Raw genomic sequence first — 115,343 nt, forward strand, 5'->3', positions numbered from 1 at the left:
CGTGCGGCTTAAATTTAATGTTAAATGTCTCTAGATAGTACATTATCTATAGTTTGAAAGAATGCATGATGAAGATTTTATTGCTATATTGCTAGGATAGTAAACTGTTAGTTTCACATGATTAAGCGTAAGGACATCTATGGATAGAGAACCAAGCTGGTATGAGTTCCAAGAAAATATTAAAGAACATTTTAATTCGCTAGGAGCTGATGCAGAAACTAACGTTAGAATTCAAGGTGTGCGAACTTGCCATGATATAGATATATTTGTCAAAACTAGATTTTTGGGTGAAAATATCACTTGGATTGTTGAAGCAAAATATTGGAAAAGCAAAGTAACTAAGGCTCAAGTATTGACACTAAGATCAATTGTAGATGATATAGGTGCAGACCGCGGGTTTATTATATCTGTAGCAGGATTTCAGAGTGGCGCTTTTGAGGCAGCTAATAATACTAATGTAAAACTTAAAACCTTTGATGAATTGAAAATTGATACCAAGGGACTAATTGAAACTGAAATTTTAAAGACATATTATAAACGACTCTTACTTTTAGAAGATAGGTATTGGTCACACTCTAAGAGATTGAGAATTGAATACGGTCTCCGTCACGAAATTATGGATTTCTCAATGCAATTCACTGGTCAGCAATTATTAATGACAGCGCGAACGGCTATTATGGCGGCAGAAAAACGTAAATATCCTATACAGTTAGAATCTTTTTTAAAAGAACAAAAAGGTGAAAAAATTGCTCATAATTTTCAACAGCTCTCAATATGGCTTAATCTTAATTTAAATCATTTTGAAGAGAAGCTACTGATGGCTGAATGGGAAATGTATAAAAATGGTGACTATAAACCAATACGAGATATAGAACTAGTGATGATAAACAAACCACTACCCAAATTATGGCTGAGACAATCTATAATGTAAGAAAAGAACGATAAAAAATGCAAAAAAGGACATTTCTTACTTTATGTCCTAGTCGCAAACGTTATATAACTAACCACTTACCATTATAATGGTTGAGTTCTTAGATAGTATGAGTTTTTAAAACTAAAGAATATTCTTGTGTTTACAAACCCTTTTTTGCTACTGCAAAGTTAGCACGCTTGAATAAGACGAAAAACTCTTCCAGTGTTAACTCTAAACTTGCATTAGACAAAGTAGTGCCAGAATTTTTAAACTCATCATAGCTCATATCTGTATAGCTAATATTTACCGTAAAATTTCTAGCTGTATTGCTATATGTTGCTTCAAAGCTGAATATAACTTCATTAGACTGAATGTATCCAGCATCTTTCACATAATCTGAAAGTGTTCTAATATCTGCATCATCAAATGCAGCTCCACCGACCCAGTCATTGTATTGAGTTGTAGCTATTTTATTTAACATTGTTAGTTCCTTAATATAGTTGAATTTGAATAACTCATATGGAGGTTTATAGCTAAAATTTCAATATAATTTTAATGAACTTAAGTTTTTTTATCTTAATGAATTGCTAGACATAAAGTATTATTCAGAAAGCTGGAAGCGCATAACATTATATTTTAACCAAAAACCCAAAATTACTTAATATAGATCAGTGTTTTACCTACAGTATTTTAAAAAACTGACAATCCAAAAATAATAAATATCAAAGGAGAAAATATGACAACCTCAAAAGTAACTTACCAAGGCGATTTGCGTACCACTGCCATACACTTGCAATCAAACAATGAAATCATTACCGATGCGCCAGTTGATAATCAGGGCAAGGGCGAAGCGTTTTCACCGACTGATTTATTGGCGACGAGTTTAGCCAGTTGTATGTTGACGATTATCGGTATCAAAGCTCGTGATATGGATATCGATATTTCAGGCACTACAGCTGAAGTGACCAAAATAATGGCTGCTGATCCAAGACGAGTCAGTGAAGTACATGTTGTTATTACTTTTAATCAACCATTAGATGAAAAAACGACAAAGATATTCTATAACACTGCGCTTACTTGCCCAGTTGCGAAAAGTATCCATCCTGATATTATTCAAAAAGTGACTATTCATTCCAAGAACTACTAATTCCAAAAACTAGTAACCTCTATAAGGGTGATTGATATGGCTAGCAAAACCTTACTGATCGTTGCGCATGCGCCATCGCCCAATACTCAGAAATTGGCGAAGGCTGCTTTTGAGGGTGCCAATCATCCTGATTTAGATATTAATGTCATATTGAAGTCACCACAAGATACCCAACCCGAGAATGTATTGGCAGCTGATGCAGTATTATTAGGGACGACTGAGAACTTGGCTTATATGGCAGGGCTGACCAAAGACTTCTTTGATCGTTGTTATTATCCTGTGCTAGAAGAGAAGCAAGGCATGCCATTTGCACTATACATTCGTGCAGGACATGATGGTACGGGTACTAAGCTTGCTATCAAGACGATTACTACTGGGTTGCGCTGGTCATGGATTCAAGAGGTGCTGATTTTGCAAGGTGATTGGCAAGATGGTTTTACTGAACAAGTAGAAGAACTGGCGATGACACTGGCGGCTGGATTGGAAGCGGGTATTTATTAGTGCTTAATCTTTAATTTATTGATAGTTGGTTGGTAGTTCATACCCCGTTGCTATTTAGTTATTATCAAGGTAAGAGGTTTTATGTTTAATAATAACTCAGATAATAAACAGTCTACTCTTACGGCTGGACTGCCATTTTCTCAAGCTTGCGAAAATAACAAACAGCCGATTCTGACAGTTCTACAAGAAGAGCTAAAAGACTTTAAGCACGTGTTAGAGGTTGGGTCAGGTACGGGTCAGCATAGTGTGTATTTCGCACCAAAATTGACTCATTTAACATGGCAGACCAGTGATGTGTTTGTCAATCACGCCACTATCAATGCTTGGCATAATGCTTATCCTGCCCCTAATTTATATGCACCGCTTACTTTTGATGTATCGTGTGATTCAGTGCCAGTCAATGAGGTTGCCGATATACCGTATGATGCGGTATTTACCGCCAATACCTTGCATATCATGTCGTGGTCTTTAGTGGCTAAATTATTCCAATTGTCGGTGGTATGCTACCTTTAAATGGTAAATTCATCGTTTATGGACCCTTTAACGAAAATGGCAGTTATAGCAGCGCAAGCAATCGTCAGTTTGACCATAGCTTGCGCCAGCGCGATGCTAACAGTGGCATCCGTCATTTAGAAGATGTTATAGATTTGGCAAATACACATCATTTAATGTTAAGTAAGCGTTATGAGATGCCATCTAACAATCAAATATTAGTATTCGAAAAACTCTATTAACGTAAAAAGCTGAGTGGATTCACTGTGATAACACTATGAATCAACTCAGCTTTATATAAGTTCGAATCCGTAAAGACCAACCTATTTATAAATACTAACCTGTATTGCGTAGCCCTGCTGCCAAAGCATTGATACTACGAATCAATGCATCTTCGACAGCCAGTCTCTCGTTATTTTCCAATTTATCATCACTAGCGTTATCAGGCTGGCGCATACGCTTGAGTAGCTCAATCTGGATGTAGTTGATGGGATCTAAATAGGCGTTACGCCATTCCAATGAATGAGCCAAGTCTTGTTGGTTTGAGAGTAAAGACGCCTGCTCTAGCAAGGAGTTGAGACCTGCGTGCGTCAGTTCATACTCATCAATCACTGCCTGCATGACCTGCTCACGTAAGCTTTCATCTGCACACAGTTGACTGTATGCACGGGCGATATTCATCTCGGATTTTGTAAAAGCCATTTCGATATTGCTGATAAAGACATTGAAAAACGGCCAGTTTTTATTCATCTCTTTCATTAACGCTTCGTCTTTTTTGACGCTATCTAAAGCGCTGCCCACGCCATACCAAGCAGGAAGGGTAAAGCGCGCCAATGACCAGCCAAATACCCATGGTATCGCTCGAATCGTCGATTTGCTCGGTAGTCCTTTTTTACGGTGAGCAGGACGCGAGCCAATATTGAGCAATGAAATCTCTTGTACTGGCGTAGCCTCAGAATAAAACTGATAGAAGCCTTCTGTGTTATCCGTCAGCTCACGATATTGCTGTTCGCCTGCATCTGCCAAATCAGCAAACAACGCTTCATAGCTATCTAGCTGTTTGGGTTGTTCGACAAATCGTGACGAGCTGGCTTTTAGCGCCCCCGTGATTCCCATGGTTAATTCAAACACGGCAGTATCTGGATTGGCATACTTGGCGTAAAGTACTTCGCCTTGTTCAGTGAACTTGATCTGTCCGTTTAAAGTGCCAGCAGGCTGCGCGGCGATGGCTTGATGGGTTGAGCCACCACCACGACTGACGGAACCACCACGACCATGGAACAGGCGGGTGGTGATACCATATTGATTGGCGATATCGGTGATGGTTTGCTGGGCACTATATAATTGCCAAGCGGAGGTAATAATGCCGCCATCTTTAGAGGAGTCTGAGTAGCCAAGCATAATCTCTTGAATGTTTCCTGAGTGCTCAAGTAGCTCCCGATACAGCGGATTGTCCAACACCATTGGCATAATCTTATCGATATTTTTTAAATCTTCGATGGTTTCAAACAGTGGCGCAACTGGTAGGGCAGAAAATAAATGCCCATTCTTATCAATACCCGATAAGCCTGCAAAACGCATCAGTAGCAGCACCTCTAATAGCTGACTGGCGTTATTGGTCATCGAAATTACATAGCTACCAAAAGTATCGTCGCCGACCAGTTTGCGAAGTTTAGCGACAGAATTCATCAGAGCAAGCTGTTCGTGTGTTTGCGCGCTTAAGTTGTCGGTATAAATCAGCGGTGCACCTGCCTTTTCCAGCAAACGCGTTAGCCATTGTTGGCGCTCTGTTTCGCTGAGGGTTTTATAGTCGGGCAGATTTGAGGCGCTAGCAAAAATATCTGCAATGACTTCGCCGTGATAACCTGAATCTTGACGAATATCCAGCGCAGCCAAATGAAAGCCGCAGGTTTTGACTAGGCGAATAGTATCAAGTAGTAAGCCTTCGCCATGTGCTTTGTCATGAGTATTGACACTTTTGCGAATAAGGCGTAAATCATCTAGCAAGGCCGTCGGTGTTGAGTAAGCCTCTTTTGCAGCCTCATCATCTGTGCCTTGGCTTTGGATATGCTGGTTGGTCGCTTTTATTTTAGCCAGAATAATGGACAGCAATCTTCGGTACGGCTCATTATTGTAATCATCAGGATTGTAGCAAAAGACTTTTTGATCGAGTGTGCTGTAGTCTTTGATACGGGTATAAATCTCTGGTGCGATATCGACGATAGTATCGCTATGAATCAGCTCACGACGCAATTTTCTGACCAATACTTGATAATGACGCAGTACAGTATTGGCATGCATCAATACCGCCATTTCAGTGGTTTCATGGGTGACGAATGGATTGCCATCTCTATCGCCGCCAATCCAAGAGCCAAAACTGACAAAGGCGGGTAAAGGATAGTCGATTAACTCAGGATAGATATCGACGATAGCGTCTTTTATATTACGATATACTTTGGGAATGGCAGTGAATAAGCTGGCATCAAAATAGTGTAAGCCGTTGTTTATTTCATCATAAACCAAAGGTTTTCGGCTGCGAACTTCGTCTGACGACCATAGTAAATCAATGGTTTCTGCTGTTTTTTGCTCAGCTTGCAAAAAGGCTAAACTGCCTTCGGGATAGTCGCTCATGGCATCGGTATGCTCATAGAGGGTTTGCAAGATATTCATGGTGGTGCGTCTACGGGCTTCGGTAGGATGAGCCGTAAAAACAGGAATAAATTTAAGGTGATCAATAAGCTCTTTGATTTGCGCAGGTTCGATTTGCCGCTCACGGCATTCTAACAAGGTGCGGCGAAAGGAGCCCTCCCAGCTTTGATTGGACTGGGCACGCATAGTACGGCGTTGCTCACGCAGATAGTTTTCTTCCGTTAAATTGGCGAGAAAAAAGTAAATAGAGAATGCGCGAATGACGTTTTTTAAGGTTTGATTGTCTAATGAGGCAATAAGATCGATCAGCTGCTGTTTGTGTGCTGGATTATGCTCACGGCGCTCCTGAATAAAGCCTTTGCGCAATGTTTCGATAGTACGTAGGGTATCCTCACCAGATTGGCGAGAAATGGCCTCACCTAAAAATGCGCCTAACAATCTAACACGCGCACGCAATACGTCGTTCTTCAATAACATAATTGGCTTCCTTGGCTTTTAATCGACTCATTTATCAATGAGATAGGCTGGTTAATAATTAAGGGTTGCTGTTCTTATAGGATATAAATTAAAGTTATTTATATTCATTTGCTAAAAAATCCAAATAGCGTTTCCACGAGCGCTCATCTGCACGTGCATCATATCTATCACTGCCGAACACGCTAAAGGCATGTGGTGCACCACTATATGTCACCATCTCATGCGGTACGTTGGCGGCTTCTAATGTCTTACCCAAAGTGGCGAAGCTCTCTAGAGAAACAGATTCATCAGCAGAGCATGGAATACTAAGATTTCTCCAGTTGTCTTGTCATAACTTTGACCCGTTGGAATATCAAAGGCACCATGGAAGGGTACAAATGCTTTTTGCTCAAATCCTGAGCGCGCCAGCTCCAGAGCAACGGTACCGCCAAAACAATATCCCATGGTAGTGCCTTTACGCACATCATTACCTTGTAGTCTTCCAGCATTCAGCGCACCTTGAAGTATGCGGCGCATTTTATTGCGATCATCGTATAACTCCCCAGTTAAGCGTTTGTTTTCTTCAATAGAAGTAGGGCGAACGCCTTGCCCGAACATGTCTGCCGCCAATACGTTGTAGCCCTCGCCTGCTAACATATCAGCACGTTTGCGCTCATAGTCTGTCAATCCATCCCAGTCATGAATGAGTAGAATAAAAGGCGCATTCGCTTTGTCGGCTTTGGCATAATAGCCTTCGTATGCTTGATCATCCACGGTATAGGTAATATTTTTGGTTGTAATAGCGGCAGCTGTTTGGCTGAAAGTCAGTGCCATTAGTCCGATTGACGCACCCATTAGCAATGAGTGATAAGGTTTTTTGGACGGAGTCTTTAAAGTTGATAACATGGTAGGTCGCCTTATAATCGTATAAAAAAGATAAATAGTTGGCTAAAACCATGCCCATTTTATTTATCAACTGTTTTAATGCTTCCTAAGAGCATACCTTAAAAAATCACCACATGACAAGAATCTATCGTCAACGTTGAAGCTCTCTTTAAATACGCTGAAATTACGGCTTTATCACGGCTGCAAACTTTAACCAAATATCAACAAGGAGTGCCATGAATTAGTCATATTTTTTGGCTAATATTAAAGACAGCTCTATACAAAGGTTCTAAAGAAATAGAGCCTACTTTTAATTACTAGCTAGGATGCATAATGAAAAATAATATTGATCATACTGACCCCGCTAAAGATATGAATACGGAACGTGGCAATGGCGGTGAAACTCACCAGCGCGCAGGGGATGACGCTAAAGTGCTAACGACCCAACAAGGTGTCGTCATCTCTGATAATCAAAACTCTCTAAAAGCAGGCAGTCGTGGCCCCACATTGCTAGAGGACTTTGTATTACGAGAAAAAATTCATCATTTTGACCATGAGCGTATCCCTGAGCGTATCGTCCATGCGCGCGGTAGTGCTGCTCACGGTTATTTTGAACTCACTGAGTCGCTCGAAAAATATACCACGGCGAAAATTTTGACTGAAACGGGTAAACAGACGCCTTTATTTACCCGTTTTTCTACTGTTGCAGGTAATAAAGGCTCAAAAGATACGCCACGTGATGTGCGTGGTTTTGCTGTGAAGATTTATACCGAAGAAGGCAATTGGGACATCGTGGGTAACAACATGCCGATTTTCTTTATTCAAGATGCGATGAAGTTTCCAGATTTGATTCATGCGGTCAAACCAGAGCCTGATCGCGGCTTCCCGCAAGCGGCTTCGGCGCATGACACCTTTTGGGACTTTGTGTCATTAAGTCCTGAGACCATGCATAATTTAATTTGGCTGATGAGTGATCGTGCACTACCACGCAGTTTACGCATGATGGAAGGCTTTGGTATTCACAGCTATCGTTTAATCAACAAAGAAGGCAAGAGCACCTTTGTCCGTTTCCATTGGAAACCTGTACTCGGTGTACAGTCAACCACATGGGATGAGGCGGTAAAAATCTCAGGCGCTGACCCTGATTATCATCGCCGTGATTTGTTTGAAGCCATTAATAATGGCGACTATCCTGAATGGGAGTTTGGCGTCCAGCTATTTACTGAAGAAGAAGCTGATAAATTCCCGTTTGATCATCTAGATGCCACCAAATTGATTCCAGAAGAGATGGTGCCAGTGAAAGTCGTGGGTAAAATGGTGCTGAACCGTTATCCCGATAACTTTTTTGCAGAAACCGAGCAAGTGGCGTTCTGTCCATCGCACCTGCCACCAGGTATAGACTTCAGTAATGACCCATTATTACAAGGTCGTCTGTTCAGTTATCTAGACACCCAGTTATCACGTTTAGGGTCGCCTAACTTTGCCCAAATTCCAATCAATGCACCGAAATGCCCGTTTGCCAATAATCAGCAAGATGGTCATATGCAGATGCAAGTACCTAAGACTCGTGTGCTCTATGAACCGCAAAGCTTAGATCCGACTAGACCGCGCGAAAGTGCCAAACGTGGCTTTGAATCATTCCATGAGCAGTTGGATGATGGTGTGAAAGGTCGCGTGCGTGCAGAGAGCTTTGCCGATCATTATAGTCAACCGCGGATGTTCTATCGCAGCCAGACGCCAGCTGAGCAAGCGCACATTGCTTCTGCTTATGCCTTTGAGCTAGGTAAAGTAGATACGGCGCATGTACGTACGCGTATGCTGAGCCATCTGCCGCATATCGATGAAGACTTGGCAAATCGTGTGGCAAAAGCGCTAGGTATGGAACTGCCAGAGCCTGCTGATGCCGCTGCTCCTGTACAGGATATGGCGACATCGAAAGCAGTACAAACGATTGGTCTAACGCCTAAGAGTTTAAAAGGGCGTTTGATTGGTATCTTGGTCGCTGAAGGCTCTAAGCATAGTGAAATCAAAAAGTTCGAAGAGGCGGCAAAAGCGCAGGGTGCTAGCGTGAAAATCGTTGCACCCAATAAAGAAGTTGTCTTAGATGACAACACTCGCATACAAGCAGATGAGCGTCTCGCTGGCGGTCCATCAGTGATGTTTGACGCTGTTGTTAGTATCATTATGCCAGAGCAAGCTAAGAAGCTAGCAAAAGACAGCTCAGCACTAGATTGGTTCAATGATGCTTATGGACATTGCAAAGCGATTGCTTATTGCGGGGCGACCGATGAGTTTATCTTAAGTAAGCTGCCCATTGAAAAAGACGCCTTTGTCACCCCACTGGCTGAATTGGATACTTTTATTGAGAATGCCAAATCTCGTCTGTGGGAACGTGAGCCAAAGGTTCGTGATTTGGCGTAGTTTTTTTAGACCTTTAATAAAGAACTCAGCCATTGTGCTGGGTTTTTTATTGAATTTTTAAAGCTAATTTCAGAGTGCTTGGTAGCGCCCAAATATTTGAAAATAGAATAAAAACTCAATGTGTATTTTAGTTGTTTTTTTGTTAAATAAAGTTTAAATTATCTAACAATACTATTCGTCCGGAATTTTTATCGTGAAAATACTTAATAAGAATTTATCACTTAGTTTGTTGATTCTACTGACAGGCAGTCTAGTAGGTTGTGGCGGATCAAGTGGCAGCGATAATGCTACTTCTAACGAACAGATAAATACTGAAAAACCGAAACCCGAAAAACCCAAGCCAGAAACTTCAAAACCCAGGCCTGAAATACCGAAACCTGAAGCAGTAGAGCTAAAAGATACTTTGACCCTACCTTCATTACCTCTCAATAATAAGCCATTAGATATCGAAGCTAATAATGACGGATTGAATGACCTTAAAACAGGAATATTTGATATTGACATTGGTCGCTACGAGGATAATAACCCGCAGGGTTATAGCTGTACGGACAAGAATCGAACATATTGTACTTTTGTTAAACAGTACAAGCTGGACGAAAGTTTAAATAAAGTTGTTGAACGCCATTGGATGTATGAGCCTGCATTAAAGCAATGGCTCTCAGTCAGTGATGGTATTACGGAAGACTTTTTTTATAATAGATACTTTACTGGAGATACTCTAAGCTACAATGGCAAATGGGGCAGCCGCGACGAACTTACGTTTCCTGATTATAGAAGTGATTTTAAGGTAGGCGCGGGTAAGCTGATTTTTGATAAAGGCAGCTCAAAATATGACGTTATTATTAAAGCGGTAGGTCTTCCGGGCGGGGCTAAAAGATACAATATCGACTTTATTTTAACGCAAGGTGAGGTAATAACGCTTGAAGATGTGGATTTTTTCTCAGGAAATAATCAATCAGGAGATGCCAACAAGTATTCAACATTAAAAGCGTATCGTGACGCTCACTCAAAAATTGAAGATTTGGTTTGTGCGCTTAAATTGAGTAACAGTGGACTGGTCTTTAACAAAGACACTCTTGGTGCTACTTTGTATAATATACAACCAGTTTGTACTTATGCCATCAATTATAATGTTTCACCTCAAATACTAGAAGAAGGCGTCAAAACAGTAGCTGGGAAAAAAGTAATTTATCTAAATAACCCCACTGATATGTCATTAGAGGCCTCTAAAAATACCAGTGAGCAGCAGTATCTGATGGCAATTGCATTGGGTAGTGATGGAGTTGCTCAAATGGGCCGAGCATATCAACCAGGGTTTGGCTACTCTTTAGAAACCCAGATTTATGATAGAAAAGGGATTTATCAGTATATGGAAATCACCAGTGACGATAAAGAGGCATTGGTTTTACCATTCTAATTTAAAAACAGCATGAATTAATAGGCAGTAAAAACTCAAATAAAAACCTAACATTAATGTTAGGTTTTTGCTTTTTAGCCAATGATGATTAAGCCAAAAAAAGAGTTAAGAAGCAAACCTATTTCAGACAAAAGCTCATCTCAAAAAAATAGCCACAAGCGTTCACTCAAAGTCATTACAAGTTGAATGGTGGGCGTTATACTAAATCCTATTAAGGCGCGTTAAAAGCGTCTCCTATAGTAGGGATACTATAACAGTGAGCAATCATGTAGCAGGGAACGCAAATGAGTTTATGTGAAATTGTACGTTTAGAAGGATATATCCAAAGTACTTATCTTGCGGTATATCCAGATAAAATCATGCTGCTGGACGGTGGTTGCCGCCCTGATGTAGCGATGGTATTAGATTATATTAGAACGAGGTTACAGCGACCAATCAGCGATCTAAAAGTCGTCGTGGTGACCCATATGCATCCTGATCATGCAGGCGGCGCTCATCAATTCAGAAAAGAGACGGGCTGTATCATTGTTTCGGCAGAAAAAAAGCGTCAATGGTATAGCGGTATCGGTGGGCATGCCATGCATTTTGTGGATATAAATCTTGCGCATTATGTGGCGAGACGTCAAGGTCGCTCCCTTAAGAACCTGTATTATCCTGCCCATCTTACGCCTGATATGACCGTTAAAGATGGGGATAGTGTGCCGAAATTTGATGAATGGCAAGTACTGGAAACACCCGGACATACAGATCGTGACTTGTCTCTATTTCATGTACCAAGTCGGCAAGTCTATACGGCCGATCTCATTATCAAACTGCGTCATAAGTTTGTGGCGCCTTTTCCTATTTATGATCCTAAAGTCTATATTCAGTCACTACAAAGAATAAAGGCGTTAAAACCTTCTATGGTTATGATGGCACATGGGCGTGAGCTAGCAATCGACGCAGAAACGTTTGATATGCTGATTACGCAAGCACCTAAGCATCCACGGACGATCAAAGACACGATTAAGCATAAGCTACTGTGGCGAAAAGACACTGACTTCACTATTTTTAAACGAAACCGTAAAAAATAAAGTGAAATTTTAAGCAAAAAAAAGCCCAGTCATTATTAATATAATGACTGGGCTTTCTAAATATGGTGGGCCGACCGCGACTCGAACGCGGGACCAATTGATTAAAAGTCAACTGCTCTACCAACTGAGCTATCGGCCCTGAAGAGTGTATAAAAAAGCATGGCTTTTTTTAACTCTGCAAGTGAATTTACAACTTCGTAAATTCGGTGAAGTTTTCTAAAAGAAAGCTTCTTAAACTTTGTTACTTATTATGCCAATACCTGATAGGGCAATGTACATAACAAGCATAATACTAAATATGGTGGGCCGACCGCGACTCGAACGCGGGACCAATTGATTAAAAGTCAACTGCTCTACCAACTGAGCTATCGGCCCTGAGCGAAGATAAAATGAAATATTACTTCATCTGAGTACAAGAGAGTTTACATTTTCGTAAATTCTAAAAACTCTATACCTTTACTAGGTTTATATCTACTACAAGATAAGTTTCCTTGAAGGCAAACTTATTAAAACTAGACATCTAAAAAATGTCTTTAAACTTAATTTTTAATATTAGGTCAATCAACATTAAAAGAGGCATTAAGTTTGTTTCAACGTTTAAAGAATTTCTATCCCTAAACGTGAGAGCACATTATATACACTATCAGGACAATTACAACCCCGTAATATAAAAAAAGTGCAATTAAAATAAAAAATATGCATTTTATTGACGTTTATCAGTGAATTTAAAGGAAATACTGTATTCAGCTGTCTGATATTTGGCAAATAGCGGTTAATCTCTAGAAAGTGCTTCAACAGGATCTAACTTGGCTGCGTTACGTGCTGGCAAAAAGCCGAAGACAACGCCAATCAAGGTTGAACAAATAAAAGCAGCAATGATAGAGGTTGGTGAGTAGATAACTTGGAAGCTATCACCGCCCATTCGGTTAATCAGCTCGCCAATGGCAAATGCCAATCCAATACCTAGCAGACCACCTAAAATACAAACCAGTATGGCTTCAATGAGAAACTGTTGCATAATATCATTTTGGCGTGCACCTACTGCCATGCGTACACCTATTTCGTTAGTACGCTCGGTCACTGATACCAACATAATATTCATCACTCCGATGCCACCAACAATCAAAGAGATAATGGCAATTGAGGATATCAGTAGGGTCAATGCACCAGTCGTCGATTCGATAGTCTCACGGATAGAATCTGAGTTTCGTATACGAAAATCGTCAGTGCCGTGTCGGCTTGTCATTAGACTGGAAATAGCGGCTTCAGCGGCAGCAGACGATATATTATTATCGATAAGTGCAACAAAGCTTTCGATATAGGTGCTGCCTATGATACGTGACATCATAGTGGTGTAAGGCATATAAAACGTTGGTGTATCCGTATTTCTACTAAAGCCACTGCTGTTAGGCTCAAGTACACCGATGACACGTCCAGGAACACTGCCAATCAGTACCACTTCACCGATAGGGTTGGGATTGTCAGGGAAGAAAGTTTGCAGGGCGTTATCATCGATAATAATATCTTGGGTACGGAGTGAGATGCTTTGTTCATCGAAGCCTTGACCTTGAGCGAGCTTCTCTCCACTCACATCCAGATAATCTTCACCGACGCCGCTGATACTGGCGGCTTCTTGTATATTGCGATAGAGTACATTCATATTACTATCAAGCTGTGGGCTGACACTAATGACGTAGGCTGGTCGGCGACTGCTTGCGCGTCATCAGGTGTTAAGTTGTCATCGCCAAAGCTTCGCCTTGGGTCACCGTAAGGGTAGCCGTCAATAACGGTGATGGTATTGGTACCCAGTGAGCTAATATTTGATAAAATTTGTTCTTGAGAGCCTTTGCCAAGCCCAACCACTGAGACCACTGAGGCGATACCAATGATAATGCCAAGCATAGTCAATAATGTGCGCATCTTATGAGCACGCATCGCCAGTAGTGACATTTTGAATGCTTCAAATAAGCGATCAATAAAGCCACTAAAAGCCCCTTTACGATTATTGTCTAAAATCGGCTCAAGTTGGATATGGGTTGGATGATAGTGTTCGGTCTTGTAATCAGCGATAACGTGGCCATCTTTAAGTTCAATGACACGTTCGGCCTGCGCTGCGAGCTTAGGGTCATGAGTGACCATGATAATAGTATGACCTTTGGCTTTTAGGTCATATAAAATTTGCATCACATCTTCACCAGACTTGCTGTCTAGCGCGCCAGTTGGCTCATCGGCCAAGATGATATCACCGCCATTCATTAGTGCACGAGCGATAGAAACGCGCTGCTGCTGACCACCTGAGAGCTGATTTGGTCGATTGGTGGTTTTATCTCCTAACCCTAGATCCGACAGGAGCTTTATGGCTCGCTCGCTGCGTGTGTGTCCATCCATACCTGCATAAACTGCTGGAACAGCGACATTGTCTCGTGCATTGATATCACCTAATAAATGATATCGCTGAAAAATAAAGCCAAAATGCTCACGGCGTAGTTCAGCCAGCTCATCAGCATCAAGCTGACTGACTGATTTCCCAAATATTTTGTAATCGCCCGCGCTTGCTTTATCTAAGCAGCCCAAAATATTCATTAAAGTGGACTTGCCTGAACCAGACTGACCTATGATGGCAACCATTTCGCCTTGATTAATGGTTAAATCAATATCGTGTAGCACACGAATGGTTTGCTCACCAGCATTGAACTCTTTAATCAGCCCTTTGACTTGCATCAAAGGGACATCTGCTGCCGTATTTACAATGGGGTTTTTAGTATCCATTTATGTGGTTGCCTATATCAGTCAATATCAGAAGCGTTTTTTGTAATCTAAAGCTATTTTTTAGCATGTCTGATTTATTAGAATGGACGTCCACCACCGCCTTTACTTTGTTTCTTTGGACCTTCTTCGCTTAGTATCACCTCATCACCTCATTCAAACCACTCAAAATCTGAGCGTTGACTCGGTTGTTAATACCAACTGTGACCGTTTGCTCAACCACATTACCATCTGCTTGTAAGACTCGGACGATAGCGGTAGTGGCATTTTTTTGAGTATCGTCTTGATTACTCTTTTGTACCTTTTTTTGAGTTTCACTGTCGGTCTTAGCTATATCGGCATTGCGGGGCGATTTACTAGCATTTTTGCCAGCTTGCAGTGCAGCGGAGGGAATCAATAAAGCATTCTTTGCTTCGTTGATGATGATATAACTTGAGCCGTCATATCAATACGAAAGCGACGATCAGTATTAGGTACTTCGATGTAGCCGACATAATAGATAGCAGAGTCGGTAGAGCTGGTTTCACTAATCATTTCAGGAGCAGGCTCGATTGCTCTGAGTACGGAGTCAAATTTTTGGTCAGGATTACCAATGATATTAAAGTAAACGGGCATGCCTGCTTTGACATTAATGACATCAGCTTCAGAGATTTGAGCGTTGATTCTAACAGTAGACAAATCTGCTAAAGTTACGATGGTCGGGGCTGTTTGATTGGCATTGACCGTTGTGCCTTGCTCTGTGGTCACTGAGACGACAGTACCTGATATTGGCGCGCGAATCGTTGTATAGCTAAGGTCTTCTTGAGCCGTTGCGACATTGGTTTGAGACTTTCGTAATGCTGCTTGTTGGCTATTAATGTTTGCAGTGGCCGTTGCAATCGCGGCTTGTGCCGTATCAATAGCAGCGCGTGCATTGGCGACCGCTGCCTGCGCTGTTTGAACTTTTGTTGCCTGTGTATCGTAATCCTGTTGTGATATCGCATCGATAGCGAGTAATCCTTGCAGGCGTGAAAAATCTGCTTGTGCTTGTCTTAATTCAGCTTGACGACTTGCAAGATCGGCTTGTGCACTTTTGAGTCCAGCTTGGCGACTTAGTGCTTCTGCTTGAGCGCTTTCAATAGCGGCTACGCTTTGCTCCAAAGTAGCTTGCTCGTTACTCAAGTTATTATTCTGAGTGACTTGATCAATCTGGGCAATGAGGTCACCTTGCTGCACTTCATCACCAACCTCAACGTAGAGGCGTTTTACTTCACCAGATACTTGCGCGCCGACATCAACGGTATTTAGCGCTTTAACTTTGCCAGAAGCCATGACATTGTTTTCAATATCACCAATTTCAGCGGTAGCCGTTAAGTAATTGGGCGTGATATCTTTTGGTTTTAAGAAATGATAGGCCAAAGCCAATAATGCTATGACAACTAAGGCGATAACCCCCCATTTAATAGCAGATTTTTTGCTTATTTTGCGCATAACAACAATCCAGTCACAATGAAATCAAGTGTACATATAGTAGAGGCTTGAAGTCCAAAAGGGAATGGTAATTAGTTTAAGAAAGGTTAAGGTGGTTTTTATGGAAGGAGACCAAGCACTGCGCTGAAAGTTATCAAAATTAAATTTTAGATAGGATGCCATCATAATAGGAGGGGATTAAAAATCGACTACGCAAGTAATGAAGACGTTGACGTATACTAAGAACAATTGCTATTTATCGTGCAGTAAACAGCCGCTTACCTGACAACTCTAACGCTGCCTGCAATAATAACTCCCATGCTGGCTGACGCACGAGTCCTTTGATGGCTTGGTCACATTTATAAAGCAGGGCAGGCCATTCAGCGTTTGCGCTTTTGACTGGCGACGGCAAGCTTGCTGGTACAACCCTTGTTTACTACGCCAGATACCAAGCGCTTGCGGATCTTGCCCATCCATCAACTGCATAATTTGCCGCATGTCTTTACTAACCGCCCATAATACCAAGGTGGTTGGCTCGTCGGTGGCTTTGAGCTGAAACATGATTTTAGCGACTTGCGTGCTGTTACCGGCAAGCATGGCATCCGATAAATCAAAGACGCTAAACTGTGCATCACTGACCAACGCGGCTTGTAAATCCTTAATGTCTAAGGCAACATTGTTTGGAAGTTGTGTAGAGTGATCAGCCTGTTGACTAGCCTCAATATTCTTAGCGACTAGCTGCGGCGCAAATAAGTAGGATAGCCGCCATAAGGTCTGATAAGCGCTTAGCAGATGGTGCTCAGTATGCGACATAAGCAGCTGCCACGCCTCTTGCGATAGCCGTAAACCAAACTGCTGAGCTTGTATTTGCAGTAGCTGCTGTCGTTGCTGCTCATTATATAAATTGCAATCAATGACATGACCATATTGAGCAAATGGCGTAAACCACTTGCTGCTTTGCGCTCGTTTGTCTTGCTTGGGCGTGAGCCATAATAAACTATGACTGTGCGTCCCTGTTTGAGCTTCAATGGCAAAGCGCTCAAGTTCAGTGATGACCGCCTTGTCAGGCTTATGGTTGCCTGTCACGATCAAGGCACTGGCATCATCAAATAAAGACTGGCTACCAAGCTCTGACAGTACTTCTTGCCAGCTCTTGACCGATATCAGCTCAATACGCTTGATCGCGTAATTCTGCGCGCGCCAATGTGGTCGCAGGGCATCGATGAGCCATTGACTGAGTAGTGGCTCATCACCATGCGCCAGCCACAAGCCCGCGACTGCAACGGAAGGCTGTAGTAGCTTTGGGTAGGCTTGTATAAAGGTATCTTGCATAGGGTAATAAGTACACAGATTGATGAAAATAAACGTGGAATGTGTTGCGCATTATAAATTATGGGTTTGGCACCACCACCGCGATCGACGTTGAGCCATTACCGCTTTGCACAGATTGTCTGACTCCAGAAGAGCTGACCTTGGGTAGGGAGATGGCGACATATTGATCAGTAATTCGGCGTGCCAAACTGTCATAGAGCCAGTCACGAATTTGATCGCCTTGCTGATCATCAGTGCTCACCGACGCTTCATTATATTGATAGCTACGCTCGACTTGGATAGGGTTGCTTAGCGTAATTGGTTTGCCATTTTCCATGGTCTGATAGCTGACATCTGCTGAAAGTACCAAGCGTATCTCTGTCAAGACACCGACCAGCTCATAACGCTTAAAACGGACGTTATTGATAGTGATAGCGGCAATGGGTTCAGCACTTGCTTGTTTGTTATTGTTCGCAACATCAGCTGCTGTCATGTTGTCAATGACCTCAACACCTAAAGTTTTTAGGCGTCTTGTCAATGGCAGCTTAAGCGGAAATGAGGTGCGATTGTCTTCGAGAATCACGGCTGTTTTGGCGACATCAAGCAGCATCGGCGCATCATAGCCACGCAGTTGAAAGCCGCAGCCACTAATAGCTGCCGTTGCACCTAGTAGCGTAAACATTGGCAGGGCAGTCAGAAAAGCCGCCGCCAGTTTTTGTCCGTTTGATTTTTTGGCAAAAGCGTCTTTTTTGCTTAAGCTGGCTTTGGGTGACTGACCTGCTCGATATTTATACGACATAATCGCTATCCTAATATTATAAAAAGGCTCAGACTAATCATTAAACTAATAAAAAGTACTGAGCCTAAAAAATCTAGCCTACCACCACGATGTTTACCAGCTTATTAGGGACGACGATTTCTTTTTTGATGTCGCCAGTCAAGAATTTTGCCACACTTTCCATTGAACGTGCTTGTGCTTTTAGCTGTTCTGGATCGCTATTTGGGGCTACGTCCATTTTACCGCGCATTTTACCATTGACCTGTACCACCATCGTGATCATATCTTGTACCAGAGCATTTTCATCAACTTCTGGATAATTCAAGGTAATGGTATCTAAACCCAATTGCTCAAGTAAATGTTCACCAATGTGCGGCGCATATACGGATAGCATAATCAGCAGATCCGTCAATGCCTCATGCTGTACCTGTAGGTCTTGCTTGCTATTGGCCTTAAAGCCAGTCAGCTCGTTGGCAAGCTCCATCAAACTTGATACAGGCGTGTTCAATGCCAAACGATCACCCAAATCACTATCAATTTTAGCAATGGTTTCATGAGTTTTACGGCGTAAGTTTTTGGCTTCTTTGCTTAAGCCATCAGTGCTCAAAGCTTCATTGTTCAGCGTCTCGATACTTAGGTTCGCGGCAGTAAGCGCTTGCATGTGTTCAGTAGCAATACGCCATACTTTTTTGACGAAGTTATAAGGGCCTTTGAGCGCATCATCTGACCATTCTAGCGTTTGATCCGCAGGCGCGGTGAAGAGCGTATAGAGACGAACGGTATCAGCGCCGTATTTATCGATGGTAATTTGCGGATCGACACCGTTATTTTTTGACTTAGACATTTTTTCGATTTTACCAATGGTCACGGGTTGCCCATCAGATTTTAAGATGGCTTTAATCGGTTGACCACGTTCGTCATAGTCGATATCAATGTCTTCTGCAAAATAGTACGTGGTACTGCCATCCGCATTTAGGCGATAGAATGTTCCTGCCAATACCATGCCTTGCGTCATCAAATTAGCAAACGGCTCATTTCCTGACACCAAGTCTTCATCACGCATCAGTTTATGGAAGAAGCGTGCATAAAGTAGATGCATCACCGCATGCTCAACACCGCCGATGTATTGATCGACAGGCAGCCACTTATTGGCGGCATATTTGTTGACCATGCTTTGCGCATCATTTGGGCTTGCAAAGCGTGCATAGTACCAGCTTGACTCCACAAAGGTATCAAAGGTATCGGTTTCGCGCTCAGCAGGATTACCGCATTTAGGACATGTCGTATTGACAAATTCTGGAATGTTTTTTAACGGATTTCCGCGACCATCAGGAACGACATCAGTCGGTAAGACAACGGGCAAATCTTGCTCTTCGACAGGTACTGTACCGCAATGCTCACAGTTAACCATTGGGATAGGACAGCCCCAATAACGCTGGCGAGAAACACCCCAATCACGGAGACGGTATTGGATTTTTTTCTTAGCAAGCTCTTGTGGTTCTAGTTTGGTCAGCATCGCTTCAAATGCTTGCTCAAAGTCTAAACCATCAAATTCACCTGAATTGACCAAAGTATTGCGTTCGGTATAAGCACGATTAATCTCAGTATCGTTCGCCTTTGCATCTGCTTCCAACGCATCGAAATAGCCGACAGGGATATCGATGACTTGTTTAATGGGTAAGCTGTATTTAATCGCAAACTCATAATCACGCTCATCATGAGCAGGGACAGCCATCACTGCGCCTGAGCCGTAGCTCATAAGCACATAGTTGGCAACCCATACTGGCACTTCTTCGCCAGTGAGTGGGTGCGTGACCGTAAGACCAGTAGCCATGCCGATTTTTTCAGCTTTAGCTAGGTCTGCTTCTGCAACTGAGCCTTTTTTGCAAAGCGCACAGAATTGCGCAATCGCTTCATCATGCTCAGCCGCATACTGCGCTAGCGGATGTTCGGCTGCGACCGCCACATAAGTCACACCCATCAAAGTGTCAGGGCGAGTAGTGAACACATCTAAGGTATTGGTCTCGCCAGCAAGCTCATAAGGGAAGTGTACTTCCATGCCTGCGCTACGACCAATCCAGTTGCGCTGCATGGTCAATACTTCTGATGGCCAGTGACCTTCTAGTTGATCCAAATCATCGAGCAATTCGTCAGCATAATCGGTGATATTAAAGTAATACATCGGAATGTCGCGCTTTTCGACCGCAGCGCCACTACGCCAGCCTTTACCATCGATGACTTGCTCGTTGGCTAAAACGGTATTATCAACAGGATCCCAGTTGACTGTCGAAAGCTTTTTGTAGACCAAGCCTTTTTTGTATAGCTGTAAAAACAACCACTGTTCCCACTGATAATACTCAGGGCTGCAAGTGGCGAATTCACGTGACCAGTCAATAGACAAACCTAGTAATTTAAGCTGCGCGCGCATGCTGTCAATATTGGCAAACGTCCATTTGGCAGGTGGCGTCTGATTGGCAATCGCCGCGTTTTCTGCTGGCAAGCCAAAACCATCCCAGCCCATAGGCTGCATGACTTCATAGCCCTTGAGGCGATAGTAACGGCTCAGTACGTCAGAAATCGTATAGTTACGCACGTGACCCATATGCAGCTTACCGCTTGGGTAAGGGAACATCGACAGCATATAGCGACTTGGCTTATCGCTTGGCTCATTGCTCACTTCAAAGCGCTTGTCAGTTGCCCATTTGGCTTGCTGCGCCGCTTCTATCGCTTGTGGGTTATAATGATTGTTTTCAGCTTGGTCAGATGTCACAGTATTGCTCATAGTTGGCTCGAGATTGATTAATACGAATAAATTGGGTGAAATTTCACAATGCCATAGCATAGCGTAATTTGGCAAAAATTGCGACGATATGATAGGGCGTTTGCGCATGACGAAGAATACAAATTTGAAAATTTGAGCGGGTTTTTAATGTTTTGGTTATCATAAACCAAATACCCATAGGCTTAGGTATAATAAACAGAATAATAATCATTGATTTGGAGTTTTTATGACCATCACTATTTACGGTATCAAATCTTGTAGCACCATGAAAAAAGCTTTTACCAAACTAGACGAGCTCGGTGTCAGCTATGATTTTCATGATTATAAAAAACAAGGTATCGATAAAGAAAGTGTCCAACGTTGGGTAGCTAAATTAGGTATCGATAAAGTGCTCAATAAGCGCGGTACGACATGGCGCAAACTAGACGACAGTCAAAAGCAAGCGGCTGATGCTAGTCTAGATAACGCCATTGACTTGCTTGTAGAAAATACCAGTATGATTAAGCGTCCGATAGTTGAAGGTGAGCTGACTGATAAAAACAAGAATATATTACTATGCGGTTATGATGAAGCTGAGTTTGATAAAGTTTTTTCGTAAAAGAATACGGCTACCATCAATAAAGCCCGAGCTAAAAACCTCTTAGCTCGGCTTTATAACACCTAAAATAAACCAAATCACACTTGCGAGCCATATAAGCAAGACGTAAAAGCGAATTTGTTCAGCATTCCAATCTAGTGCAAACCACTCAATGAGGAAAAATGACTTCCACCCCTCTATCCATTTTGCGCCACCATAGCCAATAATCCACCAGCAATACAAGCTTTCTAAGATAAAAAGCAGACACCAGAGCCACAATGCCATGATTTACTCCTGCTAGTCCGCCAATGATGAGCCTAAATCACGACTGATTAATGTACCAACCCCTTCATTGGTAAAAATCTCTAACAGCGTGGCATGAGGCACACGACCATCGACGATCACCGCGCTTTTTACGCCGCTACGTACCGCATCAAGTGCACATTGGATTTTGGGAATCATACCGCCTGAGATAGTGCCGTCTTCAATGAGGCTGTCGACTTTCTTTGGTGTGAGTCCAGTCACGACTTCGCCGTCACGACCCAGCACACCTTTGATATTGGTTAGAAGCATGAGCTTTTCAGCTTGTAAAAATTCCGCTACTTTACCTGCAACCAAGTCGGCATTGATATTGTACGTATTGCCTTCGCTATCGACCCAAGTGGCGCGATGACGGGAATAAAATCAGAGGCAATGAGCATGTTAATCACGTCTTTATTGACACTGACCACATCACCGACAAACCCTAAATCGACGGGCACAGCAATCCCATCTGTGCCAATTTTTTCCATCATCAGTTTTTTGGCTAGGATTAAATTGGCATCTTTACCCGTCAAACCGATAGCGCGGCCACCGTGCTTGTTGATTAAGCTAACAATAGATTTGTTGACGCTACCACCTAAGACCATCTCGACGATATCCATGGTGCTTTTATCGGTGACGCGCATACCATCGATACGGTCTGACTGACGCCCCAACTCTTTTAATAAATTATCCACTTGTGGACCACCGCCATGCACGACCACGGGATGAATGCCAACAGTTTTTAACAAAACGATGTCGCGGGCAAATGAGCTCTCAAGCGCAGGATCCGTCATCGCATTGCCACCGTATTTGACCACGATAAGCTTATCGACAAAGCGCTGGATATAAGGCAGCGCTGTGGTCAATACTTCAGCAGTGTTTTTGGCATCATCTAAATTAAGCGTCATTATAAACTCCTAAGTTATGGTATTAAAAAGTCATATTTTTATTTGACAGCAACTACTTTGACGGTAACTATTTTGCTCAAAACTATTCGGCAGGAATAGCGACAATTTGTTCCGCCAGTTTTTTATCAAATGGGCGACATAAAGCGGCAAATTTTGCTTGAATGTCGCGTAAGTCTTCTATGCTATCACCAGCAAAGCGTGCGGTAAGATTGTGACTGGTATTTGATTGGCGGAGCACCCCAAAACCATGGTCGAAATCCAAACGCACGCCATCAATACAGCTCAGCTTCGTCCCCACTGGCAATAAGCATTTGGCTTGCTTGGACGTCATATATTGCCGACTCATCGAACAACGGCAAAGCGATGGCTGGCTAGTAGCTATCCAATGATCACCAGAATCTTTTGCTACAGTCGCTTCTACGAGTTGGCGTAAATACTGACAAAATTTGGTCAGCTGTACGACGATAGTATCGTCTTTTTTAAAGGTTTTAGGCATCGGCAAATAATGATCCGCCGTACTGACCATAGCAGGCAATTGTTCTGTAATATCAGTCAGAGATTTTTTGCCGTGAGCATCGTAAGCCGCTAGCCAATGCAGCAATCGCAAGGCCGCGTACATGGCGTCATCATAAATAATGAAGCGGCTATCGTTAAATATGAAATGCCCTGACAATTCACCTGCAAAGACAATTTGACCAGCAGACTGCTGCATCTGTCGGCGCATAAAACTGCTGCCCGTTTTACTGAGCACAGGTGTTGCGCCAAGCTCAGACAAGAGATTCGGTAGATGATGGGAGCATTTGATATCAAAAAGGATTTGAGAGGGCAGTTGTGAATGGACTGGGCCTTTAGAACACAGCGATTCGGGGTGTTCGGTCAGCGCCACTTGCGCTAATAAATATAGCAAGTGATCGGGCGTGACAACTTTACCGCTATTATCGACGATCATTAAGCGGTCGCCATCGCCATCAAAAGCGATACCTATATCTGCTTGATGTTGACGCACACTTCGCTGTAATTTTTTAAGACGGTGTGGTTCAGTGGGATCAGGATTGCCAGAGGGAAAACTGCCATCTGCGGTGTCATTAATCATGATGACCTGCTGGCAAAAATTCTCAAATAAACGCTGGGCGATATTACTGGTCGCCCCATGCATGCAGTCTATGACCACCACCACATCAAGGGTGTCAGATGGTTGTTGGTTATCTTTGGAGTGTTGTGTATTACAGGGATGGATTTGCTTAAAAACTTGCGCGATAGCCTCAATATAAGTCGTCGCGACTTGTGTATCAGATAAATTAAACGGCTGATTACAAATAGATTTAGCAGTTGTATTTTTCAGCGTATTTTGAGCATCAACCTGTGCTTGAGCGTGATTGAGGTGGCAAGCATAGGTAGACCGTGTTTTTTGCCAAAGCAACTGAATCTCTGCATGGCTCGGAGATTGATGGTTGACCAACCATTTGATACCTAAAATGTCTTTAGCAGAATGACTGGCGGTGACGATAATGCCATGACCAGAATATTGCTCTGCCCAAAAAACCATCATGGGGGTAGTAATTAACCCCAGCTGGATAACCTGTAGGCCATATTCAGTCAGTATATTAGCCAATCTCTGAGCGATAATATCACTACCGAGACGCACATCATAACCAAGCACAATGACGGTTCTTTTAAGGTCGATACTTGGTTTTGGCAGGCAGGCTTTGACAGGAGCTGCGGTTGAGTTGCAATCTGCGACACTATAAAGCTGAGCAAATGCCTTGCCCAATGCTTGAATAAAGTCAGTGGTAAAATGCTGGCGTGAACCACGAATATCATAAGCACGAAATAAGCATTGCTGCGCAGCAAAAGACGGCATCGCTTATTCTCCTTATGGCGTGATTCACGTGATGGTGATTTTGTGATGACTAAAGTACAATTAAAATGGCAAATCAGTAATGATAACTGATTATTGGCGGCCTGAATGTCCAAAGCCGCCTGCACCGCGTGCACTGGTATCACTAAATTCTGATACCACTTCAAACTCAGGGCGGGCAACGGGTACGACGACATATTGTGCCATACGTTCCGCAGGATTCAACACAAAGTCTTCATTACTACGATTCCAAATACTGACCATCAGCTCACCTTGATAATCGGCATCAATCAAGCCAACCAAATTACCCAAGACGATACCGTGCTTATGACCGAGACCTGAGCGCGGTAAAATCATCCCTGCAAAGTTAGGGTCTTGGATATAAACCGCCAAACCAGTACCAATTAAATGCGTGGCACCTGCTTTAATCGTCAATGGCTCATCAATACAAGCGCGCAAGTCGATACCAGCGCTGCCATCAGTGGCGCGTGTCGGTAACGAGAACGCTTTATCTTCAGTAATTTTAGGATTTAATACTTTAACTTGTACAGCTTGCATAACGCACTCACTTAACGGTTGGATAGTTTCTAAATAATATTGTTTCTAAATAAGATAATTTCTAAATAATATAGTTTTAACGTTGGCTATGTGATTATAGTATCAACACACTTGCTAAACCCAAGAATGACATAAAGCCGACGATATCTGTCACGGTGGTTAAGATAACCGAGGCGGATAGGGCAGGGTCAATATTCATGCGTTTTAGGAGCAGTGGAATACTAATGCCCGAAACGTTAGCAGCAGTCATATTGATGGCAATGGCAAAACCAATGACGGCGCTAATTTTAATGTCATGAAACCATAATTGGGCAATAATCGCATGATTATCGCCCATATGATACCGTTTATCGCGCCAACCCACAGCTCTTTATTTAGTAACCACAAACGGTTGGAACCACCGATTTGACCCATCGCCATACCACGAATGACCACTGTCAGAGTTTGTGACCCAGCAATACCGCCCATACTCGCGACCACAGGCATGAGTATCGCCAGCGCCACCACTTTTGCCAGTACCGCCTCGAACTGACCAATCACAGCCGCAGCCAATAAGGCGGTACACAAGTTAATGCCTAGCCAAATACTGCGGCTTTTGGCACTGGTTAAAATAGGCGCAAACAGCTCTTCATCTTGGCTGACACCCGCGAGGTTTTTCATGGTGCTATCGACATCATCTTGGATAATTTCCATGATGTCCTCGCCATTTAACTGACCGACCAACTCACCATGGCTATTAATAACGGGGGCAAAACGAATATCCTCTGAGCGGAAAATCGCTGCGGCATCTTGGATGTCTAAGCGATCATTAATGGTGATGGCGTTATCAATCAATTCTGAGACTAAGGTAGTTTGATCATGTTTAATCAAATCGACCAGACTGAGCAGTCCGAGTAATTGTTGGCTTTGATCGACGACCAGCAGCTCTTGGCTTTCATCATCGAGCAAATCGTCATTTTCTCGTAGCCAGTTCTGTACTTCTGCAAGGGTGATATCATCCCTGATCTGAATGAGGTCAGGATCCATATAACGACCGACTTCCCAGTCAGCATAGGTATCGAGCTTATTGACCTGCACTCGGATGTCTTCATCCAAGGTAGCCATCACCGAGGTACGCACACTTTCGGTGACGGTGTCTAAAATCTCAGAGATGTCTTGCGCATCAAGGTCTTGGGTAAATAAGGAAATGTCTTTCGATGAGACGTTTTCTAACAGCGGCTGGCGTGTATCAAACTCTAACTCGGCAAGCACTTCGCCTTTGATGTTTTCTGGTACTTGTGCCCAAATCAATAAGCGATTTTGGCTAGGGAACGATTCTAATAGGCTCGCAATCTCATATTTGGACTGCTTTTCTAAAAACTCAGTAATCGCCTCGTATGCCTTGTCAGCAACCAAACTTTGCAGATATAGAAGCTTATATTCGCCGCTATACTCTGCTGGATTGTAATCTCCCTGTAGCGTAGATGGTCGTTCCTGATCAGGCATAGGGTAGGCATAAAGGTTCCAAAGTTTTTAGAAAGTATAAATAATAACAAACACTAAAATGTCGAATAAGTGCTAATTTCTCATGTCGCTAACTGGTGATGCTCTCAAGCGTGGAGCCTAACGCTAACGATTACCCAATAAAGCGCGAATATTAGCCAAGTATTCATCAGCAACGGCTTCTGGGTCTTTAGTCGCTTTTTTCTTTTTCGCCTTGGCTGGCCAGTCGATATGCTCTTCTGGTAACTCATCTAAAAAGCGCGATTCAGAAGTGACACGCATCTGACCGCCCGCACGGCGCTGAGTCGCTAGCGTCAATGTCAGCTCTCGACGCGCACGAGTAATGCCGACATACATCAAGCGCCGTTCTTCTTCGACCGTCTCGCTTAGGATAGAGTTGCGGTGCGGTAGCATTTCTTCCTCAAGCCCCATGATATACACAAAATCAAACTCCAAGCCTTTTGCCGCATGCAAGGTCATCAAGTTAACCTTGTTGGTATTTTCTTCTTCTTGCTGCTGCTCGAGCATATCCAGCAACACCAGCTTACGAATGATGGTATCAATGGTGCGATCTTCGTCTTCTTCGGCCCGATTAATCAGTGATTGAATACTAGTGTAGAGCATATCAATATTATCGATACGGTTTTTTTCTTGTTGCGGGGTTTTGGCGTCGCTACGCACAAAGTCGATATAACCCGTTTCATCAATCATTTGGCGCACGATAGGCACAGGGTCAGGATGCTGATCCAGCTCACGCGTATAATGTTCAATAAACTCACCGAACTCCTTTATCGTACCATAGGCCTTCGACGGTAAAACATGCGCGAGCCTGCGTGGGTACAAGAAGCGAGTAGCGAGATGCTATGCTCTTGTGAAAATAAGCCTAACTTCTCTAGCGTTGCTGGCCCCATTCCACGCTTAGGCGTATTGATAATACGTAAAAACGCACTGTCGTCTTCAGGGTTCAGAATCAAACGCAGATAGCCCATGATGTCTTTGATTTCACTACGCGCAAAGAACGACTGACCACCCGATAATTTATAAGGCACTTGCAGTTGCCGCAACTGCGCCTCTAGCATGCGCGCCTGAAAGTTACTGCGATAAAGAACGGCGTACTGCTCCCATTCATTACCGAAACGCAGTTTATGAGTGACAATCTCTTTTGCCACACGCTCAGACTCATCATCATCGTTGCGGCAGTTAATAATGCGAATTTTTTCGCCTTGACCTTTATCTGACCAGAGTTTCTTTTCAAATAAATGCTCGTTATTGGTAATAACGGCATTGGCAGAGGTCAAAATACGCGTGGTCGAGCGATAGTTTTGCTCAAGCATGACGATTTTTAATTTAGGGAAATCTTCTTTGAGTAGCGCCATGTTTTCCGGTTTTGCACCGCGCCACGCATAGATAGATTGATCATCATCGCCAACGACGGTAAAACGCCCTTGCGGTCCGACTAAGTATTTAATCATCTCATACTGGGCGGTGTTGGTATCTTGATATTCATCGACGAGCAAGTAACGAATACGGTTTTGCCATTTATCGCGCAGCTCTCTGTTTTCACGCAATATCTTGGTCGGCAGGACAATCAAATCATCAAAATCAACAGCGTTATAAGCACGCAGGTTACGCTCATATAAGGCATAGAGGGTGGCGAAGATCATGTCTTCTGGATCGTCTAAGGTTTCCATCGCCTTGTCCGGTTCAATTAGATCGTTTTTCCAGTCAGAAATCATTTTAATGCTTTGCCGACCAATTCACGACTTTCAGCGCCGCTTAAATTGTCGCGCATCATCAGCTCCATCAGCAAACGCTTACTGTCGTCGCTGTCCATAATGGAGAAGTTACCTTTGAGCGGGGTATGAATCAACTCATAACGTAAAAACTGTAGCCCAAATTGGTGAAAGGTAGACACCGTCAGCCCGCGAGTTTTTTCACTCGGCAGCAATTTACTGACACGAGCTTTCATCTCGCGCGCCGCTTTATTGGTAAAAGTCACCGCGGTAATGCGCTCGGCTGGCATGTTGCATTCTTCGATTAGATAGGCAATCTTGCGGGTAATCACCGATGTCTTACCGGAGCCGGCACCTGCTAGCACAAGCAATGGACCGGATACGTAAAGCATCGCTTCTTGTTGTTTGGGATTAAGTTGACTCATAAGGTGACCTGTAAGACAAAAGCAAAAAGAAAGCAAAAAAGGCGAGTGTTGATATCAAGCGTTGCTCAGTGAGATAAAAACAGCACGTATGAGGCAGATCGATAGCGCAAAATGGCAACATAGCATTATAGTTGGTTGCATCATCTCGATATCAAAACATGGCGTCGATAAGGTTAATCAACCTATCCGCTAATCACGCTCATGACCGTTAATATTTTGTGACAATTAATCAAGAGAGCCATCGTTAAAACAGCCGCTGATACTACTATGCAATTAGGCGGGTTATTATAAAGCAAAAACCGTCACATTGGGGAGGAGTTCAAGGATCGGCACCCAGTAAAAAAGCGTTAATTTTTCGTGACTTATACTATATATACTAGCGTCCATTCAAAAATATGGATTTGGGCTTAATATAAGGTAACGTCTATATCATAATTCATGGTAAAAAAAACATGTTTCTTTCACCTATAAAGTGACCGTTCAATACAGTTAAAAACTAGCTTTTAGGCACTGATATGCGTATAGTACGTAAATAATTTATGCCAGTTGTCTCGTCATTGTTGACCACGTGTAATGAGCTATTAAATCAATTAAATAAACTATCGAATATGATATTGATTTAATACGTTGATCTTACGTTGTTAGAAGATGCGTTAGGCGACCAGCCTTTCTCCGTTATATATCGGAGTATCTATAGTTGGTCATGTCTGACATCGTCGTCAATAAGCTTGATAATTGGTTATTACCAGCACAGTATCTATATGAGCCATTGAGTTATTAAGACCCAATGGGAGTTACTTTGTGTTTTCGTCTGCGTTATGCCAGTCGCCATTACCACTCTATAGTTTGTGAGTATGTGCGCTGCGCTTGACACTCGATTGGGTGAGGAGCACGTATTATCATGTCTGCTTTTAATTGGTCAGCCATTGCTTTTATCTTAGCCGCCATTGGGCTAGTGGTCTTTATGCTGGTTGTGCGCGTTTGCTTGGCGGTCGCTCTCAGGGCTCACAAAAAGAAGAAGTATTTGAAGCGGGTGTTGTCGGAGCTGGCAACGCCCGTATTCGTTTGTCTGCCAAATTCTATTTGGTGGCAATCTTCTTCGTTATCTTTGATTTAGAAGCGCTATATTTATACGCTTATGCCGTTTCAGTACGTGAAGCAGGCTGGCTGGGCTTTGCCGCAGCCGCGATATTCATTACCATCTTGATCATAGGCTTGGTATACGAGCTCAGTCTGGGTGCGATGAATTGGGCACCATCGGACAAGCGCCGCAAGCAACCACGTCTATATGCAGCTCCGGCAGGTTTTAATTTGGCAGATATTACGCAGTTTGATGGCGTCGATGAGCTGATGGTCGATCCAACTGGCAAGATACCAGCCAGTCTTCAGGGCAGATTAATGTCTCGAACAATATCGAGACCAACCGTCGTCACTTGCAAAATATCGATCATATTAATACTACTGGTAATGTGACTTCCATGGATTTTGCCACATCTGCGCAACAAGACAAAGTCAAACGCTAATCGCTTTTGACGGTCTTGTGGCACATTACTGCAAAATGGTCGCTTATTAATAATAGAAGTTAAGGCGATAGCGGAAGCAAGATGATTGCTGCGCTTCGCCTAATATAAAGGTTGTATGTTATGAAATACACATTAACAAAAGCCAACCCTGATGCAGATGTCTATCCTGCACAGACCAGTCAAACGGTCAATGATCCAATCGAAGACGAAGTGAATAAAAACGTCTTTATGGGTCGTCTCGAAGACCTTGTCCATTCAACAGCAAACTGGGGGCGCAAGCACTCACTTTGGCCATTTAACTTTGGTACCTCTTGCTGTTATGTCGAATATGCCACCACCCTAACCGCCGTTCATGATTTGTCACGCTTTGGTGCCGAAGTTATTCGCGCGTCGCCCCGTCAGGCAGACGTGATGATCGTTGCTGGTACTTGTTTTGTCAAAATGGCACCGGTTATTCAGCGCCTTTATGAGCAAATGCTTGAGCCAAAATGGGTTATCTCGATGGGTGCCTGTGCTAACTCGGGTGGTATGTATGATATCTATTCGGTCGTGCAAGGCGTGGACAAAATTATCCCTGTTGATGTCTATGTGCCCGGTTGTCCGCCGCGTCCAGAAGCGTTGATCCAAGGCTTGATGTTGCTGCAAGAGTCGATTACTAAAGAGCGTCGCCCGCTAGGTATTCATGTCAATGATCAGGGTATCTATCAGCCACAAATGACGCCTGAGCGTGACCGTAAGCAAGCAGATCGTATCGCTGTGAAAAACTTGCGTAGCCCAGACAGTATCTAATCAGCGAGCCTGTAGCCAAACTGCATGTGATAAATAGCATATTAGGCATAAATTGTTTAGTTATATCATGTTCTAGTTTGGCTCAATCATACACAATCCGTAAAAGTGCTCAGTACGCATATATTCATCGTAGTTCGCTTATGTTTAGCGTAGTTCAGTTATGATTAACATAGCTCGGTTAGGCTCAACATAGCTCAATGATGATTAATGAAGGAATACATCATTCATGGTCACGGTAGTTGAAAACATAGATCCTAATATTAAGCCTGTTCCAGCGGTTATCACCGAGCTGGAGCAGAAGTATGCCGGTAAGTTTGTCGTGCAGCACACTGTGGATGAGATTCCAACAGTGTGGGTCGCGCGTGCAGACTTATTAGATGTTCTCTTATTCCTACGTAAATTGCCCCAGCCATACGTCATGCTATTTGACTTGTCAGCGATAGATGAGCGTCTGCGCCAGCATCGCCAAGGTTTACCTGACAGCGATTTTACGGTGTTTTATCACTTGATGTCGCTTGAGCGTAATAGTGACGTACGTATTAAAGTCGCGCTGAGTGAAGACGATGTCAATGTACCGAGCGCTACGCAGATTTGGCCAAATGCCAACTGGTACGAGCGTGAAGTGTGGGACATGTTCGGTATTGTCTTTACGGGTCATCCGCATCTAACGCGTATCTTATTACCAAAGTACTGGGAAGGTCATCCGCTGCGTAAAGAGTATCATGCGCGCGCGACTGAATTTACCCCGTATTTCTTGAATACCGCCAAGCAACAATATGAGCAAGAAAACCTGCGTTTTGTCCCAGAAGAGTGGGGCATGAAGCGTTCAGGTCGTGATGAAGACTTTATGTTCTTGAACATCGGTCCTAACCATCCCTCTGCTCACGGTGCATTCCGTTTAGTGCTACAGCTTGATGGTGAAGAAGTCGTCGATTGTATCCCTGATATCGGTTATCACCATCGCGGCGCAGAGAAGATGGCTGAGCGTCAAACTTGGCATTCATTTATTCCTTATACCGACCGTATCGATTACCTCGGTGGCGTGATGAATGAGCTGCCGTACATCATGTCGGTCGAAAAGCTTGCAGGGATTACCATTCCGCCGCGCGCTGAGACTATCCGCGTAATGATGAGTGAGTTTTTCCGTATTACCAATAACTTACTGTTCGTCGGTACGTTTATTCAGGATGCGGGCGGCATGACCCCGGTATTCTATATGTTTACCGATCGCCAAAAAGCCTATGATGTCATAGAAGCCGTGACTGGTTATCGTATGCATCCCGCTTGGTTCCGTATCGGCGGTACGGCTGCTGATCTACCACGTGGCTGGCAGCGTCTGGTTCGCGAATTCTTAGATTGGATGCCAAAACGCTTGGACGAATATGTCAAAGCGGCATTGCAAAATAGCGTGCTCAAAGGTCGTACCCAAGGTGTTGCTCAGTACAATGCTAAGCAAGCACTTGCTTGGGGCGTGACGGGCGCTGGTCTGCGAGCAACAGGCGTTGACTTTGATCTCCGTAAAGCACGTCCGTATATGGGTTATGAAAATTACGACTTTGAAGTGCCAGTGGGTTACAACGGTGATGCGTATGATCGCTGTATGGTAAAAGTCGAAGAGATGCGTCAGTCATTGCGTATCATCCGCCAGTGCATGGATAACATGCCACAAGGCCCTTATAAAGCCGATCATCCACTAGCGGTACCACCGCCAAAAGACCGTACCTTAAACGATATTGAAACCTTGATTAATCACTTTATCTCAGTATCTTGGGGTCCTGTGATGCCAGCGGGCGAGTGTACGACGATTGTAGAAGCGACCAAAGTTGAACAGCTATTACATCACCTCGGATAAGGCGACGATGAGCTATCGTACCCGTATTCGTACGCCGACATTTGCGCATTTGCAGCAGATGCCATCGGTGATTAATGGCTCGCTCGTCTCTGATGCCATTATGTATTTGGCATCGATTGATATTGTAATGGCTGACTGTGATCGCTAATACTTTAGTCTAATACTTTGATCAGAAAATTATTTTTATTAAAGAAATACGTTTATCAATATATCATTGCCAAATGGCACACCAAAATGCTGATATCTTGCCATATAGCGACACTTATAAGACTGTCGCTATTAGCTGATAAAGCGTGATGAGTGAGGACAGATAGAAGACTATGAAAATTGTTTCCGACAAAATGCCAAAAGTAGATGTGGCAAGCATTCTCACTAGCGAGGAAATTGCGGCTATTCATGAGTTTATGCACCATTACCCGCAAGCACGTGCTGCTTCGCTAGACGCGCTAAAAATCGTGCAAAAGCGCAACGGCTGGGTCGATGACGCACAAGTGAATGCCATTGCCAATATTCTAGACATTCCGATGTCAGATATGGACGGGGTTGCTACTTTCTTTAACCGTATTTATCGTCAGCCTGTCGGTCGCCACGTCATCCTTATTTGTGATTCAGTGGCTTGTTTTTTGACAGGTTATGAAGCGTTATCAGCTGAAATCAGATCGCAGCTGGGTATTGAGTATGGTCAGACGACGGCTGATGGTCGTTTTACGCTATTGCCAATTTGCTGCTTAGGTAACTGTGACAAAGGCCCTGCTGTGTTGATTGACGAAGACACCTATGGCCCTGTCCAGCCCGAAGAAGTCACGCAATTATTGGAGCTATACGCATGAGATTAACGCTTTCAGAGCAGATTGCTCAACGTAGCCAAGGCAAAGCACCTAGCCAGCTTAATGAGCAGCGCATTCCAATTTATGGTGATAAAGCAACAGCGACTAGCGAAACAAAACCGTTAACATGGCGTCTAGCACATCATGATGCCGTACTAGATTTGACCACCTATGAGTCGTTAAAAGGCTTTGATGGCTTAAAGCAAGCTTTGAGTCAATCGCCTAAAGAAGTTGGCAATATGATTAAAGCTGCCAACGTCAGGGGTCGCGGCGGTGCAGGCTTTAATGCTGGTTTGAAATGGACATTCATGTCACCACCAGATGGCTTGCCACGTTATCTCATTTGTAATGCCGATGAGATGGAACCGGGCACGTTTAAAGATCGTCTATTGATGGAGCGTCTACCGTTTCAGCTGATTGAAGGTATGTTGATTACCGCACATGCGATTGGTGCAACGGACGGGTATATCTTTATCCGTGGTGAATACATTTTAGCTGCCCAGCGTTTGGTCGCTGCTATCGAAGAATGCTTGGCCAATAATCTAATGGGCAAGAACATTCTAGGCTCAGACTTTAGCTTTAACTTGCACGTGCATACGGGTGCTGGCCGCTATATTTGCGGTGAAGAAACGGCACTGATTAATTGCTTGGAAGGTCGCCGTGCTAATCCACGTACTAAACCCCCATTCCCACAAATTTCTGGTGCATGGGGTCGTCCAACGGTAGTCAATAACGTTGAAACCTTGTGTAACATGCCAGCCATTCTAAACCATGGCGTCGAATGGTATCAGTCATTATCTAACATCAAAGGCAAGAGCCAGACACCGGGTACCAAACTGTTCGGTTGTTCAGGCTTAGTTAACGATCCAGGCCTGTGGGAATTACCGTTTGGTTATACAGCACGCGAAATCATTGAAGATTTAGCGGGTGGTATGATCGATGGCAAAACATTAAAAGCTTGGCTGCCGGGCGGTGCCTCTACTGACTTTTTAACCACTGAGCATTTAGATGTGGTGGTGGATTTTGACACCATTCAAAAAGCAGGTAGCCGTATGGGTACTGGTCTGATTATGGTCGTGGATGAAGCACAAGATATGGTGCCACTCGTTCGTAATATCGAGATTTTCTTCCAACGTGAATCTTGTGGTTGGTGTACGCCATGCCGTGACGGTCTGCCTTGGGGTGTCAAATTGCTTACCGCTATTAATGATGGTGAAGGGCAAGTGGGTGATGTAGAAAAACTAGAAGGCCTCACGCGTGACTTATGGATTGGTAAAACATTCTGTGCACATGCGCCGGGTGCGATGGAACCACTGATGAGTGCGATTAAATATTTCCGTCCAGAGTTTGATCAAAAGATCGCGCAGGCGGTTGGTGTCGATGTCATTGATGCGGCAGCCAATCAACAGCCAGAAGTGAAATAAGGAGAGCGGCATGGCAGTCATACATATTGATGGAACCACTGTCGAAGTAGATAGCGCAGATAACTTGCTACAAGCCTGCTTATCACTCGGCATTGATGTGCCGTATTTTTGTTATCATCCAGCCCTTGGCTCAGTAGGCTCGTGCCGTCAGTGCGCGGTCAAGCAGTTTCAAAATAAAGAAGATATGGAAGCAGGTCGTGGTCGTCTTGTGATGTCATGTATGGTCGCTCCGGGCGATGACATGTATATCTCTGTCACTGACGATGAAGCCAAAGCATTCCGCAAGTCGATGGTTGAGTTACTGATGACCAACCATCCACATGACTGTCCAACTTGCGAAGAGGGCGGACATTGCCATTTGCAAGACATGACCTATATGTCAGGTCATAGCCGTCGTCGTTATCGCTTTACCAAACGCACGCATCATAACCAAGAGCTTGGCCCATTCATCGCGCATGAGATGAACCGCTGTATCGCTTGCTATCGCTGTGTCCGTTTTTATAAAGACTACGCAGGCGGCGAAGATTTGGGTGTTTACGGCTCAAACAATCGCGTCTACTTTGGTCGTGATAAAGATGGCCAGTTCGAAAGCGAATTCTCAGGTAACTTAACGGAAGTATGCCCAACGGGTGTCTTTACCGATAAAACGCACTCTGAGCGTTATAACCGTAAATGGGACATGCAGTATGCGCCAAGCATCTGTCATGGTTGCTCAGCAGGTTGTAATATCTCACCGGGTGAGCGTTATGGTGAATTACGCCGTATTGAAAACCGCTATAACGGTGAAGTAAACCGCTATTTCTTATGTGACCGTGGCCGCTTCGGTTATGGCTATGTCAATCGTGACGATCGCCCAACCCAAGCGCTTGAACGTATCAACGATAAGCATGTCAAAATCAATATTGACTATGCACTCGATGAGACCATCAAACGTATCAAAGATAAAAAAGTCATTGGCATTGGCTCACCGCGTGCCAGTTTAGAAACCAACTTTGCGCTAAAAAACCTCGTTGGCTTTGATAAGTTTTCAACGGGTCTCAATCATCAGCAGCAAGCACTGGTCAATAAATGCATCGAAGTATTAAGTACTGATGGTATTTATAACCCAAGCATGACTGATATCGAAAGCTATGATGCGGTGCTGGTATTGGGTGAAGATATCACGCAAACCTCATCGCGTGTCGCGTTGTCAGTACGCCAAGCGGCAAAAAACGAAGGCTTGAAAATGGCAGCGGTGTTGCAAACGCAGCCGTGGCTTGCAGAGCCTGTTAAACGTATTGCTCAAGATGCGTTAAGCCCAGTTTATGTCATCGATGTAGTGCAAACTAAGCTAGAAGACATCAGTAAAGTGAGTGTGGTGGCGACCCCTGAAGATATTACTAAACTTGGTTTCAAAGTGGCTGATGAAATTGTCAATTTCGCTGATGATTTATCAGAAATCGCAGATCCACAAGCAGCTGAGCAAGATGTCAATACTGATACTAGTACTAATGCCAGTGCTGAGACTGACGGTATGCAAGCATTAGCGAAGCAAATCGCTTATGACTTGATTCAAGCGGATAAGCCATTGGTCATCTCGGGTAGCAGCTTATCGTCTACCGTATTGATCGAAGCAGCGGCGCAGATTACTCAAGCATTGACCCAAAAACGCTCAGCCATTAAAGCGACTGAACAGCAGCAAGTGGACACGTATAATGCTCAAGTCCGTGATGAGCAAGCGCAAATAGAAGATAAAGAGCTATCCGCTAAACCAAACAAACCTGAAACTGGTGTTGATACAGAAACGCAAGACAATGTAGAACGCGCTCCTGCTAAAAAACTTGAACTGAAAGAAGTAAATAATAAATATCAGGCACAAGCAGGTATTTACCTAACGGTTACCGATGCCAATAGCATGGGTGTTTGCATGCTTGGCGGTCAATCAGTCGAAGAGCTACTGGCGACTGATTTTGATGTGGTTATCGTTGCTGAAAATCAGCTGACTGATGCCATTGATGCCAGTAAGTTGACTCAACTATTAGCCGACAAAACCGTCATTGCGCTAGATCATCAGCTGCTTGATTGGCATAAAGATGTCGATATCGTATTGCCAGCAGCAAGCTTTGCTGAAGCGGATGGTACGCTGATATCGGCTGAAGGTCGTGCACAGCGCTTCTTCCAAGTTTACGACAACGAATACTACCATCCAATGAGCAGTATCAAAGAAGGCTGGCGCTGGTTACATGCCGTGCATAGCAGCATAGAAGGTCGTGATGTCGATTGGACGCAGCTAGATGACGTTATCAATGCTTTGATCGCCACCCATCCTAAGCTTGCTGGTATTAAAAATGCTGCTCCTGATGCCGATTACCGTATGACTGGTCTGAAGATTGCTCGTCAGCCGCGCCGTTATTCAGGCCGTACCGCCATGCGTGCGCCGATATCTGTGCATGAGCCGATGCAGCCAAAAGATTTAGACACCGGTTTGACTTTCTCAATGGAAGGTTATAGTGGTAAAGAAACACCAAGCTCGATGATTCCTTTTGCCAATGCGGCAGGTTGGAACTCACCGCAAGCGTGGAATAAATACCAAGACAAGGTCGGTGGTCATCTAAAAAATGGCGACCCAGGTGTGCGCATGTTTGATCAGCTAGACCGTCTGGCCACACGCCAATATGTTGCACCAGAGGCTATGTCTGCGACGACGACGGATATGCAGCAAGGACAAGCAAAGCTTGTGCCTATCCATAATATTTATGCCAGCTCTATGATGGCGTCACGTAGCCCAGTGGTTGCGGAGCAACTGCCTGTTGCTGCATGGCGTATCGGGATGGATGATGCTAGGGACTGGAACATTGCTAATGGTGATTACTTAGCGATTGAAATCAATAAGCAACAAATTACCTTACCAGTACAGATTGTCGGTTATTTAGCAGAAGGCTGTATCGGTTATCCAGTTGGGCAGGTGAGTATTATTCATCCATCAATGCCAGCGTCGGTTCGCAAAGTGGATGCACCAGTAACGATGATGGGTAGCATGGCTAACGATATGATGAACAATAACGATGCTGCGCAAATGAGCACAGCACCGACCACCACACAGGAGGTGTAATATGCAAGTTACCCGTATTATCCTGATGTGCCAAGCTTCTTGGCTGGTAGCATGAGCTTTGATGCTTGGTCAATTTTATTTATGGTCGGGCAATCACTGGTCATCTTCTTGGTCGTGGTTATGGTTGCCGCTATGATGATTGTCTATGAGCGCCGCATGCTAGCTTTATGGCAGGACCGTTATGGTCCAAACCGCGTCGGACCCTTTGGTTCGTTGCAGCTGGTTGCTGATATGCTCAAAATCTTCTTTAAAGAAGATTGGACGCCAAACTTTACCGATAAGTTTATGTTTACCTTGGCACCTGCGGTCGCGATGTTTACCGCATTGGCCTCATTTGCCATTATTCCTATCTCGCCAACGCTTGGCGTGGCTGATTGGGATATCGGTATTCTGTTCTTCTTTGCGATGGCAGGTATTGCTGTCTATGCCGTGATGTTCGGTGGCTGGGCCTCTGCTAACAAATTCTCGTTACTTGGTGGTTTGCGCTCTGCTGCACAGACGATCAGTTATGAAGTATTCTTGGGCTTATCACTGATGGGCGTAGTGGCATTAACCGGCTCATTTAACTTGCGCGCCATTGTTGAGGCGCAAATCGACGGCTGGTATATCATTCCGCAGTTTTTCGGCTTTTTGACCTTTGTTGTTGCTGGCGTTGCAGTCACCCATAGACATCCATTTGATCAGCCAGAAGCAGAGCAAGAGCTGGCTGAAGGCTATCATGTTGAATATTCTGGCATGAAATTCGGTATGTTCTTTATTGGCGAATATGTCAACGTTGTACTGATTTCTGCCTTGATGACGTGCTTATTCTTTGGTGGTTGCTTGCGCCTTTTAACTTAGATATTCCATTTATTCCACCAGCTTTTTGGTTCATGATTAAAACGCTGTTCTTTATGACCATGTTTATTTTGGCTCGAGGCTCACTCATGCGTCCGCGTTATGATCAAGTGATGAACTTTGGCTGGAAAGTTTGTCTGCCAGTAACGCTGATTAATCTGTTGGTTACTGCTGCGGTCATTTTGATCTTTTCTCCAACGTTGTAATCATCACTAGTAGCCATCACTAGCCATCATTGATGAACTAGGGTAAAGCTGATAAGGATAATAATCCCATGTTTACTACCATAAAAAAGACCGTCATTGGACTATTTACCATTGTCCGCAGCATGTGGATGGTCAATAGTCATGCGCTCAGACCGCGTGACACCATCCTTTATCCTGAGGTGCCGGTACCTGTGCCACCGCGTTTTCGTGGACGTATTGTCCTAACGCGTGACCCTGATGGAGACGAGCGCTGTGTGGCTTGTAACTTGTGTGCGGTGGCCTGCCCGGTAGGGTGTATCTCCTTACAAAAAGCGGAACGTGAAGACGGTCGTTGGTATCCAGAGTTTTTTCGAATTAACTTTTCGCGCTGTATTTTTTGTGGATTGTGTGAAGAGGCGTGTCCAACGACAGCCATTCAAATGACGCCTGACTTTGAGTTGGGTGAATATAAACGCCAAGATTTGGTCTACGAAAAAGAGCATTTGCTCATTTCAGGGCCGGGTAAATATCCTGATTATAACTATTATCGTGTGACGGGTATGGCGGTAGCGGACAAACCAAAAGGCGCAGCACAAAACGAAGCTGCACCGATTGATCTAAGGAGCTTGCTACCATGATGAATATTTTGAACCATCCTGAACTGGCTGGGTTTTATTCGCTTGCAGCAGTGGCCATATTTGCCAGTCTGCGCGTCGTGACTCAGGCCAATCCAGTGCATGCTATCTTATCGATGATTGTGTCATTACTGGCAATCGCAGGGATATTTTTTGTACTAGGTGCGCCATTTGCTGGTGCGTTAGAGATTGTCGTCTATGCCGGCGCCATTATGGTGCTGTTCGTCTTTGTCATCATGATGCTGAACTTAGGTATGAGCAATGATGAGCGCGAAGAACGATGGCTTGATGCGGGCACTTGCGCTACCGACAGGGTTAACGATTATTATCGCGGTTGTGCTGTATGCGATGATTGGTATGGGTCATGACGAAGCGGCAATGATTGGTGGCTCGACAATATCTGCCAAAGCAGTCGGTACGGTGCTATTTACTAAATATGTGATGTTGATAGAAGTGGCGGCATTGCTACTGCTGGCAGCCTTGGTCGCCGCTTATCATTTGGGTAAAGAGTCTATCGCTGATGAGGTTACTGTCAATGCAAACCACAGTAATGATAGTCAAGGATCTAATGCTAATGTCGCAAGTATCAAACACTACGATGATCACGGTATGCCTATAGATGCTGACGCGGCGAAAATGGCAGAACCTTACGAATATAAAGATGTTGACCCGCATGACTATGTAAGTATGAATGCAGGTACGCAGCTGGGTGTGAATAAAGTCACGCGCAAGGAGTCAGACTAATGGTACTAGCAGCGAGCGTGGCACAAGATGTGTCAAACGTGCCGTTTGCCCACGAGGTAGCCGGCTTAGTACAGCCGGTTGCTGAGGCGCAGAATATACTGGGCATGATACCCATGAGCCATGGACTGATTTTGGCAGGTATCTTATTTGCCATTGGTCTGTGCGGCGTCATGGTACGACGTAACTTCCTATTTATGCTAATGAGCCTTGAGATCATGATGAATGCAACAGCATTAGCATTTGTGGTGGCAGGTAGTCGTTGGGTCGATCCAGATGGGCAGATTATGTTTATCTTTATTTTGACCTTGGCAGCAGCAGAGGCCGCCATTGGTTTGGCAATATTATTGCGGTTTTATCATCAGCGTGGGCATCTCGATGTCGACAGCGCCAATGAGATGAAAGGATGATGTCATGAGTTTATTACCATTAACCTTTATATTCCCGCTCGTTGGCTTTTTGATTTTAGCCTTTATGCGCGACAAGCTAACAGAGCAGGTGGCAGCGATTGTCGGTGTCGGTAGTATGCTGTTATCAGCACTATGCACGCTAATCGTTAGTTATACTTTTTTAACCAATAATCCAGCAGGAACAGTCATAGAGATTCCGCTTTGGACATGGTTCCAAGTCGGAGATTTTGCCCCAAGTTTCGGTCTGAGCTTTGATGGTTTGGCACTGACGATGACGGGTGTCATCACTGGAATTGGCTTTTTAATCCATCTCTTTGCCGCTTGGTATATGAAAGGCGACACTGGCTTTGCCCGCTTCTTTAGCTATATGAATTTGTTCGTCGCCAGCATGTTATTGCTAGTATTAGCAGATAACTTGTTCTTGCTTTATCTTGGCTGGGAAGGCGTTGGTATCTGTTCGTACTTACTGATCGGTTTTTATTACCATGACCGCGCCAATGGTCTTGCAGCGATGAAAGCCTTTACGGTGACGCGCGTGGGTGATGTATTCTTAGCCTTCGGTCTGTTTTTATTATTCCGTGAATTCGGCACGCTTAATATTCAAGAAATTATTACGCGCGCGCCGGAAGTGTTTGATATCAACAATCCAACGATGATGTTGACAACCATGATGTTGGTTGGCGGCGCGATGGGTAAATCAGCCCAACTGCCATTACATACATGGCTGGCTGATGCGATGGCAGGTCCGACGCCAGTATCAGCGCTCATTCACGCGGCAACGATGGTAACAGCAGGTGTTTATTTAATCGCTCGCTTACATCCATTGTTTGAGCTGACCCCTGGTATTTTATTATATTGGGTCGGCGGCGTAGGGGCGTTGACGTTGGTCGTTGCTGGATTCTGTGCACTGGCACAAACTGACATCAAACGTATTCTTGCTTACTCAACGATGAGCCAAATTGGCTATATGTTCTTAGCACTCGGCGTTGGCGCGTGGCAAGGCGCTATCTTCCATTTGATGACCCATGCTTTCTTTAAAGCCCTGTTATTCTTATCATCAGGTGCCGTCATCCTTGCGGTACACCATGAGCAAAACATCTTTAAGATGGGCGGTCTACGTAAAAAGATACCATTGGTATTTTGGTGCTATATCGTCGGTGGCGGTGCACTTGCGGCAATACCTTGGGTCACGGTCGGCTTTTATTCTAAAGAAGCGATTCTTTGGGAGAGTTATGCAACAGGTCACATGGTTTTATTCTATATGGGTGTGTTTGGTGCGTTCTTAACCGCGCTTTATACTTTCCGTATGATTTGGATTATCTTCTTTGGTGAAGAAAAGACGCACGCGCATAAGTTATCTGGTGTGTCGTATTGGCTGCCACTTAGTGTGTTGCTCGTATTATCAACGGCAGTGGGTGCATTTATCACTCCGCCATTACAAGGCGTCTTGCCAGAGAGTGTTGGGCATTTATTGGAAGTCGCTGGTCAAGCGCATGGTAAGCATACGGCTGAGTTTATCGCCATGGGTGCGATGCTGGCTGGTCTAATAATAGCGGCGCTATTATATGTGGTGGATAAAGGTCGCATGCTCACCCGTTTTAAGCGCTCACGTGTTGGTGGGGCGCTATATCACTGGTGTTATCATGGTCTAGGTTTTGATGCGCTATACGATGTAATTTTTGTAAAACCCTTTTTGTTCATCGGCCGCTTATTTAAAGCCGACCCTATCGATAAAGCGTGGCTACTATTACCTAAGCTGGCATCAGCGGGCAATAGAATGTTGTCTGCGACGCAAACAGGGTCACTTCGAGGTTACGCTGCAAGCTTTGGCTTGGGCATGGCTGTATTACTAGTGCTGGTAATGATGACGGTGGTATAAGATGATTGAGTTACAACAAACGTGGATGCTACCAGCATTAATTGCAATTCCCTTTATTGCCGGGTTGTTATGTTGGTTGGTCGAGCGCTTTAATAAACGTCTGCCGCGCTGGATTGCCTTAATCGGTATGACGTTGACCTTTGCGTTGTCGCTAGTGCTATGGCAATACGGCGATTTTAGCGGTATGAGTAAACAAGTGATTGCGCCAGATGCAAATGTGCCTTGGGTAGCGGAGTTCAGTGTGCCATGGATACCGAGTTTTGGTATTAGCTTCCATTTAGCGATGGATGGCTTGTCACTGATGATGGTGGCGTTAACAGGATTGCTCGGTATTGCTGCTGTGGCTTGTTCGTGGAATGAGATTCAGCGTCGAGTCGGCTTTTTCCATCTCAACCTTTTGTGGAGTTTGGGCGGCGTCATTGGTGTTTTCTTAGCCATTGATCTGTTCTTGTTCTTCTTCTTTTGGGAGATGATGCTGGTTCCTATCTACTTCTTGATCGCGATTTGGGGTCATGATGTGGTTGGCAAAACCAAGGAATACGCAGCGACTAAGTTCTTTATTTATACCCAAGCATCTGGGCTTATTATGCTGGTCGGGATCTTGATATTGGTCATTATCAGCTACGCTCAAAAAGGGGTGGTGAGCTTTAATTATAATGATTTGCTCGGTACGTCACTTGGCGGCTGGGAATATCCGATCATGCTGTGCTTCTTTATTGGCTTTGCGGTTAAGTTGCCGATTATTCCGTTCCATGGCTGGTTGCCAGATGCGCATGCACAAGCACCAACGGCAGTTCGGTGGATTTGGCAGGGGTTTTGATTAAAACCGCAGCTTATGGCTTGATTCGTTTCGTGTTGCCATTATTTCCAGCAGCATCACAAGATTTTGCGCCGATTGCGATGACCTTGGGTACGATTGGTATCTTCTATGGTGCATGGCTCGCCTTTATGCAGACCGATATGAAGCGTTTGCTGGCTTATACCAGTATCTCGCATATGGGCTTTGTGGTATTGGCGATTTATGCAGGCACTTTATTAAGCTTGCAAGGTCTGATGATTCAGATGCTCGCACATGGCTTAAGCTCAGCAGCGCTATTCATTATGGCAGGGCAGTTATATGAGCGTCTACATACGCGTGATTTAACCTTGATGGGTGGTATGTGGGGTCAGTTCCGTTACTACGCACCGATACTGATGTTCTTCTGTGCGGCATTGCTCGGTATTCCGGGCACAGGTAACTTCATCGGCGAGTTCATGATTTTATTTGGTGCTTTTGCTCAGTATCCAGTATTTGTGGTCTTTGCAACATTCAGTCTGGTACTAGCAGGGCTATACTCGCTTATTTTGATTCACCGTGCATTATTTGGCAAAAACAACATCGAAGCAGTCGCCATGCAAGAAACCAAAGCACATGGTTTGCCTACGCGTCCATTAAAAGATTTGGGCAAGCGTGAGTTGTCATTGTTATTGATGCTCGCTGCAGGTTTGGTATGGCTTGGTCTATATCCACAGCCGTTCCTTGATACTTCAAGTCATGCGATGCAGTGGATCAATAATGCTTATATATACAGTCAAGTCACACAAGTAGATGCGTCGCAACTGCTTGATGCAATGGAGGCACGTTAAGTCATGAATGATATTACGATGAATGATTTGATGGGATTGTTGCCTTATGCGCCAATCATTGCCGTCGTTATTACGGTATTGGTGGTCATGATTGCCATCGCAATTAAACGCTCACATATGGTGACTGGTACGATAACGGTCGTCGGCTTAAATATTGGTCTGTTTACGCTCATTGGGCAAATGACAGGTATGGTGAATAGCGGTACTCTCGTACCAAACGCTGAGCAGTTATTTGTTATTGATAACTTTGCTCAGTTTAATATGGTGATTATTTTTATCTGTGCCTTGGCTTGTTGTACGTTATCTTATGCGTATTTGGCCAACCTCAAAGATAATAAAGAAGAGCTATATTTGCTCATGTTGCTATCGACGATTGGTGCTTTGCTGATGGTCAGTGCTCAGCATTTAGCGTCATTCTTTATGAGCTTAGAGATGCTGTCTATACCGCTATACGGCATGCTGTCATATACCTATATGCGCAACCGCTCACTAGAGTCAGGGCTGAAATACTTGGTGCTGTCAGCGACGGCATCGGCGACATTACTCATGGGTATGGCATTTATCTATGCCGAAGTAGGCTCGCTCGCCTTTAAGCCAATCAGTATGGTATTGGGTGATGTTTTTGAGTCGCCACTTCTGATACTTGGTGCGGCGATGATGATGTTCGGTATCGCCTTTAAACTGTCGGCGGCTCCTTTTCACATGTGGACACCAGATGTATACGAAGGCGCTCCAGCACCAATCGCTACCTTTTTAGCATCGGTATCAAAAGTAGCTATGATGGGCTTAGCGGTTCGTTTCTTAATCGATACGTCTTTATTGGCCTTACCATCGGTGCAAATGCTGTTAATGGTCATGGCAACTTTATCTATCTTAGTCGGTAACTTATTAGCAGTACGTCAAACCAGCCTCAAACGCCTATTGAGTTATTCATCCATTGCCCATATGGGTTACGTGTTGATTGTCATCGTCAGTATCGGCGCGGCAGCGGATAGTATCTCTAGTATGTATATGGCTGTTTATGCATTAACCTCTATCGGTGCCTTTGGTGTTGTGACCTTGATGTCGAGCCTTATCGTTTATCTGGTGAGGCTGATGAGCTGACTCATTATCAAGGGCTGTTTTGGCGTCGTCCAGTACTGACCGCTGTGATGACTATTATGATGTTGTCATTGGCAGGTATTCCGTTGACGGCTGGTTTTATTACCAAGCTATTTGCGATATTGGCAGCGGTACAAGGAACCAATTGGTTCTTAGCAGCGATGATTATCTTGGGTAGTGCGATCGGCTTATTCTATTATCTGCGCGTAATGCTCACCCTCTTTAAACGTCCTAAACAGTTCATTGAGTTTGACGTTTCTAGCCAATGGGCGATGCGTACTGGCGGGATTATGGTTATTGCGGTAACTGCGATGATTATCTTCTTTGGTATTTTGCCAAACAGCATGATTGAATGGGCAAGTCTGGCACGTATTTGGTAAATAAAAAGGGTAAGTAGGGGTATGCTGATACCGCTGCTTATCTGTTATTACGGTCAGAAACCCAAGATGCGCCAGCTTTATGATAAGCTTGGCGCATCTTTTATTGTGTGTCGTTCAAAGTTTTGATAAAAATAATGATTACTAAAAAGTGAGTCGATAATTCTTATGAGTGATAATATTCAGACAGTAACCGTGCTTAGTAAGACCACGTGGACACCAAACCTATTTAGCTTCACTGTCAGCCGTCCTGATAGCTTTAAGTTTACTGCGGGTCAATTTGTACGTTTGGGCGTCAATCCCAGTCAATTAAAATATTATAAACAGCAGCGTGCAGCAGGTAATGCCGCCGCTAATGAAGAACAGAATGAGAAACTAAACGAAGACATCTTTCGGGCTTATTCCATCGTCTCTTCGCCGTTTGATGAAGTATTAGAATTTTTCTCTATTGTGATTCCTGATGGTGCATTTACGTCGCAGTTGCAGCATTTAGAAGTGGGCGATGAGCTACTACTCAATACTATGCCGTTTGGTTTTTTGACGTTAGCACGTTATCAAAAGCCTTTACCAAAAGATTTATGGCTGCTCGCGACTGGAACGGGCTTGGCACCATTTTTATCAATGTTACAAGATTTGCAGACGTGGGAAGATTACGAGCACATCATATTGGCTTATAGTGCGCGCTCGATAGAAGAGCTTGCCTATATTGACAAGATTGAAAGCTTGCAAGAAGATTTTGGTTCTCTGGTTGATAATCCTGCAAAATTAATCTTTATTCCCATCGTTACCCGTGAACCTGTCGAAGGCGCCCTGACAGAGCGTCTGCCCAAGCTGCTGCTGGATGGCACGCTACAAGAGCGCGCAGGGATAGCCTTAGATATTGATAGCACGCACGTCATGTTATGTGGTAATCCAGACATGGTGGAAGACACCAAAGAAGCGCTCAAGACCTTAGGTCTGGTGATGAATCGTCGCGGCGAGGGAAATATTGCAGTAGAAAATTACTGGTAGTTGCATGATTGATGACGGCACGCTTTAGAAGCCATTGAAAATTTGCTTGATAAAAAAGCGCTGACGCTAAAAGACAAAAATAGTCTCTAAGTGTCAGCGCTTTTTTGCTAACTAAAAAACGTCATTTTTATACTGAGGGATTTATACTTGACTCGGTTCAGTCGCATCATCGATTGGATTAATAGGGCCTTGCATCAGCTCAGGCTCATCATCATCGCCGATAATATCTTCGTTACTGCTGGCAGCCAATAAATCACGATAATTGATTTGAGTTTTCAAAATCATTTGCTCTTCTTCAAGTTCGCCATAGTTGACTTGAACTTTATGCAAAGTGCTCATGATTTTTTTGTTCTTTTTTAACCAGCGATTGATATCAAGGTAGATAACCTCGTCTTTTGCACGGGCGATATTGATATAAGAGAGAATAAAGCCTAAAGGATCTTTTTTCAGAATAGTGTGATAAAACCAAATAAACAGTTTGATACCTTGGCGCTTAATAAACGACTCACAACGTAGATTTAGCACATCAGTATAAGTCTGTTGACCAAAGACAAATCGCTGGACGTTACGGTCAAGCTGTACATGAATCAAACTAAAATTACTCGCCACCTCTGCATAAATGCCACCAGCATCGACCGTACAGTATAAGCGGAACCAGTCATCATGCATCTCAACACGTAGCTCTAAGATGGCTTTTACATTATCAGTGACGAACTTCTGCAGCGCATCATTGACATAAATCTGTGCCACTGGCAGCGACAACTCATCTTCGAATTTATCAGTCGTTCTATGATATATCTGTTTGATTGATTGGGTAAGGCGCTCCCAACCATCGCTAAATGATTCGTCGAAACGATAGCCCATATTTTCAAAAAATTCATCAAAATTGTCTGAATTATCCCTGTTATCAAAATCACTCAAACTTATTATCCTTATAATTATAGGGGAGGTAGCTGACTCAATGGCATAAAGAGCGACTGATTAAAAAATGACAGACAGACTGTTCTTTAATGAAAGCTGGCTAGTGGTCATTGTATGCGTTTTTGCTAAATCAGCCCTGTCTATTTACGCCTGTTTAACCCGCCCTAATGACACAAAAATTATAAAACAGTATATAACAAATATGATGGCTTCAAAATGGACACATGGGTTTTGTCGCAAATCATTTAATTGGCAATGCTTATATGTTCAAAATGCGGTCTAGCGATGACATAACCGTATTGGTGTTATATCATTTTTGCTGGTTACGCTCGTCAATAAATTGACCAAAGGAGATAAGTAATGTGTGAGCGGATTAAAATAAGTCGGCAACGGTTGTGCTAGCGACAGAATTCTATGTCATGTTATGATAGCGCCAGCATAAATCCTGCCCATTATCATAACGCTTATTACTTGCTGTCTTGTATTTATAAGCTCATATTCATAAGCTGAGACCATTGTGGCCTATATCAAAGATTCACAAAGCTATCATTTTTCCGCGCAAGCACCTAAGCGGGATGTTAGTTTACCAGTGGCTATCGTTATCGCTGTGGCCGTACACGCCATTATTATTTTTGGTATTGGCTTTTCGATGGGCAAAGATCCTGCAGCAATGATGCAAGATGTGGCAAAAGCGCTAACCGACAATATGCAGCCAAATGAAGACGCTCACTTTATTGCTAATGCCTCCCAAGAAGGTGGCGGCACAGTGGAGGAGCAATTAAGACAAGAGAACGACCAAATCAGCATTGTCTGCTGAGCAAATAAGTGAGACGCAAGATGTGATTAGCCTGCAGCGTCAAGTCCGCCAGCAGCATTATCAAGAAAGCTATCTGCGTACCACCTTAAGCTGGCGTCAAGCGAGCGTGGAGTCTGATAATGATAGCAAGCAAGCACAAGATGATATGATGGCGCAAGAAGAGCGTCTGCGTAAACAAATTGCTACTTTAGAGACACAGCTGTCTCAACGTCAGCAAGTCTATGCAACCAAATCAAAAGTCGTGACGGTCGATAGCAACTCGACGACGCGTGGTGCCGCGGCTGATTATATTAATACCTTCCGTGAGCATGTCGAACGCATTGGGAATTTGCATTATCCCATGCAGGCGCGGGCACAAGGTATCACGGGCGAAGTGCGCCTTATGGTCATCATTAGTAGTGATGGTAATATTAAAGCCATACGTCTGCTTGAAAGCTCCAACTCCACATTACTAGATGAAGCAGCAAAGCAATCGGTACGCCAAGCAGCGCCCTTTGGTAAATTCACCAAAGATATGGAAGATATCGTTGAGCTACGTTTGATACGTACCTATCGTTACAGCGATAAAGTGGATGTTACTTATTAGGGTGAATTCAATATATAGATGATAAGCGTTAGCTACGCTGCAAACAGATAAGATACCAATATTTATAACAAACGAATACCACACACCGCTATAAAATAAAGAGTCAGTATGGAATTTTTAGGTTTTACAATAGATGTTGCCAACTTAACCAGTAATGCATTAAGCTTGGTCATTAAAGTTGCGCTAGCGATATTAATATTCGTCGTAGGTCGCTGGCTTGCCAAAAAGGCAGTCACCGTTGCTCACAAAATGATGTTGCGTAGTCGCTTAGATGATACCGTTGCGAACTTTTTAGGTCGTCTAATCTACGGAGTGTTACTGGTCGTGGTTGCATTAGCTGCCTTGAGTAAGGTTGGCGTACAGACTACCTCAGTCGTCGCTATATTGGGCGGTGCTGCAGTAGCCATTGGTCTGTCACTAAAAGATCAGTTGTCTAACTTTGCCGCTGGCATCATGATTGTGACGTTTCGCCCCTTTGTGCGCGGCGATTATGTGCAAATCAGCAGCTACACAGGAACCGTAACAGAAATCACTTTGGTCAATACCCACCTGACGACGATAAACAATCACGATATCATTATCCCAAATAGTGATATTACGACTTCAGCTGTGACGAACTATACGGCGCTACCCAACCGCCGTGTCGATATCACGGTCGGTATTGGCTATGATGCCGATATCAAAACTGCCAAAAACGTGATGCTGAATTTGGCAAAAAATAATCCGTTGGCCTTTACTGACCCTGAACCTATCGTACGCGTCACCAATTTGGGTGATAACTCAGTAGACTTGACGCTCAATATTTGGACAACCAATGCTGACTGGTGGACAATGCAGTGTGATTTGCTGGAGCAATTCAAATACGCCTTAGATGATGAAAAAATCGACATTCCATTCCCGCAGCGTAATGTCCATGTTAAAGGACTGGATCAGATGATTAATCAGATGAGTCAAGCACAAAAGCTACCGATGACCAAAGACTAGTCGCTAAGAATTCGAACTAAGTATAAGGGTTTGGAAGGCTGAGACCTGCTAAAATCTCAATTTCAAACCGTTCCATCTCATCTTGCTCGGCTTGTCCAAGCTCATGATCAAAACCCAATAAGTGCAGCACACCATGTATCAGTAAATGGCTAATGTGCTGTGCGGTTGTTTTTTCTTGCTCTGCGGCCTCACGTACTATGACGCCATGACAGATGACCAGCTCACCGAGAGGTAGCGTTGGCATCAGCTCAATAATTGCGGCTGGCAGATCACTTGGATAAGATAAAATATTGGTCGCATAATCCTTACCGCGAGCTTCCAGATTTAATGCCTGACCCTCAATTTCATCGGTAATGTATATATCTAATACTTTAGATTTCTCTTGCCACAGCTCAGGATCGATATCTACAAAATAGGGTAGAGTTAGGCCTTCTTTGATACGCTCATCGATATAATCCAACGCTGCCATCATCACAGACTGTAAGTGCTTACGATCATAAAAAGTGTCTAGTATGTCATCATCAATACTACTGGTGGCACTGATATCAAGTGCTGCCAAACTGGCATCATCGCCAGCACGCTCATTAGCATCATGGTTGTCAAAGCTGTTGTTACCCTTCTCTTGCTCATGCCATTATCCTTTTACTTTATTGTAAGATGGTGTGCTTTATCATCTGATAGAACTTATGACTAAATCTAAAAAGCTCTCGTCGTAAAAAGCCGGATTACTGACAGTAATCCGGCTTTGCATTTTTATAACATTAAGTAGCAGGCTAGACCGTTTATAGCTTGGCTGCAGCATTAGCAATAACTTGCTTGCGCTCTTGCTCTTTTCTGCGCTCAAACTTACGCTTTTCTTCTAACGCTACTTGTTCTTCATCATAAACATCGTAGGCTTCTACAATTTTCTGTACCAATTGATGACGTACCACATCTTTTGAATCAAACTTGGTGATATGAATTTCTTCAATACCACTTAAGATTTCCATTGCTTGTGCTAAGCCTGACTTATGACCACGTGGCAAATCGACCTGTGTAATATCACCTGTAATTACTGCTCGTGAACCGAAACCCAAACGGGTCAAAAACATTTTCATCTGTTCAGGCGTGGTGTTTTGCGCTTCATCTAAGATGACAAACGAGTTGTTTAACGTACGACCGCGCATATAGGCAAGGGGTGCGATTTCGATGACTTGTTTTTCAATCAGCTTGCCCACTTTTTCAACGCCGATCATCTCATATAGCGCATCATATAATGGACGCAAGTAGGGATCGATTTTTTGCGTCAAGTCACCTGGCAGAAAGCCCAGTTTTTCACCAGCTTCTACCGCCGGACGCACCAATAAAATCCGCTCAATCTCATTACGCTCAAGCATATCCACGGCGCAAGCCACGGCTAAATAGGTCTTACCCGTACCAGCAGGACCAATACCGAATGAGACATCAGAGTTCAGTACGTTTTGGACGTAGGTCTGCTGATTGCCACCGCGAGGAATGATACGACCTTTACGCGTGCGTAAGCTAACTGGCGTAAACTCGTGAGCTGATTCTAAGTCCGCCTCAGCGTCTGCATTATCCTTGGCTTCTTGCTCATCCGCTTCCATATCTTCATCACGAGAAATGCTCGATTGGATAATAAGATGTAGCTCCGCTGCACTAATGTCCTTGGTATTCTGTGCCTCATCTACCAGTTTATAAATAATACGTTCACCGCGCTCGACATTCGATATGTCGCCACTCAAACAGAAGTCGCCTTGACGCTGCATGATTTTGATATCGAGGCGTTGTTGGATATATTTCATGTGGTTGTTGTATTCACCAAGCACGGTTTTGAGCTGTGCTGGTGTCAATGATTCAAACTTTATACGGCGGCTCATGGAATCAGTCAAGCGATTATCCTTTTATTATGTACCCAACGCTATGATTTGGTTTTGATGGCATTGCGGGTTTAAGAGATAAAATGGTCGGTCGTTATGGTCTTGGCTTTACGTTATAGAGATAGAAATGACGGTAGAATTATTATTCGTTTTAGGAGTGATGATAAGTAACGGTCTTGCCTTTATTATGGTCGATAGATTTTAAATTTCAAGCCATACGTCGAACAGATGACACTGTTTTTGTACGACGATTGCAACCGCTTTTCGACATTGATATTTTTATGTCTACTTTTGAGCGGGTTACAGTATTGCAAATAACGTTTAGAGCGTGACGAAATCAAGCGTTTCAGTTATAAGTTTTGGCTACTGTTAAGGCGACAGAGTGATGAGTGATTTGTGGTAATCTATGGGGGATATCATAGTGCTTTATCGCTGAGTTTAAAATATGAATAAAATGATGAAGGCTGATGAAGGTTAGGGCGTATTACGTATTCGACTAAGGCTATGCCGATGTGTGAATGTTAAATATTCCCTATAAAATTAAGATAATTCTAGCGATTATTCATCGCTTATAGTGCGTGCGCCCAACAGCGTAAAATAGACATAAAAATTAGGAATAATAATGCAAAATACTGATGTGAATTTATCGAATGCTAAAAAAAAGTTTGAACATAAAAAGGCAGCTACTGAGCAGCAAGTCCTCATCGCTGGTGGTGGTCATGTGGGATTGTCCTTTGCACTGTTACTAGCGCATCACGGTATTGCTAGCATGTTATTAGAAAAAAATAGCTACCCAACCATCAGTCCAAATGAGGACAGCAATCGTAGCCATTATTTAGACAGCCGCAATACAGCACTGTCACGTCGTACGGTACAGATCTATCAAGAAATTGGTTTATGGGATGAGTTGCAAAGTCATGCTTGTCGTATCGATGCGGTGCAGATTAGTGAGCAAGGCAGCTTTGGGCGTGCACAATTAAACAAAGCTGAAGAGCGGGTCGAGTCATTTGGACAAGTGATGGAAAATGCGTGGCTCGGACGTAAGCTTTTATTAGCTGCGCAACAAGAGCCATTAATCACTTTGATTGATAATGCCAATGTCATCGCCGTGACACAACAAGCGGATGGGGTGACGCTCAGCTTTAACTATTATGGTGAAGAGGAACATGAGCAGCAATTGCAAGCCAGCGTGTTGGTTGCTTGTGATGGTCGCGATTCGACGGTACGCCAATTATTAAATATTGGCACGACGATTTATGATTATCAGCAAACCGCTATCGTCGGTGTGGTAGAAACTGACAAGCCACACGCACATGTGGCGATTGAGCGTTTTAGTCCAGCAGGGCCACTAGCGGTGTTGCCACTGACCGATCCAGACGGCGATGGAAATGACGACTATCAAAATGGCTATAGACGCTCAGTAGTTTGGGTATGTCCAAAAGGGGAAGAAAATAAATACTTAGCAGACGATGCCCATTTCTTAGCGACATTGCAGCAAGCCTTTGGTGAGCGTGCGGGCACGTTTGTCGCTGCTGGTCGCCGCGGCGCTTATCCATTGACACGCGTGCTGGCAGACAAGCAAGTAGAGGGTCGCTGTGTCATCATGGGTAATGCCGCCCACACTTTGCATCCTGTCGCTGGTCAAGGTTTTAACCTCTGTATGCGCGATGCCCATGTGCTGGCACAAATGATGAGCGCGCAAGTGCTAAAAGGCGAAGACATCGGCGATACGCAACTGTTAAAACGCTATGAGAAAGCACGTCTAAGCGATCAAAAACGTGTTATCCGGTTCTGTGATGCCGTGGTACATGGTTTTACCCATCCTAACCCAGTCATCAAGTTGGCGCGAAATGTGGCCTTGGTTGCCTTTGATAAACTGCCAAATATTAAGCCACTAGTCGCTAACTACGCGATGGGGTTAAAGTCCTAGTTTGCCATATCACGGTATATTAACGGTTTAGACCAATGTTCTATACGATTGCACTTAACTGTAGGAATAACTTATGAAGAATAATCATACGCTGATTATCGGTAGCGGTATTGTTGGGGCAACGCTTGCTTTAAAGTTGGCGCAAGCAAAAATGCCCGTGACGTTAATTGATGCTCGCCCTGCACGTGATGACTCAGAATGGCAACAGATGCTTGGCAAGCGGGATGCGCGCGTTTATGCCTTGAGTCTTGCCAGTATTAATTTACTTAAAGACGTGGGCGTATGGCAAAAGATAGCAGCATCAGAGCGCAAAGCCGATTATTCGCAAATGCAGGTGTGGCAACTAAACGGTATGGGTGAGCTATTGTTTGGTGACAGTGTTGATAATCATCCTAACAGTCATTTACCGCAAATGCTCGGTAGCATGGTCGAGCCTGCCGTCATTGAGCATGCGTTATGGCAATGCCTGTATGAAGATGATGTCAGTGACTATCTAACCATTATCGCGGGACAAAAAGTCACAAACATGGATTGGCTAGGTGCAGAGCAAGGCTACCGTGTGACTTTAGACGATCATACTGCTATCGATGCGATGCTGCTGGTTGGTGCCGATGGTCGTGGCTCATTTGTGCGCCAGCAAGCGGCGATTGGGCTAGATACACTTGATTATAAGCAAACCGCTATTTGCTGTGCGATTTACACCGAAAAACCGCATCAAGCGACTGCGCGCCAAGCGATGCTGCCCACAGGTACGCTGGCACTATTGCCGCTCGCTGATATTACTGATGCAGATAAAGCCAACCCACAACATTGGCAGTCGATCGTGTGGACATTGCCGCGCAATCAAGCATTGGCGTTGATAGAGGAGGACGCGCGCGTCATTGCTGATAAATTGGCTGCTGCCAGTAACTATGAGCTAGGTGCTATCACTCAGATTGAGTCAATTGCTAGCTTTCCACTGACCGCGCAACAAGCGAAAAGCTACGTCGCGGATAACTTAGTCTTGATCGGTGATGCAGCGCATGGCGTCCATCCACTGGCGGGTCAAGGTTGAATTTAGGCATGCTCGATGTGCAGGCCTTAAGCGAGCAATTGGCACATGATTTTGAACGTAGTGGTGGAACCAGTTGGGGCAGCAATCAAACGTTGCGTAGCTACGAGCGTTTGCGTCGTCCGCATAATAGTATAATGATGCATAGCTTTTCCGCGCTTAATTGGCTATTCGCAGGGTCGCTTGCACAATCGCGTCCTATTCAACAACTTCGCAATAACGGTATGTATCGCGTTGGCAAAATTAAGCCACTAATGAGACTGTTTGCTAAGCAGGCGAGTGGGGTTTAAGGATAGCTTTAACTTACGGAAGCTTAAAATATGAATGCTAAATTATGGACAATAGTGCCAATCATGATAGGTGTGTTAGCTCTGACAGGTTGTCAAACAGATGATTTTTCTAAGCAAACAAGTCAAACTATCAATATGCCAACGGTTGTGGTTAATTTGGATAGCGACGGCTATGGTGTGCCTGATGAGTTAGATCAATGTCCAAATACAAAAATGAAAGGTAATGTAGTAGTGGATGACAGGGGCTGTCACCTCATTATGGGACCCGATATGAATTTAAAAATGGAATATCGCGCCTTTTTTGCTAAAGGTAGTAGTGAACTAATACCTAAATATAAAGTTGAACTGGATAAAGTAGCGGCAAGAATGAAAGAGTATGATACCGCTATCTTTAAAATAGAAGCGCATGCTTCAGAGGATGAAATCAATAAAGAATTAAGCTCATTACCTAAAAATAGAGCGCTGATGATCAAAAACTATCTTTTATTAAAGCATGGCATAGCCTCTAGTCGATTAATGGCCTTAAATTGTGAGGCTAGAGCGCCTATCGCACCCAATGATATGGATGAGGGGAGGTCTTTTAATCGTCGGGTCTATGGTTTATTAACTGAACCTGATAATGAGTATCCTATCAATTTAAAAAACGGCATCTGCGTTAAATTTTAAATCAAATTTTTATCAACTATTGACCATTCGTTCAATCCAAATACTCCAAAGGCAAACCTCATGCTTATCCCTAAATACTGGGCGCAACACAAACAGCGCTTTGAATCGCTAGAAACGTCTAGTAACCCTTCCAAGCAAGCCACTATCAAACGTTACGGTTGGTCGGATGTCAGCCAAATGGAAGCGCTATCCCATGCTAAAGCGCGAGTAGATGACGCCCATGAGCGATGGCTAGCAGGTGAAGATATCTTACGTCGTGAGCGCAAGGAAGAGTATAACGAAGGCAATAGCATTCCTATTCGTGAAAAGATTATTTATGAGCATGATTTTCCAGAAAATGAATTATCTAATAATAGTGCAGCAGTAACGAAGCTCATTGTCACGCGCAACAGCTACGGTGCCCAAGTGGCTAACGTCGATAATATTGCCATTATCGATGTCGATAATGATGATTTATTGCGTCATATCTATCCTGATGATTATAACCATCATGCTTTATGCCTGCCTTTCTCGTTAATCAAAGCAATCCCGCCAGCAAAATTAAAATTTGGTTTTTTGTTGTTGTTTTTATACTCATCGCCAGTGTTATCGCTTGGTTGGGGTTGTCATGGTTATGGCTGTTAGTAGTTATGTTTGTTGCCACTGCTTATTTGTGGCAACAAGCCAGTGCCAGAGACAAGACCCGAGCGCAAAAATATGCCGATGACGCCGCCTCGTTACTGCCCTATATGACGGATTTGATCAAAAAACGTATTGTTAATCATCCTACCGAATGCTTTCGTTTATATCAAACACCTGCAGGCTTTCGTATTATTGCGACTCACGATGTTGTATCGCCAAGTGATAACGTGGTAGAAGATTGGTTTGCATATTTCCATGCGGATACCAATTATGTCCGTCTGTGTCAGGTGCAACAGTGCTTTCGAGCGCGGATTACTGCCAAGCCGTGGCGTATGAGTGAAGTTGAAAATAAGAAGTTGGCTAAAGATATCCCTGCTAAGGACTTTTGGTTTGGCTCCGAGAACACAGATATAGATAGTAGCATTGAGCAACGTCAAGATGAGTTAAAAGCGCGCAAACAATGGGTGGCTGATTATGATAAGTATGCCAAAAACTATCGAGCATGCCATTATGTCGAAAGTATGGTTGGTAAAGAGGTTGCTAGGGAAAGTGGCAGTGGAGCACCTTCTCATATTGATGAGTTTATCCAGTGGCATGATAAGGCGTGTCAGGTGGAAAAAAATCTAGAGATGGCTTAGGTTATACTTTTCTTAATTAATTTTTTACGAATGCTAAAGTAGTATTTAATTGTATAGAGGAAGGCTACTGATGGGACTTTATAGCGTTTTATTATTAATAGTATCTATTGCTTTAGCTGGTTGTCAAACTAATACAACTGCGCCGTCTAAAAAGCTACCTAAAGATGAAAATATCAGGATGATGCAAGCAGAGATTGATTCAGATGGCGATGGTGTGCTTGATGCTATAGACGAATGCCCTGAAACGCGACCCAATGTAGTAATCGATGCTAAAGGCTGTGAAATAATAATTGAGGGAGGCGAGGCACTTGAAATGGAGTTCAATGGGTTTTTCTCGCAAATGAGCAGTCAGCTATCTGATATCTATGATGCAGTATTTGTGAAAATAGCAGAAAGTCTTAATAATCACTCAAAAGCCAATGTTTTTATTTTCGGTCATGCAGCGACAAGTGAAATAGATAAAGATGCTTTAGCGACTTTTGGTTTCGATTCTTTATCACGCAATCGCGCGCTAATTATTAAGAATAATTTAGTGTTGTAATATAATATCGATGCTGAGCGTATTCGTACTTATGAGTGCTCAAATAAGATTATAGTTACAGATACAGCGTTTATAGATCCAAGTTTTGAAAAGCTCAATCTTAAAAATATTGAGGAAAAACAACGCCGCGCAACTTTAATGGCGAGTAGTGAAGTTCATGATTTGATGAATCTTGAATATGATTCTGATATGCAAAAATATGGTGAATATGCCAAGCACTGTGAACTGTTCGAATAATAACGACTGATTTTCTTCAACCGTTAAAAATCATTCTTACCCCAACGCCGAAAACACCACCATCAGCACTGGCGAGACAATATTAATAATAAAGCCAAAACTAATCGCCAATGGCACAACTTTAAGACCGCCAGATTGCTGAATAATTGGTAAGGTAAAATCTAAGCTCGTCGCGCCGCCAAGCCCGACTGCTGCTGATGGATATTTACGCATAAACACGGGAATAAATATCAATGCAAAGAACTCACGCACCAAGTCATTAAATAGCGCGACACTGCCCCAAACCGCGCCATAAGCATCGGTCATGACGATTGCTGATAGCGAGTACCAACCAAACCCTGACGCCAGTGCCAAGCCTTTGGTCCACGATACCTCACTGAACATCAGCGCAAATATCAAGCCACCAATCAATACAGCTAGTGTAAAGATGACACTCATCTCAACGCCGCGCTTGTTCAGCAGCACTTCTTTTAACGTAATACCTGAGCCTTTTAAACCAATGCCGACCAACAAAATTAATATCATCAGCATCACCGTCATGGTATTTTCAGGCGGCATATAATTGTCTGGTAAGAAATAACCAATCACCATACCAATGACCACACAAACGACTTGAGCGAGGCTACCACGGATACTCACGCGATGTTCTTTAGATTTTACGCTGGGTTTTTTGGCATGCCATGGACGCAGTCGGTCAAATAACATCAGGGCAAATAAACCACTGCCAATTGTCAAAATCGATAGTATGGTCACATACAGCGCAATTTCGCCTATCTGACTGCCAAGTCCTTCAACTTGTGACAGCTCAATACCAATCAGCGCTAAGATGATAAATACCAGATAAGATAAGCCTTTATCTGCAAGCTTTGTCATGGTTGGATGAGAAGGAATGGCAAAGCCAATAAACATTGGCATTAATACCAGAACAAGGGTAACTAGCTTTGCATGGTGATTGGCTCGCGGCATTTTCAAAGGCGTTTTTAAGAAGCTGGAAATTGTATCACATGAAACGATCAATGCTGACATGAGCGGCTAAGATTCCGTGTAAAAGCCGACTGTTTAACGACCAACTATTGAGCGTTAAGATAAAATCGTGAATCACTAAGCCGTAAGTCAGGATTTCATTCATGATAATTTGACTGCTAACAACGCTTAAGTATTTACCTGACCAACTTTTGTTGCTACATTAATAGACTTACTATATTTGGCTTGCCTCATGTCGCTATATCAGCTCAAGTCTCAGTTTCAAGATCAGCTGCGCCCAATAAGTGATGCGTTGGTCGAGCAAAAGGTGACAGCAAATCAAGTGACGGTGTCAGCCGTATTACTGAGCCTTGGTACGGCCTATATGATTGCCAAACCCGCAACTGAGCAGCAGGCATTATGGTTGCTGTTACCTTCATCACTGTTCGTGCGTATGGCGCTCAATGCTATCGATGGCATGATGGCGCGTGAGCATGGGCAAGCCTCAAGGTTTGGGGCAGTGCTGAATGAAGTGGGTGATATCGTGGCTGATACGGCGCTTATCGCAAGTTTAGCTCCGCATGTTGCTAATGGTAACTTACAAACGTCGGCAGTCAAATTACCAAACCATATATCAATCCATCAGCGTCATATTAGCGGTCTGATTGCGCTTAGTATAAGCACCGAGTTACTAGGTATCACCAGTAATACGATGTTAGACATTAGAGCAAACCAAGGGCCTTTAGGCAAAAGCGATCGTGCTTTTTTACTAGGTTTGCTTGGCGCTTTCATGGCGACTAAAATGCCGATCATGCTATCGCATATCAAAGCGGGTCCACTATTGATGCTGACAGAGGCGCTGCTACTAAAAACCTGCTTGAATCGCCTGCGTTATATGGCAGATTTATACTTGATACGTAAACCACCCGCGCTTCGTTCAAATTACTCAGAAACTCTTGAGTTAATACCAGAGTCATCGCATAAATCAGTTTTTCTTCTTGGTTGCCAAGAGAATGTTGGTCAACCCAATACGCTATTTTTCGATGCTGTTTCATCAAATTATTCTTTATTAAGCTATCCTCTATCAAATTTTTCTTCATTAAATGCCCCCTTATCAAATTCTGCTATTAAAACTTCCTTTTTGGAGCCTAAGATAATGCCGACCACCCCTCTCAATAATCATGAAAAAGTGGAGCAGGTTAGCGATACACTCAATTTATCGTCTTCCAAATTGATAAGCGGTGAAAATTGCTACAATGCTTACGATGGCACGGCGATTTATTATCGCTATTGGCTGACGATGCCTTTAGAAGGTATCAAACAAACCAGTCAGCCTCTGCGTCAAGTCATTTTATTACATCGTGGTCACGAGCATTCGGGACGACTAGCAGAACTTGGGCAACAGTTTGCGGCAGCAGGCTATCAAGTATTCGCTTGGGATGCGCGTGGTAATGGGCGCTCAGGTGGTATCAAGGATCATGCCGAAAGTGTTACCGAGCTTGAGCGCGATTTAGATGGTTTTGTGCAATTGGTTATCGGGCAAACGGGCATTGCTATCGAGGATACCTTAATCGTCGCCAGTAGTATCGGTGCAGTACTCGCCGCAGCATGGGTACATGATTACGCACCCAACATTCGCGGGATGATATTGGGTACACCAGCGTTGAGTATTCGCTTGTATATGCCATTTGCGATACCATCGCTAAAGGTAGCTCGCGCGCTTGGACTGATGTCACGCGTGAGCAGTTACGTCAAAGCGCAAGTATTGACTCATGATAAAGACGCACAGCAAGCTTATAATGCCGACCCGCTGATATCTAATAGCATTTCAACTGATCTGCTTATCGATACTCATGCAACCGGTCAACGCTTGCTCGATGATGCTAGCGCTATTACTGTACCGACGTTTATATTATGTGCAGGTAAAGATTACGTGGTCGATAAACAGGCAGAGCGCGATTTTTATGAGGCGATTAATACGACCAATAAACGCTGGCAGTTATATCCAGATAGCTATCATGCAATCTTCCATGAGACCAATAAGGCAGACGTCTTTGCAGATTGTATCGAGTTCGCTGAGCAGGTATTCAGTACGGATGTTAAGGTGCCTGATTTAAGCGCGGCTCATCTTAATAGTGCCAGTAAAGATAAGGTTGACCGTTTAGCGATTAAACCCTTTAACCCAAGCTTTGCCATTACTCGATTTGCCATGCAAAAATTTGGTCATGTCAGCGACGCGATTGCCACAGGACTGGAGCATGGGTTTGATTCGGGGCACTCGCTCGATCACGTCTACTATAATCAGCCGAGTGGTCAAAATAAATTTGGTCAAGCAGTCGATAAGTTTTACTTGAGCAATATTGGTTGGCAAGGGATTCGTATTCGCCGTGAGCATATATTGGAGCTGGCACGTGAAGCTCTGGCAGATATTGAAGACAAAAACCAGAGCAGTACTAAACCATACCAACCAAAAATACTCGATATTGCCAGTGGGCATGGCTTTTATGCCTTTGATTTACTGACAGAGTTTACTAACTTGCACGCTGAGCTACGCGATTATGAGCAGCATAATATCCAAGCATTACAGGCAAAGGCAGAGCAGTTAGAGATTGCTGATCGTGTCCTTACTTGTCAAAAAGATGCATTTGACCCCGCCAGTTATGTTGATGAGCAGAAAGAGACTGGCAGTACCGATGAAACAAAATTTGATATCGCTATTGCCTCTGGTGTTTTTGAGTTGTTTTCTGATAATACGCTACCCGCGACGGCATTGGCAGGTATTTATGACAGTTTAAAAGCTGATGGTTATTTACTTTATACCAATCAGCCGTGGCATCCTGAGCAGGAATTTATCAGTAAAACCTTAAACAATCATCGCGGTAGCAGTTGGGTGATGCGCTGTCGCTCGCAAGCAGAAATGGATCAATTGGTTGAAAATGCTGGCTTTAAAAAAGTCGCCATGCGTATCGATCGCTTTGGTATCTTTACCGTGTCGCTAGCGATCAAAACAGCATCAACCAATCATGAATAATACTCATGCCAAACCTTATGAGCGCGTCCAGCTTTTCTCCGGAGGTGGCTCGCGTTTTGGTTATTATTTGGGCAGTTATGCGGCATTGGTTGCCCATGATTTGACGCCAGATATCATCGTCGGCACTTGCGGTGGTAGTCTGTCGGCTTATTTGGTCAATTTAGCGCCTGATCCCAAGGATTTGCAGGAGCTCATGTGCAGCCGTGAGTTGTATCGTGTCATTACGGCAATCAGACATGTTGCGCCAGACGAAGCCAATAGGCGATTAAAGATACGTTATATGACTCAGGCGCTTAAACGTTGGCGCTTGTCACGGCAGCGGTCTAACCGCCAAAAACAGCAGCAAGCAGATAACTATGAGCGACTATTAGATGAGTTGCAGCAGTTAGCGATGTTTCGGATAGATAACGAGGGGCAATGGCTCGATGAATTGTCTCATTTTTCTCCCAAGCAGAATAATAATTCGTTTAATACCGCCGTGCCAGAGATAGCCATTATCGCTAGCCGACTGTATCAAGCACCCAATCAACCCAGCAATCAAACGCCTACTGCTGATAGTTCTGTTTACGATGAGTTTAAACTACAAGAGTTATTATTTGCGCCACCGTGTTTGGCAGTATCAGAGCATTTTGATGAAATACTTAACGCACCTGCGCATACGTTTGCCGATAGGCGTATTCATCAGTCAGTAAATATCGTAAAGCAGTGGGAATTCAATCCAGCGGTTCGTGCTTCTATGGCAGATATGTATTATCTACCGCCCATGCATATTGTAACGCTCGGCTGGTGTTTGGGTGGCGTTATTAATCTCACTCCTATTGAGCTAGCATGTCAACTGGGACAGACGGTATTTGCAGAGACCAAGGCAGGTTATGATTCTTATCTTGCTGCACCTGCGATTCAGCGCGTTTTTGGTTTTGACCCAAATGAGCGCTTGGCACAAGTGCATGGTTATCAGCCAATGGAAACGTCATCACTTATGAAGTCAGAAAGAAATAGCCATCAATTGCATTGGTTACCTTTTGCAGATAATGGTCAGCAGTTGGCAAGACAGCATGTACAAAAGCGTTTTAACATAAAACAACTGACTGTTGAGCTCATTCACAGTGACTATGATGGCTTTGTGCAGCAAATGCAGGCGCAATGGCAATATGGCTATCAGCGTACGACTGACTATATACAGCAGCATGGTCTATGAAAAATCTTATAAAGTCGACTTCAGCTCATAAGCCGTCGCATCTTATCGTTTTCGGCGGTACGAGTGGACTTGGCTTGGCGTTGGCGCTGCATCATCAGGTGCTTGGCTGGCAAGTGAGCGTGGTTGGTCATAGCGTAGAGAAGATAGCCATATCAATAGTCAGCATCCTGACATTGTTACTTACTGCTGTGATTTAACCGATAGCGCGCAAACACAAACGTTGGTAGATAACTTGTCAGATATTAGTTTTCAAAGAGTAATTTATAGCGCGGGTAGTTACACCAATGAGCGTATTCATCATTTGAGTCAAGCTGACAGCGATAAAATGCTAGCGATTAATCTGCAAGCGTTCGAGCAGGTTTTTAGGTGGGCAAGTGAGCAGATGAAGCGTCAAAGTCAGTTATTGGATATGGACAAAAATTCTAGACTGAGCATAATCTGTATCGCTTCTATCGCCGGTACCATGGAGTATCCTTATGCCAGTCTTTATGCCAAAAGCAAACGCGCCATGATTGCGACTGCCAGCGCTTATCGAGCGGCACTTGCGCCGTATCATATTCAAGTCAACTGCATCGCCTCAGGTTATATCGATACTCAAGCATTACGCGATTTGAATGACGGCGATGCCAGTCATAAGCCATTCGTCATCAGTACGCAAACGGCGGTGAAGCATGTTATGCAAGCCATTGATAAAAATATTGAGCTGGCAGTATTTCCGCGCTCCACGCGTTATATTACTCGGGCGCTCAATCATTTGCCTAAGCCTGTGCTTAACTGGATATTACGCAGTAGATTGGATAAAACGACTTGATAATAGCTTACCCAAGCAGCCAATAAAACAAGGCAAATAGCGGCACGCCAATGAGCAAGCTATCTACTCTGTCTAATACGCCGCCATGTCCGGCGAGCATCGTACCCGTGTCTTTCACCCCATGCTGACGTTTAAAGGCGGACTCTAATAAATCTCCAGCGATACCACTGACCGCTAAGCCGTAAGCGGCTAATAAGCAAATCCACCAGTTAAAAGGCGTGAGCCAAATGCCTAATAGCGTTGCCAATATCGCTGCTAGCATACTGCCGAAAAGAGCGCCTTCGATACTTTTATTCGGGCTAATAATTGGGGCAAGACCACGCTTAAACAACTTGTGACCAAGCAATCGTCCACATAAATACTGGGCAATATCATTAAATTGACTGGCGAATAACACAAAAAACAAAACGCCATACTGCTCGCGCTGCCAGATTAATTGTTGTAAGGCAATGAGACTGATAATCAGTGTGATAAAAGCAAAGCTAAAGACTAAGTCTAACCGATTTAGACGCGTATAAGCTTGAGTAGAATGGGAAGAGGTTTGGCTAAAAGGCAATATCTTGGGTTGTAAACCGCGCGCTTGCAGTTTCTCAATCAGCACAGCTTTGCTTTGCAGACACCATAAGCGTTTGATCTCATAGCCGCCACGCAGACCAATTAAAACGAAAAAGGCGATGAGCAGCCACTGGTAGGGGTAGTTAGGAGGCTGTGAGGGGTGGCTATTATCCGTTACCTTAGCGATAACATAACAAAGGCAAAGCGCCGCTAACATGAGCCACCATGAGCGCGCGATTAAATAGATTTTCGGTAAGCGCTGACGTAAGCGAGGTAGGGCAAGTATCGCCCAAACCGAACTGACGACTAATATTAGAACGATCACAAATCGTAAATCAGAAGCCATGTTTTTAGCACTTTGAGGTCAATAGAAAACGGTGGATTACCGTTTTTCATGGCTAAAGTGGTAGCCTCCAATTGCTGTTAGATGTTAGCAACTGTATTTACCACTCTAGCCTCTGTGTCATCGATTATAGCTGAAGCAGCCAATCAATGCCACCCTCTCTGCTGCCTGTTTTGTCAGCTTCTCTCAACTTCGATAAGGCGCAATCACACTGGTCCGAGGTGTGGATGCCAAATGCGGATAGTCTTGACGATAGTGACCACCGCGACTCTCATAACGCTGATAAGCTGACTGAATAACCAATGTGGCTAATTGTAATTGTCGTGCTAATTGAAAGTATCTCAAGCTGGCAAGGGTAGTTTTATCGCTCTTACTACTGATAGTGGTTGAATGAGACTTGGGGCATCTAAGCTGCTGCTGCCAATTTTCTATTTGTAGCAATGCTTGTGCTAATTGCCCAGCGCTACGAGTGATACCCATATGAGCAGTCATTAAAACTTTTAATTCTGTGACTATTTTGCCAGCATAATCATGGGTAACGATATCAGTGTCATCACAATGAGATAAATTAAATAGAATGGTAGGAGAACAAGGAAGCTTAATAGCTTGAATATCTTTAAGCGTTGGTGCTGTCCAAATGGCAGTTGCTAATAAATCTGAGTGATCATAACTGGTAACGTGATTTAGATTTTCTAATGCTTCTAAATATCGCGGTAAGTCAGCAGCGATATTGCGCCCAACGACTACACATTCTAAAAGTGAATTACTTGCTAAGCGGTTAGCCCCATGCAAACCTGTATAGGCAACTTCGCCAGCTGCATAAAGCCCTGCTACATCGGTTACACCATTGGCGTCAGTAACCACGCCACCGCAACTATAATGCGCAGTCGGGGCAACGGGGATAGGTTCCCTAGTCATATCAATGCCGAGGTTGAATAATGTTTGATAAATCTGTGGGAAGTGTTCTCGTAAAAATTGATCTGGTAAATGACTGACATCTAAATGTACGTAGCCAAGTCCGTTATTACTGATCTGCTCAGCGATGGCGCGAGCGACGATATCGCGTGGTGCCAATTCTGCCCGTTCATCAATTTCCAACATAAAGCGCGCACCGGTTTGTGGACAGGTCAGATGCCCCCCTTCACCGCGTAAGGCTTCAGATATTAAAAAACTGCTGTCTGCCACTGCTAAGCCCGTCGGATGAAATTGGATAAATTCTAAATTTGCTAATCGGCAGCCTGCTTGCCAGGCCATCATCACACCATCGCCGACACAGACGTTGGGTGCACTGGCACGCTTAAATAATTGACCCATGCCACCACTAGCCAGTACGACTGCGCGACTATAAAAAGTCAGTTGTCGTTGATTATTATGATCAAAAACTTGCGCCCCTTGGCATTGCTTATTTGTATTGGCACTGTCTGTTAAAAGGCTCAGCGCTTCATGATAAGGTAAAATAGTGATATTGGCAGCGTTTTTCGCCTTTATAGTCAAGGCTTCCATTATGTGTCGACCAGTCGCATCATCCGCATGTGCGACCCGCCTGCAACCATGCCCGCCTTCTTTGGTTAAATGTAAGTCGGCAGTTTGTAGTTCAGTCTGTAGCTCGGTGAAAGGTTTTGTATTATCTTCTTGCGGTATTTGGGTAAAAGGCACACCTTGCTCACACAGCCATTGCACTGCCTGTTGCCCGGCACTTAAAATGCTGCTGGTATTATTAGCATTGCATAACCCTGCGCCAGCGATTAGGGTATCAGTGATATGGTCAGCGACAGAGTCCTCTTTATCCAAACTTGCCGCGATGCCACCTTGGGCATAATGACTGGAGCAAATCTCTAAGGCGGCTTTGCTCAATATGGTAATGTTTAACGATTTTGGTAATGCTAGAGCTGTGCTTAAGCCTGCTAATCCCGCGCCAATGATAAGTACGTCAGTTTGTACCATAGCAGCAGGGCTATCGAGACCTAATGATTCCGCTGTCAATGCCGCGCTCATATTAGGCAGCCCCGACATTGGCAAACAGCTCGCGGTCTTTGACAATATCGCCGCTCGCTGTCACACGTTGCTTCTGCGTTTCGGCAAAATCAAGCATGCGTTGCAAGGGTTTTCTAGCCGCGACTGCCAGCTCAGGCGTCATCAAACTTCACCGCTGCGCTGCGTCAAGCACTGTTCAATACCTTTTAGACCATTCATTGCCATCCATGGGCAAAACGCGCAACTCTTACAACTGGCGCTTTCACCTGCAGTAGGTGCAGCCAAAAAACGCTTATTTGGCGAGCGCTTTTGCATTTCGTGCAAAATACCCAAATCGGTGGCGACAATAAAGGTATCGGCATCCATCTCATGAGTCGATTGCAACAGCTTACTGGTCGAGCCGACCACATCGGCGAGCGCCACCACGCTATCAGGGGATTCAGGATGCACCAACACTTTGGCGTTTGGATGCTCCTCTTTTAATTGCATCAGCTCGGTCGCTTTAAACTCATTATGTACGAGGCACGAGCCTTGCCAAAGCAGCATATCTGTGCCAGTCTCAGCAGCAATATATTTACCTAAATGGCGATCAGGACCCCAGATGATTTTTTCACCATTGGTATGCAAATGGCGAATGATATCGATGCCAACCGATGACGTCACCACCCAGTCGGCACGGGCTTTGACGGCGGCGCTGGTATTGGCGTAAACGACAACCGTACGCTCAGGGTGAGCATCACAAAATGCGGAGAACTCGTCAGCAGGGCAGCCCAAATCAAGCGAACACTCGGCTTCTAGGTCTGGCATCAGTACTGTCTTCTCCATACTTAAAATTTTTGCTGACTCGCCCATAAATCGGACGCCAGCGACCACTAAGGTCTGGGCGCTATGCGCTTGCCCAAAGCGTGCCATCTCCAGCGAATCACCCACGCAACCGCCCGTTGCCAATGCCAAATCCTGAATAAAGGGGTCGACATAATAATGGGCGACCAATACTGCATTATGCGCTTTTAATAGCTGTTTAATGTTTTCCTCGACCATAAGACGTTCAGCACGCGGCAAGTCTGCTGGCATTTTAGCTTTGGCATATTCAATATTCATTTGAGTGGCAATACGATTGTCATTACTCATGATGGGCGCGTCGTAAGGATAAGTTTTCATAGATGCAAACCTTTTAGGCAGTAACGACAAGCGATATGCCGCTAAAAATAAGTCAATTAATATCGCTGGCTAATCAGATGTTTTAATTATGCTCATTTTGAGCATAAATACAAGTATTTTTTATACATTTATGATTTGTACATTTATGATTTATAAAGACTCATTTTATATAATTACAACCACGAACTATGATAATCGTTGATTCAAGCTATACTGAGCAAATGGTCAACAGCTGAGCAGTTGAGCTTTATTTAATAATTAAAATAAAAGGTAATCACTAAAGTCATGACGTTGTCTTATTCACACGCGCATCAGCAAGGTAGTGGCACTACAGAAGTCGTGGCCGTGCTAGTCGCCATTACTGAGCATACCGCTCGGGTCTTAACCGTTGATCAAGGAAAGCTGTTACCCAATGGTCCATTGATGCCGTTGCATCGCTCATTGCAAGCGGGTGTGCGCCAATGGGTTGAGGAGCAAACACAGCAACCACTTGGTTATTTGGAGCAGCTATACACCTTTGTCGATACCAATAGGCGCAACGTTGATGGTCATGCACTGGTCTACGTGAGCTATTTGGGATTGGTGCAAGAGACACAAACGCAGCAGTTACAAAGCCAAGCATTGTGGCGCGATTGGTATGATTACTTTCCTTGGGAAAATCATTTGGATGGCATACCTAGCATCATTATGAATAATATTGTGCCAGCATTATTGAGCTGGGCAGATAGCGCTAAAGATTCAGGCATTCAGCAGCGCCGCCGTCAGCGTATTGGTCTATGTTGGGGTGTAAGTGAAGCGCTCTTAGTGGGTGATATGCCCACAAGTGAAAATGCGGATAATGAATACACAGCCTATGAGCATTATGAAAATAGAGAGTGGGTCGCTGAGCATGTGTTACTGCGCTATGAGATGCTGTATGAAGCGGGACTGATACCGGAAGCACCAAACTATCCACCCAGCTATTCAATGAATCATCAAAGCATTCATCAACCTAGCCATAAATCGAGCCATAAATCGAGCCATAAATCGAGCCATAAATCGAGCCATAAATCGAGCCATCAGAATAAGCTACCTGAAAACTGGTCACAGCTCATTGGGGTGCCGATGTATTATGATCATCGCCGAGTGATTGCGACGGCTATTTCACGGCTGCGTGCCAAAATTGAATACCGACCGCTTATTTTTGGCTTGATGCCAGATGTATTTACCTTGTCACAATTACAACAAAGCGTAGAAGCGCTCTCAGGAGTGCGCTTGCACAAGCAAAATTTTCGTCGTTTGCTAGATTCACAAAAACTTGTGATGGAAACAGGACAGAGTAGTAGCGCCCAACGTGGTCGCCCTGCCAAGCTTTATCGATTTCGTCATGATATTGAACTACAAAGCTTATTGATGGATAGTAAGTTGCCTAAGCGTAAATAGGAGTCGATAGACTACCTTGCTATCTTTATTTTGATGATTATAAAACCCTGTCGGCTGCACAAAATGATGACGGTTCCTTGCGAGGCTGTTAACTTTACGATATATTTATGCTCATTTTGAGTTTAATTGCATCAGCATATATGAACGCCACGTTTATTTAAGGGTTAAAGATGATAGTTAAAAAAGAACCAGCATTGGATGATGTATTGCTTAGACCTTTGGTTGAAGCTGCGCTAACTGAGGATTTGGGCAGACGCGGAGATGTCACATCACAAGCCACCATTCCAGCCGATATGCAAGCAAAGCTAGAGATTAAAGCGCGGCAAGCAGGCGTGATATGTGGTATGGATTTGGCACGTTTATCGTTTGCGATGGTTGATCCTCAGATTGAGTTTGTGGCTCAAGTTGCTGATGGTGAATGGGTCGACGCGGGTACAGTCTTGGCTAGTGTGGGTGGTAATGCGCGCCATTTACTGACAGCAGAACGTACCGCGCTCAATTTTATGACCCACTTGAGTGGTATTGCGACAGATACCAGAAAAATTGTAGATAGTGTGGCAGAGTATCCTGCGCAAATTACTTGTACACGTAAGACCATTCCAGGCTTGCGCATTGTACAAAAGTACGCGGTACGCTGCGGCGGCGGACGCAACCATCGTTTGGGACTGGATGATGCTATTTTAATCAAAGACAATCATATTGCCATCGCTGGTGATATAAAGACTGCGATTAAACAAGCCCAAGATTTTGCTGGGCATTTAATTCCCATCGAAGTAGAAGTCGATACTTTAGCGCAATTAGCGCAGGCACTAGACGCTGGCGTGAGCTTGGTGCTATTAGATAATATGTCCCCTGAAATACTAGCGCAGGCAGTAACGATGTGTAAAGGTCGCGCGAGAACAGAAGCTTCAGGTGGTATTACTCCTGAAACGGTACAAGCATCAGCAAAAACGGGTGTTGATTTTATTGCCATGGGTTATTTGACGCACAGTACCACAGCATTAGATATCGGTCTTGATTTTAGCGCATAATTTTCAATATGGCTGTCTTTACATACCTGTTTTAGCGATTAAGCTTTATGAGGTTATTTACCCGCAAATGGTGGCTGATAGGTCAATGTTTAGCCTCTATTTTCGTTGATAGTCTGCTGCCAGAAAGGTAAGCAAAGTTAATGATTTAATTAGCTTATCTGCCTATGATACAATATAAGCTACAAAGTTATTGTTAACCATCTATTGGGTCATCGTTGCACTTGCACGATGACCTTATCTTTTTGCCCGATTTGACTAATAGACAAGCGAGCGCTCAGTGAATACTGAAATCATCAAGATAATCTTAGCCTTTATGGTACTGATTAATCCCTTTAGCGCTTTGACGTTATTTTTGGATTTGACCCGTGGTTATTCGATGAATAATCGACGCAAAGTGGCGCGTGTTGCTTGTTTGACGATTTTTATCACTATTAGTTTCTTTACGGTAGCAGGCGAGACATTACTAAAAGCGCTTGGTATTTCTATCGGCTCGTTTCAGCTGGCAGGCGGTATCTTGGTGTTTTTGATTGCTCTTAATATGATGAATGGCGACGGTAATCCCGTGAAGCCCGATCAAGAAAACTTCGATGTTGACCATGTACAAGACGCGCCGCCCACCATGGCAGCAGCGGTTGTGCCGATCGCCATTCCAATGATGATTGGACCAGGTGGTATCTCGACGGTGATTATTTATTCTTCACAAGTCTCTGGTATTTTGCAGGTATCTGCCATATTGATTGCTGGTTTATTTATCAGTCTGTTTTGCTATCTAGCATTGATGGCGGCAGGTCGTATCAGTCGCTTGTTGGGTGATACTGGATTGAACATCATGAGCCGAATTATGGGGATGTTATTGGCGGCAGTTTCTATCGAAATTATCGTTAATGGCTTACGCACTTTATTTCCTGATTTAGTGTAATGACGCTGCTACGTTATGTTTGTCCGTCAGTTTTTTGACTTATTCCTCAAAGGGCGTGTTGAGTATTCAACCCTAGCACTGACAGTGCTGATTTATGAATGTTTAATACGCCCTAATGAAAAGTACGTGCTAACTCGTATCAAATTTAAACACCAAAGATTCGGTTAGAAGTCATTTTTGGAGAATCGTCATGTCTTAAGCTATGGCCAATTAATCACCAAAAGTATTCGAAAAAACACCATTCATAAAAATATGTTACAGTGGACAGACAACTATTATCATAGGAGTTAGTCTTGAGTAATAAAAGAATTGCTATTTTAGGTGCAGGTCCAAGTGGTTTAGCACAATTACGCGCTTTTGAAGCAGCTCGTTTGGCTGGCGCAAAAAACTTACCTGAGATAGTGTGTTATGAAAAGCAAAACGCTATTGGTGGCATGTGGAACTATAGCTGGCGCACAGGATTAGACAGAAATGGTGAGCCTGTTCACGGTAGTATGTACCGTTATTTGTGGTCCAATGGTCCCAAAGAGTGCTTAGAATTTGCTGATTATTCGTTTGACGAGCATTTTGGTGAAGCGATCCCCTCATACCCACCGCGTGAAGTCCTAAAAGACTACATTATGGGGCGTATCGATAAACAAGATATCCAAAAATACATCCGCTTTGAATGCCCAGTACGTTGGGTATCATTTGATGATGAGACGCAAAAATTCACCGTGACGGTGATGAATCATAAAACCAATGAGCAAGAAGTGGAAGAGTTTGATTATGTCGTCGTGGCGACGGGTCATTTTTCCACGCCCAACATGCCTTACTTTGAAGGGTTAGAAGCTTTCCCCGGTCGCATTCTGCACGCGCATGATTTTCGTGACGCCTTAGAATTCAAAGACGAAGATATTTTGCTCATCGGCAGTAGTTATTCAGCCGAAGACATTGGCACGCAGTGCTATAAGTATGGCACCCAATCAGTCACTATCAGCTATCGCACGCAAGCACTCGGCTATGATTGGCCAGAGGGCATCAAAGAAGTGCCTTTGGTCACCCATTTTGAAGAAGATGTGGCGCATTTTGCCGATGGTAGCAGCCAAAAATTTGATGCCATTATTATGTGTACCGGTTATCTGTTTCATTTCCCCTTTATGCCCGATGAGCTACGTCTGCAAACACATAACTGCTTATATCCAGCCAACTTGCACAAAGGGATTTTCTGGCAGCCAAACCCAAAGCTCATTTATTTAGGTATGCAGGATCAGTACTTCACCTTTAATATGTTTGACGCTCAAGCATGGTATGCACGCGATGTGATGATGGGCGATATCGAATTGCCTGAATTGGTACACCGTGAAGCAGATGAGAAAAAATGGTTGGCAACTTACGCCAAGTGTGTGACGGTCAGTGATTCAATCGACTTTCAAGCCGCTTATATTCGTGATTTAACCAACGCGACCGATTATCCAGAATTTGCAGTTGAAAAACAGGGTGAAATCTTAAAAGAGTGGCAAAAAGACAAAGCCGATAATATTATGACTTTTAGAGAAAAGGCGTATCGCTCTACGTTAACAGGCACGCTATCGCCTGAGTTGCCCGAGCCTTGGTTGGACGTCCTTGATGACTCGCTTGAGCATTTTTTGAACTTAACCTTCGTTAAGCCTAAAAAGCGTAAAAAAGCATCGTAAATAGTAAAAGTGTCAGATTCCAAAAAGTCAAACGCATTTATACAAGGTGTTTGGCTTTTTTATACTTATAATTATACTTATATGTAGAAGCTGTGTTAATGGTTTAGCCTATCACCTATTTTGCCTTTATCGTTGTTTTTAACTTTGGTACAGATGCCACGCCAAATACAACATGAGTATCCCTACCAAAGCATCGAGTATATTCCACGCTTTTGGTTTGGCAAATAATGGTTTGAGTAATCGCGCCCCATAACCTAACGCAAAAAAGAAAAAGAATGAGGCACTGACTGCGCCAACTGCAAATGCCAGCTTACTACTAGCACCCGTTGAAACCATGCCAACGAGTATCAATGTATCTAAGTAGACGTGTGGGTTGAGCCAAGTAAAGCCAAAACATAATAACAGGGCTTTTTTTAAGCTGGTGACGACTTGTCCCTCGACGGTGAGTGCATGTGTGACGCGCACACTGGCATATAAGCTCTGTAATCCATAGCCTAGCAAGAATATGACGCCAGCGAATTTTGCGATATTGACCACTTGCGGATATTGCGCTGTGACCGCGCCAAAACCGCCAACGCCAGCAGAGATTAACAGCGCATCACTGACCGCGCAAAATAAGCAGACAAAAAATATGTGCTCACGTTTGAGCCCTTGTTTGAGTACAAAGGCATTTTGTGAGCCAATCGCGATGATGAGAGATAGCCCAAGTAAGAATCCAGAGGTGTAGTCGGTCGCATTCATAATAGTGTGCTTAGCAGGGGGCGGATGAGAGGTGTTGACATTTTGCTTACTGGCAGAGCGGTAAAAAGCTGTTAAGATACGCTATTGGATAAATCTATGCAATACGAGCGCAATAAGCGTGCACGGGACGAGGGGCAAGGTAGGTCATGGTGGTAAGTCTGACAAGAATGCTAAAGTCATTTGGGCAAGCTCAAGATGACCTGCCAACGCTAGCAGCCAAAAATGCTCAGGAGATGGCTATCAGTCAAGATATAGAGGTGACTGATAACAATAGTAAAAACAATGATAAAAATGATCAAGCTGTCAGTCAGCGTTCCGTACTGACGCCGCCTGAGCGCAGCGAACGTATTTGTGATGCTTTGGCGCAAGTGAGTGATATCAGAACGCCGACACCATTGACTGATCGCTACCTGTCCAATCGCGCTCAGATGCGCCCGACCAATAGACCGCCTTTTGACCCCGATACCTTGTGGTATCTCAAACATGGACGCTGCCCGATTATGACTGAGCTTGTTGATGTGGTCGATGAAGCCACCCTAAACGCCATGCCCATCGAGGCGGTTGCGATACTAGACCGTATCAATGGTAAGTTAAAACGCTATCGTGAGTGGAGCAGTGAGCTCAATGAGCAGCAACAACAGCAACATAATGAACGCCAATTTGTCATCGATAAGCTGGTGTCAGAGAGCATTCCAGAAGCCCTACATCATTATGAGCAGCTACAGCGTTTTAGCCCGCACCGTACCAAAAACAATATGGTGCAAGGAAAAATGACGGCAGGTGACATGCTGACGGATTTGTTTTTAGAGATTGATTATGAGCTTGATGAATTGTTAGATGAGCTGCATCAAACGGTGATGAATCGTTTGGCTTCAACGCACCGTTATGTCAAAAGCCGGACAAAAAGTTAATTACTAATAGATAATGGCTGTTAATTGGCATTATAAAATTAACATAATTCAGAGCTGTGATTGAATTGGGGACACGCCCTAACATGGTTTTCACACAAGCGACGCAATGCATAACAATATAGGGCTTTAATAGAGCCTTATTTTTTTGTTTAATAATAACTATCTATCTTATTTAAAATAATAAGAAATTTCCCAAGCTATTTAGCCAAGCCATTTTATCTAATAATTAGGATACTCTAATGACTCAAGTTACTGCGATGTTTGTCATGTTCATTTTATATGGAGTGTTACCAGTAGCCGGGTTATATCTTGGGTATCGTGGTATCAAAAAAATGACTGCGCCTAAAATGCTTGAGTACAAAGCGATGCCGCAATTGGGTTACATCCCAGAAAAAAGCTTGCCTGTTGAAGTCAAAACAGCACTTGACCAAATCAATGAAAAAGGGGAGAAGCTGCGGGTCATTTATGGCGATACCAATAATGATGGCAAGATAGACGATAAAGACACGGTCAATGAAACCTACATTATGATTCAAAATTTAATGGACAGACATGTGCCACTTGCTGTGACTGACTATCGCCGCTTGCACGACTTAGATGTGGGGGATGCGCGCGCGCTGACACGACCAAAATCAAGCACTCTAATGTGACTGGAAAAGAAGCGCTATTAGATGTATTACGTACCATTAATACTCAGTTTGATGATTTACTGAATGCCTCTTATCACCAAGATGGTCAAAAGCTGCTGGCGACCAATCGCTATCTACAAAAACGCTTTAATAATCCTGCTACTACGACAGATATTGAAAAGCTCGATAGCAATGTTAGTAGTGTCCGTAGTGCTAATACCAATATAGAAATTAAAGCGATTGAAAATCCAACTGGCGCAACTGGTAAGAATGTGAGTGCTGAGAATATTAAACTGTAAAGGCAAAGTGGTGTGATCAAACGATGAAGAGTAAGGGTATATGAGCATCTTAATAGGCATTGGCATTGTGACGACCGTCACCACCTTTTATTTGGGTAAAAAAGGCTGGCATGCGCTGCACAAAGCGGTCGGTATTTCGCCAGGTGTACTCACTTATCAGGATTATGATGCACCGTTGTCATTGTCCAAACTCAGTTGGCAGCAACTAAATTTAAATAAAAAACACCTGAAAAATTTATCAGAGCCACAGCTGCGCCAATTAAAACGTATCGATGAAAAAGTAACCCGCTATCAAGCATATCAAAAATCATTACAAGCTCAGCATAAAACGCCTGCCGTAACCGAGCAACAGTTGTATTGAATAAGATGTTACACACTCGACTGCCTGAAATGCTTGCCAGTCATCATCATCTAGCGAATATTAATATAAGCACTGACAATGCGGATAATGAAAAAAAAGGCGGAAGCCAATCAGTTATTACAGCAGGTATTTAATAATATTGAGCAGCGTCTAGATAGATTATTAGAACAAATGGAAAGTCAGCAGTTGCAAGAGCTACGAGTAATGAGGAATTATATTAATAGCCACGATAGCTAAATATAAGTCGCTAGGTTGACAACGACTCTTTGTAAAACTTATATAAAAAAGCAGCCAATGATTATTCATCATTGGCTGCTTTTTTGTTGTCTACTTTAAAGCGATAACTTTAAAACGATACCATTCACAAAAATTAGAGTAGCAAGGAAAACAAGTGCAAGTACTACACATTGTAGACTAAACGAGTTTGACGCAGCTAATCGTATTTTTTGGGTTTGGTATCACTTAACGCTTGTCGTTGCGGTCACGAGTATTGCGCGTACCACGGCTGGCAGGGCTAGCACTGCTTTTAGGCTTTGCGCTGCTGTTGCGATTGTCGCTACCACTGCGGCTATCGCTACGACTGTCAGTAGCGCGACGCGCTTTAAGCGGCTTGCTTCTGATACGCTCTTGCTTCTCTTTCGCTGCGCCATGCAGACCCGTACCATAACGAGGACGCAAGCTCACTAAATCAGTCAAGGTATTGATATCTTTTCTGTCGAGTTCTAAGAAACGACCAGTACGTAGCTCTTTTGGTAGAGCAATCGTACCGTAACGCGTGCGTAGTAGACGGCTTACTTTCAGGCCTTGTGATTCAAACAAACGACGTACTTCGCGATTACGACCTTCTTTTAGTTGGACGTGATACCACTTGTTGACGCCTTCACCACCGCCTTCTTTGATATCTTCAAACTTTGCAATGCCATCTTCTAGCATAACGCCAGCCGTTAGCGCACGAGCGATATCAGGCGTGACTTCACCCAATACACGGACTGCATATTCACGAGTCACTTCGCCAGACGGATGCATCAAGCGATGCGCCATCTCACCATCATTGGTAAACAATAATAGCCCAGTTGAATTGATGTCCAAGCGACCAACCATCACCCAGCGATCATGAGTCAGTTTTGGTAAACGCTCAAAAACGGTTGGACGGCCTTCTGGATCTTTAGCAGAGCAGACTTCGCCTTCAGGTTTGTAGTAAGCGATAACACGGCGACGCTTTTCGTTTTCAGAGGTGTATTTAATCTGACGACCGTCAACACGAATCTCATCGCCTTGCTCGACGCGATCACCAATGGTCGCAGGTCCGTTATTAACAGTAACACGCCCTGATTTTATGACTTCTTCCATTTGACGGCGTGAGCCAAGACCCATACGGGCGAGGGCTTTCTGTAATTTTTCATCTTTCATAATCATGTCCTTGAGTCGGTGGGTTTACATTTCTCAATGTAAAAAATTGGATTGACTATTCTACGCTATTTTGATGACTTTAGCACGCAAACCAGTATCTACAAACGGTATCAATTTATCGTTTTATATTAATAAAAGAAAGTTTGCTAAATTAAAAGAGATTTCTAAAATAAAAGTTGATTAGGGTGTTATAAAAGTAAGGTATTTGCACACAAATGCTTATATTTATTTTTTAATAAAACAGTGATTTCTTCGAATATTATTAAGATCAATTAAGCAGTATAACCAATACCAAATTTATATTTTTGACAGCATGAACCCTAAAAAATACTGCTAACTCCGTTGAATATGTCTGCCGATTTAGATTTTTCTGTCTTTTTGTTTTTATCGATATGCGCTATACACCTTTTTTGAAAAGGGTTTACCTAAAATAAATTAACTAAAAAAATGTTCTTACATCAATGTTTATAAATATTGCGTTATGTATAGTTTAGGTGTATATTCAATAAATACATCCTTTTTTATGAATATATTGATAGCAGCAAGGCACTTATTTTTGATTCACGAATATAAATATGAGTAACTGTTATGGTTTATAAATATTTCATTTCTGTACAAAAGCGCTCCTTAATAGCAAGTGCGTCTTGCTTATTGCTGACAGTATTGCTCAGCAGTTGCACAATAAATTCAGGACTTCAGTCTGGAAAATTACCCGAGTCAGGGACATTCACTGCAGAAAACGGTCTACAATTCTATATTCAACCTTTGAGTTTGGCTAATCTACCAGCTAAAGAAGCCGTCATCCTTGATCGAGATTTATATCATTTAGTAAAAACATCTGGGCGTGTCAGCTATGGCATTGCTAAAGGGGATGTTCTCAATATTATCCTGACCAATTATCCAGATATTAATGCCTCAACGTCTAGTCTGACTGTTGACCAGCAAGGGTTTATACAATTCCCCTTAATAGGGAGAGTCAAAGCCAGCGGTCTCAGTGTGCCGCAGTTCACTGCCACTTTGCAAAGCAAGCTTCAACGCTATCTCAAATACTCAGATCCTCAGGTCAAAATCATCAACTACCGTGGTAGTAAGTTTTTTGTGGATGGTGAGGTCAAGCAGTCTGGTGAGTTTGTTATCGCAGATGTGCCCATCTCAGTATATGGTGCTATTTCTATGGCGGGTGGTACGACTGATACGGGTGATTCAAACCATATCGTATTAAACCGTCAAGGCAAAAGTTACAAGCTCGGTATCCAATCATTGAATCAAATGGGGCTGTCTGCCAATCAAATATACTTACAAGACGGCGATGCTATTCATGTCAATAGCCAAAGCGCAATAAGGTCTATGTATTGGGAGAATTTGGCAAAATTGAGCCCGTTGCTATTCCTGAGCAAGGCTGAGCCTAGCGCATGTATTAGGTGAGTCAAATGGATTGAATTCTAATACGGCCAACGCCGCCAAAGTATATATCGTTCGGGATAATCCAAAGTATCAATACACCAATATTTATTATGTCGACATGCAGAGCATCACAAGTTTTGCCTTGGCCAGTCGTTTTGACATGCAAGCCAATGACATTCTTTATGTTGACCCAACTGGCTTGGCGCGCTGGAATCGTATTATTAGCGCCATACTGCCTTCAACATCAGCAATCAATGTGATTTCAGGGATATAGGAGTCAGTCATGGGAGCGTTTGATCAAGTCTTGGTCGTTTGTGTTGGCAATATATGCCGCAGCCCGATGGCCGCTGCCATATTAACGGCATATTACCCAGAAAAGCACATTGACTCTGCTGGTCTGTCAGCGCTCGTAGGTCACGCAGCTGATGCCAAAGCGGTTGTATTGATGGCCACTCATAATATAGACATCGGTGCTCATATCGCCAAGCAAATTGATGAAGCATTAGTCAGTCAGGCAGATTTAATTTTGACGATGACAACCAGCCAAACCAAATGGATTGAAAGTCAGTGGTCGCACTGTCGCGGAAAAACCTTTCGAATTGGGCATTGGCTTGATAAAGATATTGCTGACCCTTATCAGCAGGATGACTCAGCATTTGAGAAGAGTAGACAAGATATTATCGATAGTCTTGAACAATGGACTGACAAGATTAGCGACGCGACATCGATTAGAGCGTTGAAGTTCAGCGAATGCTATTAAACGATCAACATTGAGCGATGAGTATATGGTTATGAATAATATAGATTCAAAAGACCTATCAACGTCTACGGGCGAAAAAAACAATGACGACATCGATTTAATGGCGCTGGTTTTAGTATTGTTACGTGGTTGGAAAATCATTGCTCTCATGGCGATATTGGGGCTTTTACTAGGGCTTTTGTATACCCGCTATGTGAATCCCATCTATAAATCAGATGCGCTGATACAGATTGAAGAAAATACTCAAGGAATAGAGGCGCTTGGTGAGAGTATCTCAGAGTTGGTTGGTGCAGAAGTCAGCAAAGCGGAGACAGAAGCAGAGCTGATACGATCACGTATGATATTGGAGCCAGTGGTTGAGCGATTGCACCTGCGCATTAAGCTAACAGATCCCAATATTGGTCATCTTGATAGAATAAAAAGCAATCGTACTTACACGCAATTAAACACACCCGATGATGTGTCACTTGATACCGAAAATGGCATAGTAAAAGTCCGCCAATTTGATGTATCACCAGCGTACTTAAACCAACCTTTTACACTAAAAAAATCTGCTACAGGGTTTGTTTTGAGCAATGGGTTTGATGAATTCAAAGGTCAGCTTGGTCAGGCGCATCAGTTTAAAGGGTTGGACGGTCAGATTAATATTACTGTCACAGAGTTACCTGCTGATGGTTACCCAATTAATATTAGTAAGCAGACGATAAAGGCTGCGACTGACGCTATCAACAGCGCCTTATCCGTTGAAGAAAAAGGTCAAAAAACGGGGATCATTCAGCTGTCGATGACGGGTCCCAACCAAGAGCAAATCACGACTATCCTCAATCAGATCGTCCGATCTTACGTCGATCAAAATCAATCTCGCGGTTCTGAAGAAACGACCAAAACACTTGCCTTTATGGAAACGCAGATCCCTCTATTAAAAGAAAAATTAGAGACTTCTGAAGCACTGTTTAATGACTTTCGTAAAAAATATGGCACGATTGATGTGGGTAAAGAAGCCGAGTTGTTATTGAATGAGAAGTCTCGCATCGATGAGCAGCTCAATGAGCTTAAACTAAAAAAAGCAGACCTAACCACTTATTATACCGAAGAACATCCACTGGTCATTCAAATTAATGAACAGCTCAAAGTGCTTAATAATAGAACAAGAGAGATAGATAATACCATTGCAGGTCTACCTGAAATACAGCGAGAGTTTCTAAAGCTATCAGAAGATACGGCAATCAATCGAGAAATCTATCTGACGCTGCTCAAAAATTATGAGCAACTTAAAATCGTCAAGGCTGGTCAAATCGGCTATGCCCGTATTATCGATTCACCGACCAGTACCTTTAATGCCATTGCACCAAATAAACTACAAATCCTGATGCTGACCACATTGATAGGCATGATGTTTGGGGTGATGCTGGTGCTCTTGAAGAACCTTGTTAGAAATGTCGTAAAAGATCCAGAGCATTTAGAGGTCACAACGGGCATCCCTGTCATTGCAACGATTCCACGCTCACCCTTACTGTCGAGGTTGAGTAAAAAGAAGAATTCCACCCCTCGCATGCTCGCTCATGTTGATCACAGTAGTTTGAGTTATGAGGCGATCAAAAGTTTAAGAACCAATTTGATGTTTGGTATGCCAATGGGGACAGCGGTCGGGCAGCCCGCGCAAGTCATATTGATTACTGGGGAGAGCCTGGTGTGGGCAAGTCGTTTATCGCTGCCAATTTATCAGAGGTATTTGCCCAGCTCAACAAAAAAGTCTTGGTCATAGATGGTGACATGCGCTTAGGTGAGCTGCATAAAATGTTTAATATGAGCCAACATGATGGTCTTGCCGATTATTTGTTGCAGGATAAAAAGCATTTTTCTCCGATTGATGGTACTCGATCAGACAGTGAGGTTCCTAGCTTAGGGGTCGAAAGCTTTATTCACCCCACTGGTATGGAGTTGATTGATTTCATACCGCGCGGACGGCAACCGCATAATCCCACCTCCTTATTGATGGGCGAAAAATTCAATCATTTGATGGCAGAATTAAAAACTCAATACGATTATATTGTCATCGACTCACCCCCGATATTGGCGGCGTCAGATGCTATGGTACTTGCGCAACATGCAGACAAAGTACTCATCGTTACGAAGTTTAATCATTCAATAGAAGGCAGCTGGTTTATGCGATCAAGCAAATGAATAAAGCCAATGTACAAGTAGATGGCATTATTCTCAATGATGTACAGCAGGGTCTTATGGATAAATATAGCTATCATTATCATTATGCCTATGGAGATAACCACTAGTTTGCGTGGTAGTCGCTTATAAGCAAACCAACTTAATTGGGTGGATATTATGTTGATAAAAACAGAGTCAAACAATGCTTATCAATCGTCCAGTGGTTTTAATCAATGGTCGAAGCGTGTGGCTCTGTATTTATTGTCATTACCACGCCTGACTAAAAGCACCCTCTTATTTAGTATAGATTTTGCCATGTCGATCTTTTGCCTTTTATTGGCATTGATGCTACGACAAGGATATGTGGCTTCTCATATCAGTCTTGCAGCATTGGCTTTTTATGCATTCGTGCCGGTTGCTAGCTTATATCTTATTGGTTTTTATCGCAGCGCCTCTCGAGGGTTTTTTGATGCAGTGATGGGTCGTGTGCTGCAACTGTTTTTTTTACTTATTATTGTTTATCAAGTCATCATTTATTTGAGCCCATCAGCGACAATACCACGCTCAGCCCCCGTTATATTTTTATTTTTATTTTTTATTTGGCTGTGGAATAGTAGGCTCATGATCCGCGCGTTACTGAAACGTCTACAGGGTACAGGTCAAAACCGTCGTCCAAATGCCTGTTGTGACAATGTGATTATCTATGGTGCAGGAGAAGCTGGTAGAGAGTTGCTAGAAAGTTTGAGGCATTCTTATCAGTACAATGTAGTGGCGTATATCGATGATGACCCGCAGCTTACTGGGGCTTATTTGCATAGCAAACAAATATATGCAGCTCACGCGCTTCCGTGGTTGATAGAAAAACTCAATGTGGCGCAGGTGATTTTGGCCATGCCCTCTATGAGCCGTGGTCGTAAAAAACAGATTATGGACAGTCTGTCAGGTATCTCCGTTAAGATAAAAGACTTGCCAAGCTTACGTGAGCTTGCTGATGAGATAGTAACTGTCAGTCATATACGACCCGTTGACATATTAGATGTGCTCGAACGAGAAACAGTCGAACCTGTTGCGGAGTTGCTACAAAAAAACATCACGGGCAAAAACGTTCTCGTTACCGGGGCAGGTGGTTCAATCGGTAGTGAGCTGTGTCGGCAAATCATCAAAAATAAGCCTAAATGCTTGGTGCTATATGAACAGTCTGAGTATGCTTTATACACCATAGATCAAGAACTTAGTAACCTCAAAAAAGCGGATGCTGATTATCACAACATTGAGATTATTAGCGTCATCGGCAGTGTCAGTAACGAAAAAAAATTAATCAATATATTCGAAAAAAACCATATAAAAACGATTTATCACGCTGCAGCCTATAAGCATGTGCCTATTGTTGAATCCAATCCCTTTGAGCACCATCAATAATACCAAAGGCACCTACCATTGTGCCCGTGCTGCGATACAGGCCCGCGTTGAGACTTTTGTGCTGATTTCTACTGACAAAGCTGTGCGACCTACCAATGTCATGGGAGCGTCCAAACGCTTAGCTGAGCTGGTCTGCCAAGGATTGAGCCAAAGTAACAGTCAGACTTGTTTTAGCATGGTGCGTTTTGGCAATGTTTTAGGGTCATCAGGCTCTGTGGTGCCGTTATTTACCAAACAGATTGAGCAAGGCGGTCCGATCACCATCACTCATCCAGACATCACACGCTATTTTATGACGATTCCAGAAGCGGCCAGTTTGGTTATTCAGGCAGGTGCGATGGCATTCGGTGGTGAAGTGTTTGTGCTTGATATGGGCGCACCCGTCAAAATTGTTGATCTGGCAAAACGTATGATTCGTTTGACAGGTTGTGAGCTAAAAGATGATAGCAATCCCAATGGCGATATCGAAATCGTATTTACTGGCTTGAGACCGGGTGAAAAGCTCTACGAGGAGTTAATCATTGGTGAAGACAATATCGAACCTACTTTTCATCCATTGATTATGCAAGCAATGGAGCACAGCTTTCCTTTACAAGATATCGAAAATATTTTATTTGAATTTGCAAAAAAAGCAAAGCAGCAGGATGTGGTCTGGCTGAAAACACAGTTTAAGTTTTTTGTCGAAGGTTACCGAGAAGGATCTGATAAAGATGGCGAGGTAGAGAAAGTAGATACCACACTGACAGATGAAATGGGTTAATAGAGAGAGGCGCGCTGTCATAAATTCCTTACAAGTTCTGTGAGTCACTAAATTGGACAATATGTCATGAGCTCTGGAGTATTTTCATCGATACAGAGCACAATAAACAGGTTGAAAACCAGTCACTTTGTGCGAGATGTGGTCATGGTCGGTGGCGGGATTGCTGCTGGGCAGGCCATCGCCATGATTTTTATGCCATTTCTCACCAGACTATATAGACCTGAGGATTTCGGTATCGCTGCTGCCTTTACTGCTATCGTCAGCATTATTACGCCGATTGCCACTATGGGCTATGCAAATGCAATCGTGATGCCAGACAGTGACGAGGATGCTGCGGCAATTGCCCGATTGTCTATATTGCTCAGTGTGTTTATAGCTGTCTTCTCATTCATTGTTGTCTATGTCGGTAAGTTTCATTTGGCAAGTTGGATGGGTATGGAAAGCACACCAAACATGCTATATCTCATACCATTAACGCTATTAGTCGGTGCTTTTCTTTCTGTCGCTGATCAGTCTGCTATTAGGGTGGGCTTATTTAAAGCGAAAGCTCGAGCTTATGTGGAAAGCAAGCTTGTGACAGATAGTAGTAAGCTGATAGGCGGTATGCTAGCACCTTCAGGGATGTTACTTATTTTATTGACGATAGCAGGGCAGCTCACAAACTTTATCATGCAGATGCTTCGTGTACCTAGAGTAGGTGTATTAAATGTGCGTCATTGGTTTGGTACTAAGGGTATTCGACATGCCGCCATATCGCAGCGTGATTTTGCGATATATCGTATGCCACAAAGTATCCTGAATGCAGCTTCAGTGGGGTTGCCAACTATCTTGTTAGCGTCATTATTTAGTGCCTCTTCTGCAGGGCAGTATTCGTTGGCTGTCCTTGTGCTTGGTGCACCCGCGATGCTGTTAGGTCAGGCGGTTGGAGAGGTTTTCTATCCTAAAATTACGCGTGCCATCACAGCAAATTCATCTGAGGCTTATCAATTTTTATTAAAAGTGACGTTGATTTTATTGGTGGTAGGTATTATGCCATTCGGTACAGTGTTCGTTTTTGGCGATTATCTTTTTTCTTTAGTGTTCGGTGCAGAGTGGGCATTGGCAGGTAGTTATTCGCAGTGGCTGTCTATTTGGCTTTTGACCAGTTTAGTGTCTGGTGCGAGTACTGCGGCATTGCCAGCATTACGTTTACAGCGATTCCTTTTGATTAGAGAAGTGTTTGCAGTGGTATTTCGTGCTGCAGCGCTGTATGTAGGTTTTTACGTTTTTGAGTCAGATATGATAGCCATTGCCCTTTTCTCATTTGTTGGGGTTTTGCTCAGTTTATCTATCATTTATGTCGCTTTTCGGCGTCTTGTTCATATCGATGAAGTGGAGCAGTAGGTACATTTTTTGACTGCTTTAAATGTCACAAAGGATATGTATAAGAAGTCTCAACTTGAGAGGCTCACTATGATTTCAGTTATTATCGCCGCATTCAATGCCGCTGCTACTATTGATCGTTGTATTAATAGTATTGACGTTGCGAAAAAGAGTCACGACATTGAGCTGATAGTCATTGACGATGGTTCTAAAGATAATACTGCTAGCCTATTGCATAGCTGGGCGAGTGCTAAGACATGGATTACGGTGAAATATCAAAAGAATGCAGGCGTGGCAGAGGCTCGTAATACTGGGCTCGATATAGCAACCGGCAATTACATCGTTTTTATAGACGCGGATGACACCATTGATGATTGGTATTTTGATTTTGTCTTTGAACAAGCTGTAGATCGAGATGTCGAGATGTTGGCATTTGGTCATAAACGCATGATGCTGGATGGCTCTGTTATTGAGCGTCCTAATAGTGCGGCAGAATACTTACGGCAAGATATTGAAACGCTACAACTGAGAGTGACAGAGAATAGACATATATATTGGTACGCCTGTACCAAGGTGTATAGCAAAAATTTAATCGCAGAGCTGCGTTTCGATAGTGACGTCAAATTTGGTGAGGATGGTATTTTTAATATCGCATGTCTAAGCAAAGCGAATCGTTTATCGGTGCTGCCAGACTGTCCATACAACTATTATGAAAATGCGACCTCTATAACAAGTTCACAATATAAATCAGGCTTTTGGAGTCCATTGAAGCGGACTATACAGCCAGAGTCAGGATACATGATTGGTCGATCAGTGCTACTGAAAAGCAAGTGCTATTATCGGACTTTGCTCGTAGTTATGTCGAGCATATGCTGCCATATTTACTTAATAATTTAGCGCATATCGATATGAAAAAACGTCGTGCAGAGCTAGTTAAAATACGCCAGTCTTTTGTTTATCAGAACTGTTTGCCGCATTATTATCAACGACATCCAGCACGCGGCATTCGTGTATTGATTTTATGTTTTTCACGGCGTTGGTATGTTATGACGCTGGTTTTTCTTCAACTGTCTTGGTCTAAAGAAAAGGTGAAAAAATATGCTTAATATTGATTTGTTGCCTCAGCCTTTACGCAGTGATGAAAAAGGCCAAAAGTGCTGTTGTTTGCTGCAACAGACAACAGCTAACGGGCAAATGACTGAGAAGGTATTGTGGTTTGTATATCCAGCGAACTTGCCAATGCCAGAAGACGATGATTGTGATGCTTATTTACTGGCCACATTGTTGCCCGCGATGCAGATGCGAGCAGCCATTCATGTGCATGGTAGCGTGTCGCATGAGCTATTAGCCAACCTGACAGAGCTACAGTATGTTTGGAATAAGTGGTTGCCAGAGCGTTATTTTTTGATTGATATACAAGTGGATCGTATGCGAGAACAAGACTGGCATGTAGGTGGTGCGATTGCTGCATTTTCTGGTGGCGTTGATGCTCAGTTTACCGCTTATCGTCATGCGACAGGCAGAGCAGGATACGCCACACGAAATATTAAAGCAGGGGTTTTTGTGCATGGCTTTGATATACCTTTAGAGGATACAAAAGGCTTTGCCAGTGCAGCAAAAATAGCGGCAAACACACTCGCAGATATCAATATCGAGCTATTGCCAGTTGAGACAAATATTCGCACGCTTTGGTCTATCAACTGGGAAGACTATCATGCTGCTGCTATTGCCTCAGTATTATGCGGCTTGAAACGATATGCAGGCATTGGACTCATTGGTAGTGGTGATTCTTATGATGTATTAATTAGTCCTTGGGGCTCACACCCAATCACTGACCCGCTGCTAAGTTCTGGCGACTTTAGAGTGATTCATGATGGTGCAGGCTTTAGTCGTTCAGAGAAGATTCAAGCGCTTGCAGCATGGCCATTGGGTATAGAGAATTTACGTGTCTGTTGGGCTGGAGATAAGCATGATAGTAACTGCGGTCGCTGTGAGAAATGTGTTAGGACGCGTCTCAATTTTTTGGTTGCAGGTATAGATAACCCTCAATGTTTTAGCGAGCCCATGGACTTATCACTTTTTAAATCAATGGCTATAAAGGGCAGGGCTGTCAGCATAGATTGGAAGTTAATTCGTCATGAGATGATTAAAACGGGTAGAGGTCTTGAATGGCTGCCATACATTGAAAAAGCACTCAAACGTAAACCACCCCCTAACTTGAATAGATTGTTTCCTGTTGGCTCAAGGCGTCGTATGTGGGTGAAGAAGCTGTTAATGAGAAACAAATAAGGGAGCATTAAAAATGAATATTGCTGCTATAAAAAAGCTCATACCACTCAAACTAAAGAAACATTTAGCCGCTTATATGGGGGCGAGAGGTTTACCGTTACCAACTGGTAAACGGTGCTTTATTTTTCTTGCCGCTGACTATGGCAATATTGGTGATATTGCTATTTCTCACGCGCAAAAGCAGTATTTGCAACGTGTGCTGACGGATTATGATGTTGTTAGTGTTGCTATCAGTCAAACCAGATTTGTGCTCAATTCCATTAAACAGCAAATAAAAGAGACGGATATCGTCACTATCATCGGCGGCGGTAATATGGGTGGCACGTATCCTGATATTGAGGAGCTGCGCCAATTAGTCATCAAGTCATTTCCTGCCAATCGTATCGTTTGTTTTCCTCAGACACTAGATTGGAATGATTCTATTCAATCTAAACGTGCCTTGCAGCGTATTGTGAAAGTTTACGCCAAGCATCCAGATATACATGTTTTTGCCAGAGAGTCGATAACAGCGGCAAAACTCATCGAGCTTTTTGCTGAGTACAGTAATGTGCATATTGGTCTCGTACCAGATACTGTGATGAGCGCGAATGCAACAGTGCTGGGTACGACAGATTGCTTAGCGCCTTCAGGTATTTTGCGCTGCTTACGAGATGACAAAGAAGCCGCATTATCAGCTGAGCAATACGCCATGATAGACAAAGCCTTAGCAGATACTGGCTATCAAATTGAAAAGACCGATACACACGCTGGTGGTTCGCAACTCGATGAGGCACATTGCACAAAATTACTGACGGACAAGCTTAGCCAATTTCGTGCTACAAAATTGGTCGTGACTGACCGGCTGCATGGCATGATTTTATGTCTGCTATCGGGTACGCCGTGCTTGGTACTCCCGAACTCCAATCATAAGATAAGACAGACGCAGTTGGACTGGTTAGGCGGTCATCCAAGGCTGGTGTTTTTAGAATTGGAAGAGATTGCTGATATTGCAACATTCATCGATAGCCTCCTGTCCCTGCCTCACGGTACGATGGATGAGTCTCCAGTTGATATAGCTGAGTATGATGACCTAAAAAAAGCGCTAGTAGCGATATGACGACTATCGAAACGCCATTAGTGAGTGTCATCGTACCAGTGTATAACGTTGCGTCATATATCGATGCTTGCTTAGCATCCATCAAGCAGCAGACTTATCAGAATATTGAAATTATCGTTGTAGAAGATTGCTCCACTGATGATTCAAAACAAGCACTTGCGTCACATCTCATAGATGAGCGCATCAAAGTCATTCAGCATCATAAAAACAGCGGTCTTTCTGCGGCACGTAATACTGGTATCAAGTCTGCGATAGGCGAATACATGATGTTCGTTGATTCTGATGACACTATAGACCCCCGCTTGGTGGCAGCATGTGTGGATTGTGCGCTCACCACGAATGCAGAGGTTGTAACATATGGTTTTACACCGTTCAAAGATGGCATCACAAAGACAGATCTGCCGTATCCCGCTAGAAATTTAGCATTTGAGGCAACCAAAATAGACGGCTCATATTTTAGCTTACCGCATTTTGCATGGCTCAAATTTATTAAATCTAGCGCAGTGCGGTCGGCCTCGTTACAGTTCCCAGTGGGTCTGTACTACGAAGACTGGCCTTTTCATTGGCATATTGGCTTAGCTACTAATATTAAGTATCACCTGCCCATTGATTTTTATCTATACAGACAGCGTGGCACGTCGATCACAGGGTCAACAGATAAAAAACTATTAGACCTTTTCGTTATCCACGCAGAAGTCATTAGTTTAGTAGAGGACTATCAAGCGGATGAGGTTAAAAAAACACTCGCCAATAAAATTAAACAAAGTCATTGGAGTATCCTTACTCGTATAGATAATGACTATTTAGCAGCTGCATTGGCACAAGCTAAAAAAGCAGATAAAACGTTACGACTAAAGGGTTATAAGAGCGATTTGACCGTAAGAAATATGATGATTAGTAATATAGTACGTATGCCGACGCAATTTGCCTTGCTGATGTTACAGGTGCTTCGTCAAGCGCTAGACAAAAGAGCAAGGGTTAAAGGTCAAGAGAAAACAGATTCAGAATAGTTTTGAAAAATACGTTTGGTTTTATGGCTTCTTAATAGGTAAAGAGATGACTATTCAGAGAGTGCTGCATATAGTGGGAAAAATGGATCGGGCTGGGGCAGAGACCATGCTTATGAATCTATATCGTCATATAGATCATAGCCAGATTCAGTTTGATTTTATCACTTTTACTGAGGAGGTCGGCGACTATGATGCTGAGATAATAGCGCTGGGCGGTAGAGTTATACCTATTTTAGCCAGTCATTCATTAGCGCGTATGTGGAAGCTTAAACAATTCCTTAAACAACACCCTGACTATCGAATCGTTCATGCACACATGTTATTAAACAATGCCTTTCATCTGTTAGCCGCGAAAAGTGCTGGCGTGCCGCATCGCATTTCACATTCTCATAGCACCAGTAATGGTAAAACCAATGTTATTAAAAAAATATATGAACAGTGGGCGTTCATTACCAATCGTAAATTGGCCACGGATAAAATGAGTTGCGGTGAACAAGCAGCAAATTACCTATTTGGCAGCATAAAAGACGTGTGGCTATTGCCCAATGCTGTTGACATACAGCAGATGATGACAGTCGCTAACCAATCAAGACAGTATATCGGTAAAGAATTTGGCGATGAGGGGCTAAAAATCATCCAAGTTGGTCGTCTAAATGAGGTTAAAAACCATCAGTTTTCTTTAGAGATCGCTGAGCAGTTAAAAAAACGTCAAGTCGCTTTTACCTTATATATTGTTGGGCAAGGTTCATTGGATATGAGGCTCAGGCAACAAGTAGCAGATAACTCACTCCTAGATACGGTCAAGTTTTTGGGGATGCGTACGGATATCACAGAATTAATGGCCAGCGCCGACTATATGATCATGCCTTCGTTACACGAGGGTTTCCCTGTCGTCTTGGTCGAGAGCCAAACAGTTGGGTTAAAGGCGCTGGTTTCTGACCAAGTATCGCCTGAAGTAGATTTAGGACTTGGATTAGTACAGTTTTTACCGATTCATTCAGCCAAGGATTGTTGATTGCTTATTAGCGTCTAAACAGCCAAAGCCCAATGAAAAAGACATAACCGCAGCGCTGAATTTATATGGATTTAATGCTGCTACCAATGCGCAAATACTAATGCAAAAGTACTTGAGTATGTGACGGAGTGGTTGCTTCTTATTTATAGTCGTTTCAAGGTAGTTTGGACGGAATAAGAAAAAAAGCGAGGTGAATAGGAAGGCTATAGTTATATAGGTACTGGACGGTAAAAAAGATACTAGACGGTGTAAATATGCCACCATATCCGATTTATATAAGATTGACGACATCTACTTTTATAGAGGGTTAAATGCTTCCATACCTGCTGGTTCTTAGCCTTGTTATTTTTTGGATCGTACTGGAGAAAAAATCTCTCAATCGTACGTCTTTTTGGCTGCCGCTAATTATATTGACATTGTTTGCAGGCCTTCGTAGCTATCGAGTCGGTACGGATACAGGAAACTATACGAGAAATTTCAACAGCCAATTGAATGCCGAATACTTTAGGTTCAACGAAGACATTGAGTTCGGTTATCAGTTATTAGAGTATGCGTTGTTACGTATGACCACTCATTATTTTTGGCTGCTTGTCATTACCAGTTTAATTATTGTCTATTGCTATCTTAGAGTGATTGAAAAATACAGCGTAAATTATTGGTTTTCCGTATTTTTATTCATTACATTAGGCGTTTATGCTTTTTCTTTTAATGGACTGCGTCAAGGATTGGCAATGGCGATCTTTACCTTGACCATTCCTTATCTGTTGGAAAAACGATTTATTCCATACCTGCTGATTTGTGCAATTGCTTCATTGTTCCATGTAACCGCATTATTTATGATTCCATTTTATTTTATCGTTAATTTAAGAATAAAGCCCTTATATAAGATTTTGGCAACATTTTTAGGCTCGCTATTAGTGAGTGGGGTATTGGTCGCTTATATTTCTTCTACTAATGATAGATATGAGGGCTATGCGAAAGCATCCGATGAAGCAGGCGGGTTTTTAACGCTTGGTTTTTACACGGCTATCATGATTTTAATCATCTTGGTCAGTTATCTGTATAAAATTAAAGACAAAAATTTTCAAAAACTCATAACGTTTTATGCATCAGGCGTGGTTTTTATCATACCGTTAGCGATGTTGGGTACCAGTCCTTCAGGTCCTCAAAGGCTGCTTGCGTATTTTACATGGATATTGGTTTTGATACTGCCTATGATTTTAAAAAGAATTAATAATATTTATTTATATATAGCGAGTATCGTTATTTTTCTCATGTATTTTGTCTTGACGACATCGAGATTTAGTAACTTGAGTCCGTATATTATCAATCCGATATTTGAGGTTTTCTAATGAAAAATCAGACATATATATCTATTGGTATTCCCATTTATAATGCTGAAGCGTACTTAGAAGACGCTATCAAATCTATATTGGCTCAAACGCATGAGTTATGGGAGCTTATATTGATCGACGATGGCTCTACTGATGCGTCATTGGCCATCGCCAAGCGTTTTGAAGAGTCTGACCATAGAATAAGGGTCATTGCTGATGGCATAAATAAAAAACTGCCTGCTCGATTAAATCAGCTTATTGAAGAAGCTAATTATGATTATATAGCGCGCATGGATGCCGATGATCTCATTCATCCAGATAGACTAGCGATTCAATTACGTTTTTTAGAAAAAAATCCAAATTATGATTTGGTTTCTACAGGTGTCGTGTCTATTGATAATTTTAATAAAGTTTATGGTTGTCGTCATGTCGACCAAATTTACACGGAATTTAAAGAAATAGCCGCGGCTTATCCTATTGTACATGCTGCTGTTTTGGCAAAAAAGAGCTGGTATGAACGAAATAAATATAATGAAAATTATCCAAGGTCTGAAGATTACGATTTGTGGTGTAGAGCTATCTCAAATCAAGATTTAAATTTAGCGGTATTGCCCGATTTACTATACTATTATAGAGAAGAAGGGAATTTATCATTATCTAAAATAACCAGATCATATAAAGACAGTTTTAAAACGTACTGTGAATATAAAGGAAACAGTTATTTAGGTTCTTTGAAATTATCAGCAAAACTGACAACGGTCAATTTTTTAGATTCGATAGGATTGTTACAAAAGATAGCCAATAAAAGAAATAAATTAACAATATCTGACACGCTAAGAAATCATCATCAGTCAGTGGTAAATGGTATTTGTGCTAAATGACATTGTTTATAAAACGTCACTTATAAAATAATATGTAAAAAATACTGAGGTGCTGAAATGACATTAAAGATATGCTTTCTAATGACAGATGCGGTGTCATTTAATGTGCTATATCGTGATCAGCTTGAATACATTAGAGATCACGCGGATGTTGAGATCACCTTAATCTGCGGTGGCGATAAACAGCAGTTAGATATTTTACGTGAGCGCAAAATAGGCAAGGTGATTAATTTACATTTTCAGCGTAAGCCTTCTTTGCTTAAAGATGCTCAGTCACTCGCGCTTTTAACCCGTTATATGCTATCGAATCGTTTTGATGTGGTGGTTTATTTAACGCCTAAAGCCTTGTTATTAGGGAGTATCGCAAGTGCTGTTACATTGCAAAAGAGACGAATTGCTTTTAGCGTGGGTAGAGCCTATGAGAATTTTTCAGGTTTAAAAAAGAGGGTGTTTCAGGGTCTGGATATATTAAGTTTTGGCTTATCTCACGAGGTTTTATTTGTTTCTGAGTCTTTGCTCAGCGTATGCCTAGAAGAAAATATCCTCAAAAAAAGTAAGGCAACTGTCATTGATAATGGCTCATTTAACGGCATCGATACTGATTTGCTGCAACCTGTGGTTCAGCTAGAACAAGAGGCATTAAGAAAGAAGTACAAGATACCTGAAAATACCTTTGTGATTTGCGTGGTAGGACGAGTTTGTGATGATAAAGGCTTCAAAGATATTGAGTATATATCCGAAAAACTAAGAGCAGAAAACGTCTACTTTATGTTCATAGGAGACTGTGAAGACGACGTAGGAAAAGTAGTCGTTGAGAAAGTTATCAAAGATAATAGAGGTGTGTATATACCATCCAATCCAAATGTACACGAGGTTTTTCAGTGTGCTGATTTACATTTATTTTTGAGCTATCGTGAAGGGTTTGGCAGTGTCGCTATTGAAGCAGCAAGTTGCGCCGTTCCAACTTTTGCCTATGATGTCGTTGGTGTAAAGGATAGTGTCAAAGAAGGTATCAGTGGTCGAAAATTTAATTTTAAAGATATGTCGTCTGTCGCCGAAGCGATCAGTGCTGCTGCTACTGATAAGGAATTTGAAAAAAGATATCCTGATGCAAGAGACTGGGCCATTGCAAATTTTGAACGCAAGCAATTGTGGCAAAGTTATTTAAGTTTTTATTTACGTAATAGGGATGACCGCGTAAACGACAAAAGGCGGGCTGCAAAATGATAAAGCGACTATTTGACATCACGGCGGCCACGGCGGCTTGGTAATATTATCTCCTGTTTATGTTATTACGGCTTATAAAGTCAAAAAAAACTTAGGATCACCAGTGATATTTAAACAAACTCGCCCTGGTCTAAATGGCAAGCCGTTTGAGATGATTAAGTTTCGCTCGATGAAAGATGCTATCGATACAGAGGGTAATCCTTTAGAGGATGATGAGCGTTTGACGGCATTTGGTAAGACCTTGCGTAATAGCAGTCTCGATGAGCTGCCTGAACTATGGAATGTGATTAAAGGCGATATGAGTTTGGTGGGGCCGCGACCATTATTGATGGAATATCTGCCGCTATATAATGATGAGCAAGCGCGTCGCCACCGTGTACGTCCGGGTATTACGGGATATGCACAAGTTAATGGTCGTAATGCGATTGGTTGGCATGAAAAATTTACGCTCGACACATGGTATGTCGATCATCGGTCATTATGGTTAGATATTAAGATTTTGATTAAAACAGTAAAAAAAGTCATTATCAAAGATGGCATTAGTGCTGATGGTGAAGCGACCATGAGTAAATTCACAGGTAATAGCGTCGATAAAAACACGCTTTGATGAGGAACGCATGCTAAATACTCCTTTTTCACCTTGGCCTAGTTTTACTCAGCAAGAAGCGGATGCGGTCAGTCAAGTATTGCTATCCAACAAGGTCAATTATTGGACAGGGCAAGAATGCCGTCAGTTTGAAGAGGAATTCGCTGACTGGGCGGGTAGCAAATACGCGATTGCATTGGGCAACGGAACTTTGGCATTGGACGCGGCATTGCAGGCACTTGGTATAGGTGTGGGTGATGAAGTTATCGTGACGCCGCGCACTTTTATTGCCAGTATCTCCTCAGTGGTTAATGCAGGCGCGACGCCCATTTTTGCGGATGTTGATGAGGCGACAGGGAATATCACTCCAGAGTCGATAGCGGCGGTATTGACGGACAAAACCAAAGGCATCGTCTGTGTGCATTTGGCAGGTTGGCCCTGTGATATGGATGGCATCATGGCACTGGCAGATCAGCATCATTTATATGTCATTGAAGACTGCGCACAAGCGCATGGTGCACGCTACAAAGGTCGTAGCGTTGGCAGTATCGGTCATATTGGCGCGTGGAGTTTTTGCCAAGATAAGATCATGACCACAGGCGGCGAGGGCGGCATGGTCACCACCGATGACGAGCAGCTATGGCGAAAAATGTGGGCGTATAAAGATCATGGCAAAAGCTATGCGGCGGTCTATGAGACCGAGCAGCTGCCCGGCTATAATTGGCTACATGAGAGCTTTGGCACCAACTGGCGCATGACCGAGATTCAAGGCGTTATTGGCGTATTCAATTGGCACATATGAGTGACTGGATAGCGAAGCGCAGTGCTAATGCTCAAGCGATATTAGAAGCATGTGCCAAATGGGAAGAAAAAGGCTATCTATCGGTGCGACATTAGAGCAAGATTATCAGTTTCCAAACTCTACCCATGCCTATTATAAATTGTATGTTTACGTGCAACCAAATAACCTAGCTGAGGGCTGGACGCGTAATCGCATCATTGAAGAAATAAATACGCTAGGCGTGCCTTGCTATTCAGGGTCTGCCTCAGAGGTATATTTAGAAAAAGCATTCGATGATACAGGCTTGCGTCCAGAAAACAGACTGCCAATAGCAAAACAGTTGGGAGAGACCAGCTTAATGTTTTTGGTTCATCCTACCTTAACCACTGCCGAAATCGCGCAAACGGTAGATGCAATCGATCGCGTATTTGCTTCAATGATTCAGTAATGTGAGAATATCGCTTATTAAGGCGTGTTGATTATTTATAAGGTGTTGCGGCTATAGGTTTTTATTTTTGATTGGACTTTCTTATAAAACGGTAAAAGTTGTCAAGGTTGCATTGGCAATGACATGATATTGCTAGATTGGCGAGTGATAGAAATTTATAAGTATCCAAGTCTTATCTCACGCTAGGATTTTTTAGTCCAGACAGGTACAATATCAGTCTTAATCATACATTGATCAAGCATAAGACAGGCATGCAAATAGTTGCGGGCGCTGTCTTTCTTTTTTTATCGCACCCTCTATTGGAGTTACTATGTCAACTGCCCAAGGATCTGCTACCGTTTTGGACGGTAAAGCACTTGCTAAACAAATAGAACAGCAACTGAGTACGCGTGTAGACGCTATCAAGAATAAAACAGGACGCACCCCAAGCTTAGCGACGATATTGGTCGGCGACGATCCCGCTTCTGCGACTTATGTACGTATGAAAGGTAATGCTTGTAAACGTGTCGGCATGGATTCTATACGCGTTGAGATGCCAAGTGCGACGACCACTGAAGAGCTGATGGCAAAAATAGATGAACTCAATAGCAATCCAGACGTCCATGGTATTTTGCTGCAGCACCCAGTACCTGCACATATCGATGAGCGTGCTTGCTTTGAGCAGATTGACTTGGCAAAAGACGTCGATGGTGTGACCTGTCTTGGCTTTGGTCGTACGGCGATGCAGCAGAGCGCTTATGGTTCATGTACCCCGCAAGGCATCATGCACTTATTAGAGCATCATAATATCGAGCTTGCTGGTAAGGAAGCCGTAGTTGTAGGTCGCAGTGCCATCTTGGGTAAACCAATGGCGATGATGCTATTGAATGCCAACTGCACCGTAACTATTTGCCATTCAAGAACGCAGGATTTAGAGTCGCATATTAAGCGTGCGGATATCGTGGTTGGGGCAGTGGGCGTGCCTGAACTGATCAAAGCTAATTGGATCAAAGCGGGCGCTGTGGTTATCGATGCAGGCTTTCATCCAACGGATAATGGCGGCGTCGGTGATATTGAGTTGCAAGGTGTTGAAAACATCGCCAGTGCTTATACGCCTGTACCGGGCGGCGTGGGTCCAATGACCATTAATACCCTCATTCGCCAAACCGTTGATGCGGCTGAAAAATCTGCCGGTTTGAATATCGGCTAAAAAGAGAGTCATACGAATACTGATTGCCGATAAATAAGGGGCCTGAGGTAATATGTACTCAGGCTAAATCAACCACATCTCAGTTGATAGGACCTAAACATGGCTAAAAAAAACGTAGGTGTTCATGAGCGACTACAAGGTATCGGTAGAGAGTTTGTCGATGTCTGTCATTACGTTATTTTATTTCTAATCAGTGTGGTTGTCGTTTGGACCGCCGGCAAAGAGTTCGTTGGTATTGTTCAAAAAGGCTCAGCGGATTTAAAAGACATATTGATGTTGTTTATTTACCTTGAGCTGCTGGCCATGATAGGTATTTATTTTAAAACACACCGTCTGCCGGTACAGTTTTTGATATTTATCGCGATTACTGCTTTATCACGACATTTGGTGGTTGATGTACAGGCGGTCTCAGACTATTTCCATTTATGGCTGCTGGCGACAATTTCTGTGGCCATTATGCTATTGAGCGGTTCTATCGTAGTATTAACTTGGACAGCAAAAACGTTTGGCCGTCCAGAGGACAATCTTGATAAACAGCATGCAAACTTAACGATTAAAGCGCTGTTACCTGATAATGCTCAAGCGCCTGATAGTCATACCAAGCATCGCCGTGAATAACTATTAAATAGCAGCATAAAAAAGGGTTACCACTGGTAGCCCTTTTTTGCCTTCTTAACTCTCACATTTTATTGTTTGAGCGTTAAATGCCCTTTAAGAAGGTCATTAATGTTTGTTTTTGCGTGGCGGATAACTGTGTAAAGCGCGTCTTTGTACTTTCTGCTTCACCACCATGCCAGAGTATCGCTTCAGTCAAGCTGCTGGCACGACCATCATGCAAAAACCGCGCTTCTGGATCACGTGCCACAATGCCAATTCCCCACAATGGCGGTGTACGCCACTCAAAGCTTTCTGCATTTTTCTCTTTCACGCTGTCATCTAGTCCAGCGCCCATATCATGCAGTAATAAATCAGTATAAGGATAAATGTTTTGCTGTGATAGGAGCGGGAAGCGATCACTATTGCCTGTTTTTTGCTTGGGTGTGTGACAGCCAGCACAGCCGACTTGCGCAAACAGTTGCGCTCCTTTATTAAAATCTGATAAATCGTCTATTCGCCTTTCAGGTACGGCAAGGGCGGTCATAAAATCGGTCACAGCGTCTAGACTGCTGTCTGAGACTTCTGGAGAGCCGCCATTCGCTGCCGTCCAACAAATAGGCTGATTTACCGTACAGTTAGGATCCATAAATACCGAGGTCGTCAAACCCATATCTTGCGACATGGCATTGGCGTTTTGGGTACGTAGACTGCTATTAATGCCCTTCCACCCAAAGCGGCCAATGCGCTGCTGTTTGCCATCTTGTACCCAATGTACGCGGCCACTGATACCGTCTTGATTGTTATCATCAGGGTCAGCTGCCGCAATGATATTCGCTTCAGGAATCAGGTCGAGCAAGCCCATGCCGACCAATTGCGGTGAGATACGTCCGCTAATCGCTGTATTTCCTAAGGGTTGATTAGGGTCAGTTGGAGTAAAGCTAAACTGTATGCCAGCAGGTTTATCATTTTGACTGGGCATCGCTGCGTAGCGCATGCTCTTCGGGATGGATACTTGTGGCAATACTTTGATGCTGCATTTGTTCACCGTAATAAGCATGTGGCAGGCCTTGCTTATTACCCAACCGGAATAAAATCGCATCACTCAGCTGACCATTGGCTGCATAAATGGGTTTGCGACCTTCAGCGCTATGGCATTGGTACAGGCATTGGCATTTAACAGTGGCCCCACACCATCGAACAGTACGCGACCCTCATTTGCTGGTGTCCACTCTGTGATAAATAACTCACGTCCAGGTGATACCCCGCCTAAAGCGCTGCTCGGTAGGTTGGGCATGATTTGCAAAAAAGGCTGTGACCCATTGGCGGCAATCGTAGCACTGCCACCTGCTGGCTGCCAGTTGGTATCGATTTCTGGAGTGTCAGGAGTAGTGGGTGGGTTGGGTACGTTAGTATTGCCATCATTACTGGAATTATTTGAATCATCTGAGCCACCACAAGCAGTGAGCAGCAGCGCCATACTTACACTGAGTAGCGTGTTACGTATGATAGGAGGTGATGTATACAGTGAAGAATTTGATATGGTTGACGAGTTTGATCGTAAAAACATGGGCTGACCTGAAATAGCTAAAATATAAGGGGTTAGGGTATATCTTCATCGTCAGCCTATTTAGAGGCTGTCGATTTAATTGAGGATATCCTGAGGATTATGCGATAAGTTACCGCGCAATAGTTAGGCGTATTGACTCAAACAAGCAGCATAAACGAGGCTGCTTGTTTGAGAATTTTATGACAGGAAATTCAACCAACTATGCACTGTTCGCTTCGTCATGGTTAAAGCACTTATAGCTGACTAGGTAAAGCAACTGGGATAGGATTGTTGTACATCCAAATATGAGTGGTGTCTTTGTTGCCGAGTGAGCCTTCAAAGCTCCAGCCCCACGTAAATAAATGACCAGCTTTCAGCGTATTATTATCTTGGTCAAACGATTTTTCATGAGCAATCAGATGCATGGCACCCATGGCCATATTATCGATATTCTTTAGATTCGGCAGCTTATTGGTTGGTTCATCTAGGTCGTTGTAAATGGTCTTGCCTGCGCCGTTTGTCTCCCCAAACATGCCCCATGCATAGAGAATACCATCCGTTGTTGATGAGCCATTATTAGTGGCGACATTATCCAGTAACGCATAGCTGGCATTGCCATTGGCATAGACGCGGCGAACTTCTTTATCTGTAAACCAAGGCAGTTTGGTCGGTGAGGTAATGACATCTGCCCATGCCTTTTCGCTGCCATTAAATGTCTCACCATTGTAGCCCAATTGACTAGTGGCATTTAAGCCCCAACCATAAACTGCGTCTTTATTGGTCAATGCTAAGATATGGTCTTTGCCAGCCGTCAATTGGGTCACTTTTTCTACATCTATAGCGGGTTGGTCGTCAGCTTTTTGAGTGGCGTCATCTGTCTTAGCAGTAATGGCGTGATTAATCGTTTCATTAATGACATGAATACGTACAGGGGTTGCATTGACGTTGATACAGTTGGTTGTAGTGTTACAGACTTTGCCTTTGCCAAGATTGGCGTAAGCATCGCTGCCCCAACCCCAAACCTGACCTTTGTCATCTAAGGCATAAGAGCTATTGCCACTGACAACCACCTGCACGATATGTCCTGCCTCTGTGGCTGCTGTAAAGTCAACTTTGACAGGGGTGCTGCTATCGGTGCTGGTATTATTACCAAGTTGACCATACCCATTGGCACCAAAGGCCCAAACCGTACCCTCTTCGGTCAATACCAAGTTATGGCTATAGCCGGGTGCGACCATGACGGCGTTTTCGATACCTTCGATCGCGCTGATATCCAAACGACAGTCAGCAGTCTTGCTACAATCATTACGACCCCCATCACCGCGACCCAGCTGCCCGTATTTGTCTTCGCCCCAACTATAAACTTGACCATTTTGAGCAATAGCGAGTGAATGATTTTGATTAAAACCAATAGATAACAAATCTTTTGGTGCGCTGTTCATCAGCATCGGCGTATCTGGATGTCCCATAATATCGCTGATTTTTGTGGTCAGGCCGAGTCCTGTCTGACCATAATTGTTGCGACCCCAACCATATAGCTGACCATCACGCAGGGCAGCGGTATGCGAACCACCTGCCGCTATGGTATCGCCTACGTAGAGGGTCTTGGTTGAGCGCATGATATTACCGGCATTGTCTGTGGCTTCTAAGACAATGGTATTGCTACCTAGCGTTAATAAAATACGATCATCAAAATAACCATCAGCATCTAGCGTTAGCGCTTGGGCTAATTCGTTATTATGCATATAGGTCAATGATTTGACGCCGCTGCTATCTTGTACTTGTCCTGAGACAAATACCGCTGCAACCGCGCTATAGCCATCAGTAAAGTTGCTATCAGTGGTTAGTAGTGGCGGTGTCCCATCTATGATAGCAGTGGCTGTGTCGGAATCACTGCCACAAGCAGTAAGAATCAAGGCTGCGGTAACGACCGCGACAGCTTGAGTAAGACGGGATAAACGCATAAAAACCTCGATAGATGCAAATTGACAATATGTCAGTACGCCAGCCGTAAAATAACAAAACCGTCCCATACAAATCCGACGGTTGTAGGGTTTGTGCTATTGACTGAGTCAATCGTATATGATGGCGTTGAAATACTAGAAATGGCGGCAAGAGTTTAGCAATAATAAATGTGAATAGTATTACAAATAAGAATTATTATCAATAATAAAGTGGAAAAACAGCACCACCAAGGATGCTGTTTTTAAAAGCTGAACGCTGACTATCAATGAAACATCAACTATAAATTTTGGTTATAACCATTTAAGCCTTTTAAAATTGTAATATAAATAGCCACATAATGATCCAATGATGAGCATGATGACAAAGTAGGAATATTGCCAATGCAGCTCGGGCATGAAATCAAAGTTCATCCCATAGATACCTGCAATGGCCGTCGGTACAGCTAGAATACCTGCCCAAGCAGCAAGCTTACGAACCACCTCGTTCTGTCCCATATTAACCATGGCCATATAGGTATTCATGACCACACTCAGCATCTCATTTAGACCATTAATGGCGTCTAATGAGTGCAGCAAATGGTCATTGACGTCGCGAAAGTAGGGCTTAGCGGCTTGAGAAAACCCAGAGACCATCTCGCTTTTTTTATGATTGATAAAAAAACTACAGATATCTTGTACTGGCAAAATAATCGCCCGCATGTGTACGAGTTGCGATTTGAGCTCATAAAGGTTTTTTAATGTACCTTTATCAAACTCATAGGTAAACACGTAACGTTCTTGCTCACGCAAATAGCGACCTAAACGATCGGTAATCGGCATATAATTATCCACGATAAAATCGAGAATAGCATGCAGTACAAATATCGGCCCCATACGCAGCTTTTCAGGGCGACGATGACAATGCTCACGGACAGGTGCATAGGAGTTTGATGGACCATTACGGATGGTAATCAGGTAGTTTTTGCCCATAAATATCGCGGTGGTGCCATAGCGAATGACATTGTCCTCAAGCTTAGCGGTACGCAATACCACAAACACCATGTCATTGTCGTAGTTCTCGACTTTGGCACGCTGGTGATCGGCAAATGCATCCTCAATCGCCAACTCATGTAGTCCAAAGGCTTCTTTGACTTTGACCATGGTTTCTAGCTTGGATCATAGAGACCAAGCCAAATAAACTGACCATTATTATTTAAGGCACGACTAACATCGTTTAGCGCCAATTTATCGAGATTTTCGCCCGTCTTACGTGAGTAAGCGTAGCAATTGACGACTTCATCGGCACTGGAAGAGTCAATATCCTCATAGCGTTCAGAGTCAGGATCGTAGACCGTCATGGTCTCGATGGTGTCCTCAGTGGTGGTATCAGCATCGCCATAGATATAGCTGTCGTCATTGTCTAGATAGAGATGTTCATCATTCATATCGGCGTAAATACGATTGATATTAGAGTCAGGTGCAATACGCGCGGTTTTTTTTGATTAACTGGTCGTTATTGTTTTCCATACACCCTCCCTTTATAAAGTAAAAAACGTGTCACAATCAGAACTTATAATGATTGTTGTTAATAATGATCGTTATTAAAGGGCGTAACTTTTCAAAGTATCAATATCGACCAAGCTCAATAAGCTTTCGTGGCAAGCTTCTAGTTTGATTTGCGGGGCAATATCAAAGTCCAAAGCTTCAACCCAGCGTAACGCACAAATGCACCAATAGTCACCAGGCTTGAGGCCAGAAAATCCATACTCAGGTAGCGGCGTAATCAAATCATTGCCGCGACTGGCAGAAAAGTTCAAAAACTCGCTGGTCATCTTGGCGCATACAGTGTGTTGACCAACGTCATGGTTGCCAGTATGACAAAAGCCGTTGCGGTAATAACCGGTAATAGGGTCAAAGCAGCAGCTGGCAAGTGCCGTACCTAAGACATTGGCTTGATTGTTGGCAGGGTTTGGGTGGTAATCAGATGACATAAGGCTTCCGAGATAAAAATATGGCTTAGTGTACCATGAGTCGGTATCGAAGGCGTTGTTCTCACTTTGCTCATTATTTTCTTTGTGATATAAAATGATGGTAACCATTTTTGAGTCAACGATTACTTATGTAGTCTACAGATAACCTTCATAGATTAAGTGCTGATAAGACGTAATTAGATAGTAATTGTGGCTAATTGTCACTAGGCGAACCTTGGCTGCTATGCTAAACTAAAGCATAAAGTGCCTTGATTATTTAACGCCGTTTATTAGCGCATAAAGATACTCGTCTTATCATTCTAAATTATACTTATTACTCACCCTTTTGCGGCTACCTAGTTTGTTTATAAATAATTGGGTCAATGATGTTGCGCGTTAAAAATAAAAATGCATGGCGTCAATGCAATTGTAAATATAACCTTTAAGTACCGCATCAGTACCGCGTTTTTGGTAAGCGATACGCCAAACAAGGATTTATTGTGTCTGTCAGTTCTGATTCTGCAAAACTTGCCCAGTTAAATACGACTAATGAAGCGGCGGCTCAGCTGCTGAAAACACTGCTACCTCTACTAGCATGCCATATTTGAACAACCTTGCCAGCGACGTTGCCAATAGCTGGTTGCTGCCTGATGGGGTGGTGGATGTGCTGTTCGAAGATGCGCGTAAGCAAGAAGTGCTTAGGTATCAGCTGACTCAACAACTTATTGCTCATGGTTATCAGTTGGTCAATCCACCAATGATTGAATTTACTGAGTCATTGTTGAGTGGTGCCTCAGAAGATTTAAAGCGTCAAACTTTCAAGATTATCGATCAGCTAACGGGTCGCTTGATGGGTCTGCGTGCGGATATTACCCCGCAGATTTTGCGTATTGATGCGCATTGGGGCGGTACAGGTATTGCACGTTATTGTTATGCGGGCGATGTGATTCATACCTTGCCATCAGGGTTGTTTGGCTCACGTACGCCTTTGCAGCTCGGCGCTGAAATATTTGGCTGTGCATCACTTGCCGCAGATATTGAGCTGATAGATGTGTTGTTTGGCATGATAAATAAGCTAAATATGAGTGCGACGCTGCATATAGACTTGGGTCACGTGGCGATATTTAAGCGTCTGGCAGAGTTGGCAGAGTTGTCTGATAATGACACTGAGCAACTCATGCATTTATATGCCAATAAAAATCTACCAGAGCTAAAGCGTGTCTGCCAGTTATTATCAATGGGTGATGATTTTTATGCTTTGGCACGTTTTGGTCATGATATTACCAATCTATTGGCGAGATTGTCAGAGACTGCACAGAAGGACACGCAAGTCGCGACTGCTATCAATGAATTACAACGCTTAAAAACACATCTACAAGACCAGTGGCAATGCCCTGTGAGTATCGATGTGACGGAATTATCAGGCTATCATTACCACACGGGTATTGTGTTCAACGGCTATATCAATAGTGAGACGCAACCTCTGGTACGTGGCGGTCGTTTCGATGGTATGCAAAGCGGCAACCAGTTAGCAATCAATCAGCCACGTGAAGCCACGGGCTTTAGTATGGATGTCAGTCGTTTGCTTGCACACACGCAGCTTGAGACGCCAATCATCGTATTGGTCGACTATGAAGCATTGAGCAGTGCGAACCAAGAACAGAGACAGATACTGCTACAGCAGGTTGATAGTTTACGTGAACAAGGCTATCGCGTCACCATGCCATTGAATGCAGAAGATCGTCCCTCTGATATGACGCATCTTTTGAGCTTTAAAGATAATCATTGGCAGTTACAGAGTATTTAAGCATTAATTTTTAATATTAATAGTATTACCATTTTTTAACGTCTTTAAAATCAAGATAACGAAAGTTATCACAGGTTTTAAAACGTTATTGCAAACACCTCAATACATAAAGGTAAGGATTGATCATGGGTAAGAATGTCGTAGTTTTGGGTAGCCAATGGGGCGATGAAGGTAAAGGTAAAATCGTCGATTTACTAACCGAAAAAGCTTCAGCAGTTGCACGTTTTCAAGGCGGACATAACGCTGGTCACACGTTAGTTGTCGATGGCAAAACCACCATCCTACATTTAATCCCATCAGGTATTTTACGTGAAGGCGTTACCTGCTTTATCGGTAACGGCGTGGTGTTAGCACCTGACGCATTATTAAAAGAGATGAAAGAGCTAGAAGAGAACAACGTACCAGTACGTGAGCGTCTGCGTATCTCTCCAAACTGCCCACTTATCATGCCGTATCATGTGGCACTTGACCAAGCACGCGAAGCTAAGCGCGGTACTGGCAAATCGGTACGACGGGTCGCGGTATTGGACCTGCTTATGAAGATAAAGTAGCCCGCCGTGCCATCAAGCTTGCTGACTTGTTCCGTGATGATTTAGAAGAAAAACTACGCAACTTAATTGAATATCATAACTTCCAACTGACGCAGTATTACAAAGTTGAAGCGATTGATTTTGATGAGACACTTAAGCTTTGCCAAGAGTGGAAAGAAGAGATTAAAGGCATGGTTACTGATGTGACCGAAGACCTTAATCAATTGCGTTTGGCTGGTAAGAACCTGATGTTTGAAGGTGCGCAAGGTACATTGCTTGATATTGATCATGGTACATATCCGTTTGTTACTAGCTCAAGCGTAACCGCTGGCGGCGTGTCTACTGGTACTGGTATCGGTCCGTTGTATTTAGATTACGTACTTGGTATCACTAAAGCTTACACTACCCGCGTTGGTAGTGGTCCATTCCCAACTGAACTATTTGATGATGTTGGTGCGCATTTGGCTAAAGTCGGTCATGAGTTTGGTGCGACCACTGGTCGTGCGCGTCGCTGTGGTTGGTTCGATGCGGAAGCATTACGCCGTGCCGTGGTACTGAACTCTATGTCAGGTATCTGCTTAACTAAGCTTGACGTATTAGATGGTCTTGAAGAGTTACTAATCGGTGTGGGTTATAACTTGCCTGAGACTGAGTGTGCAGGTGCACATGATGCTGAATTCTATGAGTCAGTCACGCCTAAATATGAGACGATGCAAGGGTGGAGTGAGTCAACCGTTGGTATCACTAACTATGATGAACTTCCAGAAAATGCGAAAAAATATATCAAACGTATCGAAGCGTTGATTGGTTGCCCAGTTGATATTATCTCAACCGGTCCTGATCGCGAAGAGACGATTGTATTGCGCGACCCGTATGATGCTTAGTTTCTTATCATAAAACTTAATTAGTTTAAGCGTTCATAAAAATCCCAGTGCTGAGCATTGGGATTTTTTTATGAGTATTACCTTGTGAGTAATGTCTTATCATTTTTTATTATGCTAACTATTATTAATGCCAAATGATAAAAAGTGTTAATCACTATTAATTTCTAACGATAAAAAATCAAGCTATCTGGTAATTGTATAAATTGAGATAAGAAAAAATAGTATAAAAGAGAGAATTGCTAACATTATTCTGGTTTAATTGGTATATTATGTCATAAATGAATGTAACTTTATCAATATATAAAAAGGAAAACGTGATGAAAGCGACTATTATCAAGCACTCTATAGGCAAAACAGCTTTAGCGCTGCTAACGTCTGCGGCTTTTATGTTTCCTATGCTGTCATGGGGCGCGCAAAACTGTGATAAACCCAACAATGATTTTGATGGTTTATATTGCTTAACGAAAGTATATCTAGAAGCGGATAAAGAGCTGAATAATTCTTATGCAAAATTGGCTAAGCAGTTAAATAGCCAGCAAAAATCCAAATTAAAGCGCGGACAACTAGCGTGGATACGCGAGCGTAATGACCAATGTAGTTACAATAATGATGAAGGGTTTTTTGTCAATATGGGCTGTGCGACTCGGGTGACAACTGAGCGAGTGAACTTCTTAAATGATCGTGTGCGTGAATGTAGCGCTGGCAGTTGCCGAGACAGCCGCTTAAGCGAGTAGTTGTTTTTTAGTATTGCTTGAAAGCAGTGACCTTCATACCTTCGTATTAATAAAATCCCTTAGCATTATATGCTGAGGGATTTTTGTTGGTAACACTTACATAGAATTTTCGCCAAGTTGGTTTTATGCCCATCAATGACAAAGATAGTTAGCGATGAGATACATAGGGCAAGAATCTGCTATTGATGAATGCTCACTTTGTCTTAAGATAAGCTATGGTAATAAATTTACTTTTATGCAAGGTGCGGTCATAAATTAACCCTATCATTTATAGCGCTAATCATTATAATAGGCAGCAATCCTGTGTTGGCGCTCATATTATCGCATTGATAGACCATGAGTTATTTAAATATGCCTAAGTCAACATTGCGGCCAAAGATAAAACAAAGTATTTACCATCTCATTTTTATCGAATTCATTATTTATTAGGAGCTTTTCATGGCTAACGAACGTACTTTATCTATCATCAAACCTGACGCAGTCGCTGGCAACAACATCGGCGCTATCTACGATCGTTTTGAAAAATCAGGTCTAAAAATTGTTGCCGCTAAAATGATGCAGCTTGATGATAAAAAAGCAGGCGGTTTTTACGCTGAGCACGCTGAGCGTCCATTCTACAACGATCTAGTATCATTTATGACGTCAGGTCCAGTATTGGTATCTGTATTAGAAGGCGAAAATGCGATCGCTAAGCATCGCGACATCATGGGCGCTACTAACCCAAAAGACGCCGCAGAAGGCACTATCCGTGCTGACTTCGCTAACAGTATCGACGAAAACGCGGTTCATGGTTCAGATTCAGCTGAATCAGCAGCACGTGAAATCAGCTATTTCTTCAATGAAGAAGAAGTTTGTGCACGTACGCGTTAATATAGTAAACCAAATATAGTCTGTTACGGTGTCAGACTCGATTAATGTACTCAATGTACAATTGGCGCTTGTCTTCCTTGTACCAGCTCTATATTTGATTCACTATGCACTAATAGCTTATAAAATTGACTATAAATTATTAGTGTGGCAAGACGCTTATATCTTTTGGTATAAGCCGTTTTAGCTATTATAATAGTCTGACTATGCATTGAAATTTTAACTTTTCTCCCTCATTATTGGTTTTATATAGCGTTATCAATCCTTTATCAGCATATTACTTTCAGTTTTTGGTAAAAAAATGCGCTCATAAAGGATTGCTCATGCACTCATATATTGAGTACGTCTGCAACACCCATCTCAACAATTGCATCGCTTATACCAGTAGATGCAAAAAGGTTATTTATTATGTCAACTGCTCAAACTCCTATTCAAACTGACGTCCAACACGTACCTGCTAAGACTACTAAGAGTATAAAATTAGTAGACGAGGCGCAGGCGAAAACCAATCTACTAGGTATGACCCAAGCGCAGCTGGCGGAATACTTTAAGAGTATTGGTGAAAAGCCGTTTCGCTCGACGCAAGTCATCAAGTGGATATATCAGCAGGGTGTCACTGATTTTGAGCAAATGACCAATCTGAGTAAATCTTTGCGTGATAAATTATCAGCCAATGCCTGCGTCATTCCGCCAAAAGTGATTCATCGTCAATATAGTGATGATGGCACGCGTAAATGGGTATTTGAAGTCACGGGTGGCTCGTTGGTCGAGACCGTACTGATTCCCGCAGATGACAGCAAATTAAACGGTCGTAAAACCTTGTGTATTTCTTCGCAAGTGGGCTGTGCGCTCGACTGTAGCTTTTGTAGTACGGGTAAGCAGGGCTTTGAGCGCGATTTGACGGCGGCTGAGATTCTTGGACAATTATGGGTGGCAAATGCCTCTTATATGACCGATGAAAATGATAGTTTAGAAAAAGTTGACCATAGTTTATGGGAAAACAACGTCACCAACGTCGTCATGATGGGTATGGGCGAGCCGTTATTAAACTATCGTCCTGTTGTCAGCTCAATGGAATTGATGCTCAGTGACCATGCTTATGGTTTATCAAAACGCCGCGTTACTTTGTCGACTTCAGGTGTGGTGCCAAAAATGTACGAGTTGGCACAGGAGCTTGACGTGGCTTTAGCGATTTCATTGCACGCACCAAACGACGAGCTGCGTAATGAGCTAGTCCCAATTAATAAAAAATATCCGCTAGAGCAGTTGATGGCAGCTGCAAGAAATTACGTTTTTGAAGTAAATCCGCGCCACAAAAAACACGTGACTATTGAATATGTGATGCTAGATGGTGTCAATGATAGTAATGAGCATGCTGAGCAATTGGTCGCATTATTGGGCGATTTACCAAGTAAGATTAACCTGATACCATTTAACCCGTTCCCTCATGCAAATTATGATAAGTCGAGTAATAATCGTATTCATGCCTTCAGCAACATATTAAGTGAAGCAGGTTTTGTTTGTACCATACGTCAAACACGCGGTGATGATATTGATGCGGCATGTGGTCAATTGGTTGGGCAAGTGGCTGACAGAACGCGTCGTTCAGCCGCGTGGCAGCAAAGCATCAAGGATCGTGAAAGTGTTTAGTATGATGGTCATATAAATGGTGAATAGACATTTTCGATGTAGCATCGTATTTGTCTTTTATCTGTCGCAATGGTAATAAAAATGTATCAATAACGATTAGTTTGGATGTGCACAGCAATTAATGACAACTAAATTGTACTTATGCGGGCTAAATCTATTAAACTGATGCCTCGAGGATCGAACGCATTGAATCACAGTTTTATGATGGCGGCTATGATGACTTCTAGAAATTCTTGTCAGTTCAATTATCAAAAAATATTTTCTCAGACTTATAAGCGATTGAGTACAGCGAATGGACAAGTGGCTATTGACCCAATAGCGATGTCGAAGCGTACGGTATTAGTGACGGCATTGGTAGGGCTGCTGCTCACTGGTTGTCAAAGCACGCCGACCAATGATTTGACAAATATCGCGGCTTATCAAACGTCTACGCGACCCAATGACAATCGTAACTTAGATCAACAAGAAATTGCTCGCGTGCGCACTTCACTTGCCGCGCAATATATCCGCAAAAATGAGCTTGATACTGCTCAACGCCAACTTGAAAAAGCCTTTGCTGCCGATAGCCGTTACGCGCCAGCCTATGATATGATGGGCGTTTTGCTGCAGCAAGAGGCAGTCGACTCAATCTCGAAAAAGCCGATCAATATTTTAAAAAAGCGATCACGCTTGATAAAGATTTTGAGCAAGCCCACAATAACTATGGCGTTTATTTGTCACAAATGAAGCGCTATCGTGAGGCGGCAGAGCAGTTTGAGATTGCGGGTTCAGCATTAGGTTACGAAGGTCGTATTGGTGCGCTAGAGAATCTAGGACGCACTTACTTACAGCTAGGGGATCGCAGTGCGGCTGCTAAAGCATTTTTACGGGCACTTGATGGCAATCGTAATAGTATTATTGCCCATATCGAGTTGGTCGACTTATTGCTTGAGCAGCAACGTGTTCCACAGGCTCAAAGGCTTTATGATGAAACCTTGGTACTGGTACAAGGGCAGGGCATTAGCCCGCGCTTGCTATTACAAGGTATCAAATTGGCCGCTGCACAAAATAACATAACGACGCGCCAGCAATTGGCACAGCAGCTTTTATCTGCTTATCCTTTAAGTGATGAAGCAAAACAACTTAAGACTTGGCTTAACAATCCAGAGGCACCATGGAAATGACCACCCCATCATTAAACACTCAATCTAACGCTCAGGGATCATTTGGTGCCGTGTTGCAGCAAGCCCGTAAAAATAAGCAAATCAGCTTAGACGAGGTAGCTGCCGAGTTATTTATTTTAAAGCGTCATTTGCAAGCGCTTGAAAATGAAAATTTTTCGGAGATGCCGCAAGCTGCTTTTGCGCGTGGGTTTGCCATCAATTATGCTAAGTTTTTGGGTTTAGATCCTGTAAAAATAGCGACCAGCTTTGATGCCGCTTATCCTACGGAGCTGAAAGCCAAGTCAGTGAATAACACGGATACGCCACTGCGTCCAATGGGCACGTTGCAACGTGATACGCACAATCGAATTCGTTTTAACCCACTACTGATCATCGCCGTTATTGGTGTCATTATTTTAGCGATTTTCTTATTTCGCATGGTGAGTAATGCCAGTAAAGAGAATGCCGAGCAGCCAGTATCGACGGTCGAAGACGTCTCAGCGATAGAGCAAGCGCAAGGGGCGGCAATCAATACTGATGAGATGGGCGTTGGTGCCTCTGGCTCTGCTCTAAACTTGGGCGGCGATGCAAGTCCAGCGTCTTTAGATGTCAAACTGACGGATACCGCCGTCGTGAGTATTACTGATGCCTCTGGTAGTAGTTTAATGAGTGGCTCGCAGACATCTGGGGATTATAAACTGTCAGGTACGCCGCCGTTTAATGTACAAATTGATAATGTTGATAATGTCAGCATAATGCTTAACCAAGAAGCGGTTGCGCTAAATACTTATGCAACGGATAAGCAAGCCAATTTTGAGTTAGCGCCTTAACTTTTTAAGCGGCTAATTTTGAATGCTAGTCTTATCGACTGCTGTACAAGATTTATTTTTAAAAGTTGCTATCTGCAAGCTATTATAAGTGTGTTTTTTCTGCGTTTTTTCGCTCTAACTGAAGGGTTTGTCTATGTCAACGTCAGCGCCTATTAACCGTCGCCTTACCAAAAAAATATATGTCGGTGATGTCGCGATTGGTGGTGATGCGCCGATTAGTGTGCAGAGTATGACCAATACAGATACTTGCGATGTGGCAGCAACTGTCGCTCAAATCGAACGCTGCGTTGAAGCTGGTGCGGATTTGATGCGGGTGTCGACGCCAACGATGGATACTGTCAAAGCTTTTGGCGAAATTCGTAAGCTGGTCAGCGTGCCTTTGATTGCAGATGTGCATTTCGACCACAAGATTGCGTTAGCAGTTGCCGAAGCAGGGGCTGACTGTCTGCGTATTAATCCAGGTAACATCGGTAGCGACGCCAAAGTACGTGAAGTGGTCGCCTGTGCCAAACATTACAACATCCCTATTCGTATCGGTGTCAATGCAGGCTCGCTCGAAAAAGACATTCAGCGCAAATATACCGAGCCAACTGGCGAGGCGATGCTTGAATCAGCCATGCGCCATATCGATATATTAGAGCGTCTAAATTTTGATCAATATAAAGTATCAGTTAAAGCCAGCAATGTGTTTTTGACCTTGGATGCGTATCGCCTGATTTCTGCACAGATTGATAACCCGCTGCATTTGGGCGTTACCGAGGCGGGCGTTTATCGTACGGGCGCGGTTAAATCCGCGATTGCACTTGGCGGTTTATTGTTAGATGGCATCGGTGATACCATTCGTATCTCACTGGCGGCAGAGCCTGAAGAAGAAATTAAAATCGGCTTTGATATTTTAAAATCGCTCAATATACGTTCTAATGGTGTCAACTTTATTGCGTGCCCAAGCTGCTCGCGCCAAGAGTTTGATGTGATTCGAGTTATGACGGCTTTAGAGTCGCGCTTAGAAGACATTCGTGAACCAATGAACCTGTCTGTGATCGGCTGTAAAGTAAATGGTCCTGGTGAAGCGAAAGAGGCCGATATTGGCATTGTTGGTGCCGCACCAAGATCCTTGGTATATCGTATGGGTGAAAAAAGCCATCTTATCGATACCGACAATTTGGTCGATGAAATAGAAGCATGGTACGCGCACATGCCGAAGATTTGGCTAAAAAACGCGAGAATGAGATTATCCGCGTAAAATAAAACACTATTATGAGCAAAAAATAAAAGAGACACTTGTTAAAATTTTTAAGGATACGACCGTACCATGATTAAAGCTATCAAAGGGTTCAATGATATTTTGCCTGATCAGTCCGCAAAATGGCTGCATTTAGAAGCGATATTGGCTGAAGTACTGGGCAGATACGGCTTTGAGCATATTCGCTTGCCAATCGTTGAGCAAACCGATTTGTTTGCGCGTGCCATTGGCGGTGCGACTGATATTGTCGAAAAAGAGATGTATAGCTTTACCGATAAATCTGAGCCACCAACGCCGTTGGCTCTACGCCCCGAAGGTACGGCAGGTGCAGTACGTGCTGTGATTGAGCACAACTTACTGCGCGGTGATACGCCAAAGTTATGGTATATCGGCCCGATGTTTCGCTATGAGCGTCCACAAAAAGGTCGTTATCGTCAGTTTCATCAAATAGGTGTTGAAAGCTTTGGTAGTGCCTTACCAGACGCTGACGCTGAGCTGATCGCCATGACTCATCTGATGTGGCAAGAGCTGGGTCTAAAAGATGAGATGCGTTTAGAGCTAAACAGTCTGGGCGAAATTGATGAGCGTTATGCTTATCGCGAAGCATTGGTCACCTATCTGACCGATAAAAAAGATCAGCTGGATGAAGACAGCAAACGTCGCTTGACCACCAATCCGCTACGTATTTTAGACAGTAAAGAAGCCAGTACACAAGCCGTGTTGGTAGATGCGCCGAAGCTTGCTGACTTTTTAGGTGAAGAAAGCGTGGCGCATTTTGAGCAAGTACAAGCCTATTTAACAGAGCTGGGTATTAATTTTGAGATCAATCCGCACTTAGTACGCGGTCTTGATTATTACAACAAAACGGTTTTTGAGTGGGTGACCGACAAGCTTGGTAGCCAAGCGACCGTTTGTGCGGGCGGCCGTTATGATGGTTTGATCGGGCAACTAAAATCCATCGGTACTCATGGCAATAAGCCAGTAAAATCTGAGCCTGCTGTTGGATTTGCCATGGGGCTTGAGCGTTTATTACTGTTAATGGAAGCGGTTGCGCCAATTGCTGATGTTCCCGCTTGTGATGTCTTTGTGGTTGCCCATCCAGAGGTTTATAGTGCTGGTATTGGCTATGCTCAACGTCTACGCTATAGTCGCCCAGACATTCGGGTGAAAATGGCGAGTGCGACGAGCCTAAAAGCGCAAATGAAGAAAGCCGATAAGTCAGGTGCTGCATTGACCGTTATTATTGCGCAGCAAGAGCTGGATGATAATACCCTCAGCGTTAAAGACATGCAGACGGGCGAACAACAGACGGTTGCGACAGATTGGCTGTCGAGCAAAGAAAATTTTATCCGTCAGTAATCGATTGCGGTTTTAGCATTAGCAATTTAATAACACTTTTATCAGGTAAACACATATGGCTCTGACACCCAATTCGCCGAATGCAGACAATTCAATGCAAGCGTTAAAGCAGTATGGCAGCTATATTGTCACTGTGATTTTGTTGGCACTGGCCGCTTATTTTGGTTGGACATATTGGCAGGACAACCATGCGCGCGTAGACACCGTTGCAGCAGATCATTACGCAGACATTCAGCGGTTGAATGAAGAAGTCAGTTTGGCCTCACAAAACCCTGATTTGGAAGCAGAAGCACAAGCAGCACTTGCCCAAAGTCGCACCCAGCTAAACAAAGATATTGATGCGCTAGTCAGCAAGCATGGTGAGTCGGTTTACGCTTGGCAAGCACTGATGATTAAAGCGCGTCAGCAAGTAGATAATAATGAATTTGCCGAGGCAAGTGAAACCCTCAAAAAAGCATTGGCTATTGACTTAGGTGATGCAGGCTTACAGGCAATTACTCGTTTGCGCTATGCGACAACGTTACTGGCGGCGGGCGATACGGATGCTGCATTAGCAGAAGCCAACAATGATATGCCAAGCTCATTTGAAGCCAGCCAACAAGAGTTGTTAGGGGATATTTATTTGGCACAAGATAATAAAGACTCAGCGATCAAGTCTTATAATAATGCTTGGGAGTTGTTACGCAACCGTCAAGAGACGCGTGCAGTATTGGCATTAAAGATGGAGAGTC

The 115,343-nt window shown here is 43.4% G+C and carries 86 protein-coding genes, 2 tRNA genes and 20 pseudogenes (1 of these 108 running past the window's edge); 77 read left to right on the top strand and 31 right to left on the bottom strand.

Annotated features, from left to right (window positions below; translation table 11 throughout):
* Positions 1–139: 139 nt before the first annotated feature.
* On the top strand, positions 140–931 hold the full coding sequence (locus TT12_RS01540) for a restriction endonuclease (protein WP_207803956.1): 792 nt from the start codon (positions 140–142) through the stop codon (positions 929–931).
* Positions 932–1,073: 142 nt separating this feature from the next.
* Here the strand turns inward: TT12_RS01540 and TT12_RS01545 are convergent, their stop codons facing one another.
* The gene (locus tag TT12_RS01545; RefSeq protein WP_045451621.1) at positions 1,074–1,394 is read right to left on the bottom strand and encodes a hypothetical protein; all 321 of its coding nucleotides are present in this window, start codon (positions 1,392–1,394) and stop codon (positions 1,074–1,076) included.
* Positions 1,395–1,649: 255 nt separating this feature from the next.
* On the opposite strand from TT12_RS01545, the gene TT12_RS01550 reads away from it, so the two are divergent.
* The 4 genes from TT12_RS01550 (at position 1,650) to TT12_RS18795 (ending at position 3,295) form a co-directional block, all read left to right on the top strand.
* Positions 1,650–2,060 carry an OsmC family protein gene (locus tag TT12_RS01550; RefSeq protein WP_045451624.1) on the top strand — a complete coding sequence of 137 codons (411 nt, stop codon included), beginning with the start codon at positions 1,650–1,652 and terminating at the stop codon, positions 2,058–2,060.
* Between the two features lie 36 nt (positions 2,061–2,096).
* Positions 2,097–2,561 carry a flavodoxin family protein gene (locus TT12_RS01555; RefSeq protein ID WP_045451628.1) on the top strand — a complete coding sequence of 155 codons (465 nt, stop codon included), beginning with the start codon at positions 2,097–2,099 and terminating at the stop codon, positions 2,559–2,561.
* 81 nt (positions 2,562–2,642) lie between these two features.
* Positions 2,643–3,074: a DUF938 domain-containing protein gene (locus TT12_RS01560; protein ID WP_306304313.1), complete on the top strand. Its 432-nt coding sequence runs from the start codon at positions 2,643–2,645 to the stop codon at positions 3,072–3,074.
* Positions 3,062–3,295, top strand: coding sequence for a DUF938 domain-containing protein (locus TT12_RS18795; protein WP_306304314.1), 234 nt, complete (start codon positions 3,062–3,064; stop codon positions 3,293–3,295). The genes TT12_RS01560 and TT12_RS18795 overlap by 13 nt, the downstream gene beginning before the upstream one ends.
* 94 nt (positions 3,296–3,389) lie before the next feature.
* On the opposite strand, the gene ppc is transcribed toward TT12_RS18795, so the two are convergent.
* Together ppc and TT12_RS01570 are read right to left on the bottom strand one after the other, a co-directional pair.
* Positions 3,390–6,179: a phosphoenolpyruvate carboxylase gene (gene ppc / locus TT12_RS01565; protein ID WP_045451631.1), complete on the bottom strand. Its 2,790-nt coding sequence runs from the start codon at positions 6,177–6,179 to the stop codon at positions 3,390–3,392.
* Positions 6,180–6,273: 94 nt separating this feature from the next.
* Positions 6,274–7,064, bottom strand: a pseudogene (locus TT12_RS01570) (dienelactone hydrolase family protein).
* Between the two features lie 312 nt (positions 7,065–7,376).
* On the opposite strand from TT12_RS01570, the gene TT12_RS01575 reads away from it, so the two are divergent.
* The 3 genes from TT12_RS01575 (at position 7,377) to TT12_RS01585 (ending at position 11,954) form a co-directional block, all read left to right on the top strand.
* Positions 7,377–9,464 (top strand): catalase, encoded by a 2,088-nt coding sequence (locus TT12_RS01575; RefSeq protein WP_045451634.1) that lies wholly within the window; start codon positions 7,377–7,379, stop codon positions 9,462–9,464.
* A gap of 193 nt (positions 9,465–9,657) precedes the next feature.
* Positions 9,658–10,881, top strand: coding sequence for a hypothetical protein (locus TT12_RS01580; RefSeq protein WP_193007149.1), 1,224 nt, complete (start codon positions 9,658–9,660; stop codon positions 10,879–10,881).
* 284 nt (positions 10,882–11,165) lie between these two features.
* A complete protein-coding gene (locus TT12_RS01585; RefSeq protein WP_045451637.1) occupies positions 11,166–11,954 on the top strand; it encodes an MBL fold metallo-hydrolase in 789 nt (262 codons plus the stop codon).
* A 63-nt stretch (positions 11,955–12,017) separates the two neighbouring features.
* Here the strand turns inward: TT12_RS01585 and TT12_RS01590 are convergent.
* From TT12_RS01590 to leuS, 8 genes and pseudogenes are all read right to left on the bottom strand, one after another.
* Positions 12,018–12,093: transfer RNA gene (locus tag TT12_RS01590), tRNA-Lys, on the bottom strand.
* A gap of 160 nt (positions 12,094–12,253) precedes the next feature.
* Positions 12,254–12,329, bottom strand: a tRNA-Lys gene (locus TT12_RS01595).
* 397 nt (positions 12,330–12,726) lie between these two features.
* Entirely contained in the window at positions 12,727–13,200 is a 474-nt protein-coding gene (locus TT12_RS18995; RefSeq protein WP_353511610.1) for an FtsX-like permease family protein, read from the bottom strand.
* A 63-nt stretch (positions 13,201–13,263) separates the two neighbouring features.
* Positions 13,264–14,723: pseudogene (locus TT12_RS01600) on the bottom strand (ABC transporter permease); the annotation flags it as partial.
* Positions 14,724–14,800: 77 nt separating this feature from the next.
* Positions 14,801–16,190: pseudogene (locus TT12_RS01605) on the bottom strand (permuted SH3 domain-containing protein).
* 235 nt (positions 16,191–16,425) lie between these two features.
* Positions 16,426–17,501 (bottom strand): annotated as a pseudogene (holA, locus tag TT12_RS01610) (DNA polymerase III subunit delta).
* 58 nt (positions 17,502–17,559) lie between these two features.
* A complete protein-coding gene (locus tag TT12_RS01615; RefSeq protein WP_083475674.1) occupies positions 17,560–18,279 on the bottom strand; it encodes an LPS-assembly lipoprotein LptE in 720 nt (239 codons plus the stop codon).
* A gap of 73 nt (positions 18,280–18,352) precedes the next feature.
* A complete protein-coding gene (gene leuS, locus TT12_RS01620; protein WP_045451949.1) occupies positions 18,353–21,040 on the bottom strand; it encodes a leucine--tRNA ligase in 2,688 nt (895 codons plus the stop codon).
* A gap of 226 nt (positions 21,041–21,266) precedes the next feature.
* Here leuS and TT12_RS01625 point away from each other — a divergent pair, with 226 nt between their 5' ends.
* Positions 21,267–21,638, top strand: a complete 372-nt coding sequence (locus tag TT12_RS01625) for a Spx/MgsR family RNA polymerase-binding regulatory protein (protein ID WP_045451640.1) — start codon at positions 21,267–21,269, stop codon at positions 21,636–21,638.
* 42 nt (positions 21,639–21,680) lie between these two features.
* Here the strand turns inward: TT12_RS01625 and TT12_RS01630 are convergent, their stop codons facing one another.
* The 6 genes and pseudogenes from TT12_RS01630 to TT12_RS15115 form a co-directional block, all read right to left on the bottom strand.
* A complete protein-coding gene (locus TT12_RS01630) occupies positions 21,681–21,902 on the bottom strand; it encodes a hypothetical protein (RefSeq protein WP_045451643.1) in 222 nt (73 codons plus the stop codon).
* A gap of 12 nt (positions 21,903–21,914) precedes the next feature.
* Positions 21,915–22,828, bottom strand: a pseudogene (gene argB / locus TT12_RS01635) (acetylglutamate kinase).
* Between the two features lie 82 nt (positions 22,829–22,910).
* Positions 22,911–24,689 carry a phosphomannomutase/phosphoglucomutase gene (locus tag TT12_RS01640; protein ID WP_045451645.1) on the bottom strand — a complete coding sequence of 593 codons (1,779 nt, stop codon included), beginning with the start codon at positions 24,687–24,689 and terminating at the stop codon, positions 22,911–22,913.
* 90 nt (positions 24,690–24,779) lie between these two features.
* Positions 24,780–25,244 (bottom strand): dUTP diphosphatase, encoded by a 465-nt coding sequence (gene dut / locus TT12_RS01645; RefSeq protein WP_045444733.1) that lies wholly within the window; start codon positions 25,242–25,244, stop codon positions 24,780–24,782.
* Positions 25,245–25,338: 94 nt separating this feature from the next.
* Positions 25,339–26,729: pseudogene (gene mgtE, locus TT12_RS01650) on the bottom strand (magnesium transporter).
* 123 nt (positions 26,730–26,852) lie between these two features.
* Positions 26,853–28,884, bottom strand: a pseudogene (locus TT12_RS15115) (UvrD-helicase domain-containing protein).
* A 901-nt stretch (positions 28,885–29,785) separates the two neighbouring features.
* Between TT12_RS15115 and ndhC the strand changes: the two are divergent.
* The 14 genes and pseudogenes from ndhC (at position 29,786) to TT12_RS01730 (ending at position 47,192) form a co-directional block, all read left to right on the top strand.
* A pseudogene (gene ndhC / locus TT12_RS01665) lies at positions 29,786–30,407 on the top strand (NADH-quinone oxidoreductase subunit A).
* A 120-nt stretch (positions 30,408–30,527) separates the two neighbouring features.
* Positions 30,528–31,196, top strand: a complete 669-nt coding sequence (locus TT12_RS01670; RefSeq protein WP_025653094.1) for a NuoB/complex I 20 kDa subunit family protein — start codon at positions 30,528–30,530, stop codon at positions 31,194–31,196.
* Positions 31,197–31,422: 226 nt separating this feature from the next.
* A pseudogene (nuoC, locus tag TT12_RS01675) lies at positions 31,423–33,196 on the top strand (NADH-quinone oxidoreductase subunit C/D).
* A gap of 172 nt (positions 33,197–33,368) precedes the next feature.
* Positions 33,369–33,878, top strand: a complete 510-nt coding sequence (gene nuoE, locus TT12_RS01680; RefSeq protein ID WP_045444735.1) for an NADH-quinone oxidoreductase subunit NuoE — start codon at positions 33,369–33,371, stop codon at positions 33,876–33,878.
* Positions 33,875–35,299 carry an NADH-quinone oxidoreductase subunit NuoF gene (gene nuoF, locus TT12_RS01685; RefSeq protein WP_045451651.1) on the top strand — a complete coding sequence of 475 codons (1,425 nt, stop codon included), beginning with the start codon at positions 33,875–33,877 and terminating at the stop codon, positions 35,297–35,299. The genes nuoE and nuoF overlap by 4 nt, the downstream gene beginning before the upstream one ends.
* Positions 35,300–35,309: 10 nt before the next feature.
* Entirely contained in the window at positions 35,310–38,390 is a 3,081-nt protein-coding gene (nuoG, locus tag TT12_RS01690) for an NADH-quinone oxidoreductase subunit NuoG (protein WP_045451654.1), read from the top strand.
* A gap of 51 nt (positions 38,391–38,441) precedes the next feature.
* Positions 38,442–39,433, top strand: a pseudogene (gene nuoH, locus TT12_RS01695) (NADH-quinone oxidoreductase subunit NuoH).
* Between the two features lie 68 nt (positions 39,434–39,501).
* On the top strand, positions 39,502–40,050 hold the full coding sequence (nuoI, locus tag TT12_RS01700) for an NADH-quinone oxidoreductase subunit NuoI (RefSeq protein ID WP_045444743.1): 549 nt from the start codon (positions 39,502–39,504) through the stop codon (positions 40,048–40,050).
* Positions 40,047–40,791: pseudogene (gene nuoJ / locus TT12_RS01705) on the top strand (NADH-quinone oxidoreductase subunit J). The gene nuoI and the pseudogene nuoJ overlap by 4 nt, the downstream one beginning before the upstream one ends.
* 98 nt (positions 40,792–40,889) lie before the next feature.
* Complete coding sequence (gene nuoK, locus TT12_RS01710) at positions 40,890–41,198, top strand: NADH-quinone oxidoreductase subunit NuoK (protein ID WP_045445153.1); 309 nt, start codon at positions 40,890–40,892, stop codon at positions 41,196–41,198.
* A 4-nt stretch (positions 41,199–41,202) separates the two neighbouring features.
* Positions 41,203–43,077, top strand: a complete 1,875-nt coding sequence (nuoL, locus tag TT12_RS01715; RefSeq protein ID WP_045451657.1) for an NADH-quinone oxidoreductase subunit L — start codon at positions 41,203–41,205, stop codon at positions 43,075–43,077.
* A gap of 472 nt (positions 43,078–43,549) precedes the next feature.
* Positions 43,550–44,703, top strand: a pseudogene (locus TT12_RS01720) (NADH-quinone oxidoreductase subunit M).
* A gap of 3 nt (positions 44,704–44,706) precedes the next feature.
* Positions 44,707–46,184 (top strand): annotated as a pseudogene (locus TT12_RS01725) (NADH-quinone oxidoreductase subunit N).
* Between the two features lie 165 nt (positions 46,185–46,349).
* On the top strand, positions 46,350–47,192 hold the full coding sequence (locus tag TT12_RS01730; RefSeq protein WP_045451661.1) for a ferredoxin--NADP reductase: 843 nt from the start codon (positions 46,350–46,352) through the stop codon (positions 47,190–47,192).
* Positions 47,193–47,333: 141 nt separating this feature from the next.
* Here TT12_RS01730 and TT12_RS01735 read toward each other — a convergent pair whose 3' ends face one another.
* Positions 47,334–48,113: a hypothetical protein gene (locus TT12_RS01735; protein WP_045451664.1), complete on the bottom strand. Its 780-nt coding sequence runs from the start codon at positions 48,111–48,113 to the stop codon at positions 47,334–47,336.
* Between the two features lie 517 nt (positions 48,114–48,630).
* Here TT12_RS01735 and TT12_RS16070 point away from each other — a divergent pair.
* From TT12_RS16070 to TT12_RS01745, 3 genes are all read left to right on the top strand, one after another.
* Positions 48,631–48,930, top strand: a complete 300-nt coding sequence (locus TT12_RS16070; RefSeq protein WP_243443230.1) for a hypothetical protein — start codon at positions 48,631–48,633, stop codon at positions 48,928–48,930.
* On the top strand, positions 48,920–49,516 hold the full coding sequence (locus tag TT12_RS01740) for an energy transducer TonB (RefSeq protein ID WP_243443231.1): 597 nt from the start codon (positions 48,920–48,922) through the stop codon (positions 49,514–49,516). Before TT12_RS16070 ends, TT12_RS01740 begins: the two co-directional genes overlap by 11 nt.
* Before the next feature lie 108 nt (positions 49,517–49,624).
* On the top strand, positions 49,625–50,500 hold the full coding sequence (locus tag TT12_RS01745) for a mechanosensitive ion channel family protein (RefSeq protein WP_045451667.1): 876 nt from the start codon (positions 49,625–49,627) through the stop codon (positions 50,498–50,500).
* Between the two features lie 16 nt (positions 50,501–50,516).
* Here TT12_RS01745 and ybeY read toward each other — a convergent pair whose 3' ends face one another.
* A complete protein-coding gene (gene ybeY / locus TT12_RS01750; RefSeq protein ID WP_045451669.1) occupies positions 50,517–51,059 on the bottom strand; it encodes an rRNA maturation RNase YbeY in 543 nt (180 codons plus the stop codon).
* 223 nt (positions 51,060–51,282) lie between these two features.
* On the bottom strand, positions 51,283–52,377 hold the full coding sequence (locus TT12_RS01755) for a PhoH family protein (protein WP_045451672.1): 1,095 nt from the start codon (positions 52,375–52,377) through the stop codon (positions 51,283–51,285).
* A 622-nt stretch (positions 52,378–52,999) separates the two neighbouring features.
* Between TT12_RS01755 and TT12_RS01760 the strand changes: the two genes are divergently transcribed.
* From TT12_RS01760 to TT12_RS01785, 6 genes and pseudogenes are all read left to right on the top strand, one after another.
* Positions 53,000–54,307, top strand: a complete 1,308-nt coding sequence (locus tag TT12_RS01760) for an FAD-dependent monooxygenase (RefSeq protein WP_227678915.1) — start codon at positions 53,000–53,002, stop codon at positions 54,305–54,307.
* A 73-nt stretch (positions 54,308–54,380) separates the two neighbouring features.
* Positions 54,381–55,648, top strand: a pseudogene (locus tag TT12_RS01765) (FAD-dependent monooxygenase).
* Positions 55,649–55,678: 30 nt separating this feature from the next.
* Positions 55,679–56,314, top strand: coding sequence for an OmpA family protein (locus TT12_RS01770; RefSeq protein WP_045451675.1), 636 nt, complete (start codon positions 55,679–55,681; stop codon positions 56,312–56,314).
* A gap of 60 nt (positions 56,315–56,374) precedes the next feature.
* Positions 56,375–56,938: a hypothetical protein gene (locus tag TT12_RS01775; RefSeq protein WP_045451677.1), complete on the top strand. Its 564-nt coding sequence runs from the start codon at positions 56,375–56,377 to the stop codon at positions 56,936–56,938.
* A gap of 5 nt (positions 56,939–56,943) precedes the next feature.
* Complete coding sequence (locus TT12_RS01780; protein ID WP_045451679.1) at positions 56,944–57,573, top strand: hypothetical protein; 630 nt, start codon at positions 56,944–56,946, stop codon at positions 57,571–57,573.
* Between the two features lie 70 nt (positions 57,574–57,643).
* Positions 57,644–58,114 carry an OmpA family protein gene (locus TT12_RS01785; RefSeq protein WP_045451956.1) on the top strand — a complete coding sequence of 157 codons (471 nt, stop codon included), beginning with the start codon at positions 57,644–57,646 and terminating at the stop codon, positions 58,112–58,114.
* A 273-nt stretch (positions 58,115–58,387) separates the two neighbouring features.
* On the opposite strand, the gene TT12_RS01790 is transcribed toward TT12_RS01785, so the two are convergent.
* Positions 58,388–59,317: a LysO family transporter gene (locus TT12_RS01790; RefSeq protein WP_045451682.1), complete on the bottom strand. Its 930-nt coding sequence runs from the start codon at positions 59,315–59,317 to the stop codon at positions 58,388–58,390.
* A gap of 250 nt (positions 59,318–59,567) precedes the next feature.
* Here TT12_RS01790 and TT12_RS15120 point away from each other — a divergent pair, with 250 nt between their 5' ends.
* From TT12_RS15120 to TT12_RS15125, 4 genes are read left to right on the top strand one after another with little or no spacing between them, the layout of a single operon-like run.
* The gene (locus TT12_RS15120; RefSeq protein ID WP_201605360.1) at positions 59,568–62,345 is read left to right on the top strand and encodes an alpha/beta fold hydrolase; all 2,778 of its coding nucleotides are present in this window, start codon (positions 59,568–59,570) and stop codon (positions 62,343–62,345) included.
* Positions 62,338–63,543: a patatin-like phospholipase family protein gene (locus tag TT12_RS01800; RefSeq protein ID WP_045451685.1), complete on the top strand. Its 1,206-nt coding sequence runs from the start codon at positions 62,338–62,340 to the stop codon at positions 63,541–63,543. The genes TT12_RS15120 and TT12_RS01800 overlap by 8 nt, the downstream gene beginning before the upstream one ends.
* Positions 63,540–63,740: a hypothetical protein gene (locus TT12_RS01805; protein WP_045451688.1), complete on the top strand. Its 201-nt coding sequence runs from the start codon at positions 63,540–63,542 to the stop codon at positions 63,738–63,740. Before TT12_RS01800 ends, TT12_RS01805 begins: the two co-directional genes overlap by 4 nt.
* On the top strand, positions 63,716–64,354 hold the full coding sequence (locus TT12_RS15125; protein ID WP_243443288.1) for an SDR family NAD(P)-dependent oxidoreductase: 639 nt from the start codon (positions 63,716–63,718) through the stop codon (positions 64,352–64,354). Before TT12_RS01805 ends, TT12_RS15125 begins: the two co-directional genes overlap by 25 nt.
* Positions 64,355–64,361: 7 nt before the next feature.
* Here the strand turns inward: TT12_RS15125 and TT12_RS15130 are convergent, their stop codons facing one another.
* The 3 genes and pseudogenes from TT12_RS15130 to nadA form a co-directional block, all read right to left on the bottom strand.
* Complete coding sequence (locus TT12_RS15130; RefSeq protein ID WP_201605358.1) at positions 64,362–65,255, bottom strand: phosphatidate cytidylyltransferase; 894 nt, start codon at positions 65,253–65,255, stop codon at positions 64,362–64,364.
* A 183-nt stretch (positions 65,256–65,438) separates the two neighbouring features.
* The gene (gene nadB, locus TT12_RS01820) at positions 65,439–67,247 is read right to left on the bottom strand and encodes an L-aspartate oxidase (protein ID WP_045451692.1); all 1,809 of its coding nucleotides are present in this window, start codon (positions 67,245–67,247) and stop codon (positions 65,439–65,441) included.
* Between the two features lies 1 nt (position 67,248).
* Positions 67,249–68,387 (bottom strand): annotated as a pseudogene (gene nadA, locus TT12_RS01825) (quinolinate synthase NadA).
* A gap of 285 nt (positions 68,388–68,672) precedes the next feature.
* Between nadA and TT12_RS16075 the strand changes: the two are divergent.
* From TT12_RS16075 to TT12_RS01845, 4 genes are all read left to right on the top strand, one after another.
* Positions 68,673–69,809 carry an NUDIX hydrolase gene (locus tag TT12_RS16075; RefSeq protein ID WP_045451694.1) on the top strand — a complete coding sequence of 379 codons (1,137 nt, stop codon included), beginning with the start codon at positions 68,673–68,675 and terminating at the stop codon, positions 69,807–69,809.
* Positions 69,810–69,979: 170 nt separating this feature from the next.
* Positions 69,980–70,840 carry a carboxylating nicotinate-nucleotide diphosphorylase gene (gene nadC, locus TT12_RS01835; RefSeq protein WP_045451696.1) on the top strand — a complete coding sequence of 287 codons (861 nt, stop codon included), beginning with the start codon at positions 69,980–69,982 and terminating at the stop codon, positions 70,838–70,840.
* 277 nt (positions 70,841–71,117) lie between these two features.
* Entirely contained in the window at positions 71,118–71,759 is a 642-nt protein-coding gene (locus tag TT12_RS01840; protein WP_083475671.1) for a MarC family protein, read from the top strand.
* Positions 71,760–72,052: 293 nt separating this feature from the next.
* Positions 72,053–73,435: a trimethylamine monooxygenase gene (locus TT12_RS01845; RefSeq protein ID WP_045451699.1), complete on the top strand. Its 1,383-nt coding sequence runs from the start codon at positions 72,053–72,055 to the stop codon at positions 73,433–73,435.
* A 138-nt stretch (positions 73,436–73,573) separates the two neighbouring features.
* On the opposite strand, the gene TT12_RS01850 is transcribed toward TT12_RS01845, so the two are convergent.
* Entirely contained in the window at positions 73,574–74,176 is a 603-nt protein-coding gene (locus tag TT12_RS01850) for a LysE/ArgO family amino acid transporter (RefSeq protein WP_045451702.1), read from the bottom strand.
* Positions 74,177–74,322: 146 nt separating this feature from the next.
* Here TT12_RS01850 and TT12_RS01855 point away from each other — a divergent pair, with 146 nt between their 5' ends.
* From TT12_RS01855 to TT12_RS16095, 5 genes are all read left to right on the top strand, one after another.
* Positions 74,323–75,087 carry a hypothetical protein gene (locus TT12_RS01855; protein WP_243443233.1) on the top strand — a complete coding sequence of 255 codons (765 nt, stop codon included), beginning with the start codon at positions 74,323–74,325 and terminating at the stop codon, positions 75,085–75,087.
* 239 nt (positions 75,088–75,326) lie between these two features.
* Positions 75,327–75,737, top strand: a complete 411-nt coding sequence (locus tag TT12_RS16080; protein ID WP_243443234.1) for a hypothetical protein — start codon at positions 75,327–75,329, stop codon at positions 75,735–75,737.
* Positions 75,734–76,015: a hypothetical protein gene (locus TT12_RS16085; protein ID WP_243443235.1), complete on the top strand. Its 282-nt coding sequence runs from the start codon at positions 75,734–75,736 to the stop codon at positions 76,013–76,015. Before TT12_RS16080 ends, TT12_RS16085 begins: the two co-directional genes overlap by 4 nt.
* A 40-nt stretch (positions 76,016–76,055) precedes the next feature.
* On the top strand, positions 76,056–76,376 hold the full coding sequence (locus TT12_RS16090) for a hypothetical protein (protein WP_243443236.1): 321 nt from the start codon (positions 76,056–76,058) through the stop codon (positions 76,374–76,376).
* Positions 76,377–76,463: 87 nt separating this feature from the next.
* A complete protein-coding gene (locus TT12_RS16095) occupies positions 76,464–76,613 on the top strand; it encodes a hypothetical protein (protein WP_243443237.1) in 150 nt (49 codons plus the stop codon).
* Positions 76,614–76,838: 225 nt separating this feature from the next.
* Here the strand turns inward: TT12_RS16095 and rluB are convergent, their stop codons facing one another.
* Positions 76,839–77,786, bottom strand: a complete 948-nt coding sequence (gene rluB / locus TT12_RS01870; protein ID WP_045451708.1) for a 23S rRNA pseudouridine(2605) synthase RluB — start codon at positions 77,784–77,786, stop codon at positions 76,839–76,841.
* A 588-nt stretch (positions 77,787–78,374) separates the two neighbouring features.
* Here rluB and TT12_RS01875 point away from each other — a divergent pair.
* The 21 genes and pseudogenes from TT12_RS01875 (at position 78,375) to TT12_RS01960 (ending at position 98,128) form a co-directional block, all read left to right on the top strand.
* Positions 78,375–79,211, top strand: coding sequence for a polysaccharide biosynthesis/export family protein (locus TT12_RS01875; protein ID WP_243443238.1), 837 nt, complete (start codon positions 78,375–78,377; stop codon positions 79,209–79,211).
* Between the two features lie 10 nt (positions 79,212–79,221).
* Positions 79,222–79,464, top strand: a complete 243-nt coding sequence (locus tag TT12_RS16100) for a hypothetical protein (protein WP_243443239.1) — start codon at positions 79,222–79,224, stop codon at positions 79,462–79,464.
* 9 nt (positions 79,465–79,473) lie between these two features.
* Positions 79,474–79,950, top strand: coding sequence for a low molecular weight protein-tyrosine-phosphatase (locus TT12_RS01880; RefSeq protein ID WP_045451711.1), 477 nt, complete (start codon positions 79,474–79,476; stop codon positions 79,948–79,950).
* A 31-nt stretch (positions 79,951–79,981) separates the two neighbouring features.
* Positions 79,982–81,715, top strand: a complete 1,734-nt coding sequence (locus tag TT12_RS01885; RefSeq protein ID WP_243443240.1) for a GNVR domain-containing protein — start codon at positions 79,982–79,984, stop codon at positions 81,713–81,715.
* Positions 81,643–82,134 carry a CpsD/CapB family tyrosine-protein kinase gene (locus TT12_RS16105; RefSeq protein WP_243443241.1) on the top strand — a complete coding sequence of 164 codons (492 nt, stop codon included), beginning with the start codon at positions 81,643–81,645 and terminating at the stop codon, positions 82,132–82,134. Before TT12_RS01885 ends, TT12_RS16105 begins: the two co-directional genes overlap by 73 nt.
* Positions 82,135–82,290: 156 nt before the next feature.
* A complete protein-coding gene (locus tag TT12_RS18115) occupies positions 82,291–83,532 on the top strand; it encodes a polysaccharide biosynthesis protein (protein ID WP_279378773.1) in 1,242 nt (413 codons plus the stop codon).
* Positions 83,516–84,292: a polysaccharide biosynthesis protein gene (locus tag TT12_RS18120; RefSeq protein WP_279378774.1), complete on the top strand. Its 777-nt coding sequence runs from the start codon at positions 83,516–83,518 to the stop codon at positions 84,290–84,292. Before TT12_RS18115 ends, TT12_RS18120 begins: the two co-directional genes overlap by 17 nt.
* A gap of 111 nt (positions 84,293–84,403) precedes the next feature.
* A complete protein-coding gene (locus tag TT12_RS01895; RefSeq protein ID WP_045451714.1) occupies positions 84,404–85,675 on the top strand; it encodes an oligosaccharide flippase family protein in 1,272 nt (423 codons plus the stop codon).
* A 69-nt stretch (positions 85,676–85,744) separates the two neighbouring features.
* Positions 85,745–86,551 (top strand): glycosyltransferase family 2 protein, encoded by an 807-nt coding sequence (locus TT12_RS01900; protein WP_045451719.1) that lies wholly within the window; start codon positions 85,745–85,747, stop codon positions 86,549–86,551.
* An 11-nt stretch (positions 86,552–86,562) separates the two neighbouring features.
* Entirely contained in the window at positions 86,563–86,760 is a 198-nt protein-coding gene (locus tag TT12_RS01905) for a hypothetical protein (protein ID WP_207803957.1), read from the top strand.
* A complete protein-coding gene (locus TT12_RS01910; RefSeq protein ID WP_201605347.1) occupies positions 86,753–87,943 on the top strand; it encodes a hypothetical protein in 1,191 nt (396 codons plus the stop codon). Before TT12_RS01905 ends, TT12_RS01910 begins: the two co-directional genes overlap by 8 nt.
* Before the next feature lie 13 nt (positions 87,944–87,956).
* Positions 87,957–89,039 (top strand): polysaccharide pyruvyl transferase family protein, encoded by a 1,083-nt coding sequence (locus TT12_RS01915; protein WP_045451725.1) that lies wholly within the window; start codon positions 87,957–87,959, stop codon positions 89,037–89,039.
* Positions 89,036–90,049 carry a glycosyltransferase family 2 protein gene (locus TT12_RS15145; protein ID WP_201605345.1) on the top strand — a complete coding sequence of 338 codons (1,014 nt, stop codon included), beginning with the start codon at positions 89,036–89,038 and terminating at the stop codon, positions 90,047–90,049. The genes TT12_RS01915 and TT12_RS15145 overlap by 4 nt, the downstream gene beginning before the upstream one ends.
* Positions 90,050–90,095: 46 nt before the next feature.
* Positions 90,096–91,064 (top strand): glycosyltransferase, encoded by a 969-nt coding sequence (locus TT12_RS01925; protein ID WP_207803958.1) that lies wholly within the window; start codon positions 90,096–90,098, stop codon positions 91,062–91,064.
* Positions 91,065–91,375: 311 nt separating this feature from the next.
* Positions 91,376–92,416 (top strand): EpsG family protein, encoded by a 1,041-nt coding sequence (locus tag TT12_RS01930; RefSeq protein ID WP_045451727.1) that lies wholly within the window; start codon positions 91,376–91,378, stop codon positions 92,414–92,416.
* Complete coding sequence (locus TT12_RS01935) at positions 92,416–93,279, top strand: glycosyltransferase family 2 protein (protein ID WP_045451729.1); 864 nt, start codon at positions 92,416–92,418, stop codon at positions 93,277–93,279. The genes TT12_RS01930 and TT12_RS01935 overlap by 1 nt, the downstream gene beginning before the upstream one ends.
* An 81-nt stretch (positions 93,280–93,360) precedes the next feature.
* Entirely contained in the window at positions 93,361–94,506 is a 1,146-nt protein-coding gene (locus TT12_RS01940; protein ID WP_207803959.1) for a glycosyltransferase, read from the top strand.
* Positions 94,503–95,113, top strand: a pseudogene (locus TT12_RS01945) (sugar transferase). Before TT12_RS01940 ends, TT12_RS01945 begins: the two are co-directional and overlap by 4 nt.
* A 10-nt stretch (positions 95,114–95,123) precedes the next feature.
* A pseudogene (locus tag TT12_RS01950) lies at positions 95,124–96,321 on the top strand (DegT/DnrJ/EryC1/StrS family aminotransferase).
* Positions 96,322–96,631: 310 nt separating this feature from the next.
* The gene (gene folD / locus TT12_RS01955; protein WP_045451733.1) at positions 96,632–97,510 is read left to right on the top strand and encodes a bifunctional methylenetetrahydrofolate dehydrogenase/methenyltetrahydrofolate cyclohydrolase FolD; all 879 of its coding nucleotides are present in this window, start codon (positions 96,632–96,634) and stop codon (positions 97,508–97,510) included.
* A 99-nt stretch (positions 97,511–97,609) separates the two neighbouring features.
* Positions 97,610–98,128: a phosphate-starvation-inducible protein PsiE gene (locus TT12_RS01960; RefSeq protein WP_045451736.1), complete on the top strand. Its 519-nt coding sequence runs from the start codon at positions 97,610–97,612 to the stop codon at positions 98,126–98,128.
* Positions 98,129–98,210: 82 nt separating this feature from the next.
* Here TT12_RS01960 and TT12_RS01965 read toward each other — a convergent pair whose 3' ends face one another.
* The 5 genes and pseudogenes from TT12_RS01965 to TT12_RS01985 form a co-directional block, all read right to left on the bottom strand.
* Positions 98,211–99,164 carry a di-heme oxidoredictase family protein gene (locus tag TT12_RS01965; protein WP_207803961.1) on the bottom strand — a complete coding sequence of 318 codons (954 nt, stop codon included), beginning with the start codon at positions 99,162–99,164 and terminating at the stop codon, positions 98,211–98,213.
* Positions 99,165–99,209: 45 nt separating this feature from the next.
* The gene (locus TT12_RS01970) at positions 99,210–99,584 is read right to left on the bottom strand and encodes a hypothetical protein (RefSeq protein WP_045451739.1); all 375 of its coding nucleotides are present in this window, start codon (positions 99,582–99,584) and stop codon (positions 99,210–99,212) included.
* 323 nt (positions 99,585–99,907) lie between these two features.
* Positions 99,908–101,617 (bottom strand): chromosome condensation regulator RCC1, encoded by a 1,710-nt coding sequence (locus TT12_RS01975; protein ID WP_045451980.1) that lies wholly within the window; start codon positions 101,615–101,617, stop codon positions 99,908–99,910.
* Positions 101,618–101,908: 291 nt separating this feature from the next.
* Positions 101,909–103,123, bottom strand: a pseudogene (corA, locus tag TT12_RS01980) (magnesium/cobalt transporter CorA).
* A 74-nt stretch (positions 103,124–103,197) separates the two neighbouring features.
* Positions 103,198–103,587 carry a DUF2237 family protein gene (locus TT12_RS01985; RefSeq protein ID WP_045451983.1) on the bottom strand — a complete coding sequence of 130 codons (390 nt, stop codon included), beginning with the start codon at positions 103,585–103,587 and terminating at the stop codon, positions 103,198–103,200.
* 574 nt (positions 103,588–104,161) lie between these two features.
* On the opposite strand from TT12_RS01985, the gene TT12_RS01990 reads away from it, so the two are divergent.
* From TT12_RS01990 to TT12_RS02035, 11 genes and pseudogenes are all read left to right on the top strand, one after another.
* A complete protein-coding gene (locus TT12_RS01990; RefSeq protein ID WP_045451740.1) occupies positions 104,162–105,373 on the top strand; it encodes an ATP phosphoribosyltransferase regulatory subunit in 1,212 nt (403 codons plus the stop codon).
* Positions 105,374–105,498: 125 nt separating this feature from the next.
* Positions 105,499–106,787, top strand: a pseudogene (locus tag TT12_RS01995) (adenylosuccinate synthase).
* 317 nt (positions 106,788–107,104) lie between these two features.
* Positions 107,105–107,521: a lysozyme inhibitor LprI family protein gene (locus tag TT12_RS02000; protein WP_045451741.1), complete on the top strand. Its 417-nt coding sequence runs from the start codon at positions 107,105–107,107 to the stop codon at positions 107,519–107,521.
* A 438-nt stretch (positions 107,522–107,959) separates the two neighbouring features.
* Positions 107,960–108,391: a nucleoside-diphosphate kinase gene (ndk, locus tag TT12_RS02005; RefSeq protein ID WP_045451743.1), complete on the top strand. Its 432-nt coding sequence runs from the start codon at positions 107,960–107,962 to the stop codon at positions 108,389–108,391.
* 405 nt (positions 108,392–108,796) lie between these two features.
* Entirely contained in the window at positions 108,797–110,038 is a 1,242-nt protein-coding gene (gene rlmN / locus TT12_RS02010) for a dual-specificity RNA methyltransferase RlmN (protein ID WP_045451745.1), read from the top strand.
* A 186-nt stretch (positions 110,039–110,224) separates the two neighbouring features.
* The gene (locus TT12_RS16110) at positions 110,225–110,764 is read left to right on the top strand and encodes a tetratricopeptide repeat protein (RefSeq protein WP_243443242.1); all 540 of its coding nucleotides are present in this window, start codon (positions 110,225–110,227) and stop codon (positions 110,762–110,764) included.
* Entirely contained in the window at positions 110,761–111,201 is a 441-nt protein-coding gene (locus tag TT12_RS16115) for a hypothetical protein (RefSeq protein ID WP_243443289.1), read from the top strand. Before TT12_RS16110 ends, TT12_RS16115 begins: the two co-directional genes overlap by 4 nt.
* Complete coding sequence (locus tag TT12_RS02020) at positions 111,198–112,010, top strand: helix-turn-helix domain-containing protein (protein ID WP_045451748.1); 813 nt, start codon at positions 111,198–111,200, stop codon at positions 112,008–112,010. The genes TT12_RS16115 and TT12_RS02020 overlap by 4 nt, the downstream gene beginning before the upstream one ends.
* 133 nt (positions 112,011–112,143) lie before the next feature.
* Positions 112,144–113,258: pseudogene (gene ispG / locus TT12_RS02025) on the top strand (flavodoxin-dependent (E)-4-hydroxy-3-methylbut-2-enyl-diphosphate synthase).
* Between the two features lie 64 nt (positions 113,259–113,322).
* Entirely contained in the window at positions 113,323–114,612 is a 1,290-nt protein-coding gene (gene hisS, locus TT12_RS02030) for a histidine--tRNA ligase (RefSeq protein ID WP_045451750.1), read from the top strand.
* 55 nt (positions 114,613–114,667) lie between these two features.
* A protein-coding gene (locus TT12_RS02035) for a YfgM family protein (RefSeq protein ID WP_045451753.1) crosses the window boundary here: on the top strand, positions 114,668–115,343 show its 5' portion. The gene runs 110 nt beyond the window's last position; only the first 676 of its 786 coding nucleotides appear in the window; it begins with the start codon at positions 114,668–114,670; its stop codon lies beyond the right edge, outside the window.

The organism is Psychrobacter sp. JCM 18903, from assembly GCF_000586475.1.
Classification (GTDB): Bacteria; Pseudomonadota; Gammaproteobacteria; order Pseudomonadales; family Moraxellaceae; genus Psychrobacter.

Excerpts from the sequence above, each read along its gene's own strand:
- TT12_RS01560 (WP_306304313.1), top strand. The coding sequence starts at position 2,643 with ATGTTTAATAATAACTCAGATAATAAACAGTCTACTCTTACGGCTGGA.
- TT12_RS01975 (WP_045451980.1), bottom strand. The coding sequence starts at position 101,617 with ATGCGTTTATCCCGTCTTACTCAAGCTGTCGCGGTCGTTACCGCAGCC.
- nadB (WP_045451692.1), bottom strand. The coding sequence starts at position 67,247 with ATGAGCGCGGCATTGACAGCGGAATCATTAGGTCTCGATAGCCCTGCT.
- TT12_RS01935 (WP_045451729.1), top strand. The coding sequence starts at position 92,416 with ATGAAAAATCAGACATATATATCTATTGGTATTCCCATTTATAATGCT.
- TT12_RS01905 (WP_207803957.1), top strand. The coding sequence starts at position 86,563 with ATGAAAAAACGTCGTGCAGAGCTAGTTAAAATACGCCAGTCTTTTGTT.
- TT12_RS01615 (WP_083475674.1), bottom strand. The coding sequence starts at position 18,279 with ATGTCGTATAAATATCGAGCAGGTCAGTCACCCAAAGCCAGCTTAAGC.
- TT12_RS01730 (WP_045451661.1), top strand. The coding sequence starts at position 46,350 with ATGAGTGATAATATTCAGACAGTAACCGTGCTTAGTAAGACCACGTGG.
- TT12_RS01880 (WP_045451711.1), top strand. The coding sequence starts at position 79,474 with ATGGGAGCGTTTGATCAAGTCTTGGTCGTTTGTGTTGGCAATATATGC.
- TT12_RS01760 (WP_227678915.1), top strand. The coding sequence starts at position 53,000 with ATGCAAAATACTGATGTGAATTTATCGAATGCTAAAAAAAAGTTTGAA.
- rlmN (WP_045451745.1), top strand. The coding sequence starts at position 108,797 with ATGTCAACTGCTCAAACTCCTATTCAAACTGACGTCCAACACGTACCT.
- TT12_RS16090 (WP_243443236.1), top strand. The coding sequence starts at position 76,056 with ATGAGCATCTTAATAGGCATTGGCATTGTGACGACCGTCACCACCTTT.
- TT12_RS01775 (WP_045451677.1), top strand. The coding sequence starts at position 56,375 with ATGCTTATCCCTAAATACTGGGCGCAACACAAACAGCGCTTTGAATCG.
- nuoG (WP_045451654.1), top strand. The coding sequence starts at position 35,310 with ATGGCAGTCATACATATTGATGGAACCACTGTCGAAGTAGATAGCGCA.
- TT12_RS18795 (WP_306304314.1), top strand. The coding sequence starts at position 3,062 with ATGCTACCTTTAAATGGTAAATTCATCGTTTATGGACCCTTTAACGAA.
- TT12_RS01755 (WP_045451672.1), bottom strand. The coding sequence starts at position 52,377 with ATGAGCCGCCGTATAAAGTTTGAATCATTGACACCAGCACAGCTCAAA.
- TT12_RS01910 (WP_201605347.1), top strand. The coding sequence starts at position 86,753 with ATGCTTAATATTGATTTGTTGCCTCAGCCTTTACGCAGTGATGAAAAA.
- TT12_RS01970 (WP_045451739.1), bottom strand. The coding sequence starts at position 99,584 with ATGGCGCTGCTGCTCACTGCTTGTGGTGGCTCAGATGATTCAAATAAT.
- TT12_RS01915 (WP_045451725.1), top strand. The coding sequence starts at position 87,957 with ATGAATATTGCTGCTATAAAAAAGCTCATACCACTCAAACTAAAGAAA.
- TT12_RS01800 (WP_045451685.1), top strand. The coding sequence starts at position 62,338 with ATGAATAATACTCATGCCAAACCTTATGAGCGCGTCCAGCTTTTCTCC.
- ppc (WP_045451631.1), bottom strand. The coding sequence starts at position 6,179 with ATGTTATTGAAGAACGACGTATTGCGTGCGCGTGTTAGATTGTTAGGC.
- TT12_RS01540 (WP_207803956.1), top strand. The coding sequence starts at position 140 with ATGGATAGAGAACCAAGCTGGTATGAGTTCCAAGAAAATATTAAAGAA.
- TT12_RS01855 (WP_243443233.1), top strand. The coding sequence starts at position 74,323 with ATGGTGGTAAGTCTGACAAGAATGCTAAAGTCATTTGGGCAAGCTCAA.
- TT12_RS01550 (WP_045451624.1), top strand. The coding sequence starts at position 1,650 with ATGACAACCTCAAAAGTAACTTACCAAGGCGATTTGCGTACCACTGCC.
- TT12_RS18115 (WP_279378773.1), top strand. The coding sequence starts at position 82,291 with ATGTTGATAAAAACAGAGTCAAACAATGCTTATCAATCGTCCAGTGGT.
- TT12_RS01745 (WP_045451667.1), top strand. The coding sequence starts at position 49,625 with ATGGAATTTTTAGGTTTTACAATAGATGTTGCCAACTTAACCAGTAAT.
- dut (WP_045444733.1), bottom strand. The coding sequence starts at position 25,244 with ATGCAAGCTGTACAAGTTAAAGTATTAAATCCTAAAATTACTGAAGAT.
- TT12_RS01790 (WP_045451682.1), bottom strand. The coding sequence starts at position 59,317 with ATGCCGCGAGCCAATCACCATGCAAAGCTAGTTACCCTTGTTCTGGTA.
- folD (WP_045451733.1), top strand. The coding sequence starts at position 96,632 with ATGTCAACTGCCCAAGGATCTGCTACCGTTTTGGACGGTAAAGCACTT.
- TT12_RS18995 (WP_353511610.1), bottom strand. The coding sequence starts at position 13,200 with ATGACAAGCCGACACGGCACTGACGATTTTCGTATACGAAACTCAGAT.
- TT12_RS01925 (WP_207803958.1), top strand. The coding sequence starts at position 90,096 with ATGACTATTCAGAGAGTGCTGCATATAGTGGGAAAAATGGATCGGGCT.
- TT12_RS01960 (WP_045451736.1), top strand. The coding sequence starts at position 97,610 with ATGGCTAAAAAAAACGTAGGTGTTCATGAGCGACTACAAGGTATCGGT.
- TT12_RS01885 (WP_243443240.1), top strand. The coding sequence starts at position 79,982 with ATGAATAATATAGATTCAAAAGACCTATCAACGTCTACGGGCGAAAAA.
- TT12_RS01875 (WP_243443238.1), top strand. The coding sequence starts at position 78,375 with ATGGTTTATAAATATTTCATTTCTGTACAAAAGCGCTCCTTAATAGCA.
- TT12_RS01930 (WP_045451727.1), top strand. The coding sequence starts at position 91,376 with ATGCTTCCATACCTGCTGGTTCTTAGCCTTGTTATTTTTTGGATCGTA.
- nuoF (WP_045451651.1), top strand. The coding sequence starts at position 33,875 with ATGAGATTAACGCTTTCAGAGCAGATTGCTCAACGTAGCCAAGGCAAA.
- TT12_RS01785 (WP_045451956.1), top strand. The coding sequence starts at position 57,644 with ATGGGACTTTATAGCGTTTTATTATTAATAGTATCTATTGCTTTAGCT.
- TT12_RS01670 (WP_025653094.1), top strand. The coding sequence starts at position 30,528 with ATGAAATACACATTAACAAAAGCCAACCCTGATGCAGATGTCTATCCT.
- ndk (WP_045451743.1), top strand. The coding sequence starts at position 107,960 with ATGGCTAACGAACGTACTTTATCTATCATCAAACCTGACGCAGTCGCT.
- TT12_RS01940 (WP_207803959.1), top strand. The coding sequence starts at position 93,361 with ATGACAGATGCGGTGTCATTTAATGTGCTATATCGTGATCAGCTTGAA.
- TT12_RS01555 (WP_045451628.1), top strand. The coding sequence starts at position 2,097 with ATGGCTAGCAAAACCTTACTGATCGTTGCGCATGCGCCATCGCCCAAT.
- TT12_RS01770 (WP_045451675.1), top strand. The coding sequence starts at position 55,679 with ATGAATGCTAAATTATGGACAATAGTGCCAATCATGATAGGTGTGTTA.
- TT12_RS16115 (WP_243443289.1), top strand. The coding sequence starts at position 110,761 with ATGAAGCGCTATCGTGAGGCGGCAGAGCAGTTTGAGATTGCGGGTTCA.
- TT12_RS01625 (WP_045451640.1), top strand. The coding sequence starts at position 21,267 with ATGACCATCACTATTTACGGTATCAAATCTTGTAGCACCATGAAAAAA.
- TT12_RS01990 (WP_045451740.1), top strand. The coding sequence starts at position 104,162 with ATGCCATATTTGAACAACCTTGCCAGCGACGTTGCCAATAGCTGGTTG.
- hisS (WP_045451750.1), top strand. The coding sequence starts at position 113,323 with ATGATTAAAGCTATCAAAGGGTTCAATGATATTTTGCCTGATCAGTCC.
- TT12_RS15120 (WP_201605360.1), top strand. The coding sequence starts at position 59,568 with ATGTCGCTATATCAGCTCAAGTCTCAGTTTCAAGATCAGCTGCGCCCA.
- TT12_RS01850 (WP_045451702.1), bottom strand. The coding sequence starts at position 74,176 with ATGAATGCGACCGACTACACCTCTGGATTCTTACTTGGGCTATCTCTC.
- TT12_RS01640 (WP_045451645.1), bottom strand. The coding sequence starts at position 24,689 with ATGCCGTCTTTTGCTGCGCAGCAATGCTTATTTCGTGCTTATGATATT.
- nuoL (WP_045451657.1), top strand. The coding sequence starts at position 41,203 with ATGAGTTTATTACCATTAACCTTTATATTCCCGCTCGTTGGCTTTTTG.
- TT12_RS16080 (WP_243443234.1), top strand. The coding sequence starts at position 75,327 with ATGACTCAAGTTACTGCGATGTTTGTCATGTTCATTTTATATGGAGTG.
- TT12_RS01575 (WP_045451634.1), top strand. The coding sequence starts at position 7,377 with ATGAAAAATAATATTGATCATACTGACCCCGCTAAAGATATGAATACG.
- nuoE (WP_045444735.1), top strand. The coding sequence starts at position 33,369 with ATGAAAATTGTTTCCGACAAAATGCCAAAAGTAGATGTGGCAAGCATT.
- rluB (WP_045451708.1), bottom strand. The coding sequence starts at position 77,786 with ATGAAAGATGAAAAATTACAGAAAGCCCTCGCCCGTATGGGTCTTGGC.
- TT12_RS01965 (WP_207803961.1), bottom strand. The coding sequence starts at position 99,164 with ATGCTTATTACGGTGAACAAATGCAGCATCAAAGTATTGCCACAAGTA.
- TT12_RS16095 (WP_243443237.1), top strand. The coding sequence starts at position 76,464 with ATGAAAAAAAAGGCGGAAGCCAATCAGTTATTACAGCAGGTATTTAAT.
- TT12_RS15145 (WP_201605345.1), top strand. The coding sequence starts at position 89,036 with ATGACGACTATCGAAACGCCATTAGTGAGTGTCATCGTACCAGTGTAT.
- TT12_RS01630 (WP_045451643.1), bottom strand. The coding sequence starts at position 21,902 with ATGGCATTGTGGCTCTGGTGTCTGCTTTTTATCTTAGAAAGCTTGTAT.
- TT12_RS02020 (WP_045451748.1), top strand. The coding sequence starts at position 111,198 with ATGACCACCCCATCATTAAACACTCAATCTAACGCTCAGGGATCATTT.
- TT12_RS01585 (WP_045451637.1), top strand. The coding sequence starts at position 11,166 with ATGAGTTTATGTGAAATTGTACGTTTAGAAGGATATATCCAAAGTACT.
- TT12_RS01780 (WP_045451679.1), top strand. The coding sequence starts at position 56,944 with ATGTTTGTTGCCACTGCTTATTTGTGGCAACAAGCCAGTGCCAGAGAC.
- TT12_RS01545 (WP_045451621.1), bottom strand. The coding sequence starts at position 1,394 with ATGTTAAATAAAATAGCTACAACTCAATACAATGACTGGGTCGGTGGA.
- TT12_RS01985 (WP_045451983.1), bottom strand. The coding sequence starts at position 103,587 with ATGTCATCTGATTACCACCCAAACCCTGCCAACAATCAAGCCAATGTC.
- nadC (WP_045451696.1), top strand. The coding sequence starts at position 69,980 with ATGATAGTTAAAAAAGAACCAGCATTGGATGATGTATTGCTTAGACCT.
- leuS (WP_045451949.1), bottom strand. The coding sequence starts at position 21,040 with ATGAGCAATACTGTGACATCTGACCAAGCTGAAAACAATCATTATAAC.
- TT12_RS01805 (WP_045451688.1), top strand. The coding sequence starts at position 63,540 with ATGAAAAATCTTATAAAGTCGACTTCAGCTCATAAGCCGTCGCATCTT.
- TT12_RS15130 (WP_201605358.1), bottom strand. The coding sequence starts at position 65,255 with ATGGCTTCTGATTTACGATTTGTGATCGTTCTAATATTAGTCGTCAGT.
- TT12_RS01900 (WP_045451719.1), top strand. The coding sequence starts at position 85,745 with ATGATTTCAGTTATTATCGCCGCATTCAATGCCGCTGCTACTATTGAT.
- TT12_RS02000 (WP_045451741.1), top strand. The coding sequence starts at position 107,105 with ATGAAAGCGACTATTATCAAGCACTCTATAGGCAAAACAGCTTTAGCG.
- nuoI (WP_045444743.1), top strand. The coding sequence starts at position 39,502 with ATGTTTACTACCATAAAAAAGACCGTCATTGGACTATTTACCATTGTC.
- TT12_RS16075 (WP_045451694.1), top strand. The coding sequence starts at position 68,673 with ATGACGTTGTCTTATTCACACGCGCATCAGCAAGGTAGTGGCACTACA.